The sequence below is a fragment of the Evansella halocellulosilytica genome (assembly GCF_002335745.1).
GTDB classification, from domain to species: domain Bacteria; phylum Bacillota; class Bacilli; order Bacillales; family Salisediminibacteriaceae; genus Bacillus_CA; species Bacillus_CA halocellulosilytica.
The window spans coordinates 4,682,191-4,797,533 of sequence record NZ_NIST01000001.1; the positions used below are offsets into that span (position 1 = coordinate 4,682,191).

Here is a 115,343-nt window from a genome sequence, read left to right on the forward strand (position 1 = left end):
TTTCTTCTTTTTCAGTTATTCATATTATATTTTGGGTTGATTGTTTCAAAAAACACTCGCTTGCACTCCAGAGCACAAGTGCGACATCTACTCGTGCTGCACTTCGTTTGCATTCGTAGTGTCTTCTTTGCCGCGGGCAAGGCTTCAGCTAATCGGGGTAAAATCGCCCCGATGGATCTTCAGCTCTTGCTTTTCCCGCAGGCGTCTCGTGATTTTGACAATCAACTTGGATAAGTCCGTCTAGTTTATACGTATACACAAAAAGGATACCTTCTGATAAAGTTAAAGTATCCACACAAAAACAGAATCGGAGGTATCCTTATGTATAAAGATTATAACATGAATCAAATCATTTTGCCGATGGATTTAGCCTATAAACTTCAGGAAAATGATATCGCTTTTGCCGTGAATGATATGGTAGAAGCCATCCCCGATGAGGCATTCAGTGGATTTTTACGTACAACGGGCTGTCCGGCCTATCATCCCAGAATGATGATGAAGATCATCCTTTGCGCCTATACACAATCTGTCTTCTCTGGGAGAAAAATTGAGGAGCTTTTGAAAGACAGTGTTCGGATGATGTGGCTGGCGCAAGGGTATGAACCAAGCTACCGTACGATCAACCGTTTTAGGGTACACCATGAAGTCCAAGAATTACTACGTCAGTGTTTCGTTCAATTCCGTTGTCAGCTGGTTAAAGAAAAGGTGATTGAAGATGAATCGATCTTCATCGATGGCACAAAGATTGAGGCAAATGCAAATAAGTTTACGTTTGTCTGGCGTAAATCCGTTGAAAGGTACAGCACCCGTTTAGTTGAGAAATCCAATCAACTCTATGAGGAACTTCTAGAACATGAGATCATTCCTGCAATAGAACGGGATAGCCAAAAAGAACTGTCTAACAAGGAGCTCGAAGAGGTCGTTCAGAAGTTGGATGAAACCATTGAAGGTTACGATAACCGGATTGAAACGACTCAAGACACACAGAAACGAAAACAACTTCGCTCAGAACGGAAAGCACCTAAACAGTACCGTAAAAAGTTCAAGGATTTTGCCGCGCGTAAACAAAAATACAAGCAGGATCTTGCGACCCTGGGAGATCGAAACAGCTATTCCAAGACAGACCATGATGCCACGTTTATGCGGATGAAAGATGACTACATGAAGAATGGTCAACTGAAAGCCGGATATAATCTTCAAATTGCAACCGAAGGACAATATACGCTCGCTTATGACATATTTCCAAATCCAACTGATACTCTGACGTTGATCCCTTTTTTGAATACAATTGAAAAAGGTTTCTTTTCGTTGCCATCATTTATCGTTGCGGATGCCGGTTATGGCAGCGAACAGAATTATGATGATGTGTTAAACAACCGCCAACGGATGCCACTCATCACCTACAGCATGTATCGAAAAGAGAAGAAAAAAGCGTATAGAAACAATGCTTTTAACGTAGCCAATTGGCATTTTGATCAGGAGGGTGAAACATTTATCTGTCCAAATGGTAAGAGAGTAAATTTCCGGTATACTTCGAATAAGACAGATAAAGCAGGGTTTCAACGCACGTTTAAGGTTTATGAATGTGAAGACTGTTCCGAGTGTCCCTTGCGGGCACAATGTACAAAGGCCAAAGAGGGAAATAACCGAAAGGTTTATTACAATGAAAAATGGGAGAACCAAAAAGCTTATATTCGTGAAGTGCTTTCGGAACAGAAAACAGGCGAGATTTACGGGAAACGTAAAATCGATGTCGAGCCAGTCTTCGGGTTTCTGAAGGCTAATTTGCATTTCACCCGAACGTCGGTGAGAGGCAAAAAGAAGGTAAAAAATGAATTAGGATTTGCACTTATGGCGGTGAACTTGAGAAAGTACACCGCCCGACAGTCTCATCAACCTATTTTAGGTCAACAAAACGGTGCCAACTATCGAAAAGCGATAATTGACACCGTTTTTTACTTAATTTGAGACTGTTTTGTCCCAGCCTCTTTCCTCATTATTTGTTTAAAACTTTAAATCGATGTCCTAAAATTTGTCCTGCTAACCCCGAACGAATACTCATATACATATAAACGATCACTCCGCTTAAAACAGTAGGAATCAGGACGATGAACGCATTCAGTCTGGTCGTTAACGGAAACCATAACTGTAAGCCTGCATTCATAATAACGACTGCGATACCCATCGTAACTGTAAACAAGAAAACCAGTAAGATTCGCTTCAACAAATACGTGTAATCGTATTGTGCAAACTTTCCAATAGCCCAGACATTAATTGAAACAGATAAAATATAACCGATTGCTGTACTTAAAACGGCTCCGCCGGGACCAAACCAAACGATAAACCAATAATTTGTCGCTAGTTTGAAAACAATTCCGGCTATTAAAGCGATAACGGCATATTTTTGCCTGTTAATTCCTTGGAGTAATGATGCAGTAACAGCAAAAATTGAAAATAAAACCGCTACCGGAGCATAGTACGACAACATCTCTGAGCCGATGTAAAAGTCATCACCGACACCGAATAACGCACCATAAGCAGAGTCACTAAGTAGCAATAACCCTGCAGCTGCCGGTACAGTCAAAAATAAAATAATTTGATACGTTTGAGTAATTTGTCTTTGTAGCAAACTTGTATCATTATTCGTAAATGATTTCGTCACTGTCGGTAAAATCGTTAATGACATCGCTGTTGCAATCGACACTGGAATTAAAATTAATTTATGTGATGCTTGAGAAAATACTCCAAAGTATGTTTCCGCAATTTCCTGCTGCATTCCAGATTGCATCAGTGCACCGTTAAACGTTAATAAATCGATGTTTTGATATAAAGGAATCGCAAGACCGACAAACGAAATCGGCAAGGCATACCTCAGTAACTCTTTGTACATTTTAGGTAACGGAATTTGATGATCGATTGTACTTTCTACTACTTGTTTATGAAGACCGGCTTGCCTTTTTTTCCAATAAACGAGTAAAACAGCTAGTCCACCTACCCCGCCTACAAAGGCACCAAAAGTAGCAAATCCAACAGCCGTTCCGAGACCGCCGCCCCACACATCAATAATTAAAAAAGTGAGAATGAGGATAAAAATAATTCGGATAATTTGCTCAATCACTTGTGAGACTGCAGTCGGCCCCATCGAACCGAATCCTTGGAAATAACCACGTATGAGGGACATAATCGGTACAACGAGCAAAGCAACACTGACCATTCGAATTGTGAAGACAACATCCTCGATCGTATTCCCATCCAATTGATCTGGATCAATGACCCGATGAGCAATTGGGTTTGCGAGCAAAAATAAAATGAAAAAAGCAATGAGTCCTGTTACAGACATGACAATTAAACCTGACCGGAAGAGACGCTGTCCTGTCCGGTAGTCACCAAGTGCATTGTATTTTGAGACAAACTTGGACACAGCTAACGGAATTCCTAATGTTGCCAAGCTTAAAATTAATGTATATGGCGCATACCCGTATTGATAAAGCGCCAGGCCTTGTGCACCTACAATTGCTTTAAATGGAAAAACATAAATTAACCCAAGCATTTTCGTGATGAAAATACTCGCTGTTAATACCATTGTTCCTCTAATTAATTGTTGATCAGACATGTTTAGTCCCTTCCCTTTCAATCACACTGCTTGCATTTTATCATAGTTTTTTTGTAAATGGCACGGATAAGGTTGTTTATCGATTGAATTTGTCGAAAGAATTCATAGAAGTGCGTGTTCAATAAGGAGGACAAAAAGAGCCACGAGCTTCCATACGATGTGATGACTTCGGCGTTCCCGCAGGACGCTGAGGTAGGGAAATAGCCGAAGATCTGATCTTACGAGCTGTCCGACGGACAAGATGTCCTAATGCGGGACATACCACAGGACGTGGTGTTTTGTCCGATAGACTGGTATTCTACAAAGCTTAACTTGTAGAGGAAGAGACAGAGTTTTCAAGGGCGACAAAGTTTTGAATCACGGAGCATCAGGTGATAATACGTGAGCATAAGGAATGCTCCCTAAACTCCGTATCTCTCCCAGGAAAAGTAGTTTTCTTTTCCATGGAACGGAAAAACGAGTCATTAAAGGGATACGAAAGTTATTTTTACTGGACTTTTTGAAAATCCTCTTGAATTGAAAATTGACAATCGTTTTATATTTTATTAAGGTTGATATTGAAATCAATTTCATAGTGAAGTCCACTAGGGGTGCTTTTATAGCTGAGATAAGGAGTTTTCCTTTGTCCCTTTGAACCTGATTTGGTTAGTACCAACGTAGGGAAGTGGAGCCGACGCATCGTCACGTTCATGTGACCCTTATTTGATCATTGTTACATGACAGCAATGAATCAAATGATTTTGTGCTGTGAGTCGCTCCATTTCGGAGGGGCTTTTTTTAATGATCGTTGTTAAATATATTCTACAAAACGTCAACGACTTCATTATTGACCCTTTCCGGACTTCATAAAAATTTTTTTAGGGGGAATGGAGAAATGTCATTTTCACAGCAGTTACGTCAAGAAGCAGATTATATTTTTGAGGCTACTTACAACCATCCGTTTGTAAAGGGCATTGCAGAAGGCCACTTAAAGAAGGAACAATTGATTCATTATGTGAAACAAGATTTCGAGTATTTAAATGCGATGATTCAAGCACGCGCATTAGGGATTGCCAAAAGTTCAAATCGAGAAGACATGGAAATGTTTAATTCTAGTATCGGCTTTATTTTAAACAGCGAAATACACCCGCACAACAATTTCTGCCGTGTTGCTGAAGTGGAGTATGAAGATTTACAAGGTTATAAGTTAGCACCGACTGCGCAACATTACTCAAATTATATGTTAAAAGTTGCTCATGAAGGAACGATTGGGGAACTCATTTCTGTCACGTTGCCTTGCCCATGGATTTACTTATACATCGGTGAGAGAATGATGGAAGAATACAAGCCTGATGAAAATCACCCTTTTTACGAGTGGATTTCATTTTATGGCGTACAAACCGAGCCAAGAATGCAAAAATATTTAGAGAAGCTTGACCAAGTGGCTGAACATGCATCAGATGAAGAAAGACAACTTATGAAAGATCATTTCATGACGAGCTGTCAGCTTGAATATATGTTCTTTGATATGGCTTATAACATTGAAGAATGGCCAGTCCAAAAATAATGAATAAATTCAATTAAACACATGCCAGGCCCGCCAAATCTAAATTATGATTGTAATCGCTTGTCGTTGGAAGTGGCCTGGCACATATGAGTCAGTCTTTTATCCTTCTATAAGTTTCATATAGAAGTTTCTCATTCTTGGACCATCAAATTCACAAAAGTAGATTCCTTGCCACGTACCTAAAATAAGCTCACCGTTTTCTACTATGACCATTTGCGAAGCTCCGACAGTACTTGCTTTTAAATGAGACGCTGAATTTCCTTCTCCATGCTTGTATTTGTCATGTGTCCACGGATACACTTCATCAAGTCGCATAAGCATATCATGCTGGACATCTGGATCTGCATTTTCGTTTATCGTAATTCCTGCAGTCGTGTGAGCACAGTAAATATAGACGACACCATGTTGTACATGAGCAGATCGAACAAAGTCTTTAACGGTACGTGTGACATCGATCATTTCATCACGTTCGTTCGTTTTTAATGATACTTTTTTTAATAGAGACATTCTGATCACTCCTTATTCTCAAATTAGTGATTTCCTTGGCTTCTCGCATGTTCGTTTGTTGCACGAACTGCATCTTTCACAAGTGTATTGAAGCCTCCTTCTTCAAGTTTATTCAAGCCTTCAGCTGTCGATCCGCCTGGAGAAGCGACTTGGTTCCGGAGCTCACTTGGCTCATATCCAGATTCAATCATTGCTGCAGAACCTGATAACATCGTTTTTACTAGTTTTCTCGCTTGAATCGGTGTTACCCCATTTTCTATGGCAGCTTCTTCTAAAGCTTCAACGAAAGCATAAACAAAAGCTGGAGCACTGCCAGTTATCGCAGTTAAATCATGCACTTGCTGTTCTGATAGTTCTTCAGCTTCACCAATGGATAATAGTATTAATGAAATTATATTTCGATGAGTTTCGTTCACATATTTCCCACAAACGTATGTAGACATTGACTGACCAACTTGTGCGGCAGTATTCGGCATAATCCAGCAAACGGGTACCCCTTCTGGGAGTCGTTTTTCCATATATGTAGGATCAATTCCTGCTGCAACAGTTATAACAAGCTGATTCGTGATCAGCTCACTAAGCTTTTGGAAAAGGTTATGATGTGTGTTCGGAGGTGCTGCGAATAAGATTACATCATGATGCTGAACTTCTGACTGCCAATTTTTTGACGTTTGAACGTTATAGGATTGTTTTAATTGTGCTAACCTCGTTTCGTCAGTATTGTTTGTGATTGTTATTTTTTCTAAAGCAGGGTGCCGAGAGTTTATTAAACCTGAAAGAATCGCTTCAGCCATCCGCCCTGCCCCGACAATAAGTAGATTTGTATTCTTCATTTCATTCAGCTCCTTTTCGTTACTATTTACAATAACACGTTCTTCGAATTCATTGAACTGAACGGTAGCTTTTCTTCATTATGATGAAAATCAAGATATGTTAGAATACCATTACATGTAATCTTAAACGAACAAATAGCGTTTTATTTTTTATATAAGCTGGAGGTAGATCAATAAAATGAAAAATAACGATAAATTAGTGATTGAGGGTAAAGAATTAAATTCACGTTTTTTTATCGGAACTGGACGTTATCCAAATCCTTTTGTACAAAATGAAGCAATTAAAGCTTCTGGCTCAGATGTTCTTACGTTTGCTATCCGTAGAGTTAATCTTGATGATCCAGATGAAGATGCGATTTTACAACACCTTGATGGAAAAAATTATACGTATCTACCAAATACATCTGGTGCAAGCAATGCTGAAGAGGCAATACGTATTGCAAGGCTTGCGAAAGCTTCTGGACTTAGTAACTGGATTAAGATTGAAATTAGTGTCAATGAAAAGACGTTATTACCTGATCCGATAGAGACGTTGAAAGCAACAGAAGTATTAGCGAAAGAAGGGTTTGTCGTTCTCCCGTATACTTCTGATGATCCGGTTTTATGCAAGCGTTTAGAGGAAGCAGGTGCAGCAGCAGTTATGCCAGGAGCAGCTCCAATCGGAACCGGACTAGGAATTTTAAACCCGTACCATTTGTCCCTCATCGTTGAAGAAGCAAACGTCCCGATTATTGTAGACGCTGGAATTGGCTCGGCACAGGATGTTGTTCAAGCGATGGAGTTAGGTGTTGACGGAATCTTAATGAACACCCCCGTTGCGAAAGCGAAAGACCCGGTTAACATGGCAAGAGCAATGAAACTTGCTATTGAGTCAGGACGATTATCTTATTTAGCGGGACGAATACCGAAGAAACGTTACGCAACAGCAAGTAGCCGCTATGAAGACCAAATGATTAAATAAATGATCGATTGTATAGAAAGAAGTGATCATGATGGGAGAGCGTGTAATTGTATTAGGTGGAGGAGTTATTGGATTATCCACTGCTTTTGAATGTCAAAAACGTGGTTATGACGTCACCGTATTAGAGAAGGTTTCTTGTGGTGGGCAAGCATCAGGTGCAGCTGCAGGAATGCTTGCCCCTTACTCTGAAATCGGAGAAGATCCCGATGACTTTTTCACACTTTGTTTACAAAGTTTAAAAATGTATCCTTCATGGCAGCAAGACGTTAAAAAGGAAGCAAACCTTGATTTTGAATATACGAATTCAGGGAGCTTACACTGTGTTTACCATGAAGCTGATTTACTCTCATTACAAACGAGGCAGCAATGGCAACAAAATTTTGGAGCAGAATCGTACATTTTACAAGGTGATGAACTATTTAGACATGAGCCCGAGCTTTCTAAAGATGTGATAGCAGCGATGTACTATCCTGAAGAAAGCCACGTCTATGCTCCTGATTATGTTTTGGCATTAGAACAAGCTTGTCGCAATATTGGTGTGACAATTTATGACCATCTCGAACAAGTTGATATTAAGAACTGGCAAGAAGACATTTTATTAACCTCGAAAAGTGGAAAAACATTTCCGGGAGACAGACTCATTATTTGTTCTGGTGCTTGGGCTGCTGAATTAGAAGAAATATTCGGTATTTCGATACCAGTTCATCCAATCCGCGGTCAAATTTGTGCTTACGATACTCCGAAAAATAAGGTAAAACATATTCTTTTCTCAAGCCAAGGATATGTCGTACCGAAAGGAAATGGCACACTCGTAAATGGAGCTTCAGAAGATATAGCTGGATTTGATACGACTGTTACAGAAAAAGGGATTCAACGCCTTACGAAATGGAATAAAAATTTGCTGCCTTTTTTAGCAGAAGAAAGCCCCTTTCACACTTGGGCTGGTTTACGACCAGCAACGTTAGACGGTTTTCCGCTCATTGGCAAGTTATCAGAAGCTCCTCATATTACCTTTGCAACCGGCCATTACCGGAATGGCATTTTACTTAGTCCGGTTACCGGACACCTTATTGCTGATCTGCTTGATAATAAAAAAGAAATTGTTCCGATTGGTTCTTTCTCACCAGAACGTTTTATATGATGAAGCCTCCTTCATCCAAAACGTCCGCAAAACGGGCGTAAGGTTCGAGAATCTCCTTTTTCAATGTTTGGAGGGTTCTCTTCGAGCTCGCGAGAATTAGTTCGTCCGAGGAAACCGTGTCTAATTTTCAAATCAACAACAAGTAAAGCCAAAAAACGCCCAAAATGGGCGTTCAGGCTGTTGAGAAAGTTTTCTCAACAGCCTTTTTTTAAAAGAAAAGTATGATATTTCACGATCTCATCCCTCCCGGCGGACGCTTTCCATGGGGCTTGTCTTCAACTAATTCTGACTCAGCGAAGCATCGTCAGAATGGATTTTCAGACTGCACTGATCCCATTGGAGTCGCCGCCTTTCGTTCTTCAATCAACCTAGAACATCCATCGTTTCCTATTTAGAAATGATGGTTATTTTTTCAACAGTTTTATCTGATTATTCAGGTAAATATAGTATCATATAGATAAAACCACTCGTGAGGTGATCGTGTGTTACGCCCCATTCGTGCAAAACAAGTTGAACTCGAAATGGTCTCTATCGATCAGTTAGTCCCAGACGACCACTTACTAAGAAAAATTGATGCCACAATTGATTTTTCCTTCATATATGACAAAGTAAAACCTTACTACAGTGAAGATAACGGTCGCCCACCAATTGATCCGGTTATGCTTTTTAAAATGATGTTTATTGGATACCTTTACGGTATCCGATCTGAAAGACAGTTAGAAAAAGAAATTGAGACAAATATTGCTTATCGATGGTTTTTAGGATTAAGTCTAACTGATTCGGTTCCTCACCATTCCACCATAAGCTTCAATCGGCATAAACGGTTTAAAGAAACAGACATTTTTCAAGAGATATTTGATGAGACCGTTCTTCTGGCTATGAAGCATCGTATGGTTGGCGGGAGAGCTTTATTTACTGATTCTACCCACCTTAAAGCCAATGCAAATAAGCGGAAATTCACTAAGAAGACGGTTCAAGTTGAAACACGCGAGTACATAGAAGATCTAAATAAAGCGGTTGAGGAGGATCGAAAAGCACATGGAAAAAAGCCCTTACCGGAAAGAGAAGAGATGGTAAAAGAAAAAGAGATTAAAGTCAGTACGACAGATAAAGAAAGCGGCTATATGTTCAGGGATGGAAAGCCCGAAGGGTTCTTTTATTTAGACCATCGGACAACAGACATGAAATTTAATATTATTACTGATGTTCATTTAACACCAGGAAATATCCATGATTCCCTGCCGTATTTAAATCGACTGGACCGTCAGATAAAGACATTTGGTTTCAATGTGGAAGCTGTCGGATTAGACGCGGGCTACTTAACCATTCCCTTATGTAAAGGGGTAGAAGATCGCCATATTATGGGGGTTATCGCACATCGCCGCTTCAAACCTAAAAAGGGGTATTTGCCAAAGTGGAAATTTACCTATAACAAAGAGACGGATACTTATACATGCCCTAATGGTAGCACCTTATCTTACGCTACAACGAACCGCGAAGGCTATCGTCAATACCATTCAAACCCTGCAGAATGTGTAAACTGTCCCCTGCTTAACCAATGTACGAAAGCCAAAAATCATAAAAAAGTTCTCACAAGGCATGTATGGGAAGACAGTAAGGAAAAAGTGAGAGAGCATAGACTTTCCGCAACAGGGAAATTCCTCTATAAAAAAAGAAAAGAAACCATTGAGCGAAGCTTCGCGGATGCCAAACAGCTCCACGGGCTTCGCTACTGCCGGTTACGCAGCTTAAAGGGCGCATCAGAACAAGCGTTGATGACAGCGGCAGCACAAAGATCGCAAACCACCTCTCAGCGAGCTAAGAGGTGGTTTCGGCCATTCTTCACCGTAGGGTGAGCAAATTCTTCTGACGAAAATAATAAAGAGAAACCCGCACTTCTCAAAAAGTGTGGGTTTCTCGACAATCTGAACGCCCAAAATGGGCGTTTTTCTTTTATTAACTAATATCTTCTAGCTTTCTTTCAAGCTGCTTTATTTTAAATTCGTCTTTATTGGCTCGTTCAAATTGCTTTAATCTTCGTTTAATTTTCGACTTTGTCCAAGAAATGTGAGCAATCCCTTTTTGATTTAAATACGAGGCAAAAAAATCGAGATTACCACTGTCATATTTGAACTTAGGTTCAACAACTTCGAAATATCGCTCGAATGCTTCAAAGATTGTTGCATCATCTGAAATGAAATCTCCGTATTGTTCATAACATTGACGATAGTTCTTTTCACGAAGTTTCGCTAACAGTGTCGTTAAGAATTCTTCTTCTTTCCCTTCGATTCTGTATCCTTTTCGCTCAAGCAGGCGTAAAAAAACTTTTAATTCATTATGGTAAAAAGAATAAGCTTTACGCATTTCCTTTGTCATATTTATATTGATGCTGACTGTACCTTCAGAGCGAGCGTGCAGCATGTTCAAAATGGCGTTAGAAACTTCTGGTTTCAATAAAAATGTCGGATGAACGGTTTTTAAATATTTGTCTACCTCCACATTTAAGAAATTCTGTTCTTTTTCTAACTCATTCATTCGTTTCAATGTCGCTAATTGTTCTTGCTTTGCATAGGCAGCTATGCGTTGCTGTGTTTCTTCTGCCCACACAGCACGTTTTGCTTCAAACTTCCTTTTAAATGTTTGAAACATGTGCTTCTCCTCCCTTCAAAAACCTTTATATTATTTTCCCACAAGAAGTGTATCACATTAAAAAGAGAAATAAAATAGAGTTTTCGTACAAAATACAGACAATTTTAAAACTGAGTCGATCTCATCGTTATATATAGCAAATAATCACTCTAAATAGGGATTTATCATAAATCACGAAAATTTATAAAGGATTATAAAATGTGCCTGAATCCGTGAGGAATAATTTATACTTTGTATGAATCCTAAAAATCTTTCGATTTAACTTGGTGGAGTAAATACTCGAATCCGTAACTGGCGGACGCTTTCACTCCAAAGCACAACGGATGTCGCATTTGTCCCTAGAGGTGAAAGCGAGTAGATGGGTGGATGGCATATCTACACCTGTTTCACGGATTCAGGACGTAAAAAACTGACCATTTAAATGGTCAGTCGCGAATCATACAGGCTTTAGATAAATTAATGAGTGTATTCTTCATCGTCAATTTTAATTGAAACATTACCGCTCGTAATTGGTTCATTTATAAAGAGTCCACTACCTTGAATGTCTATTATTCCGTTTCCGCTAACACGAACATTGTTGTGGAATACTGTAGAACCTTGTATGATTAGTTTGCCTTGGCCGGTAACCTCTACATTTTCATTGAAAACGACTGAACCGTAAATAATCAGTTGACCTTGACCACTAACCTTTATATTCTGCTCTATTGCAAAACTTCCATTTAATATACAAGTATTCTGGCCTGAAATTCTAATTTGGTTATTTTTCTGATTAAAATCTGGACACCCTTTTCCAATTTCATTTTCTTCACCAGGATCTTCCGGATCAGTTGGATCAGATCATGTCCCCCTTCATGTTCAATGTGCACTTGTATTAATTCTCTCTCTTTATTTTCAATGACCTTATGTACTTGTACTGAACTGTTTACGACACTGCTTAAAAGTGGTAATGAAAGTAATCCAATCACTGTAATCGTCAACAAAACGACTAGTAAAGCATAGCCTTTTTGACTGTTTCCTCTCATTCCAATCCCCACTTCCAAATTATTTTTCTATTACTAACTCTATTTGCTGTTTTTCATGATGGACAGTATTGAACGCACCGTCTCCCTGTTTAATCGCAATATTTACTACTGCTTCATAGAGGAAGTCTTCGCGTTTACAAACACTGTAATCAACATAATAATGTTCATTATTCAAGTTGTAGTATCCTTCATAATTCCCAACATGCTCGATTGAAAAATGATCATCTGGAATTGCAAAATAATCAATGCCTTGCAATGCATTGTTCTTACACGAATACGAGCTCATATCATGATCAAAATCGATACCGCTATAAGCGATATCTTCCTTCACCTCTTCCGTAAGAAAAAAGAGCACTTTTTCTGAGAGATTCGAGGCTGTGAACTTGTTTTCTGATTTAACTGAAAATAACATAAACTGGAAAAAAACCTAAGAAAACAAACACTATCATACTTAGAATCGTCATCGCAGCAAGCACCTCAAGCATACTAAACCCTTTACCGTTTTTCATATATGTAAGTGATTGTCGCAACAATACTCCCTCCCGCTATCATTGGGCAAACATATAATACTAGATTTCATCTCACCTATGTTCTTATTCATGATAAAATTATCTTATATTTGATATTTTTTTACAACATTTTAGTTAAAAAGTCTCAATATACAGGTGGGTAAAATGTCAATTGAACGATTAAAAAGCGAAAAAGGTATCACATTGATAGAATTACTTGTCTCATTAGTCATAGTGTCGATCATTGGAACTCTCGCTTATCAATTTCTTTTTAATGCCATCGCCCACAGTGAAAAAACGAAATCACATATCGATATTCGCCAAGAAGCGCATTATGTTCTCTCCACATTACATAACTTGCACGATGGAGATGACTATCAACTTTGCTATCGTGATGATCAAAACCTTTACTTAGACTCGTCTTCTAATCTTTTATTAGCTGATGGTGCATTTACATTTGCTTTACATGACATTCATTCTGTTAACCTCTCATCTGAAAGGACATCTTTAGATCCTGGAAATTGTAAAAACGTAGATACGAGTCGTCCATTATTTTTTCATGCCACTTTAATCGGTCCTAATGAGGAGCAGCTAGAAATAGATACGGTTATCGGAAGACACAATATTTCTCAAGACAACCGAGCTGAAAAAAGTGATAGGTTTTATGATTACTTAAAAACAGAAGAAGTCTTCCTTTTCGGAGACCATTTGGATCTATTTGGTTCAACTTCAATACTTCCATCAGAGACAGCTCATGGGATCATTCTTTTACGTAACATGAATGAGCAAGACTTAATATTTAATGGAAATAATTCTATACATCTCAAGAACATTTTTATAAATAAACAAGGAAACGACATTATATTTAACAATAGTACGACATTAGGATTATATGAATCGACAGAAACTGTTCATTTAAAAGGCAATGTTATTTTAAATAATGGAGCTGCTGTTATGAATGGGAACGACATTTTTATTGAAGGAGACGTATATTTTAATAATAGTGCTGAAATAAACGGCAGAAACGTTTATGTAAAAGGTGACATCACGTTCGATAATTGGTCTGGAAAACTGACAGCCGAGACAATTTATGTAAGTGGACATATAAGAGAAGTCCAACCAGAAAATATTATTGGGGATGTCCTCCCTTTAGAAAGTGGAATGATCACTGATAACACCGAACAATCCCAATTCCTTTCCCCTCCTTTAAGACAAGGAAATTGGTTTGATGCTAACGGTTATGAGCGTGGTGGTGGATTAGCTGATGGTCAAAAAGTCTTTTCAAAGAACGGGTATGCCTTCTCAAATACGGGTTCACAAAATAAATATGAAGATGTCATCATCGTTGCTGAAAACGGCGATATTACACTTTCAAATCATATAAATCTTAGCGGTGTTCTAATTGCTCCTAATGGAAAAGTATCTTTTGATTCCGGTTCCTTTGAAGGTGTTGTCATCGCCCGTGACGGTTTTTATGTAACCAATGGAGGAACGTCAGTTCAATATAACAATATTCAGCATTACATTCATAACGAAGATCATTTTCCTTTTGATCCGAATTAAATAAATGCTATTCGAAGATGAACCTTCGCAAATGGCTTGGTTTATCTTCTTTTGTTTGTGCTAAAATAATAAAGTATTTAGCGTATTTTTTAGAGAAAGGTGACCTATATATGTATGACGTTATTGTAATTGGCGGAGGGCCTTCTGGACTGATGGCATCTGTTGCAGCAGGTGAGCACGGTGCAAAGGTTCTCCTTCTTGATAAAGGCAATAAATTAGGAAGAAAACTTGCGATCTCTGGAGGCGGACGATGCAATGTCACGAACCGTGCAGCTGTGGAAGAAATTATTGAGAACATACCTGGTAACGGCCGATTTATGTATAGTCCTTTTTCCGTTTTTAACAACGAGGATATTATTTCCTTCTTTGAACAATTAGGGATTCAATTAAAACAGGAAGACCGAGGACGCATGTTTCCGGTCAATGATAAGGCGATTACGGTCGTCCGGACATTGGTCGACCGTGTCAAAGCACTGAATGTCGAGATCCGCACAAATACAGAAGTTGAAGATGTTCGTTTTGACAAAGAGATCGATAAAGTCCAGGCTGTACAACTAAAATCCGGTGAACTTCTAGAAACTTCAAATGTCATCGTTGCCGTTGGAGGAAAATCAGTCCCACATACCGGTTCAACCGGTGACGGCTATCCTTGGGCAAAAAAAGCTGGACATACGATTACCGAATTGTACCCGACAGAAGTTCCAATAACCGCAAATGATCCTTACATCAAAAACAAAGCATTACAGGGCCTATCATTACGTGATGTCACACTATCGGTCATGGACCCGAAAAAATACAAACCGATCATCACACATGAAGGAGATATGCTCTTCACTCATTTCGGTATCTCTGGACCAATCGCCCTACGTTGCAGTCAATTCGTTTTAAAGGCACAAAAAAAGTTTAACTTAAAAAAGATTCCATTAGAAATTGACCTTTTTCCAAACATGCATGAAGAAGATCTGTTTAAAGAATTAGAAAAAACGTTAAATGGGCAAACGAAAAAAGCGATAAAAAATGCACTTAATGGATTTATACCAGAACGGCTCATTCCGATCACTTTAGAACTCGCTGCAATTGACTCACAAACTGTAAAAGCAGAACTGTCAAAAGAGAAACAACGAACGTTTACTCACCTTTTAAAACACTTTCCGGTTTCTGCAACAGGGACATTATCGATTGAAAAAGCTTTCGTAACAGGTGGAGGAGTTTCGGTTAAAGAGGTGAAGCCGAAAAGAATGGAGTCAAAATTAATAAAAGGTTTGTTCTTTTGTGGCGAAGTCTTAGACTTACACGGATATACAGGAGGCTATAATATTACAGTCGCCTTTTCTACAGGTTATACAGCAGGACGAGCAGCTGCAATGAACCAGTGGGAGTCATAAGAAAATTCGACAAGTGCCTGGCACCTAAAAGCACATGGTATTCTTTATGAACACCATGTGCTTTATACGTTTTTTACAGTAGTAATTAGTTTGCAACGATATTGACTAGCTTTCCAGGTACAGCAATCACTTTTCGAACGGTTTTCCCTTCGATTTCTTCTTGAATTTTTTCAAGAGAAACGGCTTTTTGTTCCATTTCCTCACGATTTGCATCCTTTGCAATAACGAGCTTCGTACGAACTTTTCCATTCACTTGAACGACGATTTCTACTTCGTTTTCGACGAGTAGTGTTTCATCATACACTGGCCATGATTGATAAGTGATCGTTTCTGTATGACCGAGTTTGCTCCAAAGCTCTTCAGCGATATGAGGCGCAACAGGAGAAAGAAGTTTAACGAATCCTTCTAATTGTGATTTTGACAGCTTTTCTTGTTTATACGCTTCATTAATATATACCATCATTTGCGAAATCCCTGTGTTGAATCGAAGCGCTTCAAAATCCTCTGTAACTTTCTTCACCGTTTGATGATATGTTCGAGTCATCGACTCACTCACTTCATCATCAATAATTGCAGGATTTAATTGATTTTCGTCAGTGACAATCAACCGCCAAACCCGGTCTAAGAAGCGACGAGCACCATCAAGTCCTGTCGTACTCCATGCAATCGATGCATCAAGAGGCCCCATAAACATTTCATATAGCCTTAACGTATCAGCACCATGTGTCTTAATAATATCGTCTGGATTCACGACATTTCCTTTAGACTTACTCATTTTTTCATTATTTTCACCAAGAATCATTCCTTGGTTAAAAAGCTTTTGGAAAGGCTCCTTCGTCGGAACAACACCAAGGTCATATAGGACTTTGTGCCAAAACCTTGCATATAGAAGATGAAGCACCGCGTGCTCTGCGCCACCAATATAAATATCAATTGGCAACCATTTTTTCAATTTTTCTGGATCTGCAAGCTGTTCATCATTGTTTGGATCAATGTAACGCAAATAATACCAGCAGCTCCCTGCCCATTGCGGCATCGTATTCGTTTCACGACGACCGATCTTACCTGTCTCTTTGTCTTTGACATAAAGCCAATCTTCATTATTAGCAAGCGGTGACTCACCAGTACCTGCAGGTGAGAATTCATCCATCTCAGGAAGAGTTACTGGCAGCTCTTCTTCAGGGACAGGTTTCATCGAACCATCTTCAAAGTGGATGATTGGTATTGGCTCTCCCCAATACCTTTGACGACTGAACAGCCAGTCCCGTAGGCGATATGTGACCTTCTGTTCACCTTTACGATTTTCCTCAAGCCAATCGATCATTTTGCGAATCGCTTCTTCATTTTCTAAGCCATCAAGAAAATCAGAATTTACATGAGGTCCATCACCAGTATAAGCTTCTTTCGTCAAGTCGCCACCCGATACAACTTCTTTAATTGGCAAATGGAACGTTTGCGCAAATTCATAGTCTCGCTCATCGTGACCAGGAACAGCCATAATCGCACCAGTACCATAGTTTACAAGCACGTAGTCAGCAATCCAAATTGGTAGCTTTTCTCCAGTGACCGGGTGAAGAGCATATGCTCCAGTTGCAACACCTGTTTTTTCTTTTGCTAATTCAGTACGCTCTAGGTCACTTTTTGTTGCTACCTTCTGTTTATAATCAGAAATAGCTTGCTTTTGATCAGCCGTCGTAATCGTATCAACAAGTGCATGTTCTGGTGCAAGCACAAGGTATGTTGAACCATACAGCGTATCAGGTCTTGTAGTAAATACTGTAATCGTTTCATCGAAGCCATCGATCTTGAAATGGACATCAGATCCTTCAGAACGACCAATCCAGTTACGCTGCATGTCTTTTAAACTTTCTGGCCAATCAAGATCTTCAAGATCTTCTAGGAGACGATCCGCATAAGCGGTAATTTTAAGCATCCACTGTTTCATCGGACGTCGTTCGACAGGGTGACCACCACGCTCACTTTTTCCGTCAATGACTTCTTCATTCGCAAGCACTGTACCGAGTGCAGGACACCAGTTCACAGCTACTTCGTCCACATAAGCAAGCCCTTTTTCATATAGCTTTAGGAAAATCCACTGTGTCCACTTGTAGTAAGATTCATCTGTCGTATTCACTTCACGGTCCCAATCATATGAAAAACCGAGTTCTTTTATTTGTCTGCGGAATGTGTTGACATTTTGTAATGTGAATTCTCTAGGATGATTACCTGTATCGAGAGCATATTGTTCTGCAGGTAATCCAAATGCATCCCATCCCATCGGATGCAGGACATTATATCCTTGCATACGTTTCATACGAGACAAAATATCTGTCGCTGTATACCCTTCCGGGTGCCCGACATGAAGCCCTGCTCCAGATGGATATGGAAACATATCGAGTGCATAAAATTTCTCTTTCGTCGTATCTTCTTCCGTTTTAAATGTTTTATTTTCTTCCCAATAGTGTTGCCACTTTTGTTCAATGGCTTTATGTTCAAAGGCCATTAATAAAACCTCCTTTATTTGATTTTGATTAACTAAATGATAAATTTTTTATAATTTTTTTCTGTTATTCACTCATCCTCCATTTGTTAAAACGAAAAGATGAAAAAAACCTCCCATCCCAAGTATTTACAAGGGACGAGAGGTTGAATATCCTTCCCGCGGTACCACCCGAATTAACACAATAACTGTGTTCACTCTAAAACCTGTAACGTAGGTGAGACGTCAAAAGGTACTCTTTGTTGCGCTCAGGCAATCATTGTTCCCTTTTGCGATTCGAAGGCGAGTTCATGAGTATCAAGGTTAACTTTCACCAGCCGTTAACTCTCTGAGGCTCGATAGGTCACTACTATTCCTTGTCATCATCTTTACATACAAAATTTATTAATTACTTTGTATTGTATGCACGAAATATGCGCATGTCAAGGCTTTTTCTCATTATAACCATATTTCAAGTGGTTAACCCCTACTGCCTAAGAATCTGCTTCATGCATATGAATACCCGTTTATTTCTCATCACAAATGATCGCTACGATGCTGCAGCGTCAGGGCGTTTAAACGTCTCTTTTATATTGCGGTCAAATAAAGATGTTGTAATAAATGGAATGATGAACAATACGACAAGTACATAAAACAGAATCGTCATCCCGAATAAATCTGCTAGTACACCACCGATAAATGGTCCGAGCAGCCTTCCGCCAGTACCGACACTATTAACGATTCCTTGATAAAAACCTGCCTTCCCTTCTGGAGCAAGCTGGTGGGCGATCGTCGGAATAGCTGGCCATACGAACATTTCCCCAATCGTTAAAATAATCATTGCTGTAACAAATGCTGTAAAGATTTCAGCTTGGGATAAAACGAGGTAAGTAACCATAAAAATAGCGACGCCAACATAAATTTGTGCTTTTAATGAATGAACCCAGCGGACAATAAAAAACTTAATAAACGGCTGACAGAACACGATCATCGCTCCGTTTATCGTCCACAATATACTATAATGTGTTAATGGAATTCCTAAGTTTTGTGTATGGACACTAATCGTCGACTGCCATTGAACATAGGCTATCCAGCAAATTAAAAAGCCAATACATAAAACTAATAAAGCATGAAACCTCTTTTTATTTTCAACTTGCTGTGTTTGTTCAAAGACATTTGTCGTCGATCCAGAAATATCTTCTGCTGATTGTAAATTTCGAAAAAACAAGATTGCAAGAATAAAGAAAGATAAGTACATGATTCCGTTCCCAAAAAAGACAAAGTCAAAACGGTAGCTTGCTAATAAACCACCTAAAGCCGCTCCTGCAGCTACACCGACATTTTGTGCAACATACATGGCATTAAATGGCCGTCTTCCTCCTTCCGGCCAAACGGCTCCAGCCATCGCATACATACACGGAATCATCATTCCAGCTCCAAAACCAAGACAGATGAGCAGCGTGACATAAGCGATCATCGAACTATGAAGCAAAGCTAAAACGAAAGCACTGCTCATCGTGATCGTCAAACCAATGATAATCGTTTTATATCCGCCAATCCGATCAAACAGTTTACCACCAATCAAATTTCCGATTATTCCGGCTCCCGCATTAAACATAAGGACTGTGCCTGCCACAGTTAACGATTGACCGAGCTCTTGACTCATATATATCGTATTTAGCGGCCATAAAAAAGAGGCCCCTGTGACATTAATGGCCATGCCAATGACGAGAATCCATATAGCTCTAGGCATGAGCAGATCCTCCTGTATAAATCTTATTTCGTCTCTCTAAGTAATTTTAGAGGAACGACGTCTTTTTCGCAATATATATTTACTGGAATTTTCCATTCATTTTTACCACACCGGAAATGACAATGATCATTCTATTTCTCTTGCTATTCATAAAGTATAAAGCTGATTCTTTTCATTCATTTTTACCGCACCGGAAATGGCAATGATCATTCTATTTCTCTTATTATTCATAAAATATAAAGCTGATTCTTTTCATTCATTTTAAGCTCGCCCCCTTCATACCATAATAAAAAACCATTATCTCCCAGGTGCCAGGCACCGAAAAAGATATCGCTTTTCACCTTCCTTGTCAGGTGCTACACTTAAATATAAGGATTATTATGATGAAAGAGTGATGATTTAATGATCGATCTAAGAAGCGATACAGTGACAAAACCGACAGAAGAAATGAGGACATTAATGGCTGAAGCGGCTGTTGGTGACGACGTGTACGGGGAAGACCCAACAGTAAATGAATTAGAAGCTTATTCAGCTGAAATGCTTGGAAAAGAAGCTGCTCTTTTTGTAACGAGCGGCACACAAGGAAACCAAGCAGCGATTCTTACTCATACGAAGTCAGGGCAAGAAATTATTATGGACACTGAAGCTCATGTGTTTTTATATGAAGGAGCAGCGACGTCTGCTTTTGCTGGTGTTCAATCACGACCACTCCCCCATGATCGCGGTCAAATGGATGTAGAACAAATCGAAATGGCTGTCCGCTCGGATGATGTCCACTTCCCTGAAACAGGACTCATTTGGCTGGAAAACTCACATAACCGCAGCGGCGGTTCAGTGCTGCCACTTTCCTATATGATGCAAGTGCAAGAAGTTGCCGAGAAGTATAACATTCCTGTTCATGTGGATGGTGCAAGATTATTTAATGCGGCAGTTGCAAACAATGTATCTGTTAAAGAGCTAGCCGCATGTGCAGATTCAGTTCAGTTTTGCTTATCAAAAGGACTAGGCGCTCCAGTCGGATCGATTCTTGTCGGAGACCAGCCATTTATTGACGTAGCAAGAAAAAAACGTAAAATGCTTGGAGGAGGGCTGAGACAGGCAGGCGTGCTTGCTGCTCCAGGACTCCATGCATTAAAAACGAGTGTTCACCGGTTAGCAGAAGATCATGAAAATGCAAAAATTCTTGCAAAAGGTCTTGAGGAACATACGAACCTTCAAGTCCTTCATGAAGTTGAGACAAATATTATCTTAGTTGATACGACATCAACGAATAAAAGTGCCGATCAATGGCTAAATGTATTAAAAGACCATCATATTTTAGCAGTTGCTTTTTCACCGACGACAGTGCGATTCACGACACATCGTGACGTAACAAAAGACGATATTCAAACGGTCATTTCTACATTAAAGCAATTAGAACTTTGAAAGGATGTTCCCTCCTTATGAACGAACAACAACCTCCTTATTATTTCGGGGAGAAACGATACCACACATGGAGCTCTCATTTAAAACATACGTTCGGAGAAAAAGTTTTTAAAGTCCCCTTAGACGGGGGCTTTGATTGTCCTAACCGTGATGGCAAAGTAGCAAGTGGAGGTTGTACTTTTTGCAGTGTACGAGGGTCTGGTGATTTTGCCGGCGATCGAAAAGATGATCTCATCACACAATTTACGACGATTAAAGACAAGCTTCACCGAAAATGGAAAAAAGGAAAATATATTGGATACTTCCAAGCTTATACGAATACGTATGCTCCCGTAGAAGAGCTGCGTGACATGTACGAGGTTATTTTACAGCAAGATGATGTTGTCGGTCTTGCAATCGCTACTCGTCCCGACTGTCTTCCGGATGAAGTTGTGGAATATTTGGCCGAGCTGAATGATCGGACGTACCTTTGGGTCGAGCTCGGTTTACAAACGGTCCACGAACGAACAGCAAACTTAATAAACCGTGCACATGATTATCAATGCTACGTAGACGGTGTTAAAAAGCTGCGTAAACATAACATCCGCGTATGCTCACATATCATTAACGGATTACCGTTAGAAAATCATGAGATGATGATGGAAACAGCGCGTGAAGTCGCGAAACTAGACGTGCAAGGCATTAAAGTCCATTTACTTCATTTATTAAAAAAGACACCGATGGTCAAACAATATGAAAAAGGTCTCGTTGATTTTCTTAACTTAGAGGAATACGTCAATCTTGTTTGTGACCAACTAGAAGTACTCCCGCCATCAATGATCGTTCACCGCCTTACTGGTGATGGGCCTGCTGATCTAATGATTGGTCCGATGTGGAGCATGAACAAATGGGATGTTTTAAACTCGATAGATCGCGAACTACAGCGCCGCAACAGCTGGCAAGGTAAATATTACAATATGAAAAAGGAGGTTCCTTCACAATGAAGCTGGATGGAATTCTCCCTTTTGCACGATTATTATTAAAGAAAGCAGTCTCTAACGGCGGTGTTGCTATTGATGCGACAGCCGGGAACGGGCACGATACGTTATTTTTAGCAAACCTTGTTCAAGCTGAAGGAACCGTTTATAGTTTTGATATTCAAGCACAAGCAATCGATAAAACGAAACAACGTCTACTCACTCATAAAGCTGATCAGCAAGTTCACCTCATTCATGATGGACATGAAACGGTGGAAAGCTATTTAAAGGAAGATGATTTCGGTAAAATAAACGGGGCGATTTTTAACTTAGGATACTTGCCTGGAAGCGATAAGACCGTCACAACAACTCCTGATACGACAATTACAGCTGTGCATAAAATCCTGAGCCATTTGCTTCCAGAAGGGATTCTCGTCCTAGTCGTCTATCACGGACACGAAGAAGGGAAAATTGAAAAAGACAAGCTTCTCCCCTATGTCCGAAGTTTGCCACAAGATGAATATCACGTATTAGAGTATCGATTTACAAACCAGAAAAATTCCCCACCATTTATCATCGCAATCGAAAAAAGATAAAACCAAAAAACTTAAACCTAAAACCAAAAATACCCAGGTGCCAGGCACCTGGGTATTTCTGGATTTTCAAACTTTCGCCAATGGTATTTATGTGCCGCTCTTTTTACGGTACATCCATCCGTTCACATAGAAAAACAGTGTTTGAGCTCCGCCTTTTCTAATGAGGCGTTTGCCTTTTCTTTTCAGGTCTGGATCGTTTTTCACTTTTTCATCGGCTAAATAGATCGCTAGCAATCCGTTATTTATGAGTTTATGAAACTTATGATCCGGTAACTCGCTGAGCGATTCATCAGCTTTTTTGAAGAAATACTCCATACGTTCGATCATCTGTTCATCATTTTGATAATAAAAACAAAAGTTTAAGTCCCCGCCTTGGAGATCCTCTTCTTGGTCAATAAAATAATCCATTAAAATATGTAGCCCTTGTACAAACGGAAAATATCCTCGCTTTATCTGTTCAGCTTCCTGAGTCGTCAAGCTTTCTCTTGCAGCGGAATAGGCAGTTAAACAGAAAATCCCTAACGTTGAACCTGCAGATGCAGAAAATTCATACCAGCTCATCGGAGGAAACTGATCTTGATAAACTTCATACCACTTTTTTAGTCGCGGGACTCGTTCATGTTCAATGACATGTTTATGAACTTGTAAGTCACGATAAATCGATGCTAAAAAAATGTTTTCTTCAAATACGGATGAATAAGACGGAAAGCTAGCAAGACTGTCTTGACAAGTTTTCACTAATGAATTCAAATACCCGCCATCATCCTTATGCTCTCGAAAACGATAATAGTCTTTCACCGATTCCCCTGGAGTTAAGGCGTCTGGCATTGATTCATGAAGAGCATGAAAATCATTCGGATCTAATGACGTACTTCGATCACATAAGTTATCTAAATAATCACTGATCGTTTGATATGCAACAATAAACCGAATGACATCATTTTTCCGTTCACCTGAAAGAAGTGCATACACCGCACCACCTTCACAATGAAACGTTTTTGCCTCAATACTCGCCAGCGCTTGTGTACGCAGCTCTTCATTTGGAATTTGCAATGCTTTTTCTTTCCAGTCATCCAAATAGTCATGCACAACAGGAATGACTTCTTTATAAATTCGATACATGATTGTCCAAGACTTCGTCGGAATACTCACAATAAACCTCCGTTACAAGCTTCGGTGTAAAATATAAAATAAGTTGCTCACACTTTACCACGTTTCATGAAGAGTGACAAAGCCGATTAAATGAGCAAGCACTTTTTCTTTACCAGGATCATTTAAAACTTCATGATAAAAAGAATCCCACTCTTTATAATATTTATCCGTTAAAGTGAGCGTATCAAACCAGCGCTTCACCTCATTTTTATTGACGATCCGGTCATCTCCGCCTTGTGTCACGAGCAGAGGAATGGCCGGAAATTGACCATGTTTATCTTGAGCCGTCCGAATCGCATTTGCAAGTTCACGATACCACCTCACACTTACGCGTTTAATGAGGAGGTCGTCCGTAAAATCACGTTGCCTCATCCATTCATCGCGAGTACCCGAACCAGGTTCCAATCCGGAAGGAAACCTAATTTTCGGAGCAACGTAGTTGAGCAAATAACTAGCTGTTTTTTTAGAAAATGTAGGGTTATTTACTAAACCAAGACAAGGAGAAGAAAGCACTGCTACATTCGGGAGCTCATTTTTGGATAAATTCATCAACGTATGTATCGAAATGAGTCCACCCATACTGTGACCGAGAAGAGTGACAGGAAGTTTATATTTCCTCGCTTCACGTAACCAGCCTTTTACGACCGTTACGTAGTCACTGAAACGGTTAACATGGCCACGCGGACCATCTGTTGTCCCTTGTCCTGGCAAATCTCCCATTATGACATTGTAGCCAAGCTCAGTCAGCTGTTCAATGACCCAATGATAACGAACATGGTACTCGCCTGCACCATGAACGATGACAAAAACACCTTTAGCTTCTGTTACTTCCCACTTCCACACGAAGCACCATCCTCTCAATGAACATCGTTTACTACCATCATTCCCCATTGACAACGATTTCGTCAAGTAAAAACATCATATTCTTTCCCACTGACAAATTTGTTACACTTTATAATAGGTAATGTTTTCATGAATAACGAATTGCAGGAGGGAAATGATTTGATTTATCCTTATAAAGATATTTGGCCACAAATTGATCAAACCGTATTTATTGCAGATGGTGTTGTTGTGACGGGCGATGTAAAAATAGGCGAGAAATCGAGTTTATGGTTTAATACAGTCATTCGTGGTGATGTTGCGCCGACAATTATCGGTAAAAATGTTAATGTGCAAGACAATAGTGTTTTACATCAAAGCCCGAACAATCCATTAATTATTGAAGATGGGGTAACTGTCGGTCATCAATGTACGTTACATAGCTGTATCATTCGAAAAAATGCGTTAATCGGTATGGGATCAACCGTTTTAGACGGTGCAGAAATCGGGGAGGGTGCTTTTATCGGTGCTGGCAGCCTTGTCCCTCAAGGAAAAAAAATACCGTCAAACTCACTTGCATTCGGCAGACCCGCCAAAGTTGTCCGAAACCTAACGGACGAAGATAAAAAAGATATGGAACGAATCCAACGTGAATATGTTGAAAAAGGCCAGCACTATAAAGAAGTGATTGCTAAAATAAATATCCGCTCGTAAAACGGGCGGTTTTATTTCGCCCTATAAGGGCACTTTACCACCAGAGCCCCTTAAGAAACCTTATTTAATTTGTAACTGTACTTAAAGTCTTCGTGTTAGTTGGATATGGAAGCTGAAAGTAAACTAAATTTATGCCTCAGTTCTCATCGAACTGGGTTATTTTTTTGTAAACAAAAAAGAGGGTGTCCTCAAAATACTTTAGAGGCTCCCTCTTTTTAAATCGTTTTATTTCGCAACACCGTTTGCTGCTTGCTCTTTAATGATATCTGCTTTATCCGTGCGCTCCCAAGGCAAGTCAATATCTGTACGGCCAAAATGTCCGTAAGCTGCTGTCTGCTTGTAAATTGGGCGGCGAAGATCGAGCATTTTAATAATGCCTGCTGGACGTAAGTCAAAATTGTTACGAACAACTTCAGCTAATACATCTTCAGATACTTTACCTGTTCCGAATGTATCAATCGCAATTGAGACAGGTTGAGCTACCCCGATTGCATATGCCAGCTGTACTTCACAGCGATCTGCTAAACCAGATGCAACAATGTTTTTCGCTACGTATCTGGCAGCATATGCTGCTGATCGATCAACTTTTGTCGCATCTTTCCCTGAGAACGCTCCACCACCGTGACGTGCGTATCCTCCGTAAGTGTCGACAATGATTTTTCTGCCAGTTAATCCTGCATCACCTTGAGGTCCGCCAATAACAAATCGACCTGTTGGATTAATGAAGTATTTCGTTTCATTATCTAGTAAATCCGCTGGAACAACCGGCTTAATAACATGTTCATGAAGATCTTCTTTAATCTGTTCAAGTTGAACTTCAGGATGATGCTGTGTTGAAATGACAATTGTATCGACTCTTATCGGCTGATCATTTTCATCATATTCGACGGTTACTTGTGTCTTACCGTCTGGACGTAAATAATCAATCGTTTCGTTTTTTCGTACTTCACTTAAGCGTCGAGACAGCCTGTGAGACAATGAAATTGGCAATGGCATGAGCTCTTCTGTTTGATTATCTGCATAACCAAACATTAAGCCTTGGTCTCCTGCACCAATCGCATCTAGTTCTGCCTCTGTCATTTGACCTTCTCGCGCTTCAAGAGCTTGGTCTACCCCTTGTGCAATATCTGCTGACTGCTCATCAATTGATGTGAGCACAGCACACGTTTCATAGTCAAATCCATATTTAGCACGAGTATAGCCAATTCCTTTCACTGTTTCACGAACAATTTTTGGAATATCGACATACGTAGACGTTGAAATCTCTCCAGCAACAAGGACAAGTCCCGTATTAACCGATGTTTCACACGCCACACGAGCATTCGGATCATTCTTCATAATTTCATCTAAAATTGCATCTGATATTTGGTCACAAATTTTATCCGGGTGACCTTCCGTGACTGATTCAGAAGTAAACAAACGACGTTTCTCTGCCACAGTACGTACCTCCTTCGAAATCTCTATCCTATAGGATATGTTTATTGAATTGACGGTACTCGTTCTCCCGGCAGAATGGTTTGAAGCAACGGTTTTTACGTTACTTTAATGTAGGAATAAAAAACGTTAATGTTATTCCTAATAATCCAAGAGTTTTGTCAAAAAGAATGAAGTAAACTTCCTGAGCCATCTCTATCAGTTAAAGTAAAAAAACCTTTTCCCTAGCGAGGAAAAGGTTACGTCCCATTCGCCTTTCACCTCTTATCGGTCAAGACATACTCGTAGATATGTCTTGCAGGTTAGCACCGTTCATCATTTTCCGTCTGATGATGGTTGCTGGGCTTCGTCGGGCCTGTCCCTCCGCCTACTCGGGATAAGAGTATCCGTTCGGAAAAAGAATAACTGATTTTCGCCGCCATGTCAATAAATTGACCTATAAATAGGCGATAAATAGGCTTGGAAAATCAAAGAAATAATCCGATGCTCGTTTATTTAAAATGTACAATCTTTAAGGCAAGTTACAGCTTCCCCCGCCACATTGTCCGTTCCCAATTTTATAACGGCGTGCAGCTATCCAATGATACACTTTGTCCCCAATTTTTTTGGCCAATGGTAAATATAAAATCCAAACGAAAGCCCATGCTGCGGGTAATAACCATAACATTCTCCGGACAGCAGAAAAGCCAATATATACATGCCCTTGATTCGTCACTAAGTGCATCGCTTCATTTAACTTATACCTGTCCACTTCCGCAGGCAGCTCTACATGTTCTTTAGAAAAGCCGTCGATCCACTCTATTTTAGCTAACCAGTCTAATTTCATCATTTTTTTACGCGTTTTTCTACATAACGGACATGTACCATCATAATAAATTTGGTGCTTCACAATGATCACCACTTTCATTGAGCGACTATATAAATATGATACAACATATTCCTAAATTAAGAAAATAAAGCTCTCATAAAAAATGATGCACATTTCACCCCAAATAGTATAGACTATTTAAAAATATGTGTTATACTATTTAACAGATTATAAGAACAAGTTTCCCATAATAGTGCGTGTTCAAAAAGGAGGACAAAAAGAGGCGAATAGATCAAGCCGACGAAGTTTTGAGTAGCGGAGCGTATCATGTTAATACGTGAGTAACGGAGAAACGAGTCAACGAGAGGTACGAAAGCTTTTTTCCCAGACTTTGAACATCCACTTATAGATCTGATTAGCCATAATGAAAGGATGAGAAAATCATGAGCACGATCCACTTCGAAACTGAACTTGAGCGCATCTTACGTAACGATCATGTGAATAAGGACTTATCAACTTCTCATTTAATTGAAAAAGCGTTAGAAAGAAATGAAGGTATCTTAACATCAACAGGTGCTTTTCGTGCAACAACTGGAACATATACTGGACGGTCTCCTAAAGACAGATTCATTGTAGAGGAGCGCTCAACTGTCGATAAAATTGATTGGGGTAGCATTAATCAGCCGATTTCTTCCGATGTTTTCGAAAGATTATACTTAAAAGTGTTACACTATTTAGGCGATCAAGATGAATTGTTTGTGAGACACGGTTTTGCTGGCGCAGATAAAAATCACCGACTGCCTATTCGTATCGTCAATGAATTTGCATGGCATAATTTATTTGTTAAGCAATTGTTTATTCGGCCAACTGAAGAGGAACTAAACTCACTTATACCGGAATTTACAATTGTCTCAGCGCCTGGGTTTAAAGCAAACCCTGAAGTGGATGGTACAAAATCAGAGGCATTCATTATCGTTTCTTTAGAAAAGCGCACCATTTTAATCGGCGGAACAGAATATGCTGGCGAGATGAAGAAATCAATCTTCTCAATTATGAATTATTTACTTCCTGAAAAAAGTATCTTATCTATGCACTGTTCTGCAAATGTCGGGACAGAAGGTGACGTAGCCTTATTTTTCGGTTTATCAGGAACCGGCAAAACGACGCTTTCAGCTGATCCACACAGAAGTTTAATTGGTGACGATGAGCACGGCTGGTCTGCGAACGGTGTCTTCAATATTGAAGGCGGCTGTTATGCGAAATGCATTCATTTATCAAAAAAGAAAGAACCGCAAATTTTTAATGCGATCCGATTTGGCTCGGTGCTCGAAAATGTCGTTGTCAATCATGAGACGAGAGAGGCTGACTATGATGACAATTATTATACTGAAAATACTCGAGCAGCTTACCCTATCGAATTAATTCCTAATTCGTCCATGCCAAGCATCGCAGGACATCCTAGTACGATCGTTTTCTTAACTGCTGACGCATTTGGCGTTCTTCCACCGATTAGCAAGCTTACGAAAGAACAAGCGATGTATCATTTCTTATCAGGCTATACGAGCAAACTTGCTGGTACTGAACGTGGAATTACAGAGCCTGAAGCGACGTTCTCAACGTGCTTCGGATCTCCGTTTTTACCGCTTCCAGCGATGACTTACGCGAAAATGCTCGGTGAAAAAATCAATGAACACAATGTTGAAGTCTTCCTCGTTAATACCGGCTGGTCAGGTGGCCCTTACGGTGTCGGTAAACGAATGAATTTACCTTATACACGTGCAATGGTGCAAGCTGCATTGGAAGGCGAACTGAATTCAGCAGAAACCGTAACTGACCAAATATTTGGCTTACACGTTCCTAAGCATTGTCCTGGAGTACCAGATGAGGTCCTTCAACCAAGAGATACTTGGACAGATCAAGAAGCTTATGATCAAAAAGCGAAAGAACTTGCTCAAAAGTTTAAAGCTAATTTTAAAAAATTTGAGGATGTTCCTGCAGAAATTATCAACGCTGGACCATTTGTTTAAGAAATAGACTTGGAGCACAGCTCCTAGTCTTTTTTATTTTGATAGCATTGTTTTCATTATATTATTAATTAATCGACTTAGCATTTTTATAGATGTAAGGTGTACGTTTCTTCATTAATTCCTTCCTATTTATCAGTTCAACAGATCCCTCTCCGATCCTATTCAGCTTATTTTTCGTAGGACAACAGGCTCTCCCGCACACATTTATTCATTCGAACATATTTTATCATATCAGCGTATACCTAATTTTCTCAGGAGGGTTGAAAATGAAATTCATAAAAATAGGATTATTGGCCCTTTTTTGCTTTATCGGGGTCTTAATCGTTTCTGGATGTGGATCTGACGACGACATGACTGAAGTTCGTGTCGCTGAAGTTACCCGTTCCATATTTTATGCACCACAATACGTAGCCATCTCTGAAGGATTTTTTGAAGAAGAAGGGCTCGACATCGACTTGACGACGACGTGGGGTGGCGACAACACGATGGTCGCCTTATTATCTGACGGTGCCGATATTGCGTTAGTAGGTGCAGAAACTTCGATTTATGTGTATGCACAAGACTCAAATGACCCAGCGATTAACTTTGCTCAACTTACGCAAACAGATGGAACATTCCTCGTTTCTCGTGAACCTGTTGAAGACTTTTCTTGGGATGATTTAAAAGGCAGTACGTTCCTCGGTCAACGAGTTGGTGGAATGCCACAAATGGTTGGGGAGTTTGTGTTGAAAGAAAACGGGATTGACCCTCATTCAGATCTCGAGCTTATTCAAAATATCGAATTCGGTAATATTCCATCTGCCTTTGCATCCGGTACTGGGGATTACGTACAGCTCTTTGAGCCGCAAGCAACGATGTTTGAAGATGAAGGTATCGGTTATATCGTCGATTCGTTTGGAACGCAATCTGGAAACGTCCCATATACTGTCTACATGGCAAGAGAGAGCTTTATTGATGAAGACTCTGAAACGATTGAACGTTTTACACGAGCACTGCATCGAGCACAAGCGTGGGTACACGAGCAGCCTGCTGATGTCGTAGCCGAATCGATTGCTGACTTCTTTGATGACACACCACTCGATGTAATTGAGCAAGTGGTTGAACGTTATCGTGATCAAGGTTCATTTGCAGAATCACCATTACTTCAAGAAGATGCCTGGTATCACTTGCAGGCAATCATGGACGAAGCAGGGGAACTCCCAGAAGAAATTTCTTATGAAGATTTGGTTAATACGGACATTCCAACAAAAATCATGAATGAATAATACCAGGTGAGAGGAGGAGTCAAATTTGGCACTATTAAAACTATCCAACGTCCAAAAAACTTTTTTTTCAAAAGAAACCGTAACAGTCGCTGTTGAGAATGTGAGTTTTTCAGTTGAAAAAGGAGAATTTATCTCATTAATTGGACCTAGTGGCTGTGGCAAAACAACGCTCCTTTCCCTCATATCAGGGTTACTTAAACCAACTGAAGGAAAAATCGAATTGGATGGTAAAGTTATAAGCAAGCCGACACCAGCTACAGGTTATATGCTGCAGCAAGATTATTTATTTCCTTGGCTGAAAATCGAAGATAATATCTCACTCGGATTAAGAACGATGAAGCAGCTTTCACATGAAAAGAAGATACACGCAAGGTTTCTTTTAGACCAGATGGGACTCATTGATAAAGTAAATGATTATCCGAGTCAGCTGTCAGGCGGGATGAGGCAGCGCGTCGCATTAGTACGAATGCTCTCAACAGATCCGAAGCTGCTATTATTAGATGAGCCGTTTTCAGCTTTAGATTATCAAACGAAATTGAAACTTGAAGATCTCGTTTTTTCTACAATTAAGGAGCAAGAAAAAACAGCCATTTTAGTCACGCATGATATCGGTGAGGCGATTGCGATGAGTGACAAAGTATATTTACTAGGTCACCGGCCAGGAAGCATTAAGAAAACTTTTCATATACCTGACGAATTAAAAACGAGACTCCCATTTAAAGCTCGTAGTCACCCGCTTTTTAACGAGTGGTTCCAAGACATTTGGAAGGAGCTGGAGTCCCTTGAACAATAAACTTAAAGAAATGCATGCAGCTTATATTCAACACCTTAGAAAGGAAAAACGCCTCATTCACATGACCCAAATTAGCATTCTTGTCTTATTTTTCAGCATGTGGGAAATTGCAGCAAGCCAGCGCTGGATTGATCCGTTACTCTTTAGCTCTCCTTCAAGGGTTTGGGAGTTGTTTATAAGTAGAATTCAGGATGGCAGTCTCTTTAATCATATGAGTATTACCCTGTTTGAGACGATACTTGGGTTTTTACTCGGTACGTTTTTAGGAACATTATTTGCTGCAATCTTGTGGTGGTCCCCGTTTATCTCTCGTGTGGCTGATCCGTACCTCGTTGTCTTAAACTCGATGCCAAAAGTCGCACTCGGACCGTTGTTAATTGTTGGCTTAGGACCAAACTTCAGCTCGATCATTGCGATGGGGGCGCTCATATCTGTTATTATTACGACGATCGTTGTCTACAACGCGTTTAAAGGAGTAGATGATAACTACCTTAAAGTGATCCAATCGTTCGGAGCGACGAAACGACAGTCGTTTTTTTCTGTCATTTTCCCTGCTTCGTATCCAACGATCATTTCAACCTTAAAAGTAAATGTTGGTCTTGCATGGGTAGGCGTAATCGTTGGAGAATTTCTCGTTTCAAAACAAGGACTAGGATATATGATTATTTATGGATTCCAAGTCTTTAATTTTACATTAGTCATGCTGTCACTGATCATCATCGCGATTTTAGCTACATGCATGTATCAACTAGTCGAACTACTGGAGAAAAGACTAATCCCAAGCCACAGAAAGTAACTATCCGCCCGTCAAACGGGCGGTTTTAATTTCGCTCTATAAGGGCACTTTACCACCAGAGTCCTTTAAGGGACCTTATTAATTCGGTCCATGCCAAAAGTATTTTGAGGACATCTCTTTTCATAATCAAATAGAATTTTCCATCTATTCGTACGTTTAAAGATATCTCATGATTACAACCCTTAAAGGTTTATTTTCACACAGGCAGAGCATGTAGTTTAAAAAGACTATAATAAAAGCACAAGTTCCTTTATAAATGTTCACTTGAGAGCATCAGTTTTCTTCTTTCGATCTCCATTAAGCTGTTTGGCAGGACATCGTCTTTCATAATAAAACTATATTCACGATTCACACGGACATCTTCAGGCAATTGTTTTAAAATTTTCGGACCTTTCGTTTCAAAATAATTACTTTTCGTAATAAGGTCATCAACTATAGCAAAATAGACATTTTTTATGACCATTTCTTTTTTGCCATCGACTTTATATTGACCAATATAATGTAGTTCTCTCACTTTACCACCAGTTTCTTCAAACACTTCTCGAACTGCCGCTTCTTCAGCCGTTTCCCCTTCTTCTACTTTCCCTCCTGGAAACTCAAGTCCTCGAGATGGATGGATCGTTAACAGCCAATTCCCACGATATTTACTCACTATCCAAACATGTTTTGGAGCTTTTGAAAATGGATGGTCTTCAGTTGAAAAGGTTACGGTATTGTGATAATAATCTTTAAATTGAATTTGTTGTCTCAGGACCATCACTCCCTTTTACTTCAGCTTGTCTCAATTCATATTGTAATGTTCTCAAAACCTAATGTCCAAATATTATTATGACCACAATTCGTACAAACCATTATGTGTATGTGAATCTACTGAAAAAGTAATGATGTCCTTTCAAAAATCCTGCCAAAACTCCACGTCCTGTGGCATGTCCGGCATTAGGACGTCCTGTCCGTCGAAGCAACTCGATGATTATTCGTGAAGAAAATTCTAGTGGAGTCTACTTTTTTAACGGAAATGCTTTCATAAAGGGGTTTCAGTAGGCTCTATGTATGTAAAGGGTCTTTTATCATTATACAAGAATGAAGGACAATTTTTCTCTAGAAAAAACCAACAAAAATGGTTCCATCCATCTAATAACGATGATTGGAACCATATTTCACTAATTTTGGCTAAGTATGACCAAGCTTGATTTCCCAAAGTTAAAAAGAGACTGTATTTTTATTTAAAACTTCCAAATGTGTCGATAATATGTCGCCTTTATCTCCAAGAATCGGATAGACTTGTATCGTTCCTTTCGCTAGCACTTGAAGTTCTTTCATTTTATCTTCGTGTTCGTGAACAATCGTTGCTACTTTTTGATTTTCTCTGACGAGCGAATGTAGAAGTTCAGCATCAACATAATTAAGGCATTTTTCAAGTTTTCTACCGCCGGTTACAAACCATAATGAACGCTCTTCTTCAGATTTTCCGTCATTTTCAACAAAACCATGCTCGACAAACTCTATCCCTTCATGCTCCACTGTTTCATGCTTACCAGATAATAAGTTCACGACATCTTCGATAATAGCACTTGCTGTAGGATACTTTCCAGCCCCCGGACCTTGAAGCATTACAGATCCGACGATACTCCCTTGGATATGAATTCCATTATTTTCAGCTTCGACACTATATAATGGGTGATCATGAAGTACAAAGCTCGGTTTCACTGAACCGTCCACACGATCACCATGTTTTCGTAACTTTGCGATATGTTTAATTTTCCCATTTAACTGATGGGCAAGAACGAGATCATCAACGTGAATGTGTCGAATCCCAATTGGAGCTTGATCGTTCCAGACAGGAGAACGACCGTAAATCCATTGACTTAATATGTTCGTTTTAAAATATGCGTCCCATCCGTCGACATCTTTGTCAGGGACTGCTTCTGCAAATCCTTTTTCTTGTGCTTCTGACAATGCTTGTGAAAATGGGGCTCCTTCTTGTCTCATTTTTGTCAGGATGAAATTAGACGTGCCGTTTACAATCCCTTCCAATCGATCGATTGTATTCGTTTTTAAAGTATGACGTAACGTATTTAATAGTGGAATTCCGCCTGCTACTGCTGCTTCAAACAGGAGATGGCAACCGTGATCTGAAGCGATCTCGTATAGCTCATCACCATACGTTGCAATAAGCTCTTTATTTGCAGATACGACTGATATGCCTTCTTGTAAAAGCTGCTTTACATACGGTAAGCCAGTTTCTGCATCTGGAGTTGCCTCAATGACAACATCAAGGCTTCGATCATTAATGACTGTATCGAACTCATTCGTTACAAGTGTCTTTTCTCCAACTTCTCTTTCTTTATCTGTATTTTTTACAATGACATATGGAATTTCAAGAGATCTGCCTAGTAATGTCACAAGTTTCTCAGATTTCTTTTCAATCGTCCGATATACTCCTTCACCGACAGTTCCAAAGCCAATAATCGCTAGTTTAAACGATGGATGACTCATAGACGCAAATCCTCCTCTTCCCGATTACATTGATTCAACTCGTTTTCTTTTAACAGACGGCGTAATATTTTCCCGCTAATTTTCGTTTTTGGCAGTTTTTGCAACACTTCAATCTCTCTAGGGGCTGCATGAGCAGCCAAATTCTTTTTTACAAAAGCTCGAATGTCTTCGATTTGGTCCAGCGAATCTTCAAACCCAGACCGAAGCGTTATAAACGCTTTAATGATTTCACCACGAACTGGATCAGGTTTGCCAATAACTCCAGCTTCTGCGACTGCAGGGTGCTCGATTAACTTACTTTCGACTTCAAATGGTCCAACTCGTTCCCCTGAAGTATTAATTAAATCGTCATCGCGACCGTGGAAAAAAATATATTCGTCCTCATCCTTATAAGCAGTATCACCAGAAATGTACCAGCCATCGTCAGTAAAATACGAGTTATACTTTTTCTCGTTTTTCCATATTTCTTTCATTAAGCCTGGCCACGGAGCTTTAACGGCTAACTTACCAACTTCTCCCTTTGGGAGTGGTTTATTGTTTTCATCTAATATACTAACTTTAACACCTGGAAAAGCTCTTCCCATCGATCCTGGCTTAATTGGCTGCGACGGAAAATTAACAATTAAATGTCCGCCAGTTTCAGTCATCCACCAAGTGTCATGAATACGGACGTTTAACGCATCGTTTGCCCAATGGATGACTTCTGGGTTCAAAGGTTCACCTACACTTAACAAGTGACGCAAAGAAGACAAATCGAACTGTTTATAAGTATCACCTTTGCTCATTAGCATTCGGAAAGCAGTCGGAGCACTATACCAAATCGTTACTCCGAACCGTTCGATGAGCTGGTACCACTCACTTGCATCAAACCTGCCGCCGTGAATCACAACTGTTGCACGATTTAACCATGGAGCAAATACACCGTATATACTCCCTGTCACCCAGCCTGGATGTGACGTACACCAATAGACATCATCATCTTGTATATCCAAAACCCATTTTCCGGTAATGATATGATGGGAGATCGTTCGCTGTGCATGCAGGACCCCTTTCGGTTTACCTGTAGACCCTGACGTGTAATGAATTAACATCCCATCTTCTTTTTCGAGCCAAACAACCGGTCTTTCTTCTACTTCTAATTGCTTTCCTTCTCGTTGCAAATCTGTCATTTTCCACGTCTTTATTAACGAAGGAATGTCGTGATAAGGGACTCTTTTGCCTAAATCATCATCTGTAATTAAATATTGCGCCTCACAGTCGACCATCCGTTCCTTCACAGCATCTTCCATAAATGCCTCAAACAACGGTCCGGCAATTGCGCCAACTTTTATCGCTGCTAAAATCGAAAAATAACAGTCAGGAGACTTTGGTAAAAAGATAAATACACGATCACCGACACGGACTCCATTCTTTTTGAGCACTTGCGCATATTGATCTGTCTTCTCTTTTATTTCAGAAAATGTATAACGCTCCTCTTTACTACCTTCCGTAAATAAGAGAGCAACTTTCTCTCCGTGTCCTTCCTCTACATGGCGATCAATACACTCGTAAGCTGCATTCCACTTTCCATACGGTGCATTCCTTAGCTCAGATGTCGCATCTTCCCAGCTAAAGTCCTCGACCATTTTTTCATAATTTTCCAGATTGTGATTTCTCGTATTGTTCGGTTCAATTATCAATTGTCGTTTTATATCTACTGCCATGCAGGGAAGCCCCCTTCTCTTAAATAGTGTTGTATGCTTTTGTTTCATGCAGCACACGTTTTTATGATTTAATTCATCGCCACTTTTGCCTCGGAATCGGCATTTTTCTCGATTTCTAATGCTTTTAAGATTTTTTCTTTTATTTTTGTTAGCTCGATATCTGTTTTTGAACGTGGTTTCGCTTTTCGGATCGTGATGTTTTCATAGACAACCCCTGGCTGACCTTTTAAAACAACGATTCGGTCACATAATGCCAATGCTTCATCAATATCATGAGTTACAAGCACCATCGTCGGTCGATAACTTTCCCATAAATCGAGGAGCATGTTTTGAAGCTGAATCTTTGTAAACGCATCTAGTGCACTGAACGGTTCATCAAGTAATAACGTAGAAGGTTCTGTCACAAGTGCTCTTGCAATAGCAGTACGCTGTGCCATTCCTCCTGACAGCTGCTTCGGATAGTAATGAGCAAAACGGTCCAAGCCAACTTGCTTCAACAGTGTCATTGCCCTGTCGATCTTCTTTGGCTTCTCACCTTCTAAGCCGAAATAAACGTTTTCGACAACGGTTAACCATGGCATTAAACGAGGTTCTTGAAAAATAATCCCAAGCTCTTTTGTGACAGACTTCTTTTCATTTCCATCAATGCGGACGGTTCCTTCATACCCATTATCTAAGCCTGATATTGCCCGTAATATCGTACTCTTTCCACATCCACTCGTTCCGAGGAGTCCAATAATCTCACCTTTTTCAGCTTCAAATGAAACATTCTTAACCGCGACATCACCTTGAAAACTTCTAGTGACTTGCTCAACTGATAAGCTCATTACAAATCCTCCTCTTTATTTCTCATTTCCTTTTTCGATCTGATCTTGCCAATGTAAAGCTCTTATTTGAAGCTTTTTTAAGACAGCGTCAGTCAATTTCCCTAAAATCGCAAATAGAAGAATACTAGCTAAAATGACTTCAGGCTGCAATGTATTTTGCCCAAGTACGAGCAAATAACCGAGTCCTTGGCTTGCTCCCATTAATTCTGCTGCGACAACAAACATCCAACCTAACCCTAGACCGCTTCGTAATCCAACGAAAAACGAAGGTAAGGAGGCTGGTAAAATAATTCTTCGAATGAGTTGAAATGTCGTTAACCCATAGGCCTTCCCAACCTCAATCAATTTTCGGTCAACTGATTGAATTCCTCCGATGACATTTAAATAGACTGGAAAAAATACACCGACAGCAATTAACGTCACCTTCGACCCTTCTCCAATCCCGAGCCACAATATAAATAATGGGACCCACGCTAATGAAGGGATCGCTCGTAAAGCTTGAATGATTGGGTCAAACATCGTTTCTGCTGTTTTAAACATACCGATCACAGAACCAAAGACGACAGCAACGGCCGTTCCCCATAAAAAGCCCCAAAAAATCCGGTAAAGAGTGATCCCTGTATGCTGCCAAAGACTGCCATCAACTCCCATTGACCAAATCGTTTGAACAATTGTTGATGGAGCAGGGAGAAGGCGTGAATCAATGAAATCAAATCTCGTCCCACCCTCCCAAATGAGAATAAGAAGGGTAGGGATAAGGAGAGACAACGAAAACGTTCCCCAAGAAAACGTTGCTTTAACTTTATCCCGATCTTTTATAAGCCTCGTCACGTTTTTCTTAGACGGTCCATTTCCCTCACCTTTTTGTTGTGCTTGGGAAAGTGCCATTCATCTCGCCTCCTTACTAATCAATAACCCGTTCTGCAAAAGATGGATCAATTAATAAATCTACTAAACTTTCAATATCAAGTTCTTCTTCCATCACCCCAGCCTCTTGTAAAACGAAGCCTGCTTCTGTCAAGCTTTCAACATGCTCATCACCCGGAGTAGGATTTGAGAAATTATTTCTTTCTAACTGAAGTTCTGCAACAGCTTGATCCATCTGTGCTTCACGTGCCATAATTTCTACCGTATCTTCAGGGTTATCCAGCACCCATTTTCTTGCTTTTTCATACACTTCTATGACTCGCTCCACAGCGTCAGGATAATCATCTGCAAACTGCTCACGCACATTTAAAAAACCGTACGTATTAAAGCTAGTGTTTCGATAAAATAATTCAGCATCTGTTTCTAATTCTTGACGTGCCATGTGAGGATCAAGTCCAGCCCATGCATCTACTTGACCTGTTGATAATGCATTAGCCCCGTCACTGTGCTGTAAATTGACGACTTCAACATCATCAACACTCAAGCCATGTTCATTTAAAGCACGAACTAAAAAAATATATGGGTCAGTTCCTAACGTTGCGGCAATCGTCTTTCCTGCTAAGTCAGCAGTTGATTGAACACCTGATCCTGATTCCGTCACGAGTGCTGTCCACTCTGGCTGAGAATAAATGTACACATTTTTAATTGGCGCATCATTCCCTTTTGCCATTAAAGCTGCAGCACCTGCAGTTGAACCGAAATCGACACTGTTACTGTTTAAAAATTCAAGTGCACGATTACTTCCTTGGCTTAGGACAAAATCAATCTCTACCCCCTCTTCTTCAAACTCTTCCTCTAGCCATCCGAACTCTTTTACGATTAAACTCGTAGGTGAGTAATACGCATAATCTAATGTAATCGTATCTGGTAAACCGTCTGTCCCTGACGTAGAGGATCCGCATGCAGTACTGAAAATTACAGCAATAACTGCTGTGAGTATTAATCCAAATTTTTTAATCATTGTCATTTTTACATCTCCTCTACTAGTTGATCATTTATATTTCACAAGCGAATGTTGAGATCGTTCCACGTAACCGTTGAGCCTCTTTATACGTGCAGCGGTTATGAACGACATCTATACCTGCTTCCTTCGCAATAATTGCTGCTTTTTCTGAAATTACTCCTTCTTGAAGCCAAAAGATTTTCGGCTGAACAACTGCTGCTTCTTTCGCTAATTCGATTGCCGCTTCCGGGCTTCGGAAAATTTGCACAATATCAATTGGACCTTCAATACTTTTTAGGTTTGGAAACGCTCGTTCTCCTAGCACCTCTATTTCTCTCGGATTAACTGGAATAATTTTGTATCCTAGCCGCTGCATTTTCTTTGCTAGACGGTGACTGGGTCTTGCTTCATTAGAACTTAATCCGACAATCGCTAACGTCTTTTGTCGCTGTACAGACTCACCATTGACTGTCTCAGATGTATATTCGGATGATAGAGCCCATTTAATTACTCCTTCATCGTTAATAACTTTATTATTTTCATTCCCTTCACCCGTTGCTTTTTGAAGAGCTTGATCTAAATCTTTATATAAATCTTCAACATTTTCTATTCCTACAGATAACCGGACAAGATCTTCTGTGACCCCAGTAGCAGCAAGCTCTTCATCAGACAATTGCTGATGTGTCGTAGATGCAGGATGAATAATTAAACTTTTTGCGTCACCGACATTCGCTAAATGCGACCAGAGTGAAATATGATTAATTAACGTCCTCCCTGAATCGCGGCCACCTTTAATACCAAAATTGACGATTGATCCATACCCATTTTCTAACACCTCACTTGCAAGATCGTAGGATGGATGTGATTCTAAGCCTGGATAAGCAACCCAATCGACAGCAGGGTGCTTCTCTAAATAATGAGCTAATTTCAGTGCATTCTCATTGTGCCGCTGAACCCGTAAGTGAAGAGTTTCTAAACCTTGCAGCAATTGGAAAGCATTGAATGGGCTTAAGCAGGAACCAAAATCTCGTAAAAGTTGAACTCTTAATTTTGTTGCAAATGCTAATGTTCCGAAATCTTTTGCGTAAACGACGCCATTATAACTTCTATCAGGCTCTGTAAAATGGGGAAATTTATCTGACTGCCAATTAAATCTCCCTCCATCTACAACGACCCCTCCGATCGATGTCCCGTGACCGCCGATCCACTTTGTCGCCGAATGGACAACAATATCTGCGCCTTGAGTAATCGGCTTACAAACATATGGTGTCGCAAACGTATTATCAATAATTAAAGGAATGCCTGCTTCATGTGCAACATCTGCAACTGCCTTTATGTCAAGAACATGAAGACTCGGATTCCCAATTGTTTCAGCAAAAACAGCTTTCGTTTTCTCATTAATTGCTTTTTTAAAGTTCTCAGGATCTGTCGGGTCTACGAAACGTACGTTAATTCCGTATCGCGGCAATGTGATGGAAAATAAATTGTAAGTCCCTCCGTAAAGGTTTGTTGCAGCAACAATCTCATCACCAGCATCTGCAATGTTTAAGATTGAAAGGGCGATTCCAGCCATTCCTGATGACGTTGCTACTGATGCAACTCCTTCTTCTAATAACGCGATACGCTTTTCAAACACATCGACCGTCGGATTCCCAATTCGACTGTAAATATTCCCTGGTTCATCAAGTGAAAACAAGCTTTCTGCGTGATCTGTATCATGGAAAACGTAAGATGTCGTTTGGTAAATCGGAACAGCACGTGATCCTGTAGTTGGATCTGGCGCCTGCCCACCGTGTAAAAGGACCGTTTCTAAGTTATAAGTTTCATAGTTTTGATCGTTACTCATTTTTCATCTTCCTCCTTAAATTTAAGAACACTACTATTTTTTAATCCTGTATGAAAAAGAAAAACCTTTCCCGAATAGAGAAAGGTTTTCATCAATCAATGTTGCCTTTCTCTCATCTTTCAAAGTCATACAACTTTGCAGGAATTGGCACCTTGCATGGATTGCTTCAGAATGGAAGTCAAAACATACTGGTTGCCGGGCTTCATCGGGCCGGTCCCTCCACCTCTCTTGATAAGAGTTAAACGATATTTTATTTTTTTGTTCTGTTAGTCTCTGTTGTTGGTTTTGTGATGTCGCTTTCGGTGAACACTTGCCGCGGGCATGGTCCCAACTTCCTCTCATTCTTCGCTGCCTGCGGGATTTTCGGCACGTGCTTCTTCCTCTACTAGTTTAGCTTTGTTGCTATCTGCGTCGAAGCAGTTCATCTTGAAGCGAAGATACTTTGTTTGTTGCTGTTCCCGCAGGTGTAATCACCTTCGCTCGTCACATCAACACCTAATTGTTTTATGTTTTTGCATGATCTACAGTGAAATTTAACAGAGCCAATTTTTATAATGCAGAATGAACAATCTCACCCCATTTTTCAAATTCAGCTAAAAACCCGTCATGACCGAAAATCGTTTCTATTTCATGAAAACGGACATTAGCTCCGGTTTCTTTCCAAACATTTGCTAACCGCCTCATCTCTTCTGGCGGATAAAGCAAGTCACCTTGAAACGCAATTAAATCTACATTTTTGCCATATCTTTTTAACACTTCATGAAGGGGACCTCGATTATATTCAAGGTCATGGTGATCCATCGCCTTTAACAAATATAAATAACTGTTTGGGTCAAACCGTTTTGTAAATTTTTCCCCTTGATAGAGTAAATACGATTCTACTTGATAGGCGACTTCATCATGTTGACTGCCCCACTCATGTTTTTGCTCACGATGGAACCGTTGATTGAAGAGACGGTCAGACCGATAGGTGATCATCCCTACCATTCTTGCAACAGACAACCCGTTCACTGGTGGATCTGATTCAGAATAGTTTCCTTGATTCCATTTCGGATCATCGATAATCGCTTTTCTTGCAATCGCATTATAGGATATACCATAGTCACTCATTGCAGGGGTGGCTGCCAATACGATAGCCCGATCTATTCTATCAGGAAACATCACCGCCCACTCAAGGACTTGCATCCCACCTAGCGATCCGCCAATGACTGCTTTTAATTTTGTGACCCCAAGCTGCGATAAAGCTTGCTCTTGTGCACGGACCATATCTCGAACAGTAATGAATGGCAAGCGTGCCTTATATAAATCACCTGTCGCTGGATTGATCGTCGTCGGTCCAGTTGAGCCGTTACATCCACCAATCACATTGAATGTGATCACTTGATTGGTGTTTAAATCAACATATCCTTGATCATCAATTAACCCTCTCCACCAGCCAGGTTCTTCATCAGAACCAACTGTATGCTGGTTTCCAGTTAATGCGTGGCAGACGAGAATTGAATCAGCCATTTTCGGTCCTGCTCTTTCATAAGCTAAGGTGACATTTTTCAGCTCAAGACCAGAGTCCAATTGAAGAGATGAAAGAGTAACGACTCCCGTTTTCACTTCAAATTTTTGTTTTACTTTCACCTTGCCACCTCCTCAAACTATGAAAAATAAAAATCTCTCTGCTTGAAAGTAACAGAGAGATAAACATACTGAGCCTCCCTCTCATCTTTCAAAGCATCTGCTTTGCAGGAATTGGCACCTTACATCGTATCGACCATATGATAAAAGGTCGATCATCTGCTGGTTGCCGGGCTTCATCGGGCCACTCCCTCCGCCTCTCTTGATAAGAGATAATATATATTGTTTTTGGTCATTTTCAAAATATTTTAATAAGTTAATCTTTTAACAGACTAACACTTTAAATTATTAACGTCAATCATTTCCATTAAATTTTTACACAATTTCAAAAAAATTTCCCAGTAAAAAACCCTTTGCTTACGAGTTAGCAAAGGGGTTAATTGAATGGTAAATGTCATTTCGAAGTGGACGAAATGCAGCATTCTCATCTCCCAAAGCTTCTCGCTTTGCAGGAATTAGCACCTTGTACATTACATTGTACCGGTTGCCGGGCTTCACAGGGCCAGTCCCTCCACCTCTCTTGATAAAAAATTCCATAAATTTTTTGAAAACTATGAAGTTGAAGAAAATAATACCATCGTTTTTATTTGATGTCAAAGTATATGATAAAAAAATTTTTTCATGATCCATTTTTAATCAACGGTTAAGTTAAACAGTTGTTAAGAAATACGGTTCTATCGTGTCTTGAACTTTATAACCACCTAAACTTTCGATCTTTTTCTTAAAGTCATGACTGCTCATTACACTGATCAACTTTTGACCTAATTCACTTTCAAAAAATGAACAGCGCATAACAAGGTCATATGATTCTTCTCCGACAGGAACAAAATCTAGGTCCATCGCTTTTGCAGCTGAATAAATGCCCATACCAGCACTTTCTTTATTCATTTTAACCTCAGCTGCTACACTTAAATGTGTGAACATTTCCCGCTCATAACCCTTAATGCAATGAGAATCAATCTCTTGCTCGTTTAAGAGGTGATCAAACAATATTCGCGTTCCAGCACCACGCTGCCTGTTCACATATTCAACATTTTTATTAAGTAAACATCGTATCCCTTGAATATTTAATGGGTTTCCCTTCGGAACAATAAGCCCTTGTTCCCTTTTTAAAAACGGAATGAGTACGATGTCCTCACCAGGCAGATACCGTTCCAAATATGAGACATTATAAACTCCCGTTTCTGGATCGAGCAAATGGCTCCCAGCAATATGGGTTTCTTTCCTTTTGATGGCCATTAATCCTGCCATACTGCCTGTATGACTTGCTGTAATTTGTGCGGATACATCCTCCTCTTTCAGCATCGATGACAGTACGTCAATACATAAATCATGGCTGCCTGAAAAAAGGATCGATGAATCGATTTCTTCTCGTGTTTTATACAATTCTACATCGATTTTTTCCCCTTGCTCTACTCCTAAATGCTCTGGCGGAATAACCAATAACCCATCTGCTTTAACTAATGACATCGTCACACTGGCAGACCTTGTTAATGGGTTCGCAACATATTCTCCGTCTACTTTTCCAAGATGAACACGAATAAAGTCCTCGGAGCCCATATTCGAGACAATTCTTCGTCCTGCCTTAGCAGTAATCGTTTCCCGTTTTTGTAATGGAATATGCAGATAGTGACAAATTAATGGTTGGACAAACCATTCCATCGTTAAATATGCACTTACTGGATAACCTGGAATACCGATGACGATCGTATCATTTATTTTCGCAATACTGACAGGTTTACCGGGTCTCGTTGCTATCCCGTGTGTCACAACTTCTCCAAGCTCTCTCATGATATGAACAGTATAATCCTTAGAACCCGCAGAAGATCCTGCATTAATGACAACAATATCTGCTTCTTTTGTACTATCAATGAGTGCATGACGAATATCATCAGGGCTATCTCGTACAATCGGCTGCAATTGTGGGAAGCCGCCCCATTCTTCAATCATCTGGGCAAATATCGAGCCGTTAAATTCAATCATTTTCCCTCGCTCTACTTTTTCCCCTGGAGAAACGAGTTCATTACCAGATGGTAAAATATGTACGACCGGCTTTTTCATAACTGACACGGTCGTTTGACCGGCAGCCAAAAGAGCTCCAACATCTACTGGCCGCAGTATGTGCCCTTGAGGAAGCAACATTTCACCGTATGTGATGTCTTCACCTACCGGTCTTATTCGCTGCCAAGGTGTTGCTGGAGAGATAATTTCTAATACTCCAGACTCCACTTCATTAACATCTTCGATCATGATGACTGCGTTATATGGATGTGGAATCGCGTTTCCTGTGTCGACATATTCAAAATCGATTCCCTCCTTTAAATAAACTGGATTTGATTCATGTGCCGATTCTGTTTTTTCAGCTAAAACAGCAATGCCATCCATAGCAGAGGCGTGAAAATGAGGGTTTGACATCTGTGCATAGATAGGTGAGGCTGTCACTCGACCGCCTGCCTCTGTTACAGGAATCGTTTCTTCCATCCTTTGAAAATTCGTCAGCTGTAGACATTCTTCCTGAGCAACCCTCCTCGGTTTATCTTCTAAATAGACAGTTCTCTCATATCCCATTCAACTCACTCCTTCGTGTTATGTGCCAGGAAATTGGATGAATAGTTAATCATACCTAAGTGAAAAAGTGTACAGGAACGACTTCCCCTTTTCGTACACCTTCCTTTTTTTCTTCAATTTCTAACAATCCATCACTATCGACTAACGTTTTGACTAGTCCAGATTTCCCAAGAACAGGGAACGCATCGAAGTACCCATCCTCTCTTTTTGTTAACTTTACTCTGACGTAGTCCGTCCTTCCAGGTGATGATGGGAGGTTTTGGGCAGCAATTGCTCTTGTTATAAGTGGTGCTGGTAACAAGCTCTCACCTTGCAAATTTGCTAACATCCGCTTTCCGAACAACTGATAAATGACCATTGCTGATGCAGGATGACCTGGTAATCCGAGGACAGGCTTGTTTGATGACATCGAAAAAATCGTCGGCTTTCCGGGTCTTACAGAGACTCCGTGAACGAGAATTCCTGGCTTCCCATCCCCTAAAGCTTGAATGACTTCTGTTGTGTAGTCTCTCGTCCCGACAGAACTACCTCCTGAAATGACAATAGCATCACACATGTCGAAAAGCTTCTTTGCTTTTTCGTAAAAGTCTGGATAATCATCTTTGGCGATATCACTAACAATCGTTTGATATCCCCATTGCTCAGAAAGTATTGGAATCGTCAATCCGTTCACATCCCGTACCTTTCCACCGTTAACCTCTTTTTCATGAAAAGGGACAATTTCATCCCCGGATGATAGATATCCGACCGTTATTTGCTTCTTTACTTTTACTTTCGCATATCCCATTGACGCCAATGCTCCTATTTCCTGAGCACGAAGACGCTTCCCCTTTTTGAGCATGGTATCCCCTTTGGCAGCATCTTCGCCTTGAAAAATGACGTTTTCATGTTTTGCAACAGACCGATGAACATTTATAAGGTCGCTGTTTACTTCACAATCCTCAATCATGACAACAGCATCAGCTCCTGGTGGAAGCATCCCGCCAGTTGGCACGTACATCGCTTCCCCTTGCTTCACATATTTATGAACGCCTTGTCCCATTTCAACTTCTCCTATACAAGTTAAGAAGCCAGGCAAAGACTCGCTGACACCAAACGTATCTTTCGCAACGACTGCATAGCCATCAACGACAGATCTAGAGAAGGGTGGTACGTCTTCATTAGCTAACACATCTTCTCCAAGTACTCTTTGAAAAGCTTGTTTTAAAGGAATGTCCTCGATTTGATTCGTCTCTTCAACCATCTCATCAATTATCTGATTCATTTTTGCAACAGATTGTACTCGAAAAAAATTCATTGCTCCCCCACCTTTTGAGTCCGTATCAATTTGGTGCTCTAATCAAATTGTTTCGTTACCCATTCAAATTCTTCTGGATGATTCATATTATAAAAAGCCCGCTCAATCTCCTCATTACTGAAGCCTGCATCAATCAACTCATTCTTTGAAACGTAATAAATCAATATTTGATTAAGTGCTTCTCTTATTTTTAATTGATTTCTTTTTAACTGTCTTTCAAAAGCAGGCGCTGCAGATGTTTTATATAAAGCATATAAAGGGTGAACCCTTCCATTGACAGATGGTACAACACCTTCTATTCCTTCATGTTTCGTTTTACTAACCATATAGTCTGCAATCTTCTGTGAGAAAAATGGCAAGTCACACGCTGCAAAGAAATTCCACTCTGTTTTTGATTGTTCAAGGCATGCATGTAATCCTGCCAGCGGTCCTTTCTCCTCATAAACATCACCTATGATTTTTACATTTAAAAAGGCATAAGGTTGTTGATCGTTCGCTGCGATCACAATCTCACTTGAAAAGCTTTCTAATTCTTTTTTTATTCGTTCGATATTCGTCGCATTTCCAACTGAAAGCAAGGCTTTATCTCTCCCCATTCGGCTTGATTTTCCACCTGCTAAAATGATTCCTGTGACCTTTTCCAAGCAAGACACGCCTTTCTATCTCGTTTTCTATTACTCTTTGAAGAGATGTTAATCGTTACTGCTTCCCCTTGTGTCAAAACTTTCTAAATGAGGAACATTCTCTTTACTCATCGCCATAACCTTCTTGTTGAGCAATAAAATCTAAGTGTATCGTTTCCAAATCAAGCATAGCTGCCTCTTTCACTTTAGACAATTGATCTGAATCGATTGCTTTTAAGTAATTTCTACACGTTTTACATACTTCAATTTTTGCCTGACTATCTTCTTCAACCGTAATATAAATGATATTGTCACTTCTATCTTCACCGCAATGCATACATGATACAGGTTTTCCGTGCCATTTTGATTCACAGCGTGGGCAAAGTAAAAGCTTCTCTTGTTCTCCTTCAATCATAGCAATTCGGGGCGGTTCACCACAGCATGGGCAAGTCCCCATTACACTCCATTGGTGGAGAAATGGGACACATTTTTCACCAATAATTTGCAGAAATGGCCGTAACGCTTGTTCAGCAACAAAATGCGGCAGCCAAGGATCTACATTAATCCCTTCAGAGAAGTTATGAAAGTATGCTGTATTAAAAGTGATTGCAGCTTTAATCCACTCTGTCAAAGCCTCATCTGTTAATGTACTCTTTATTTCCGTAAGGTCGTAGGCAAGCTCAGGGTGTCCCGTTTGTAAAAATGTCCGTATCGTTTCAACGGCATCTTTATATAATGGTACAGGAACTGGACTGACATTTAATTGAGGTAATACCGGAATCGTTTGATTAAAATCATCTGGATTTAAACGTATATTCATTTTTTCATGAATCGTTTCCCTTATCTCATTTTGCTTTTTCATAATTCCTTTTTGCAATTCAATATATTGTTCTGACACGACATTCGGCTTCATTTACATTCCCCCTCCTTACCTTTTTACGTTTCTTAACCTGTGAATATTCCTCGTACCATTTTCTTTTAGAAGATGTTCAAAAGTCCGGGTAAAATAACTTTCACTTTAACAAACAATAAATGATGTTACTAATTTCTATCTTTCTGCCTGAAAATCCTTTCGAATATTCAGAAAACAACTCCCGTCATTTCATTGGGCTTTTTCATGAAGGTGTCAAGCAATCTCGATATTTGTTTTTACATGAAAGTAAGCTACAATGAAACCGACAAATCTACTAGTCATTATCGTTAATTTAGGAGGTACTAGTTTGCAATCATTATTAAAAATGACAGCGGTCATTCTTATTATTGTACTTGCTTTTGTTTATTTTTTTTACGATTATGTAAGTTCAACCCATTCCCCTAGTGATTTTCCTGCAGCAGATTTAACAGGAATGAAGAAAACAAGGGAGCTCCCTCAATTCGGCATGATCAATATGGAAGAAAAAGTCGATGTCCAAACTGTAAAAAAACGGTGGACAAGCAGTGATGTTCGTGCAAATGAATGGGGAGAACAAGTTTCAGGTGTAAAAAACCGATTACATACGACTGATCAAGTCATTGCCTTAACTTTTGACGCTTGCGGTGGGATATATGGTAACGGGTTTGATGAGGAATTAATTGAGTTTCTCCGTCAAGAGCGAATTCCTGCAACACTTTTTATCAATTATCGGTGGATTGAAGAAAATACCGAACAATTCATTGATTTATCTGAAGATGAACTGTTCCGTATTGAAAATCACGGGACAGCACACTTACCATTATCGATACATGGGCGAGGTGCATGGGGGATTGATGGAACGAGTTCAGTGGAAGAAGTCATTGATGAAGTGATGATCAATCAAGAGAAAATTATTGAAATAACAGGGGATATACCTCGTTTTTTCCGTTCAGGTACAGCTTATTATGATGATATTGCGGTCGAAATTGTCGAGAACTTAGGATTAACAGTCGTCAATTATGATATTTTAGGTGATGCAGGAGCAACGTACTCAAGCAACCAAGTGAAAAACGCCTTATTACAATCTGAACGAGGATCGATCCCCTTGCTTCATATGAATCAGCCTGAAAGTGGGACAGCTGAAGGTGTAAAGCAAGCAGTTCCACTGTTAAAAGAGCAAGGGTTCGAATTCGTTCACATTCACGACTATGAGTTAATTGAATAAATTGAAATGATATGCCAGACCCATTACCTTGAAAAAAAATGGGAACCTGGCATATATCATACTCATCTATGAAACCTTTACTTAACTACGCCATTTATACTGACCGCTGGTAATTTATAAAAATACGTACTGCTAGTAAAACAGCTATAACTAGGAAAGTAGCTAATAAAGTCAGGTTTAATGAAACAACATTCCAATTAACAGTTGCTCCAAGTGCTTCACGCCCTGCTTCAATTGACCAATTAACCGGGTTGAAACTTGCCATCGTCTGAATCCATTTCGGAACAAGATCAAGAGGCATAAATAAACTCGATAAAAAAATAAGTGGCATCGTTAATAAATTTCCAGCTGAAATAATTCCTTCTTCTTTTCGAACTACAAGGCTAAGTGCAATAGACAGAGCACCAAAAGCCATCCCTAACAGGACACTTGCGACGATTAATACGACAATTCCGGAAATCCCACCTGAAAATCTAGCTCCCATTGCAAAAGCTAACCCGATAATGATCAGAGCTTGAACGATCATCGTAACGCCATTTTGTAACAAGGGTCCGAAAATAATCGGAGTCCGTTGTACAGGCGATACGAGGAAACGGTTTAGCACTCCTTGCTTCAAATCGACAACCGTACTCATCCCTACAAAGTTGCCAGCTAAAAGAGTGCTCATCACTACGATTCCTGGGCTGAAAAATTCTAAATACGAATTTGAGGAAAATCCTGGTATTTGTACAATACTGCTAAATAATGAACTAAATAATAGAAGCCATAATATAGGTTGAATTAAGTTTATCCCAATTAAAAACGGAGATCGAGAAACCCCTCGTAATTGCCTAGCCATCATAAACCAAGAAAGTGTTACCACCTTCATGTAATCAACACCTCTTTCTTTTGTGCATCATGAAACGTACGTCCTGTATACCGCAAATAAACATCGTCAAGAGAAGGGCGTGAAATCGTTGCTGAATTGACATAAATGCCCGTCTTTTCTAATGTGCTCATGACAATGGGCATCGCCTCAGAACCATTTGCACAACGAAGGTACAAAGAAGCCCCCTCCCCTAGCACTTCTTGAATACACTCTATTTTCTCCAAAACTTTTACAGCATCCTCTGCACCGCCTTCCTTCATTTCCACTTGTAACGTATCTCCCTCTAATTGTCCTTTTAATGACTCAGCAGTGCCTTCTACAATCACCTTACCTTGTTCCATAATCGCCAATTGATCAGAAAGTTGGTCTGCTTCTTCTAAATAGTGAGTCGTTAATAATACAGTAAGTCCGTCTTCTCTCGCTAGTTGTTGAATGGTTTTCCAGAGTGAGGCTCGCGCTTCAGGGTCTAATCCGGTCGTTGGCTCATCAAGAAATAAAATTTTTGGTCGATGAATAAGCCCCATCGCTAAATCTAACTTTCTCTTCATTCCTCCCGAATAAGTGCGACTTAACCGATTAGCAAATTGTGATAATTCAAATCGATCGATCATTTCTGAAACTCTCATTTTAAGTTGACTCCCCTTAAGCCCGTATAAACGTCCTTGTAACATTAGATTTTCAATTGCAGAGAAGTCACCATCAACAGCTGACTGCTGAGCAACGTAACCTACCATTTTCCTGACTTCCGTTGGCTCTTTTACTACATCAACTCCAAATAATGTTACTGTGCCACCATCAGGCTGAGCGAGTGTTGTCATGATTTTTACAGCAGATGATTTTCCGGCACCGTTCGGTCCAAGTAATCCGAAAACTTCCCCACGTTTTACTGAAAAGCTTAACCCGTCTAACGCTAAGACGTTTTTATATTTTTTCGTCAGTCCGCACACTTCAATGACTGCTTTATTCTCCATGTTCACTCTCCCTTTCGTCTAAAACCACCATAGCTTTCTCAATAAACTGCATGACATCTTGGTCCATTGGGTAAGAAGCCATTCCTTCTTTTTGGTCTTTCATAGCAGCCCACATTTTTGAAAGTAACTGTTCGTCGTGACCAAACATTTTATGAACTTGTTCCATCCAGCGTTTTACTATCCGTTGGGATTCCTCCGAGGCGGGATCTTTATCAAGATGTTCTTTAACCTCTTGAATAATATCAATCCACTCCTTATTCATGTCATCCGAGTGCTTATCTTGCATTGTGATAATCTTCTCCAATTCTTCTTTGCTAAAATATTCTTCATAAAGTTTAAACGGTCCGTTTGGATTTTCTTGAAACACATGAATGATGTCAAAAATGACAGACCACTTTACTTCTTTTTCAAATTCAATGGAATACATGATCCCTTTCAATGATTGTTCTAATACAGACAATTCCACCTTTTTCCTTTGTACGTATTCTAGTTGTTGTTCTACCGAATGCTTCCACGTTGGTACAGACCCTTTTAAAATCGCTTTAATTTTTTGCAATGAAAAACCCATATATTTCAAAGCTAAAACTTGTTGTAAACGAATAACGTCCTTTTCCTCATACAATCGATGACCTCCAGATGTCGTTGACGAAGGTGATATTAACTTAATTTCATCGTAGTAATCTAAAGTCCGCACTGTAACTCCCGTTTTTTTTGATAGCTGACCAATCGTATACATTTTTCTCCCCCCTCCCAATTTCAGTTTCATTATAAAATAGCACGTAACGTGTGATTCAAGTAGAAATTTCCAAAAAAATTAAAAAATTCCGGCCCTTAGTTTAATAACGATTTATCACACTAAAGCCGGACATATAATAAAGCAAGCAAATTCGACAAAGCCTATTTATTCATCATCAAATAAATACACCTTTCCACTCTCTTTCATTATCAGGTCAGCCATCATTACTTATTCCATGTAGTTTATTTCCAATGCTTGGTCAAATCTCTCCATGCAAAAATCTCCTCAAATCGTAATCATTACGATATAATACCGTTATTAGTTATAAACAATTAACAAAGGAGTAAAAACATGCCACTACATCTTAAAAAGACATTACCAAATAAACAAGAACGACATAAACTGTTTGGTTCTGTGCCACCGATAAATGGAACGAAATCAACCAAAAAAGAAGACATGCCCGACTTACAAAATAAATCGGACGATTACCTTTTCCCTATAGAAAATGTAGGAATATGCAATGTCAAACATCCGATACACATCACTTCTGAGCTGCGTCCTGAACAGCAAACTACAATAGGACAATTTACGTTAACAACTAGCTTATTCCAACAATCTAAAGGGATTAATATGAGCAGGCTGACCGAGCTTTTGCAAGAATACGAGGAGAAAAAATGGAAATTAGATCTTGTCAATCTGTCTGAATTCAGCAAGGAAATGACAAAACGAATGGAACAAGTCCAAGCCGATGTTGAAGTACATTTTCCATGGTTTTTTGAGCGCAAAAGCCCTGCAACAGAAAAAAGCGGGCTCATGCACGCAGACATGTGGATGAAATCTTCTTATGACACAGAAAGCGATAACACGACAGCTTCTATCGGAATATCCGGAGCAGTTACGACATTGTGCCCATGCTCCAAGGAAATCAGCGAGTATTCTGCACACAATCAAAGAGGTATCGTTACGATCAAAGCTACTTTATATGAGCTCGTTCATTTTGATTGGAAAAAGACACTACTAGATGCGGTGGAAACAAATGCAAGTGCTCTCATACACCCTGTTTTGAAACGTCCTGATGAGAAGATCGTGACAGAACATGCATATGAGAACCCTAGATTTGTAGAAGATTTATGTCGTTTAATTGCAGCAGACTTATATGAGTTGAACTTTATTCGCTCTTTTGAAGTTGAGTGTAGAAATGAGGAATCTATTCATCTTCATGATGCAGTAGCAAAGCTTTCCTTCTCCAAAGAAAAGGAATAATCGTCGCAGCCAAACCTACTACATAACGATCGATCGCATCAGGTCGAACATGTCATAGAAACTCTTGATTTCGTCGTAGTTGCTCGCATTTTATATAACTTTTTTTGAATGGTGGTATAAAACTCGTTATTAGTTCCGTCAAGAGTTGAATCCTCGCTTCTTGGCGGTACAAAAATCTTTTATTGGACCGCCAAGACATGAATCCGTGCTCCTTGACGGTACAAGAAGCTTTATTTTGACCACCAACAGAAGAGGACATGTTCCTTGGCGGTAGAAAAAACAGTAACTGAACTGAGCATAACTAGGCGGTGCAATAACCTAGTAATGATACCGCCTAGTGGGGAGTTTCAGTCTCTATGCGCTACTATTAACAGTATGATCGTAAGAACATTAACTAATAATGAGCATCCATAAATATAGTCCGGTTAACGTAATAAATAAAGTTGGAATCGTTAAAATAATGCCGACTTTGAAGTAATACCCCCACGAAATTTTTACACCTTTCAACGACAAAACATGGAGCCAGAGCAATGTAGCCAATGAACCGATAGGTGTTATCTTTGGTCCTAAATCCGAACCGATGACATTTGCATAAATAAACGCATCCTTAATCGGACCTGATACCGCTGCATCATTAATTGCTAATGCATTTATCATAACTGTTGGCATGTTGTTCATGACTGACGATAAAATCGCAGCAATAAAGCCCATAGAAATTGTCGCTACAAACATCCCTTGGTCAGCCGCAGATTCTAAGACGGTTGCTAATACATCGGTTAATCCAACATTTCTTAAGCCATAAACGACAACATACATGCCAATAGAAAAGACGACGATCGCCCATGGTGCCCCTTTCATAACAGTTCCAGTATTGACAGCCGGGCTTCGTTTAGCCATAACTAAGAAGAAAATAGCGATTACACCGGCAACAAAGGACACAGGGAATGTCCGTTCTTCTCCAGAAATCGGTCCGGTAATATGAATAAATTCACTTGCAAAATATCCGATGAGAAGAAGTCCTAATACAAACCAAGACACTTTAAACATCTTCGGGTCTTTTATCGCCTCTTTCGGCTCCTTCAACATATCCATTTCATATTTTTTCGGTATGCTTTTTCGGAAATATAAATAAAGTACTAAAATGCTCGCTCCTAACGCAAAAAAGTTCGGTACAATCATATAAGTTGCATATTCAACAAAGCCAATTCCAAAATAATCAGCTGAAACAATATTGACTAAGTTACTCACAATTAATGGTAAAGACGTCGTATCTGCTATAAAACCACTTGCCATAATAAACGGCAAAATCATCGCTTCTTTGAAACGCAAAGCACGGACCATCGCTAATACGATCGGTGTTAATATTAATGCTGCACCATCATTTGCAAAAAATGCAGCTACTACAGATCCTAACACCGATACGTAAATAAACATTTTAATGCCATTTCCTTTTGCTACGCGTGCCATATGTAAGGCGGACCATTCAAAGAACCCGATTTCATCTAGAATTAATGAAATAATGATAATAGCAATAAACGTTAAAGTAGCATTCCAAACGATACCAGTCACTTCTGCAACATCATAAAAATCGACTACACCGACTAGTAGCGCAAGGGTAGCACCAATCGTTGCTGACCAGCCAATCGATAATCCTTTTGGCTGCCAGATAACAAGTGTCAGCGTGAATAAAAAGATCACAGATGCTAAAATAATTGATGTCATGTTTGACCTCCTATTAACTCACATTTTACTTTTAAGCCCGAGTGCTTTAATGCTGTGATTGAATCTTTTTGAGAAGGTAATTGCTGAAGAATCTCATACAAAAATGGATAGTCCTCCGAACGCTCGTTTAATCGATAAAAAAGCCACTGGTTTTGACGACGAGCAACAATTAATTCTTCTTCTTTTAACTTACGAAGATGCTGACTAACAGCAGGCTGACTCATTTGTAAAACCTCTTGAAGTTCGCAAACACAGAGCTCTTCCTCTTTTAATAATAAAAGCAACTTTAAACGGTTCGGATCACTTAAACATTTAAACAACTTAGCGTATGACGACAATTCCATCAGTCTTCCCCTCCATTGAATATTCATTTTTCATCCTCACACAGTATATAATGATTCACTTATATAATCAATCGATTATATGCAAATCTTTTGTAAAAATACATGTAATCCGAGAATCTTACAATTGTGCTCGCTCATCTAGTCCTCAGTCTATGTAAAAACAAAAACTGCAGCCCTGATTTCATAATCAGTTTACTGCAGTATGATGGCGATACTATTCTCTGTTTAAGAAGGCATAATCCAAACAATCTCTTGAATCCGAATAAAAAATGAAGCTTCTCCAGTTTGGATGACAGCATGATCTGGCTTGACGTCTGCTACCTTCCCTCTCACACTGCCTTTTGTAGTTTGCACAACTACACGGTTTCCGATCATTGATTGTAATGTATGCACAACAAAAGGATCACATAATGAAACGTACGCTACTTCCCCATCTCTTTCTTCGTTATCATATTGCTCATCATACTGATTATCCATTCCATAATCCCTCCCTCTTCTTTGCACCAATGCCATCATATGCCTAAATGAAAAAAAAGTGTGGGCATGAGCGGATGAAAATCAGGCTTTAGCCTGCAAACATATGAATCTACTTTGACAATTGACCAGGGAATAATTTTAATAGCGACGAGTAACCGCAGGAGCAACGAGTGTTTCTTCGCTGAATTCTCTACGAGCTGCTTCGACGCATTCTCTTCTTCGATTAATCTTGTAGAGGAAGAAGCACATAGTCTGCGACGAGTAACCGCAGGAGCAACGAGCGTTTCTTCGCTGAATTCTCTACGAGCTGCTTCGACGCATTCTCTTCTTCGATTAATCTTACAGAGGAAGAAGCACAGTATACCTTCCAACTATTCGTTACTTTTAAAGAGATTTCACGAATACAAGCCTTAAAGGTTTATTTTCACACAGGCAGAGCCTGTGGTTTAAAAAGACTATAATGAAAAGCTTGGGTTTCCAGATTGTCGAGAAACCCACACTTTTTTGAGAAGTGCGGGTTTCTCTTTATTATTTTCGTCAGAAGAAATTTGCTCACCCTACGGTGAAGAATGGCCGAAACCACCTCTTAGCTCGCTGAGAGGTGGTTTGCGATCTTCTAACCCTTTACATAAGGGAATGGTTAAGTAGCCCCGCGTCTAATCCGACAGCTTCCACATTAAAACCAAATGTCTTTATCTGACGGTCAATACGGCAGGGAATCATGTATGTTTCCTGTCTAAATAGGAAACGATGGATGTTCTAGGTTGATTGAAGAACGAAAGGCCGGCGACTCCAATGGGATCAGCACAGTCTGAAAATCCATTCTGACGATGCTTCGCTGAGTCAGAATTAGTTGAAGACAAGCCCCATGGAAAGCGTCCGCCGGGAGGGATGAGATCGTGAGATATCATACTTTTCTTTTAAAAAAGGTTGTTAAGAATACTTTCTCAACATCCTGAAAAGCTTGGGTTTCCCCAAGCTTTCATTTATATTATGATGTTTTAAATTTACTAACTACTTGTTGCAGCTCTTCCGACATTTTCGATAATTGATTAGCTGATGCACTGACTTCTTCCATAGACGCATTTTGCTCTTCTGCAGAAGCGGCAACATTTTGTGTATGTCCAGCTGACTGCTGTGCCACTGATGTCGTTTCTTTTAATGAATTGAAAACATCTTCAGTGCCTGCATCGATTTGCTGGATAGCAGCCGTAACACCTTGGATTTGGCTCGATACACCGTGAATGGCTTTCGATAAATCCTCGAATGATTTTCCTGCCTCATCTACATAATTCATGCCCGATTCAACTGCTTTTCTTCCGTCATTTGTATAATCAACTGACTCTTTAACGTCCTCTTGAATTTTTGCGATGATGTCTGAAATATCACTCGTTGCATTTGAAGTTTGTTCCGCTAACTTTCTAACCTCATCAGCAACGACAGCAAAACCTCGTCCGTGTTCACCGGCTCTCGCTGCTTCAATTGCTGCGTTCAATGCCAGAAGATTTGTTTGCTCTGCAACGTCAGTAATTAAAGAAACGATGGAGCCAATTTTGTTAGACTGAACGGCTAACTCATTCACAGAAGTATCAATTTTCTCTGTAAGTGAATGAATCGTTTTCATTTGACCGACTGTGGAATGAATGACTTCTGTACCGTGTTCAGCTTTTTTCGCAGACTCAAGTGATGCATCATTAACATCTTGAATACTTGTAGAAATTTGCTCAACATTTTTTGACATGTCCTCGACAGTTTTCTCATTTTGTGATGCTTTTTCAACTTGCAGTTCAGCTCCACTTGAAACTTCTTGAATGGATTGGGTAATTTCTTCTGAAGCTTTACTCGTTTCATTTGAACTTGCGAGTAACTGTTCTGAGCTTGCTGCTACTTGTTCTGATGTATGACCAATTTGTGTAATCATATGTTGTAAATTGTCTACCATATTGTTGACCGCTTCACTCATCCGTCCTACTTCATCATTGGACCTGCTGTCAAGTCTTTCAACTGCAAGGTTCCCTGTACTGATCTCTTCAGTTGTTTTGACTACCCGGTTTAGCTGACGAGATATCATATTTGCTAAAAACGTAAAAATGACAACCCCAAAAACGATTATTAATCCAATCATGGCGAGAAGTGTAATCATATTAAAGTTTATTACGCTTTCTGCGCTTGCTTGTGCCTCTTCAGCTTCTGCTAAAATCAAATCAGATAAGGCTAATGCATCTTCAATAATTCCATGTCTAATATCTGCTAATTCACTAAGCATTCTTTCCTGTGCTGGCCCACGTGTATCAAAAATTTCTATCACTTTATCTTCAAAATCATTTAACTGTTCAGTCATTTGACGATATAAATTGAGTGAATGCTGGGAATATAAGCGACCATCCAATTGTTCCAAATTATTTTGCAAAGTGACTTCTTGCTCATCATAACGTTCTGTATCTATGACCGATCTAGACTGAACAGTCTCTTGAACGATAATATATTTAGAACGAATAACCGAACCAATATCAGTTGCGACAACTGCTCGTTCACTTTGAGCAGAAAAAGTAGCCATTTCACTTCTAATCTCATTCATTTGCAGAAAACTAAATCCTGCACCAACTAATAATAAAAGAACAATTAAGCCGAATGCTCCTAAAATTTTCATTCGAATACTAAAATTCTTCAAAAATGAAAACTTACTTGACAAAAACCTTTGCCTTTTTTTCGTTTTTACTTTTGTTGCTCTTTTTTTCGTCTTACTTAAAAAGCGTTTAATCACCTTATTCAACCTTCTTTCTATAATTCTAGTACTTTTAAACTACAATACATTCTATGTTCAAATTAGAGAACGAAAAAATAAAATGATGAATCAAAGTTAAAAAACATAGATTAAATCAAAAGGTACATGGTTTTTCCAATGCTCACACCCCGACCTTCCCATGTCTAAATACAGAAAATATGTAATAAATCGATAAAAACTGACAGATAATTAGTAAAATTATCTTAACACAAAAAATAGTCAAAAAGAAGGTGTTAATCACTACATTTTTCCTATGCACTTCTTTTACGTTTAAGTTTAATCATGTTTCACTAGTGTCATAATTCCTTTTATACGAATACCCATACTGTTTTTAATAATAATTAAAATATTCATAAAAGAAAAACACCTAGAAAAGTTCTAGGTGTAAATAGTACTATTTTTTAAATTGATTCAATGATTGCATTAAGTCTTCTGACATGCTCGAAAGCTGTTGTGAAGTAGCATTGATTTCTTCTAATGTTGCATGCTGTTCTTCTGAAGCTGCTGCAACAGATTGTGTTTCACTCATCGCTTCTTTCGCTAAATCATTGCTATGATTTGCTGTTGTAATCATTTTTTCTGTTTTTTGTCCTAACAGTTGAATCCCTTCAGCGACGTTTGTTACTTCCTCTGTCACTTTATTGATAGAAGAGGCAACTTTTTCAAACATCTCACTTACATTCCTTACAGCTTTCTCTCCATTTTCTACAGATTCATACCCTGCTGTCATCGATGTTGCAGATGTTTCAATCTCTTCTTGAATAGTGTCAATAATACCTTTAATCTCACCAGATGCATCTGTCGTTTGTTCAGCAAGTTTCCTTACTTCGTCAGCAACGACTGCAAAGCCTTTCCCATGTTCTCCTGCTCGAGCTGCCTCAATTGCCGCATTTAAAGCGAGTAAGTTTGTTTGTTCTGCCACATTTGAAATGAGTTCAACAATTTCGCCAATTTGTCCTGATTTTTGTGCAAGTTGAGCTATAGATTGCGACATTTTATCAGTCATCAATTTAATTTGTTCCATTTGCACCATACTTTCGCGCGCGACACTTTCTCCACTGACCGCAACCTCATTTGATTGTGTAGATGTATGGTTTACAGTTTGTAGTTTATTTGCATAATCAACTATCTCATTTGAAATGCCTTCGACAATCAGTTTATTATCATTTGCATAATTTACTTGAGTTTCAGCACCTTCTGCAACAGATTGAATGGATGCTGATATTTGTTCAGAAGCTTGACTTGACTCTTGAGCACTTGCTGTCATTTGTTCTGAAGAGGCAGCAAGTTGATCAGACATTCCACCAACTTTTTCAATCAATTCTCTTAGACGATAAACCATTTCATTCACTGCTGATCCTAATTCACCTAATTCGTCTTTCGAGTCTTCACGAAGCTCTTTTACTCGTAAATTCCCTTCGCTCACTTCTTTCGTCGTTAACACGACACGTTTTAACGTTTTCGTTATAAATTGACTAATCACGGTAAAGAGAGTTATACCAATTACTGTTGCAACAACTGTCGCGGTGACAAAAATCAGTCTTGTCATGCTTATCGACTCTGAGACCTGATTCGAAGCTATTTCAACATCATTATCCAAGTTCGCTAATATTTTCTCAAGATTACTAAGCATATCTTCCCGGTGCAGTGTAAGCTGCATCGCATCTCGATTTGAACCACCTGTAGTCGAATTCAATATTTGTGTCGCTACGATTTCAAATTGATCATAATGGCCTAAAAAGGAAGATAATAAGATTTGGTCTTCTTCTCTCGTTAATTGATCTTGTAAATAATCAACATACTGAGTAAATTGATCATTATACTCTTCATATTGGTCTTCTCTAATCGACCCAGTACGAATCGAGTCTGATAAAATAATAAATTGATCCCGGACATTTGCTGATAGCTCTTCTACACTATCAGCAACTTGTCTCGTGCGATCCATTTCCCCGACTTCAGATTCAATAACATACAGCTGAGAAAAACTTAACGAAAAACCAGCTAAAAATAAAACGATGACAAACCCCAATGCTAACAACATTTTCGTACGGATACGAAAATTTCTCCATTTTTTTAACATATTCTGTCTCCCTTAAAAATTTGTATGTAACGAAAAGCGATGAAATATATTTTTCTATGGAATATCATACCAAAGTCTTATGTATATTAAAATAATATATATTTGAAAATAAAATTATAATAATTAGTCCTATGTTTTCGACAAAGCCGCTCCTCAAACTAGTTTAAAGCACAATATAACTTAATCATTCTATAATTCAGATATTTCTGACAACAAAAAAAGACTTCTCATATTTAAAAAAGCCTTTTTAATAAAGTAGCTCAAAACTCAAATATTCACTTTTTTAAAATAGTTTCTTTGTTTTTTCTTCTTATGACTATTACTTCTCATCATCCGCAACATTTAGTCTCTCCTTTTAGCCAAAGCCATTAACGTTATTTCTCAACTTCATAAGCGTAGATTTAATATCCTATTTCGTTTCTTGTTATAATCAATTATAATAAGGACATCTTTACTGACGTAAATGTATTCGAGGTGACAAGATGACAAACCGTCAAAAGCTATACATAGTTGCTGGAGGAGCTGTTATTGTTATTTTAAGCGGAGTGCTGTTGTACTTATACAATACTGATCCGGTAACAAATCCAGCTGAAAGAGAGAACGGACAAGAAACAGCAGAAGCAAACGGAACAGATGAGTCGGAAGGTGGAGTAGATATCAATATTGACGGAACTGATGAAAACTCGAGTGACTTATTGAATGACGATGAGGAGATCGATGAGAGTGAATATAGTGAGCATGCTGAAACTGCCATTCGTGAGGCAAATTTATCTGTGTATGAAGAGCCTTCTGAACAATCTTTTTACGACCACGCAATCTTAAATCAAGAATATTCAATGTTAATTGATGAAGTATTTTTAGAAGAAGGTACGATTGAATTCGATGCCCAGCTATCATCAAAGGAATTAGTCTCTTGGTTAGAAATCGCCGAAGAACATGGAAACTTCACATACGATGAGAGCAGATTTCTCTCTTTTATAGAGGAAGAAGGATTTAAAGAAGATATGGAAAATAGTGCTTTTGTTTTAGTAGAAGAATTAGAGACTGAACATGAGCTCCATGCAATACGCAACCTTGAAACGAGATACTTAAAGTCTTTCATATGGAATGAAGTAAAGTCTCAAATCAAACAAAACGAGAGTATGGAAGAAGGGGAAACAGAAGAAGAATATGAGTTTAGGGTTTACCACGAGTTTGAACAGGATGTCATGGATCACCTTATCGAAAATAACCCTCAATTTTTAGAAGAAGAAATGTAACGAACAAAAGCGCACTCTCCTTACCTAAGCTTGCTTAATCCTTATCTTGAATCCCTTAGTCGCTGTTAGAAAATTACCTACAGGTATTATACATTCTATTAATCAGGTTCTAAGTCAAATGTTGGGGTGGGAGCCTCGATCTCCCTCCCCTTTATCCAACTTGAATTGTTTTTCCTTTTAATTGGTGATGTAATAGTACTCGCATTCGCAAACGATCATAACGTTTAAAACCAAATGCATTGCGCTTAATTACTTTCGTTTGGTTGTTCAGCCCTTCTATTGGGCCGTTGGTAAATCCGAAAGTAAAACTGTTAATAATCTCTGTTTCCCAGTTTTTTAATGTTTGTATCGCTTTCGTGAACTCCTTCATTCCTGACTCATCTACTAGCTTATAAAAGTTATGTAGCCCTCGCTTCACGCTTAGTCCCTCTTTTGAGCCAGCTTGCTTCGCTTCTTCAAACCATAATCTGAAGGCTTCTTTTAACTTATAAGCATCTCTCAACTCACTGGAAAGGTTCAAATATCTCTCTAAGTACCAATGTTGTCTTTCAGTCAATTCTTCGAATTTTTTATTAAACACATGCTTCATTCTCTTACACTTCTTACGGTCGTAGTCATGAAAGTCTTTTTGAACTCTTCTTCTAACACGATCTAACGCCCAAAAAATATAGCGACAAAAATGAAAGCGATCTGCGATAATAACAGGGCTACCAAGTGCCTTTTTAACAGCGGACTTAAATGAGTAACTCATATCCATAACGACCATCTTTACCCGGCTGCCTTTTCTTAGTAAATAATCTTTTACAGTCTTAACCGAACGATCCGGTAGAATATCTAATGGTTCACCGGTCTCCCCATTCGCTATGATCACTTGGTATTTACCTTTGTTTGTATCCCCTTTGTACTCATCTATAGCGATTACCTGTGGAAGTTCTTCTACCTCTTTAAACATCGGAGTTGAAATCTGATCAAACCGTCTCATAACAGTTGTTGGTGACGTGTGGAACTGTCGAGCTGTATCCTTGAAGTTCTTCGCTTGAATGATACGAAGCCCCAGCGCCTGATTCCATTCCATAGAATGACGCTGATACCGTTCAACTACACGTGTCTTCTCAGGAAATTTCTTTCCACAGGAACATACATAGCGCCGTTTTCTATAGAACAAAAAGCTATTTCTTTCAAACACTTTCAAGTGTTGAATCTTCTGAGTTCGATAATCATGAACACGCCTTGTCACTTCACTGCAGGCAGGGCAACGGTGGCGTTTTCTTTCCATCTCCACGTGGAGATGGAGAGCTCCTTCAACTACTTCCGATTTTGTTACAATCATATCTTCTAAGCCAGGGAAATTCATGATAAAATGCATATGCACGCAACTCCTATCCTTGTTCTTGTTTTTCGACAACTCAAGTTTAAAGGATTTTGGAGATTGCGTGTTTTTTTATGCTTAAATGTTTGAAAACCCCAACATATATTTTAGAGCCATTAATCATAAACAAGGGGCTGGGACAAAACCCAGTTAATAAGAGTGGCACTCACCGTCGGTGAGTGCCATTTCTTCTTTTTCAGTTATTCATATTATATTTTGGGTTGATTGTTTCAAAAAACACTCGCTTGCCGCGGGCAAGGCTTCAGCTAATCGGGGTAAAATCGCCCCGATGGATCTTCTGCTCCTGCGGTTACTCGTCGCACAAGAGAAAGCTCTTGCTTTTCCCGCAGGCGTCTCGTGATTTTGACAATCAACTTGGATAAGTCCGTCTAGTTTATACGTATACACAAAAAGGATACCTTCTGATAAAGTTAAAGTATCCACACAAAAACAGAATCGGAGGTATCCTTATGTATAAAGATTATAACATGAATCAAATCATTTTGCCGATGGATTTAGCCTATAAACTTCAGGAAAATGATATCGCTTTTGCCGTGAATGATATGGTAGAAGCCATCCCCGATGAGGCATTCAGTGGATTTTTACGTACAACGGGCTGTCCGGCCTATCATCCCAGAATGATGATGAAGATCATCCTTTGCGCCTATACACAATCTGTCTTCTCTGGGAGAAAAATTGAGGAGCTTTTGAAAGACAGTGTTCGGATGATGTGGCTGGCGCAAGGGTATGAACCAAGCTACCGTACGATCAACCGTTTTAGGGTACACCATGAAGTCCAAGAATTACTACGTCAGTGTTTCGTTCAATTCCGTTGTCAGCTGGTTAAAGAAAAGGTGATTGAAGATGAATCGATCTTCATCGATGGCACAAAGATTGAGGCAAATGCAAATAAGTTTACGTTTGTCTGGCGTAAATCCGTTGAAAGGTACAGCACCCGTTTAGTTGAGAAATCCAATCAACTCTATGAGGAACTTCTAGAACATGAGATCATTCCTGCAATAGAACGGGATAGCCAAAAAGAACTGTCTAACAAGGAGCTCGAAGAGGTCGTTCAGAAGTTGGATGAAACCATTGAAGGTTACGATAACCGGATTGAAACGACTCAAGACACACAGAAACGAAAACAACTTCGCTCAGAACGGAAAGCACCTAAACAGTACCGTAAAAAGTTCAAGGATTTTGCCGCGCGTAAACAAAAATACAAGCAGGATCTTGCGACCCTGGGAGATCGAAACAGCTATTCCAAGACAGACCATGATGCCACGTTTATGCGGATGAAAGATGACTACATGAAGAATGGTCAACTGAAAGCCGGATATAATCTTCAAATTGCAACCGAAGGACAATATACGCTCGCTTATGACATATTTCCAAATCCAACTGATACTCTGACGTTGATCCCTTTTTTGAATACAATTGAAAAAGGTTTCTTTTCGTTGCCATCATTTATCGTTGCGGATGCCGGTTATGGCAGCGAACAGAATTATGATGATGTGTTAAACAACCGCCAACGGATGCCACTCATCACCTACAGCATGTATCGAAAAGAGAAGAAAAAAGCGTATAGAAACAATGCTTTTAACGTAGCCAATTGGCATTTTGATCAGGAGGGTGAAACATTTATCTGTCCAAATGGTAAGAGAGTAAATTTCCGGTATACTTCGAATAAGACAGATAAAGCAGGGTTTCAACGCACGTTTAAGGTTTATGAATGTGAAGACTGTTCCGAGTGTCCCTTGCGGGCACAATGTACAAAGGCCAAAGAGGGAAATAACCGAAAGGTTTATTACAATGAAAAATGGGAGAACCAAAAAGCTTATATTCGTGAAGTGCTTTCGGAACAGAAAACAGGCGAGATTTACGGGAAACGTAAAATCGATGTCGAGCCAGTCTTCGGGTTTCTGAAGGCTAATTTGCATTTCACCCGAACGTCGGTGAGAGGCAAAAAGAAGGTAAAAAATGAATTAGGATTTGCACTTATGGCGGTGAACTTGAGAAAGTACACCGCCCGACAGTCTCATCAACCTATTTTAGGTCAACAAAACGGTGCCAACTATCGAAAAGCGATAATTGACACCGTTTTTTACTTAATTTGAGACTGTTTTGTCCCAGCCTCTTTATTTATATTGTGTAAAATCAACCTCAAACGATTCATACATAGATTCATCAACGCTGTCTCGGACCACCAAAACCGCTTCATCTGAAAATGATAGTTCTGATACATCAAAGTAAACTGTTTTTAGTGTGCCTTTACTAGAAATGGATTCATTCATTGGAATAATCGATTCGTCTCCTTGTTGAAGTTCAAGATCATAAATATAACCGGCATTGCCATTGAAACGTGCAGAAAACGATATATATTGGTCCATTAGATCCATTTTTACTTCTTTTGTAGTGACTGTTCTTCCATATCGATCAAATGTCTCTCGAGCTAATTGTTGAGCTTTTAAAAACGGCGTAATCATATACACAAATGCAATATCTTCTGAATCAACCGTCTCCTCTTTTTTCGGCAAAATATAAGATTCAATAGATATAACACTCTCTGTTCCTTCTTCTATCGCTTCATTAAGCTCTTCATCCGTTAAGTAAAAATAGTATGATTCGTCTTCAAATGAAAGGGGCAAAGACTCCTCTTCTTCCTCTTCATTTACTTCTCCGTATGTCGCTCCAGACACGAACTGGAATAAAAGGAATAGTAATACGAAGACAAACATTGTAATTGCTGAAAAACTTACGATCATTTTTTTTACCATTAATCATCCCGTCCTTCATTATTTGTCCATTATACAATGAAAAAAGACATAAATGTAGACGAAATGACAATCATTCTATTTTACTAGCAAATAACCCAACCCTCTAACTAGAAGCAATATTTCTAGTTAGTTTGACTCAACCTTTGTCCGGGATTCTGCTAACGGATCTTCAAGTACGGGAATATCAAAACCGTCTTTCAATCGTCCTATTTGATTGAAATCAGGGTGAACAACTAAACCAGCAGTATGAATATCCTTCACTGCAGCGAAAACTTTGTCAAACTCGCTGTCTAATGAAATATAAATAAGGTCAGCGTTCTGAGGAGTGCTAGAATCATGAACAACAATTTGATATCCTAACCTTTTCCATTTCTTCACTTCGGCTGATTGTCCGAAAACATAAAGCACTTTTCTTCTCGGTCCCTCTTTTTCATACACAACCGCACTAGAGACTGCCCACTCCTTCAATCGGTTTACCTGTTTCTCCTTCGTATTTGTTTCGGCAACACCGGTCGCTTTATTAAGTGCTTGCGCAAGATCATGTTCCAAATCGTCAATATCTTCAACTCCAACAGAGAGTCGAACGAGATCCTCTGTTACACCAGTTGAAACAATCTCTTCTTGTGACAATTGTTGATGGGTTGTACTTGCAGGGTGAATAATAAGGCTTTTTGCATCACCGACATTTGCAAGGTGTGACCAAAGATTTACATGTTTAATCAATTCTTTTCCAGCATCGATCCCGCCTTTAATTCCGAAGTTTAAGATGGATCCAAATCCATTTTTTAAATATTTATTAGCCTGGTCGTGAGCGGGGTGCTCCTCTAACCCTGGATAGGCTACCCACTCCACACTCGGATGTTCTTTTAAACGGTTAGCTAATCGTAACGTATTATCTTGATGTTTTTGGAACCGAAGCTGTAATGTTTCTAATCCTTGCAATAATAAAAAGGCATTAAATGGGCTTAAGCATGCTCCTACATCTCTCATTAATTGAACACGTAGCTTTAAAATAAAGGCTTGAGAACCTAGATCACGTGCATAAACTAACCCATGATAACTATCGTCAGGTTCAGTAAATCCAGGGAATTTTTCCGAATCCCAATTAAACCTGCCACCATCAACAACGATACCTCCAATTGCCGTTCCATGGCCTCCGATCCATTTTGTTGCCGAATGTATAACAATATCAGCCCCATGTTGCAACGGTTTACACGTTACTGGAGTCGCAAAAGTATTGTCGACAATAAGAGGAATCCCTGCATCATGTGCGATATCAGAGACTATGTCAAAATCAAGCACATATAAACTTGGGTTGCCAATCGTTTCAGCAAATATCGCTTTCGTTTTTTCGTTAATGGCCCCTCTTATTTCCGCTGGGTTGGTCGCATCAACAAACCGTACCTTAATACCGTACTTCGGCAATGTCTTTGAAAACAAATTGTATGTGCCGCCGTACAAATTCGAAGCTGCGACAATTTCATCACCAGCGTTAGCAATATTCAAGATTGTTAGCGTAATAGCTGCCATTCCTGAAGATGTGGCAAGTGCTCCAACGCCATCCTCTAATTGAGCAACTCTTTTTTCAAACACATCGACAGTTGGATTCATAATTCTGCTATAAATATTTCCTGGTTCTTGTAAAGAAAATAGCCTTTCTGCATGTTCAGCATCATCAAAAACGTAAGATGTCGTTTGATAAATCGGTACCGCCCTTGCATTTGTTGCACTGTCCGGCTCTTGCCCTCCATGCAATAAAATTGTATCCAGCTTTTGAAATTCAACGTTAGTAGTCATAAAAATTCCTCCTATTATTTTTTAGTAAAAAAAGAGACCCTCCTATAAGAAGAAGGTTCTCTATGCTCACGATTCCGCGTTCCTTCTCCTTATCTTCCAGAGCTTGATACTCTGCAGGATTTGGCACCTGGCATAAAAGATATTATGCTGGTTGCCGGGTTTCATTGGGCCAGTCCCTCCACCTCTCTAGATAAGGTATTTAATTTTAAACTGCACAGAATAATTAAAGTATGGCGACATTCTTTCTCTTACAAATGTAACAGGATTTACGATGGGTTATTCGAAATCGATATTTAATAACTTTTTTCTTCCAAATAAAAACCTCCCTGCCGGAAAACAGAGAGGATTGCTTTTAAAGGCAAAAGCATATTCTCTCATCTTCCAAAGTTTTATCACTTTGCAGGATTTGGCACCTCACTATTGATCATTAGTTGGTTGCCGGGCATCATCGGGCCAGTCCCTCTGCCACTCTTGATAAGAGGTATTCATGTTAAGCTATCTGATAATTCATTTTAGAATTATTTGAATATTAACACTTAATTTCATTTAGGTCAACAAATAAATAAATTATTTTATCTCAGATCCTGTCGTTTACAAGGAAAGTAATGAAAACGATTGCTGTTGTTTGAAAATATTTACTTTTTCCTTTTTCAAGAAAAGCTGTTGGGTAGTTCATACGGGTATGTTATACTTCGTCTGGTCTTGATTACAGTTTCTACAAATAAAATGTCTATTGTTGACAGTCCAATATTTTGAAGGAGGTTGTAAAGATGGCTCAATTATTTAAAGGGGTTCAAATCAAACCTATTTTGATCATTTTATTCGGTACGTTAATTTTCGGTTTCGGTATTATCCATTTTAATATGCAGCATGGGCTTGCACACGGAGGCTTTACTGGGCTCACACTAATCCTTTATTATCTATTTACAATTGAGCCTTCTTTGTCAAACCTTGTTTTGAATATTCCGCTGTTTATTATCGGCTATAAATTACTTGGCAGATTAATGCTAATTTACAGTATCATTGGAACCGTTGCTCTTTCAGCATCCTTAAGATTGTTTGAGTTATATCCTGTAACCGAACTGCCGCTGCAAAATGATATGATTCTCGTGTCGTTATTTGCAGGTGTTTGTACAGGAATCGGACTTGGAATGATTTTCAGAGCAGGCGGAACAACAGGAGGCGTCGATATTCTTGCTCGGTTAGCAAATAAATATACAGGTATGAGTTTAGGAACATTTATGTTTACATTTGATGCGGTCGTCATATCCGCTTCATTGATTCATTTGTCGATTGACTTAGCTATGTATACACTTGTGACTGTATTTATCGGCTCTCGTGTCATCGATTTTATGATTGAAGGCGCAAGTGCAGCAAAATCAGCGATGATTATCTCAAATAAAACAGATGAACTATCAAAAGCAATTATTCAACGGATGTCCAGAGGCTCAACTGTTTTAACTGGTAAAGGGAGCTTTACATCAGATGAGAGACAAATTCTTTATTGTGTTGTCAACCGTAACGAGCTCATTCAATTAAAAAAACTAATTGATGAAATCGACCCGTATGCGTTCTTCTCAGTAAATGATGTAAAAGAAGTTGGTGGAGAGGGGTTCACATTTGACCAAGAAAAACGTTCAATAAAAGTGTCATAAATTATAAGAAAAGCGCAAGGCGCCCGCCTATCGGCGACAAGCGATGGAGTCCCGACAGGAAGAAGTTCGAACTTAGACTTCAAGTGGCGGGGCGAAGCGACCTCGAGCCGATGGCGCCTGAAGTCTAGACAGCAATCGAGAGATTGATATTTTATACTTTCTTACTTAGTAACAAAAAAACGCACGAGGATGGCGGTCCTTGTGCGTTTTATATACATAACAGTTTTTATTTACACTTCATGCTTATGAATCCCGCGCCCTTGTGTAAATAGTGTCACAACGATTAAAACAATAAACGCTACCGGTACCGCGATAACGGCCGCATTTAATTCATATGGCTGTCCAAGTACAATTTCCCAAAGGAGGGTTGTTGTCACACCAGCAATCATCGAAGAAATTCCCCCGATTGCATTGACCTTTTTCCAGAAGAAAACGGCTAACACGGCAGGTGTCACCCCTGCACCATAAACGGTGTAAGCGTACATTTGTACACTTAATACGGTTGGGAAGTAGCTAATTAAGATAAATGATAGTACCCCTAAAACAACAATGAACATACGCGTCATCCAAAGCTGTCTCGCATCAGATGCATTAGGATTAATATAATTTTTATAGACGTCATATGTTAAGTTTGTCGCTGCAGATAATAAAAATGAATTTCCTGTTGTAATAATGAAAGATGCAGCAGAAGCTAATAACAGTCCACTTACTACTACTGGCATCACTAATGTCGTAGCCATCAGTGCCATTCCAGGATCAATGTCCGGGAAAATAGAACGTGAGGCAAAGGCGATAAAGCCAATCGCTGGTGAAATAATTAACATCGCGATAAACCAACCGATTTGACCGCGTTTAGCAGAACGGTCTCCTTTAGACGATGCAAGTCGTTGGTACATATTTTGGTCACCTAGTAATAAAAAGAGAGACGGTAATAAATATCCAAGTAGCTGCAGACTCGTTAATCCGCCTGTCGTTGTCATATGGGACTCAGGAACATTGGCAACGATTTGATCCCATCCACCTGCAACAACTAAAATTGTTGGCACAGCTATAATCAGTCCGCCAACCATTAAAAATCCACTAATCGCATCTGTTTGAGAAACAGACCGAAGCCCACCAATCATCGCTAAAAAGATAATCATGGCAGCACCAATAATCGTCCCTGTTTCTACAGAAATCCCAGTTGTCAAATTCAATATAAACCCTAAACCTTGCATTTGATATGATACGATCCCTACATAAGCAAGGATAATAATGACACTCGCAATATTACGGGAAGTTGTCCCATATTTCGCTTCTAATATTCCAGAGACGGTAAATTTCCCATACTCACGGATTTTAGGTGCAATAACATAAAGAACTAGAATACCAACTAATGTCGGAAGCATTAATAATAAAGCTGGAATAATTCCATAACTGTAAGCCATGGACGTTTCTCCACCTGAAATACTTCCACTTCCAGTCCACGTTGCAAGTAGTGTCCCCATTAATACTAATGGTCCGAGACTCTTACCTGCCAAAACAAAATCTTCACTGCCAGAAACTTTCTTTGATGTGAAGATCCCGATCGCAATCATGACGATCGCGTAAGCAACAATAAACCATAATAACGTCGGATCATGTTGTAGTTCCATTACAAAAAATCAGCTCCTAGTTATTTCATCGTGCTGTACGGTAATAAGAAATGTTCAAACATTTGCTTCGATTTAACTTCTTCGGTAACGGCAACGACGTTCTACTAACTTCCGTTTCGGCACAACGTTATTTAATCTATCATACTTCCGAATATATTAAAAACGGCTAAAAAGCTGATATTACCTTGTTTTTATCTCCTTCCGCAACAAGCTCAACGATTCACAATGTGAAAGTATTCCCATAATGTCACACGATTCAAATGTTGCTCTATTCTTATGAAAATTTCGAATATAACTTCTTCAGCTTAAAAAATATATTAATAAAATAATGCAAAAGTCCTAAATGAAGAAGTGTTCTTAAATCCACTTGTTTAATTACTTAATTTTAAAGTTATCCATCTCTATAAATAATTTACTAAGATAATTTCGACAGAAGTAATTTAGACAACCACGTATATACATTTATTTCTATAACTGTAAATTGTGATATGATATATACAATTTACAAAGGAGGCGTTTTTTATGCAAAGATTTCACTTAAAAAACCAAATGAAAGGACAAAAGACAATGATAATTAAGAGGGGCATAATCTATGAAAAGAATCAATATTGGAGTTTTAGCCCATGTTGATGCTGGTAAAACAACTTTAACCGAACAAATTTTATATCAGGCGGGCATCATTAAACATGTAGGTTCTGTTGATAAAGGAACAACTTTAACGGATTCGTTGGAGATTGAACGAAGAAGAGGGATCACTGTAAAATCAGCAGCTGTATCGTTCTACTTGAACGATCTTAAAGTGAACGTCATTGATACACCTGGCCATGCTGATTTTATTTCTGAAGTGGAGCACTCTTTAAATGTTTTAGACGGTGCGATTTTAGTTATCTCCGCAGTTGAAGGAGTTCAATCCCAAACGAGAGTATTGATGCAAACATTAAAGGAACACCGAATCCCTACGATTTTGTTTATGAACAAAATTGATCGTATAGGTGCAGATTACAAAAAAATCGTTACAATGATTCAAACGTTATTAGATGAGCATATATGTGAAATGAACAACGTTATCGATGCTGGGAGTTCGAGTGTTCGAATAAAACGAGCCGATCCAGAAGAATCACAATGGCTTGACATATTAGCATTAAAAAATGATTCACTACTCTATGACTTAGTCCATTCTATACCGATCACAAAAGATCAGCTGAATGATGAGCTGTGCAGGCAGACGAAAAGTGGCAACGTATATCCGCTCTTTGCCGGGTCTGCAATGAAAGGGATTGGAGTTGAGCAATTACTCGCGAGTTTAGATGACTTTTTTCCTGTTCATAACACGACTGAAAGTGAAGCGAAACCGTTATCTGGGATTGTATTTAAAGTTCAAATTAATCCTATAGGTGAACGTGTCACCTTTATTCGACTATTTGAAGGGATGATACAGGTTCGTGAAGAGATACCGGTCATTTCCAAAGAACAACATTCTTCATTGAAAGTAAAACATCTTTATTCTTTACAAAATGGTAAATGGGTATCAGTGAATGAAGTAGGTGCGGGAGACATCGCTATTCTTAAAGGAGGGCATTTAAAAGTAGGAGACGTGATCGGTACTTTTTCTCAAAAGATGAACGTTATCCATTTTGAAAGTCCACCAATACAAGTAATCGTTTCTGCTAAATATCGTGAGGACGAACAAATACTTCACAACGCTTTGCATAATCTCACTGCCGAGGACCCATTTTTACAGTACCGCTACGATTCATTAACGAAAGAAAACATGATCCATGTATTCGGTAAAGTTCAGCAAGAAATTTTAACCGAAACGATAAAACAGCAATACGGAATCGAAGCTTTGTGTTCATCGCCTAAAGTGATGTGTATTGAAAAACCTATTTCTACTGGCGAAGCTGTGGAATATATCGGAGATTCGAATAACCCTTTCCTCGCTACCGTAGGGTTTCGCATCGAATATAATACTCAAGGTTCAGGTCTTAAGTACGTTTTAGAAGCAGAATTAGGTTCACTATTGCTCTCTTTCCAAAAAGCGATTAAAGAAACGGTTGAAGATGTTTTGCAAGAAGGTTTGTATGGCTGGCAAGTAACAGACATTGTCGTAACTTTAACACATACAGGTTACGATAGTGTCCTTACGACTGCAAGTGATTTTAGAAATCTCGTTCCACTCGTACTAATGGATGCTTTAAGTAAAGCTGAAACGAATGTTTATGAACCAGCTAACCGTATCCAGTTGATTCTTCCTGAATCACACTTAAGTAAAGTCTTATCTCGAGCAACGGTGTTAGAAGGTATTTTTCAAGAAGCATATTATCAAAGGAAAACAGTCCATTTAAACGGGACGATGCCAGTCCGTACTGTTGATATACTAAGATCTGAGCTTCATTCGTTAACGAGTGGTGAAGGGACAATCTCGATCAGACCAGGTGGTTACATGATCATAAAGGAGAACTTCCCTAAAAACATACGAAGACAATTGAATCCACTCAACCGCGGTGAATACTTGCTACACATTAATAAAATTATGTAAATGCAAAGAAGAGGGTGTCACTAAAAGGTATATTTTAGGACACCCTCTCTTCAATTTTATCGTTTACCCGCGAAAATTTGGATTTATCCTGTTAAATAACGGTTTATCCTCGATAATCCAAGTTTACATCTTTATTTATCCGCGAACTTTCTCATATAAAGTCATCCGAGGTCATTGCCTATTTTAAGTAAGCTAATACATCCTCTTTCAATTGTGTTAACACGTCTTTTCCTTCTTCATCCGTGTTCGCTTTTAATGAGAAATAAACTTTCATTTTTGGCTCTGTCCCTGAAGGTCTGAAGCAAATCCAACCATTTTCAAAGAAATATTTCACGACATTGGCTAAAGGTAATGTCAGTTTATCCTCTTTTTGAGCAGATACATCAATTCGTATACCAGCTTGATAGTCTTCAATATGTGTAATTGGCATTCCTGCTGCCGAATTTAATGGGTCTTTACGAAGTTTTTCCATCATACCTGTAATTTGCTCGACACCTTTCTTTCCTTTTAATGTCATTGAATGCAAATGCTCTTGGAAGTAGCCATATTGTTGATAAATTTCTTCGAGTCCCTCTAACAACGTCTTTCCTTTTACTTTCCATGATGCCGCAACTTCACAGACAAAGAGAGCAACTTGAACTGCATCCTTATCACGTACGAACGGTCGAACTAAATACCCGTAGCTCTCCTCATACCCGAAAACAAACGTCGCTTCACCTGTTTCTTCATACTGTCTAATTTTTTCACCGATAAATTTAAAACCAGTTAATGTATCAACAGTCTTTACGCCGAACTTGTCAGCAATCTTTTCACCTAAATCAGATGTCACAATCGTTTTTAACATGACCGCATTATGTGGCAGCTTTCCTTGTGCTTTCATAGTCGTTAGTAAGTAATGTAAGATTAATGCACCTGTCTGATTGCCTGTTAAAACTTGATAGTTTCCTTCATTATTTTTTACTGCAACCCCTAATCTGTCCGCATCAGGGTCTGTCCCAATGAGAACGTCTCCATTTACTTTTTCACCGTATTGAATGGCCAATTTAAACGCTTCATGTTCCTCTGGATTCGGGGAAGCAACTGTTGAAAATTCCGGATCTGCAGTTACTTGCTCTTCAACTAAATGAACATTTGTAAACCCATTGTTTTTTAGCGCTTCTGTTACAGTTTGAAAGCTCGTTCCGTGTAAAGGTGTGAACACAACAGATAGCTTACTGCCATTTTCTTTGACTAGCTGCTCGTCTAAAATGACTTTTGAGATATTTTCCTGGTATGCATCTAAAACTTCTTTGCCAATAAACGTAACTTGTTCAATATCTTCTAACTTCGCCTCTTCTGCAATCGGTAAAGAGAGTTCATCTTCTATATTCACGATATCTTCAATAAGTTCTTTTGCAGATTCTGGGGTTAACTGAGCACCATCATCCCCATACACTTTATACCCGTTATATTCAGGAGGATTGTGACTTGCAGTAATGACAATTCCAGCCTGTGCCTTGCAATAACGGACTGCAAATGAAAGGACAGGTGTTGGCTGAACATCTTTAAACAAATATACACGAATACCATGATAGGCTAACGTACGTGCTGCTTCTTCAGCAAACTCTCGTGAATAATGTCTGACATCGTAAGCAATCGCGACCCCTTTTTCACATGCTTTCTGCCCTTTTCGTTTAATCATCTCGGCCAAACCAGTCGTTGCTTTCCTCACTGTATAACGGTTCATTCGATTTGTCCCTGGACCGGTCTCTCCTCTCATTCCGCCAGTTCCAAATTCGAGTGTTTTATAAAAACTATCTTCAATTAGTTCATCAGAGGTAAGCGCATCCAATTCCTTTTTTGTGTTTACATCAATACTCGGACTCTTCATCCAACGCTCATATTCTTCTTTCCATCCCATGTTTATGCCTCCTATGTACATCAATTGGTAAAAAGCTCTCCCTGCCAATGGGAAAGCTTTCTGTCCATTCTCATATCCATTATTATACCTGTATTATATTAGCTTTGCAGTAGGAACATAAAGACAATTTTCGCATATTAGTATTCTTCTAAAACGTCTATTAATAAGTCAGGACGATCAGTAATAATTCCATCTGCTCCTAAATCGATAAGTTCTCTCATTGTGTCGGCATCGTTTATCGTCCAATAATGCACATCCATTCCACGACGTTCAGCGCCGCCAATCAGCTTCCCGTCTTTAAGGTCGAAGATGCCTTCCACTGTCGGAATTTGTACAGCATCAACGTTTGCTCGATATAACCCGTTTAAGAATGCTTTATGAAAAATGACAAACTTCGTCACTTCATCCCTACCACCACTTACAGGGACAGTCCCCTCAGAAATATCCTGAAACATTTCAATAATCTCATGTTCAAATGAAGCGACTAAAACACGTTCTGCATTGCCATATTGTTCGATAAGCTCCCACATTTTTTCACTCATCGGTTCATATAACTCAGGGTCATTTGTCGCTTTCAGTTCAATATTCAAGCGCATATTTGAAAACTCCTCAAAAATCTCTTCCACGGTTGGAATGGTTATTCCTTGTCCACGATATGAGTATTCACCTTCTAAATCTTGAAAGTAGTCCGCAGCATCGAGCGCTTTAATTTCTTCTAACGTCATATCGTTCACTTTTCCAGATCCGTCGGTTGTCCGGTCGACAGTATTATCATGAATCGCAACAAGGTGCCCGTCTTGTGTCATATGTACATCAAATTCAATGACGTCAACACCAAGCTCTCTTGCCTGTTCAAAAGCGACAAGCGTATTTGATGGGGCTAAATGTTCCCCGCCTTGATGGGCAATAACTAAAGGACGATCATTTTCAAAAAACGCATGAGACGGTCGTTCAGATACAGGAAAAAAATAAATGATAGCCCATAAAATGAGAACAACACCTAAAAATATGACAAACCATTTACCGATCCTCTTTTTCTTCGAAGGACTTTTTTGTATGACAGATTGATACAATCGATTTCCTCCTCTCCCTCTCTTCCATTTTATATACAATTTCCAGAATGTCCAAGACTAATTTGATTAATAGTGAGGCATTTCTCTCGTTCATCCGGAAACTATTGATTTATACAATTTACCCGCTAACAAAAATCATTCTAATGAAGACATCAATCATTTACAATAACATTAATCATGGAAAACAAATATAAGGGGGGATAAACGATGACAAATGCTCTTATAATCGGTGGTACAGGGATGTTAGGAGGAGCAACGGAATGGTTGACCGAACATGTTGATCATACAACGGTGATTGCACGAAATCAGACAAAATTTCAACGACTTCAAGAAAAACTGACTCACCCTGAAAAGCTTACGTTTTTGCCGATCAATTATCAAAACAATGAGCTGTTAAAAAATCATATTAAAGAAATGATTGTAAAAAATGGACCAATCAGCATTGTCGTCTCCTGGATCCATTCAACCGCACCAGAAGCATTGCCAACGATCATCACAACGATTGATTCATTGCAAACAAAAAGATGGTCACTCTATCATGTAACGGGAAGCAGTGCTGATTTATCAAAAATCAAGCAGCGTCTCACTGTTCCAGAGACGTGTGACTATTTACAAGTTCAACTCGGATTTATCATCGAACAAAACCGACCAAGGTGGCTCACTCATCAAGAAATTTCCAACGGGGTTATCGAGGCTATTAAGCATAAAAATAAAGTAACTGTCGTCGGAACATTGGAAACATGGGAGCAAAGACCATAAAAACCATCATTGATTCGAAACAAAAACGCTCTTGCAAAATTGAACGCTTTGCAAGAGCTCCTTTCTTTTATTGATGCAACGTTAATTTAAGCAGTCTGTCATCTGTTTCAGATGGCTGCCCTCTTCCATCTGTGTTATTCGTAATAACATATAGTGCATCATCGTGTGAAATGACGTCCCTTAAACGCCCTTCCCCTTCAAAAACCGGGACAATCTGATCTTCCCCTTCGTTCCACCAATAAAGAGCTTGTCCTCTTAGTCCAGCAATTAGTAGGTGTTCACCGAAAAAAGTTATTCCGGATGGCGCCCAAGTATCTGATCCTGAATGGACGATCGGGGCTTCCATTCCTTCTGCTTGTTCATCTCCGATTATTTCTGGCCAGCCATAGTTGTTCCCAGGCTCAATAATGTTTATTTCATCGTGTCCTGTCGGTCCATGTTCTGAACTATACAAGACACCTTCACTGTTCCAAGATAATCCTTGCGGATTTCGATGCCCGTAAGAATAAATGTAAGAATCATCAAATGGGTTATCTTCTGGGATATCTCCACTTGTCGTCATCCGTAAAATCTTCCCTGCGAGATTATCTAGATCTTGTGATAAGTTAGGATCATTAGCATCTCCTGTCGTCACATACAAATATCCATCCAGACCAATTTCGATTCTTCCACCATTATGGATTCGATCACCCGGAATTTCGTCAAGAAGTATATCCTCTTCTTGCCATTGTCCGTCCCCATAACGAGCAGTTACTACTTTATTCGCTAAAATTCCTTGTTCATCTTCATACGTATAATACAAAAACGCCTCTTGACTGCTCTCAAAGTCGTCAGTCAGTGCCATTCCTAAAAGCCCGCCTTCTCCTTGATGAGCAATGTCGTGAGAAGTCGACACTTCCTGTCGCTCGACTTCTCCATTTTCAATGAGAGCGACTGCCCCTCCTCGTTCCGGAATAAATATTTGATCTCCAGCGATATTGATGTTCCAAGGGATTTCCAAGTTTTCTGCTAAAACGTCCACTTCCCAGCTGTCAGTGGATACACCTTCTAATGATCTTTCTGCTTCTTCGCTATCATCATGACCATTCTCTTCATGCTGTTCCGACTGGCTTTCTTCCTCCTCGTCAATGGTCGGGTCGTCCTGAACATCATCTCCCATATCAGTCCTATCAGTCTCACAAGCTACTAATAAAAGCATACTCAAAATGATACTAAAGAGTTTCATTATTCAATCCTCCAATATTATGTGTTGGAAACCAGTTATTTAAGCTATGTATACGTTATTAATATTTTCATACCCTTTTAAATCATTTCTCATGCATATTCTCAAAGAATAAATATTTCAATCCACGCATCCACGAGGGATGCGACCCGGAATGGACAAAATTTAAAGATGATACTAATATTTCAATCCACGCATCCACGAGGGATGCGACCTTCTTCTAACAACCAAAACACCACCATACAAGCATTTCAATCCACGCATCCACGAGGGATGCGACTATTGATGTTTATGCAAGTTATGGTACTTGGGATATTTCAATCCACGCATCCACGAGGGATGCGACATCTCATTCATCAATGCTGGTAGACCTAAAATAAATTTCAATCCACGCATCCACGAGGGATGCGACGTGAAGCACCTACCCCAAACGAGAAAGTCATAGAGATTTCAATCCACGCATCCACGAGGGATGCGACGTGAAGCACCTACCCCAAACGAGAAAGTCATAGAGATTTCAATCCACGCATCCACGAGGGATGCGACGATATTTAAGTATCTTTCTTTCACGTTGTTTTATTTCAATCCACGCATCCACGAGGGATGCGACGATATTTAAGTATCTTTCTTTCACGTTGTTTTATTTCAATCCACGCATCCACGAGGGATGCGACGATATTTAAGTATCTTTCTTTCACGTTGTTTTATTTCAATCCACGCATCCACGAGGGATGCGACGCGTCTTTCTTAAATATCAGATTCATCGAACGGTTATTTCAATCCACGCATCCACGAGGGATGCGACTCCAGTGATTAGTTTAAACTAGTAAGTAACAAAGCATTTCAATCCACGCATCCACGAGGGATGCGACAACGTTATCTAGCGCAAATACCAATTCCTGGAAATATTTCAATCCACGCATCCACGAGGGATGCGACAGGGATCAAATCACTATCTGAGCATCGAGAAATAATTTCAATCCACGCATCCACGAGGGATGCGACAAGTAAAAGTTGGACGTAGATCCTTCTTTATGATATTTCAATCCACGCATCCACGAGGGATGCGACCTTTTTCTTTTTGGTTGCTTTACGCTTTGTTTAGATTTCAATCCACGCATCCACGAGGGATGCGACTAGAATCACTGAAAACGAAAGATCCAGGAGATCTATTTCAATCCACGCATCCACGAGGGATGCGACAAAATCGGGTACTGATTCCCAACAACAATCAGAGATTTCAATCCACGCATCCACGAGGGATGCGACAGGAGCGAAGCAGCAAGACGATAATAATCAACCATTTCAATCCACGCATCCACGAGGGATGCGACATGTCTAAGTCGTTTACAGGAGTGATAGTTAATATTTCAATCCACGCATCCACGAGGGATGCGACGTATGGCTTCATCCTGTTCCGTGGTTAATGCAGGATTTCAATCCACGCATCCACGAGGGATGCGACTGACCTCGTACAGTGACAGAAATTTTTTGACCATTTCAATCCACGCATCCACGAGGGATGCGACGGTAAATTTCGGGTAAGTATTCCAGTGCCGATGATTTCAATCCACGCATCCACGAGGGATGCGACGCTTTTCATCAACAATGACAAACGGCAGTCCGTTATTTCAATCCACGCATCCACGAGGGATGCGACTGCAGCCTGTTTATGGTTTTAGGTTACATCATTACATTTCAATCCACGCATCCACGAGGGATGCGACTTAAAGGGATCGAATTACTTCATCCCGAAAGACATTTCAATCCACGCATCCACGAGGGATGCGACTGCACTAAAGCAAAATGTACAAGGCGATTACGTTATTTCAATCCACGCATCCACGAGGGATGCGACAGCACTCGGAGGCATGGCTTTAGCAGCAGCGAACATTTCAATCCACGCATCCACGAGGGATGCGACATCGGAGACGGTCAAGGTGTTCATTTTGCCGAGATTTCAATCCACGCATCCACGAGGGATGCGACGTAATCTCCAAGAGTTTCAGAGTGTTGAGCAACAGCTATTTCAATCCACGCATCCACGAGGGATGCGACTTAATCATTGAGAGGCTTACATAGTAAACAGTTTATTTCAATCCACGCATCCACGAGGGATGCGACCTATAAAAGATGGTATATTTGAGGTAGATAGTACATTTCAATCCACGCATCCACGAGGGATGCGACTTTCTTATATTTGATCTTGTTGTCGTTGTTTTTGTATTTCAATCCACGCATCCACGAGGGATGCGACATTACCAATATGTGTGAGTTCCGAGGCACCTTGAGTATTTCAATCCACGCATCCACGAGGGATGCGACGTCCATCTCTGCAATGTGTGGTAACATGCGTCATATTTCAATCCACGCATCCACGAGGGATGCGACCTTCTCCACCTTCTTCCATGTTTTCTTGTCCTCATTTCAATCCACGCATCCACGAGGGATGCGACGCCCATGCCAATAGTTGAGTGTCAAAGTCTACGAATTTCAATCCACGCATCCACGAGGGATGCGACAAGGAGGTCATACCATGTTTGAACAACTATTATCATTTCAATCCACGCATCCACGAGGGATGCGACTTAATCTATCAATAATGTAAGTTGCTTTATCAGATTTCAATCCACGCATCCACGAGGGATGCGACGGGGTTGCTATAACGGTTGCCAGCGTCTTGGATTATTTCAATCCACGCATCCACGAGGGATGCGACCAATATCCGTCGTTATCGAAACATGCCTTTTATATTTCAATCCACGCATCCACGAGGGATGCGACGGTAAATTTCGGGAAGATATTCGAGCGCTGACGATTTCAATCCACGCATCCACGAGGGATGCGACACAAACCGAACAACGTCAATATCAGACGCTATCGATTTCAATCCACGCATCCACGAGGGATGCGACGGAGCTTTACTCGAACCATACCTTAATGACGGTATCGATTTCAATCCACGCATCCACGAGGGATGCGACACTAGCTTGTTACCTGTAGGCGTACGTACCGTCCATTTCAATCCACGCATCCACGAGGGATGCGACTGATTCTTTTCCAACGTGCCTTAAACTTGTGTTTATTTCAATCCACGCATCCACGAGGGATGCGACGCTTTTCATCAACAATGACAAACGGTAAACCGTTATTTCAATCCACGCATCCACGAGGGATGCGACAGCGTCGTCGAGGTCTACCTGTCTACGTCTTAAATATTTCAATCCACGCATCCACGAGGGATGCGACTAATAAGCAGGATTTTCTGAACCAAACCAAGAAATTTCAATCCACGCATCCACGAGGGATGCGACCGGGGTTTTACCACGTTTAATTACGTCTTCTCCATTTCAATCCACGCATCCACGAGGGATGCGACGTATGGCTTCATCCTGTTCAGTAGTGAGGGCAGATTTCAATCCACGCATCCACGAGGGATGCGACCTGTTGTGTTAGGCGTCCATGTACGAGCGTTAACAGATTTCAATCCACGCATCCACGAGGGATGCGACAACGAACAGTTTACGAACTGTACGTACACCTACAGATTTCAATCCACGCATCCACGAGGGATGCGACTATAAATCACAACTTTATCAGTAGCTTTATAGTTGATTTCAATCCACGCATCCACGAGGGATGCGACGATGACGGTACATTAAAAGATCTAATTAACCAGATTTCAATCCACGCATCCACGAGGGATGCGACTAGTGATTTTTTCATTCTGAGTCCTCCTTACAGATTTCAATCCACGCATCCACGAGGGATGCGACAATCTTTCGATAGTCACCGTTCCCGGTGATGACAGGATTTCAATCCACGCATCCACGAGGGATGCGACAGTAAGCTCCCTGAAACAATTGCACAACTGGAGATTTCAATCCACGCATCCACGAGGGATGCGACTATACGTATTATACCGACCTACACCTCCATTTTTATTTCAATCCACGCATCCACGAGGGATGCGACACGCTGTTCTTAACGCACCCCAAGCCATACGAAATATTTCAATCCACGCATCCACGAGGGATGCGACCACGTTTAATTACTTCTTCTCCAAATTTCCCATAATTTCAATCCACGCATCCACGAGGGATGCGACCGTATGGCTTCATCCTGTTCAGTAGTGAGGGCAGATTTCAATCCACGCATCCACGAGGGATGCGACTGGTAAATTTCGGGTAGATATTCGAGTGCAGACGATTTCAATCCACGCATCCACGAGGGATGCGACAGATCTGGATGCACTTCATCTCTCTCAACTTTTTATTTCAATCCACGCATCCACGAGGGATGCGACTGCGAAATGTAGGTATAAAGAACCGATTAACGATATTATTTTTGCCTACATTTCAATAAAAAGAGATAATCACTTTATTAAGATAAAAAGTAATCCCGTAAAACTTTTAAAATTAAGGTGCGAAACCCCCTAGAAAAATATGTGCACTGTATATTCGCACTAAAAGATTAACGGGTCTTCTAAGTCTAATGATTCTTTAGCCCCAATATGTTCTACTTTCGATTTATAATTATTACCTAACTTGTAAAACCTGAGACTATCTTCTGTTTCATCAATAATGTCACTTAGCTCCATTTTTAGGGAAGTAAATTGAGTCGAATCAATGACACACTCGAAAACAGAGTTTTGAACTCTTTGTCCGTACCTTTGACAGACCTTCGCAACTTTACGAAGTCTTTTTTGCCCAGTACCACTCATGGTACTCACATCATACGTAATGAGAACAAGCATAAAGAAGATTCACCTACTTCCAAAGAAATGGCGGGTATTGATCAAGATCACCACGTAAATATCGAGCAAGTAATAATGACTGTACATGGGGAACAAGCCCCCATTCTACTTTTTCGCCAAGAAACGGATGTGTTATTTTGTCTTGCTTTCTTGTTTGCCAAGCTTTTAGAAATGTTTTTCTTGCATCATCCTTAAATAATACTGCACCATTTTCTTTTTTTAAAAAGTCACTTTCATTAAAGACTTTCTTGTTTATGAGAGAAAGTACAAATTTATCAGCATATAAACCACGAAGTTCCTCCATCAAATCAAGTGCTAGTGAAACACGCCCTGGCCTGTCTCGATGTAAAAAGCCAACATATGAATCCAGACCAACACCTTCGAGAGCAGCTGCTGTATCATTTGCCAAAAGCGAATACGCAAATGACAGCATTGCATTAAACGAATCCATTGGTGGTCTTCTACTTCTCTTTCGGAAATAAAAAACTTTTTTTTGGTGTAAGATTAAGTCATCTAACAGTCTGTTGTATACAACAGCCCCTTGACCTTCTAACCCCCTTAGACTCTCTAAATTATCACATTCTTTTACGTCGCTCATGATATTTGTTAACTGCCTAGAAGCCTCTTTAAATTTTGAAACATCAAGGCGAAGGGGATAGTCACGTGTGGCTCTTTCCAATATCCATTTATTGTTATACAGTTTCCCAAGAATAAAATTCCGTGCTATTTTCACAGACTCTTGTTCACTATCTGAAAGACGGTACTGAGTTTTCCTTAGAATCACATTCCCTCTGCTCTCACCAATAACTTTGGCGAGAAATCGTCCAGTCATCGTGTAAAACAATAATGAAATATTATTCTCTGCACAGTATCCCATTAAAGCTGGACTGGCACCTGTATAGCCAAATGCTACAATCGATTCCAAATTGTGAAGCGGAATACGTCCCAGCTTCTCTTCATCCTTTAATAAAATCACATTTTCACCGTTTAGTGCCAAATACACGTCAGGTTGCGTGACAAATAACGTGTTTAATAATTTCTTCATTTTAGGAAAGTTTCCTTTCAATATATCTTTGAACGGTTTCCTTATTCATCAACTTTGGCAGACAAATATGCTGTAAAGAGCAGCTCTTACAGAAAGCCCCCGTTTTCACCCTTGGAGTATGACGTTTTTTATAATAACTGTGCATCTCGTTTACTATTTCTTTCACTTTGATACGTTCGTTTTCGGTGATATCAACAGCCACACGGTGCTTTGTTTCCCCGTAATATAAATATCCTTTATTTACAGAACACACGAGCATCTCTTCTAAACACATTGCCTGGGCGGTCAATTGTAAGACATCTTCTTCTCCCTGTTTCGGCTTCCCTCTTTTATATTCTACAGGGAAAGGGAGGAACGTTCCTTCTATCCCCTGAATAGGAATACCATTGTCGTCTTCCCTAAATTCAACAACATCACACACACCGGTAATTTCAAGTTCATGGGACTGGATTGGCAACGCTCTGACAGTGATTTTATCAAAACGCTTTTCTTTAATCATCGGCTGATCGGCTTTCTTGTGTAAATGCTGCCCTTCAACTGTCTTTACGTTCTCCTCCCACTGCTGCTCGATATGAATAAGTGCCCATTGCCGTTTACAAAACTTGAAGTGCTGGATTCCAGAAAGCATCAAATAATGCTCTTCGTTCTTAAAGGCCATTTAACTCTTCCATCTTTAATCCTTTTAAATCGTTAATATGAATAGTATAATCGTCAATTGATTTTGGATCAGGTACTTCACTTTTCACCTCTAGTGCTCGGTGTACTTTAGCTGCCGAGTATTGTCCAAGCTTCGAATTATGCTCCCACCAAATCACTTTATGAACTTCCATACTCCCCTCAGGTCTTGCTGAAGATGCATCATTTTCAAAAAGTGTGACAAGTGCTTCCTTTAATTTATTGCTATCTTCTGCAGTAAATCCTGTTTTTTCAGCTAATTGAGTATTGATGCTGCCGTGAAAAACGAAGACTCCAAAATCAACTCTATGCTTCATCCCCATTGTGTCAGATCCCCGTTCTTTCCCTGGCTCTGAGTTCACACTTTTCGTTATTTGCATACTTGTAATATCAATTGGGTCAACACTTGTTGCAGTGTGAATAGAGACAGGTCCACGTACTCCGACAGAAACACCTGTACCACTTCCGGAACCTTTATAAGCAAAAACTTGACCGAAGGCACGGACATCAATCCATGTTTTGCAGGCCGTTTCAGCGAATTCTTCAGGCTTACTTTCTTTTGATTTTAAAATCGCTGCAAGCTCCTCCACTGATTCTGCTCGTTCTTTTAAGCTTTTATATGAGTCAGTCCTCTTGTCATTAGACTGTACGAATATAGGCTCCTCCATATCTTGCAACCGATTCCTGATTTTTCTCTTAATGGCTACATCTGATATTTCACCGTAACCATCATAGTTTTGCCTTGGCCGGTTTCCGTTAAGGGGATCTCCATTAGGGTTTGCTTTTGTAACCGACATAACAACAGAAAAATCAATCTTGTGATTTAATACATTCATTATTATTCCTCCTCAATTGTTTGTAATTTCGTTTCTTTTTTTTGATACAAGTCATGACGTTGACTGTAAAAACCGAGTAAGTATTTTTCGGATAATGGTTTGTTATTAAAGTCCTCGATCTCAATTTGTGATGCTACATCATCAATCATGCTTGACAAATACCCGGCATTTGCCCCAAGACGAGCCTGATATGGCTGCAAACTCGATTGAATCGTTTTCCACGTCCTTGCAGGGTGCCTTGAAAAAGAGTTCATATAACGAATGGCATTCGTTGCTCGCCTTTCATCCTTTCCGAGCGATCTTCGTTCAAGTACATCAGCAATAGCTAATAATCTACCAAACAAGTAATCTCGGTTTGTCTCTTCATGGTTTAATCTCACTTCATACCCCTCCTTATGGTTAATTAAAGCACACGCAATACTTAATGTTTTCTCCCATTCCCACATTTCCATTGACACTGGATTGGACGCTCTATGATAGGCACTTTTTAAAATATCTGCTGGGATTGGCCGTTTATCAATAATACATGGAAGCATCCGTTCCATTACACCTTTCACTACTTTGTCATTAGCCCGAGAGCCATAAGCCGCGAAAGCAATATCTTTCGTTGCAGGTGGACCAGAAAATACAATAGTCTTTCCATCATCTTTGCGATAAGTGTGCCACCACCAGCATGAGAGGTGCCAATTCTCAATTCGTTCTATATAATCTTTTATATCAAGGTATCTGTAATAGAGAACTGCTAGCCTTCCAGTTGTAGCAGAATCTAACACAAGAATTTGGATATTTTCTGATTTTGTTGATAAATTTGCTTTATAACCTTCGATTGCAATCGAAAATTCTCTTGCATATTCTTTATTCGTGTACCCTTTCGGTACAGAAGTTGTACCAAACAAGTTAAGGCTGTCTTCATCTAGAGGGAGAGGCTTATGCCCTTTTTCCCATAAAAGGAACACTCGCTCATCAATAACTTTTGCCTGCCTATGAATCAACCATTTCAACGCATTGTGGGCTTTTTGAGAAGCGTCATAACTGATCGCAGCTACCTCCTCACTTTCTTTAAATCTCCCCCGAAAGGTAAAGCCCGCTTTATCATTTGCGGAAATCAGTTTTGCTTTGTCACCAGAGTGACGAATTTTATTTGCGTGCATCGTTGTGGCCGGCCCTTGTTGACCTGTGACAAAACAGTAATCCATATCTCCTAGTTGATCTTTATAGAAACCGATAAAAGAGTCATATACTTCCTTGTCATTCCAGACTTTCGTTAGTAGTTTTTCAGTAGAGTAAACATTAAAGCGAACAAAAGCACTTTCTTGTCCACCAGTAGCTAGAGTAAATATTGGTGGTTTCTTATCCTGAAGTTCTTCGTATTTCTTATTCCACTTATTGATCAGTTTTTCAGATTCATCTAAATAGATGACTTTTTCTTTAACGAGGTCATTAATTAATGATCCTTGTTTTAAATAGTTATAAATACTTCTAACTTTTTTATTTGAATGTGAAGATTCAGCCCATTTCCCCAGCTGTGTAATATAGGCTTTATACTGCTCATTTTTTTTAGTCTCTCCACCATATTGGACAAAATCTCCTGCTGTATAGCTAAGCTTATCATGGAGGGGGTAAGGAGCAACTTTAGACCCTGCTCTGTTTGCTGAACTCTCTGTCGCTGGTATTACTGTACTCGCATCATTTTTCTCCACAACTGATGCTGAATGGAAGTTTCCATCTTCCGTTACGTTTACCTCTATGTGTGCTGTTTGAGTTGTGTGGGAAACAGGAAGCAATGTATACTCCTGTCCGTTTCTTTTTTTCTCGATGACGCCAATTTTATCAGCATTATAATCATAAGTTTCATAGAGATGCTGTAGCCAGCTCACATTATTCACCTCCTAGACTGTTTAATAATTCATCCACTGCTTCCATATTCGTTTCATCAAAATGTTTGTTCTTCATTTTTCTTACGTGACGGACATGGTTGCACTCTTCAGGTCTAATAAATTGAATGACTCCGTCTTTCATGACTGGACTCCACAGTCGTACTTCCATATCGTCTCTTCCTGTTTCATCTGGATAATTGATCCCGTGCACCATCGTCCCTAATGCCAGCTCACCATAATTGTCGTAATAACTTATACCTTCGCCAAATGTACACGGTTCTACATAGCCTTGGCACTCACGAGTTCCAAGAAAAATATCCCGGCGTCCACCGGCTTTCAATGCACGTTTCATAATATTGTGATGTTTGTGTTCGTTACGGTCGTATGCTAAGTCCGGACGATACTCATTAAATTCAAAATGCGCTTTTACTTGATAACACACATCTCGTAAATACGTATAGTTTGCTAACGTATTTTTGTCGCTGCTGTATTCAATAGGACGTATGCCTTTTGACTCCATTCGAATCGGGTTCATAATTCTAATCGCATCGACAAATACAATGATAGTAGGCTTCCAATAAATTGATTCGACAATCCCCTTCAATGCTTGATATGTCGGGACTTGATAACTGAGTTTTTCACCACCAAGTTTCGTTAAAGGATCTGTAAACAAGGCATAATCCCCTGTTACTTCAAATTCAATTGCATTTCTCAAACTACCACCTCCGTTTTCTGATAATTCCAATATATACCTCCCTTCCTAACAAGTCAATACTTATTTCATATTATATGAAATATATTAATGAACTTTACTTATGATATTATAATAATGTCGCTTTATTAAAAAGCGTGGATTGAAAAATATAGTATGAGATAAGTAATATTGTTGGAGCCTATCTATTTAAAATAGATAGGCTTCTGCACTTCCTCCCTCACCTTCAATATCTAATCCAAACTCTTGATCATAAAACCCATCCTTCAGGACGAGTACAGAACCATCCAAGTACGACACTAAAGCACCCAACCTTTCTAACTCTTGTTTTTGATGACTATATATATTAATCGAATAATGCTGTGCTTTCTTTATAAGCCTTGATAAATCTTCAAGTGAATCATTCCCGTTTAAATCGGCTATCAACTCTTCACCATCTTGATAAGGTACAAGCACAGATGTAGTTAAATTGTCGATGACCTTAAAATGTTCTGCTGCTGTTCTGTAACTCGTTACTAGATACGTTGCCGGAGCCACATTTCTTTTACTTAATAGACTGCTCACCCACTCGCTTTCATTCCTATCATTAAATAGCAAATCTGTCATCTTTACGTCTAAATTTGGAATGTGGTAGTCAAGGTCTTGCCTTAGGTCGGTATAAAATTCTTGGAAATATCGTTCCATCACCGAGTGTGAAAGAATATCTTCCCCAGCATCTTCAGGTACTGTACTCAATCCTTTTAACAGCTTTCTCGAAATGTCTTTACCTTTTTGTATTTCTTTTAACCTAGTTAACTTTTCATCTTGGCAGTCAATTAAATAGACGTGTTTCACTTCTTTTTTACCATGCCTGTTACACCTTCCAGCTGCCTGAGCAATAGAATCCAGTCCAGCAATCGAACGAATCACACAGTCAAAATCGACATCAACTCCTGCTTCAATTAGTTGCGTGGTAACACAGATGAAACGCTCATTATTATCCAGTCTTTCACGAATTTCTTTAAGTAATTGTTTTCTATGGGCTGCACACATAGAAGTGCTTAAATGATAGATCAGCACATCGTGACGAGATTCTTTCAATAATAAATAGAGATCCTTTACTGTTGATTTCGTATTTAAAATGACTAGTAAACTATTTTCTGTCTGCACCTTATTAGTGACAAATTCATGTAATCCATTTAGATCCATAGGTCCTTCAGATGATTGGTCAATAATGGTTGTTCGTTTAAACGCTTCATTAACTTTTTCAATTTCCTTAATCATCTCATTTTCTTTTGGAACATCTAGTTTGTAATCTACAAAATTAAGAGCAGGCTGTGTCGCCGTACATAATACGATGCTCGACTTGCATGTGTTTTTAAGAAAATTTAAGGACTCATTAAACAGTGAAATACAGTTGACAGGTACTTTCTGTACTTCATCAAAGATGATCACAGCATCACTTAACCGGTGCAGTCTTCTCACATTTCGACTGCCTTTTTCATAAAAGACATTCAAAAATTGGACCATCGTTGTAAAAATAATTGGAGCATCCCAGTTGTCTTTTGCCAGTCTTAGCTTTTCTTCAACAGAGGTTATACCATCCAAATGTTCATGATCTTCTGCCATATCTGTCATAACATTGCTATGATGCTCAAGAATGTGTTCATCATCCTGAAGGATGTCTCTTACTTCCTGTGCATTCTGTTCAATGATGGTCGTGAAAGGAACGATGTAAATGATTCGTTTCTTCTTGTATAATTTGGCGTGTTTTAAAGCATATCGTAGACTTGCGAGTGTTTTCCCACCTCCTGTTGGAATCGATAACGTATAAATATCAGAAGGTTTTTCCGCAAACTTATCGCATTGATCTGACATCGACGCTCTTAATTGATTAATCGGATTACTCGATTGTGGGTGGGATTTAAATTCATTTAATTTATGCACAAGTTTGTCATAATAGGTAGACATAAGTGATTGAATATCGACACATTCAGGCTTTTTATTTTCTTCAAAAAGGCGAGTATTCGTTCTGTCAGCATCAATTAGGGTGCTAAAAACAAATTTGGTGATAAAATGAAGAGTCTTGGGGTAGTTCTCTGGAGGTGTGTGCTTCAGTAGTGCTTCCAATTCACCTACGGCTTTAGTGACATACTCTTTATAAGTCTGTTCACTTGTAACTTTTTCAAAGAATAATTGGTTAGCCTGATCATAGTTTGTTAACTCTTTATCACGGACTCTCCTTAAAAATGGTGATTCTAAGTGTGAGTCAAGATAGTCATGAAGGTATGAATGGTGAGAAATGATCGCATTCCCGACTACTTCTGCAAGTATTAAATAATAAGGGTTTGATCTATCCTCCGTATGGAAATGATCAAACAACAATTTTCCACCTGCAGTAGAGTGGTCAACACTTCCTCGTTTTGGAGAAAATTCCGGATCATTCACAGCTTTTAATATGTAATTTCTAAATTCCTCTGTTAGCTTTCCTGCATCATGTAACAAAGCTGCTAAACCGCAAATATGCTTCATATTAACATTGCTGCCATAACCTTCAGCTAGAGCTTTCGCTTCATGCAAATGTTGTTCCACCGTTTGAACTGTCTTGTCATTTTCACGAATATGCGCAATCGATTCCATAACTCCCCTCCAATATATACATAATATTTCCTTTAAATTCAATATTATCACAATATTAGGTCTTATAACCTATAAAAATTGTGTTTTAGATAAAATTCTCATAAGAAAGTTCGACAAAATAATTCTTTTGTAACTCATATTTATGAACTTTTCCAACTTCAGGTGCTCACAAGAGCGACAGGTAGTGATTGTAGCGGCTAATATTTTTTTCACGAACTGTCACAAGGATGTAGTAAGTTCAATGTTTCCTTTAGAATTCCGGGACTTTAATCGAAGTTATACTGTTAAGATCTGATTCTAAGGACACACTTTTTCAATTAATATTTCAATTCACTGATCCAGGAAGGGTTCGACGGTGTTGATTCGGGTTTGTTCTTTCGCAAAATACTATTTCAATCCACGCATCCACGAGGGATGCGACTCACCATACTCTGCTACACACCGCCCATAAGGTATTTCAATCCACGCATCCACGAGGGATGCGACGGATAGCCACAAGCGACTATCCCTTTTCCTTTCATATTTCAATCCACGCATCCACGAGGGATGCGACTTGTAAGGGTTCGGGTAATCTAAAACTTAATAGCATTTCAATCCACGCATCCACGAGGGATGCGACAATAAATAATTGGAAACAATTAATAATGCGTATTATTTCAATTCACGCATCCACGAGGGATGCGACTGTATTCGATGTATTATCTCGTTTATTCAATTGCTATTTCAATCCACGCATCCACGAGGGATGCGACAATATTTCCAATAAAATTTATAAATATTTTCAAAATTTCAATCCACGCATCCACGAGGGATGCGACCAATGACAATCGAAAACATTAAATCAATTGATGCAATTTCAATCCACGCATCCACGAGGGATGCGACTGCAGTCAAGTTGTTACATGAGGTACTACTGGAGATTTCAATCCACGCATCCACGAGGGATGCGACGAGGAGGTGAAAAAAAACATGAACATTCAAGTTATTTCAATCCACGCATCCACGAGGGATGCGACGGTTTATTTGTAGGTTAATCCCTGCAAATAAAGTTATTTCAATCCACGCATCCACGAGGGATGCGACATTACGATATTCTTGTTGGGTTTCAAATCGGACGATTTCAATCCACGCATCCACGAGGGATGCGACGTTGTTTTGTTTCGTTATAATTCCAAATATCATCATTTCAATCCACGCATCCACGAGGGATGCGACGAGCTACGCATTAATTCCATCAACCTTCAAATAGAATTTCAATCCACGCATCCACGAGGGATGCGACAAACGATAAATGTCATAGTCGGGATAATCATTTTATTTCAATCCACGCATCCACGAGGGATGCGACTTGTGATATGGCGTTACACTTACGGATTCCAAAATTTCAATCCACGCATCCACGAGGGATGCGACTTGTGATATGGCGTTACACTTACGGATTCCAAAATTTCAATCCACGCATCCACGAGGGATGCGACTCCACCCATGACTCCACTGCCCACCAGGATAAGAAATTTCAATCCACGCATCCACGAGGGATGCGACTGCGTTGTAGTTGATTAAATAAAATCGGTATGGAATTTCAATCCACGCATCCACGAGGGATGCGACTTTTTTTATAATGTAAGCCAAACCTATTAAGGATATTTCAATCCACGCATCCACGAGGGATGCGACGCTCACAAACTTTTAAAAAATCTTCAAACTGGTATTTCAATCCACGCATCCACGAGGGATGCGACAACACTGATGCGTGCTCAAGTCATCCCGACTCCTATTTCAATCCACGCATCCACGAGGGATGCGACTGTGAGGCGTATACAGACATTGTTGTAGAGCGTGTATTTCAATCCACGCATCCACGAGGGATGCGACCTGTCGTCAAGACGTGGTAGTAGAAAGAGAGATTCATTTCAATCCACGCATCCACGAGGGATGCGACGACACTTGCTATCGATGCTGCTAAAGCATCTACATATTTCAATCCACGCATCCACGAGGGATGCGACTCTGGTCACTCCGATTTTTGGTTTAATAAAAAGGGATTTCAATCCACGCATCCACGAGGGATGCGACAAGATCATCATTCATTAGTCCAAGCATTTTTGATATTTCAATCCACGCATCCACGAGGGATGCGACCCTTTGGACGATTTGCATCACTCATCTTCATGCTATTTCAATCCACGCATCCACGAGGGATGCGACAAAAGCACGGCTTGTTTACAAAACATTTGCCAGAAATTTCAATCCACGCATCCACGAGGGATGCGACCCTTTGGACGATTTGCATCACTCATCTTCATGCTATTTCAATCCACGCATCCACGAGGGATGCGACAAAAGCACGGCTTGTTTACAAAACATTTGCCAGAAATTTCAATCCACGCATCCACGAGGGATGCGACCAATGCCATCCACCGCGATACCTCGACGAGCTTGATTTCAATCCACGCATCCACGAGGGATGCGACTTTTATTAGTGATAGGGATACATAGTAAACAGTTTATTTCAATCCACGCATCCACGAGGGATGCGACACAACTAGGTATCGAGGACTTTGACAATGCTAAAATTTCAATCCACGCATCCACGAGGGATGCGACAACATGCAAGATGATGCAGCGAACACTCTCCATATTTCAATCCACGCATCCACGAGGGATGCGACTTAGGGGGTCAGACATGCCAATTGATGAGGAAGTATTTCAATCCACGCATCCACGAGGGATGCGACAGGATCACTAATTCAATAACGAATGCACAAAATAATTTCAATCCACGCATCCACGAGGGATGCGACTAGGTATGTAAGAGATCGGGCGGTTGAAACGAAATTTCAATCCACGCATCCACGAGGGATGCGACATCGAAATTGACTCAAACACATCTCCTCCAGGAATTTCAATCCACGCATCCACGAGGGATGCGACTATGGAGCGATATTATGAATTGGATATTTTAAACATTTCAATCCACGCATCCACGAGGGATGCGACGTAATGGCACAAGCAATTCTATTCTTCAACTAAGATTTCAATCCACGCATCCACGAGGGATGCGACTGCGAAATACAGGCATAAAGGCTATTAAATAGCTTCATTCATGCCTATACTTTATTAAAAATGATCATTCCCTTTAATCTATTAAAGGAAAATCATGATAAACTTCGAAAAATATGGTGCGAACCTTCCTGTAAAGCGATGTGCACTTTATATTCGCACTAAAAGATTAATCGTTCATCTAAATCTAACAATTCAGTCCCTGGATTATCTTTCTGACAAATATGAGAAATCAAGTTCATCCCCCCTCCAAAATATACAAAACATTTCCTTTTAATTCAATTTTATCATGATATTAAGACTAAAAACCTACAAAAAGTTATGGTTTAAATATAATTTTCACAAAGAAAGTTCCAAACAATCAAAACTTTTGCCATTCATTATGAAGCTTCTGATCTCGGTTAAAAGTCTTTTTTTTATGAGAAAAAAGAAACGAGATTTAAACGGTTCTAGCTCGTTTTTCTATGATCATATCTTCGAAAGAGAGTACGAGCGTCTTCGACAACACACCTCACCAATTATACTCCGATAAAGGTTTCTACAAGAGCTAAAAGAAAAGCAGAGTCGTTCTCAAAGTTAAAACTTTGGAACAACCCTGCTATTAACCAATATGCCCTATAAGAAAAGCTTATTTTTTCGATCCTTTCCCTCCGCTTAAATTACTCATCGAGAAAAGGTTTGAGTCAATCGAGAACATTAATTTTTCACGTTCACGCTGGCGTTTTAGCGCTAGTTGTATTAACTCATCTGTTAATTGCTTATACGGCTTTCCAGTCGGCTCCCATAAATAAAAGGAAAGTGAGCCTGGGATCGTATTAATTTCATTAATGTATACTTTATCTTCACCTTTATCGATCATAAAGTCGATTCTTGATACACCGCTGCAGCCTAACAATTGAAAGCTTTTAACAGCAATCTCCTGAATTTCACGCGTTTTTTCTTCACCAATTTCAGCTGGAATGACTCTATTTGTAGATTCCATTCCTTTACTTGCCCCGCTATCTTTCGAAGCCCCTCCTCCGGTATACTTATCTTCATATGATAAAATTTCATCACTGCCTAACACTTCTTCACATACAGAAGCTTCAGCAGCTTCATAATCACCTAGAACAGAGCAGTTCACTTCTGTCATATTTTGTACCATTTTTTCCACAACGATTTTCGTTGTAAACTCTGAAGCTAACTCTACTGCTTCTTCTAATTCATCCACGTTAGCAGCTTTGCTTATTCCAACGCTGGAACCTAAGTTTGCTGGCTTGACGATCACTGGGTAGGAGAGAGTATTCTCGATTTTCTTCACTAAGCTGTCTTGGTCTTCATTCCACTCAGTAGAGTAGAACCAGACGTAATCAAGAATCGGTAGTCCTGAATCGCGATAAATGTGTTTCATTGCGACTTTATCCATGCCAGTACTTGATGATAAGACGTCACAGCCGACGTATGGAAGATTTAACAATTCTAAATATCCTTGTAAAACACCATCTTCACCAAATGTTCCATGGATAATCGGAAATGCTACATCAATTTCACCGATATAGCTTTTGCCGAAGCGCGGCTTTGGATCTTTGTGCAACTCTACACTGTTGTTTCCACCTCTTGATAATATCACCTTTTGCGAACGCTGTAGCAATCCTTTTAAGTCCTTGTAATTGTCAATATCTAAAAGATCTTCACCTGTGTACCACGTACGGTCTTTTGAAATATAGAGGGGGATGACCTCATATTTTGTATCATCCATATGTTGAATGGCTTGCAGGGCAGAAATAACAGAAACTTCATGTTCAACGGAGACGCCCCCGAAAATAACCGCGACTCTTGTTTTCATCTTTACACCATCCTATTCATTAAAAGTATCTGGTAAATCATTCTCTAGTAAAACCATTGTCGGTTTTGTTGCGACTTTGTGCATTTCACTTAACGCATCTTGCAAATGATCTGCAACATATAGTTTATCTTCAGGATAACCAGCTTCTTTAAGGCCGTCTTGAAGTGGTTTTGTCTGTCTTTTTCCGACTAATATAATATAATCGCATTTATTAGCGGCATATTTTGCCCACTCTTTGTTTAGTTCGTATTCCTTATCTCCTAATTCAATCATCCCTGGTGTTACAAGCACCCGCTGTTCTTCCATACTGCCAAGAACATCGACTGCCATTTTTGAACCGACTGGATTTGAATTAAAACTATCATCAATAATCGTAATATTTCCATTTGATCTTTTCAGCTCAAGGCGATGTGGAACAGGAGCTAAGTTCCGGATCGGCTTAGCCATATCCTTTAAAGTCATTTTCATCTCTAACCCTAAAGCAATCGCAGCTAAAATGTTATACACATTATGTTTACCGAGCAGCTTTGTACGGAATCGTTCTTCTTCACCGCTTTTAAGCTTTACAGTAAACTCCATTCCTTTTCTGCTAAACGTAACATTTGATGCTTTAATATCTACATCTTCAGCATCGATGCCGTAATATACTTTGCGGCAATTGTTATTCGGACTGTATGACATGATATTTTCATCATCTTTGTTTAAGATCCCTACTCCGTTTTCCGGAAGTGTTTCAATAATTTCATATTTCGTTTTCTTAATATTTTCTAAGCTTTTAAAGGTTTCTAAATGTTGTTCACCAATAGCTGTCAACACACCGTAATGTTGGTTGACGAGTTCACATATTTCTTCGATGTCGCCTTTTTGTTTTGCTCCCATTTCAGCAATAAAAATATCGTGATATGGCTTTAACTGCTCACGAATCGTCCGGGTGACACCAAGTTTCGTGTTATAGCTTTCTGGTGTCATTAACACATTATATTTCGCAGACAATACCGCATGTACGAAGTGTTTGACACTCGTTTTCCCAAAACTTCCGGTAATCCCAATAACTTTTAAGTCTTTTGAAGAACGAACAAGCTTTTTTGCATCATTAACGTAGTATTCACTAATACGTTTTTCAATCGGTAAGTTGATCGTATTGGCTAATAAAACAACATAATAGGTGATGACATAACTACCTAGTAAAAGCAGCATCATCACAAATTCCATATTTGCTTGCTGTAAGATAAACGAGACTGCAGCAATTAGGACAAATAAAATAATCGCTGTCGTTAATAGACGCTTCACACGCGGTGTGTAAACGAGTTTCTTCTTCTCGATTTCCTTCGATCTCGTTAAAAATAACAGGACGAGTATGGCAACAGCTGTTAAAACTGGGACCAACTCTGACATAAAAAGTGCGAGAATAATCGGAACGGTCAGGAGAAGCTCCCGCTTTTGAATCACTTTTCCTTTATTTTTTGAAATCCAACGTATATAACGTTCATTTCGATATGAATTTAGTTGAAGCATGTGGATACTTTTGATTGTTTTTGCAATCACCGGTATGAACCAGATCGCAATGAATAATAAGGTGAATAATAGTATCATAACTGTCTATCCCTTTCTTTCATTCTCTAAAAATTTATCAACGATGACTAAAAATTGTTGGAGTTGATCCAAATAAGCATAATGACCTGCATTTTTTAAGACGACTAGTCCTGAGTCCGGGATAAGTTCTTCCATTCGTTGACCATCTGAAACAGGAGTAGCCGTATCATTTTCTCCAAACACAAGTAATGTAGGTACCTTTATTTCCGGCATCAAATGCTGTAAATCTTCATTGACAACTTTCACCATCGTTTGCTGCATGACACCACTTGAATTTTTATAGTCACTTGAACCGAGCTTTGATTTTACTTTCGTTAAAATATCGTCAGAATAGCGATTTAAACCAGGGAGCTTTAATATGTTTTTTGCAGCTTTAAACGTATACACTTTAACATAATAATTAGGCTTTCGCTTCGGCTTAATGCCAGCACTGCCAACGAGGATGACTTTTTTGATATTCCCGTATTTAGCTGAATAACAAATAGACATTCTTCCGCCAAATGAATGTCCTATTAAAATAGGTTGCTCAATCTCCAATTTTTCAATAAACGCTTTTAAAAAATCAGTATAATCTTCTATTCCCCACTGTTCTGGCGGTTCGTCACTTTCACCAAAGCCAGGTAAATCCAGCGTATATACTTGATGGTATTTCTTTAAATGATTATGAACTGGAGCAAACGCTTGAATATTTGCCCCCCAGCCGTGTAGCAAAATGACCGGTGTACCTTCACCCTCACATATATAATGCAGTTTCATATTATTTATCTCAACAAACATGACTTCCGCTCCTCACAAAGTGTATGAAATAATTATGTAGCAATAGTAAAGACACGAAAATATTCGTATATATATCTATTTTTATATCCTTCGTTGTTTAACTTAACTAAACTTTATGTTGTATATGCTATTTTAACCTATAAATGTGAACAAGGGACAATGGTTGAAAAATAATTTTTCCCATCATTTCTTAAATTCACATATCCTCTACAATGTTAATGGTTAGAATACTTGCTTTAACCATCATTAAAAACGACTTCATCGTTTTACATCTTATCATATTTTTACGTAAAAAGTGGTGTGTACTTATGTTTGAAACCAAAAAAGAAGTATTTTTATGAAAATTGATATACAGAGTACGTAATGACCTTTCGGATCACTGCTGAATGTTAATGTTTGTAAGCCAATTGTTTAAAAGCTCATCATACCATTCTATTGTTTCTTTTTCGCTTTTTGAATTAATAAACAAATATTCATCATTCATTTGCACGAAAATAAAGGGCGGTTCATTTTTGTATACGAATAGATGACCACTCCCCACCCCTTCAAGGTAATACCTTCCCTTTGCACGGTGACCAAATGTAAAACCGTGTGCTCGTGCTTGCACATCAGGCAACTGATCGACCAACTCTACATTCGTAATGTCTTCAATTAACCACTCATCCCCATAATAACCGGTAATACTAAAAACTTTGTCACTCACTTCTATTTCGTTTCTTTCGTAACTAGCCGTAAAAACAAACACAATAATACTAATTGTAATAAACTGTGTAAAGATTAAAATAATCATCGTTCTTACTTTGTTTTTCTTTACATCTGTTTTGTTGATTAATAATAAATGAGTAAACATGTAGACAACGACTGTTAAAAATGCACCTTGAACCGCAAATGGTATGTTTGCTAAATAGAGTAGCATCCCTATGAATAAGATAAGTCCGCTGTAAATCAACACTTTACCTACTGCTTGAGGATATCCTCTTTTCGCTAACGCTTCTTTTTCTTTCATATTTTTTAACGCATAGCCAGAAATTAAGTCATACATTCCTTTATTTAAAATCAAGTATCCACCTATAAACAATAAAAGCATCGGAATACATATTGTCATGACCACGATTACCGTTGATTCCATATACACCGCTCCTGATAGCTTTTATAAATACATAACCACCCAGAAACATCACGTACTCGAAGGAGCAAGCACTGTACACTCATTCTCGTTTTACATATATATTTTCAATGATGACTAGTTATGTAAAAATCGAAAAAAATCATTGTACAGTACGAATGACACCTTCTAAACATTCACTCCCTTCATTCCTATTCCATTTTTTTGTAAAAGGAAACTCTTATTTTATTTACGGTTTTAAAAAGAGGGGAAAAACCCCTCTTTTGCCTTATTCATACTCAAACGGTATAAAATGCTCGCACCAAAATTTATAAATTCCACATTCTTTAATAAAAACACTATTGCAGGATTTGTGCGATGGCATAATATAGCGGTATTCCAACAATCAAATTAAACGGAAATGTCACTCCAAGAGCTAATCCTAGATAAATCGATGGATTGGCTTCGGGAACGGAGGACCTTAAAGCAGCGGGTGCTGCAATGTAAGAGGCACTTCCTCCAAGTACGCCTAATAACATGCTGCCTCCAAGCGAAAGTCCAATCACACTCCCGACCATAACGCCAAAGGTTCCTCCAACAATTGGCATACAGATCCCAAATAACAATATGCCCCATCCTTGTTTTCGAACTTCAGGAAGACGTTGCCCTACGATTAATCCCATATTTAATAAAAATAAAATTAAGATGCTTCCATAAAGATCAATAAACAATGGTTTTACAGTAGGTAAAGCATCTTGGCCAACAAACCAACCGATTAGGAGACTGCCTATTAAAAGCAATACACTTTTTCCAAATAAACTTTCTTTAATTAACTCCTTATCAAACAATCCATTCATTATAGAAGAGTTTCCTGCCGTTATCCCTAATTGACGAGTAACTACTTTTCGGTCAATCGGTTTTTTCTGTATAACCCTTAACAAAAGCAAGGATATGAAAATGGCCGGACTCTCCATTAACACGACTAAAACATTCATAAACCCTTCATAATTAATTCCATTCTGATCGAGAAAAGATACGCCAGCTCCATAAGTTACAATACTGACCGACCCGTATGTCGCAGCTACCCCTATCGCATTATGAAGATCCATTTTCATAATACGAAGCACCATTAGTGACAGTACAGGAATGGTCATTCCCAAAAACAAAGCTGCCATAATCGGCTTCATGACGGTACCTATATCATAATGAGAGAGTTCAATTCCACCTTTAATCCCAATCGCAATTAAAAGGTAGATACTTAAAGCTTCACTGAGTCCATTAGGAAATTTCAAATCTGATTTAAATAAAGCAGCGATAATACCTAATACAAAAAATAATACTACTGGTGATAATAAATTCTGCAAAACGATATCGTACATTTTTTGATCAATCCTCTTTATGCTTTTTTTCCTCAATAAAAAAACCGGTATTAATAGCCATATAACGTACATCGTCAAATAGCTAAAATGATACCGGTTTACCTTCAACTCATTTCCATGTTTTGAAAGTCGCCCAATTTCTTATGACAATTTCTTTTGTAAATCACTTGATAATCTTAAAACCATGATTCGTTCACCGGTGCGGGTACTAATATCCGTGTGAAAACTTTGCACTTCTTCACCTGTCAAATCCCCTACCAGTTTGCTCAGTTGTTCTCGACCAGATTCCACTAAGTCAGAACGGATTTTCTTTACTGACAATAATCCTTCATGTGTGTCACAAAGCTTGTACTCTGCAGGTGTGAGGATTCCATTTAAAGCAACGATCACCATATCCCTAAGGATATCTGTTTTTACCGACACTGAACCTCGACCTAAATAATCCTTTTCCCATTGCGTTAAAGTTTTACTTATCTCAGCTTCCAATGATCCTTTTGTCCATTTTTTATTGTCCACTATTTGTACCTCCCTAAACTAAACCTCGCTTTTCGTTAAAGTGGTTCTCAGCATGCGAATGATGCTTGCATAAACACTCGTATGCTTTTGTAACCGTTTAATGGCGAAAGTCTTAGTTGTAGTTATACGATCATTCGTAGTTTTTATAAATTCTAATCGTATAAAAAAAGCGGTATATCTCATTTTCCACCATAAAATGGGCAAATGAAATATACCGCCTTATCATAATCTGAACCTTAACCTTGTCATTCCTTTTTCACACAGTCAATTTAATAAAAATTAACGGTCTGCTAAAGTAGACTTGGACTTGAGATTCCTATTACTTATCTTACGGATTATTATGAATAGACATATTATAGCCTTTTGCTATTTTTTCTGTCAACACTATTTTATCGAGGGTTGCACGACCTGAAGGATATACACGTCTATTTTCAAACAAATTCCGCACCTGCTCCATTCCATCATGTCCATAGTCGCATAACGTATATTATCCACGGTGAAAGGTGGTGCAATGATGGGATATTATAGCGATTACGGTTATGGAGGTTATGGTTATGGTTGCGGCTGTGGCTGTAGTGCTGATGCTGGTTATGGCTATGGATACCAACCTTCTTATGGAGGAAGCGGATTTACTTTATTAGTCGTTCTGTTCGTCCTTCTCGTAATCATTGGTGCATCATTCGTCAAATAAACCACTTGACACGACATGACATGGCAACCTCTTTAGAAGAGCGTCCAAAAAGGCGCTCTTTTTTTATTATAATCTTTTTTAAGCCACGGGTCTCTGCCTGTGTGAAAATAAACCTTTAACGGGTTTAATCGTGAATCGCATAGAAAAAAGAGCTAGGATATTTTTAGTAAATTCCCAGCTCGCCTTTCTCATTTTTACCGCTTTTGAGATAGCTCCACTTTTCATCTTTACGTGTGCTGATTTTCCCATTCTCTTTCTTTTTTACGGGCATAAATGTGGTGAACAATCGCATTTACAATAAAAATCAATGCCATAATACTAAAGAATACATTCCAACCTATCACATAATAAAAGCTGTAATTTCGTAAGTTCTCGATATACATCCCTGATGGATCGACAAAAGGGCTGATAAAATGGTAAATAATCAATGTTAACAAAATCGTCCCTATTACTTGTACTGTAATATAAACCGTTGTTTTTTTTCCAGTAAACTCTAATCTCTCAATAAAAACAAAGAAAAGGTATCCGACACTGACAAATATAAGAAAAAAGATTACTAATAAAGAAATAATAAGTGTAGCTTCATTAATCAACTCTATTCCCCCTCTGAAACACGACTCCATTTATTGTAAAATAAAACAGCTATTATAGATACGTCCAATTGTAAAAAAAGTTCCTTTTTTCTGTAAATAATAAGAAAAGTGCTATTGTCACGACATGAAAAAGTCTCAATAGCACTCCTACTAAACTAGTTCCCTAACTTCATCGTTACCTGCTCAACAACTTTTTCGGCGTCTGGACCGACTGCTTGAAGGGTTACGATCGCGCCTCCCTCTATTCCTAGTTTCATTAATTGAATTAAACTATTTACCGGGGTCCACGTTCCTTTATAAAAAATCTTCACTTGTGACTGATGGGACTCAATAACCTTGATGAGCTCAGTCCCTAAGCGTAAATGAATACCTTCGCAGTGTTTAATTATTACATTTTTTTCAATCATTCATCTTCGTTCCAATCTATAAGTTTTTCAAAACGCTCCACAAAATCTTGTTTTCGTTGTGAGTTTACAAGTAATGAAATGTGTTCTTCATTTTCAATAATCGCCGCAATTTCTGAAAGGATTTTTACTTGTTTTTCGTTTCCTCCAGCAATCCCTACAAATAAATAAGCTTCCCCTTCCTCGTAAGGAACGCCTTCGGGAAATTGTACTACGACAATTCCATCATTTTTAATCGAATCACTGTTTCGACTAATTCCGTGTGGAACAGCGACACCGTTTCCAAGGTACGTAGACATTTCTCTTTCTCTTTGTAGCATCTCAGAAGTATACCCCTCCGTTGTTAATCCAAGACGATGCATGATCGCCCCAACTTTTGTAATAGCATCTTCTATAGATTTTGCTTGTTCGCCTAATACGATATGGTCACTGTTAAGTAAAGGTGGATTTTTCCATCTCTCTACCAACGATACGACATCATTATAACTGCTATAGTCTGTTAAAGATGATAAGCCGTAAAAATAAACATCCGGTTGTACTTCTTTTGCACGTTTTCGCAGTCTCTCATGAGCCACAATAAGATCAACATCGTCAGGAACTTCATCTACAGATGAGTGGACAACTTTAACGTCTATGCCTCGTTGATTGAACCTCTTCCGTATCAAAGCTGCTCCCATTGCACTTGAGCCCATTCCTGCATCACAAGCGAAGGCTACTTTCTCTATTTTCTCTAATTGTTTATCTTTGCTCTTTGGCGGCGTTATTTCCTCTTCTTCATTACTTTCAATTGTCATCCCTTTTACTTTAAGCAAACCGTAAGAAATGAGGAAAGTCACAGTTGCTGATATTAATATTCCGGTAATAACAAATATGAGATCTTCACGTGAAGCGAGGGTAATAAAGACAATTACACTTCCTGGTGAGGGAGTCGAAACGAGGCCCGCTCCTGTCGTTTGAAAGAAAAGAACGCCTGTCATTCCACCAATGATCATTCCTAAAATAAGGATTGGTTTCCTTAAAACATACGGAAAGTAAACTTCATGAATACCTCCAATAGCATGGATCCCAAAAGACAATTTCACACCATTTTTTTCTTTCCCTTTTGAAATAAAGTAATACGCTGTTAACAACCCGATTCCAGGGCCTGGGTTCGACTCTAGCATAAAAAACATGGACTTCCCTATTTCTCTTGACTCCTGGATACCAAGCGGACTTAAGATGCCATGGTTCATCACATTATTAAAGAACAGAACCTTCCCTGGCTCAATGATCAAAGATATGAGTAACAGCCATTCAGAGTAGATGAATTGTTGAATCGTATTATTGACAATTTCCAACCCTAATGATAATAATGGCCCCATAAATAAGAGACCGATGATTGAAAAGACCGATGCCACAAAAGCAGCAACAAAGTTTTGAATTAGTAGTTCCATTCCTAAGGGCAAATTCGGCTCTAAATATTGATCGATTTTTTTCACTAAAAGTCCAATTAATGGACCAATGAACATAGCTACAATGATCATCGGATAAACACTAACACTAATAAAGCTTAGGATAACAATCGCAGCTATCACTCCGCCTCTCTGGTTACCGACCATCTTTCCTCCTGTATAGGCAATGAGTAAAGGTAGCAAATAATAAAACAGCGGTTCAATGAATTGCGATATTTCTTGATTCGGAAACCAGCCGTACTCTCCAAAGATGACACGTATCAAACCGATGGTAAGAATAATTGCGATGTTTTGAAAAAGAATTGCACTTAATAGACGTCCAAACCTATTCATAATGGGCTCCTTGTTTGGATGAAGCAGTCGTATGATAATAAGCGAACAATATTTTTCCTAGCTCATTTTTAACTTGTTCTTTATCACCTAAACACATCACACGTAAAAACTCGTCATCAACTAAGCTAGCACTAACTTCACTCATCATTTCAACGTATTCATCCGAAGCATTATTTGGAGTAGCTAACACAAGAAATCGATTGACTTCTTTTTCTTCTTCTCCCCATTTCATCGACTCTTCAACTGGGAATACTCCGATAAACAATTCACCTACCCCACTTGTTTTAGCATGGAGGGTGGCTAAAGAACCTAGTACAAATGCCCCCAATTGCTCACGTTCGAACAAGTCAGCGGCTAATTCACCAAAGTCAACAACTCCAGCATGATCTTTCACTTGTTCTGCTAAGGTCGGTATTACCATATCTGGACTGATCGATTCAATCTTTTGAAATGTAAAGTTTTTTAGCATTTGCAAAATCGCTTTTCCGTACTCTGTCTGGTTTATAACAAGATTTCGGAAAGTCATTTCACTTTCTGTTTGGCTTGATTGAATGATTGCTAGCTGCTGTTGAATGATCTCATAATCATTTTCTTGTAATAGTGGAGAAACGGTGCATATATGATCGTGTTTTACTGTTGGTAACTGCACTGTAGAAATGACAATGTCTACTGATGAATGGGTATCGAGCCATTGTTCGACCTTTTGGTAAGAAACTTTATCGATGATTTTGATGTTCTCAAATTCTTTCGATAGTTTCATCGCTAAATAACTAGATGTACCTAACCCACTAGCACATACAACTAAAGCAGTGAACGTATCTTTTTCTTTAGCTCTTAATATTGACGCACCAACATGCATCGTTAAAAAACCAACATCAGACTTCGGGATCGTATATCCGATTCTTTCAGAAAGTTTAGCTGCTGCTTTTTCACAATCTTTATATATATCTTGATACTCTAACTGAATTTGCCCAATTAATGGATTGTGAATTTCCAAGCCGAGCTTTAGCCTCTGTACGGTAGGAATAAAATGTGACACAAGACCTTGAATTAAGTACAAATCATGAGATAAAGAGAGTCCACTTTCTTTTTCTACTAATTTCGTAAAGTATCTCGCAAGGTCTTCCCAATATAACTCATCCCCACTTCGTTCTAACCCCATTTCCTTGCGTCCGCTTATTAACGCTCCTTGTAAATGTAGCGCAATATAATAAACTTCTTCATGAGGTAAGTTCATTTCAAGTGACTGTTCAATCTCATCACTAATCTCTTTTGCTAAATACAGTGATTCGTGGTCAATAAGTTCTTCTAATGACTCTTCATCTTTATAAATATTTTCACCATGTAATACCCTCTCAATTGCTAAACTTAAATGAACGATTAAATTGACATAACTTCGGTCAGAAAGGGTGAGCTTCTCTTCTTTATTTTCCAGTACTTTTATTACCGAATCTTTCGTTGCTTTAATTAAAGAAGAGTTTACAATCTGTAAAAACTTGTGTTCGTTTAAGTCACCATCTTCAATATGATGGAACAATTCCAGCCATTCTTCTACAGTTGCTTCATTATGAAGAAAAAGGGAGACAGCACGTCGAATCTGCCTCTCTCCCCCTTTAATGTATACCCCTGTCCCAGGCTTTCTAATGAGCTTTACATTTACAGACTGAAACCATTCTTCAATGACACCTAAATCGTAACTAATCGTGCCTTCTGTCACCATATACTTTCGGCTTAAAGCAAAGAGCTTAATCGGCTCCGTTGCTAAAAGTAGATCTATAGTAAGGCCTTTTTGTCGTTCCTTAGGCGAAAGGTAAACGATATCTTCCTCATTCGATAGGTAACCTTTTAGCTGCTCTATTGATTCAGGACTTCCATCTATAAATAATCCTTTACGAAATTTTTTTTCTAACAAACAGTCAAAAGATTCTAATAGTCTAGGAAGGCCTTGAATTTCACGTTGTATCGTTCTAACACTGACCTGTAAGGATTCAGCAAGCTCTCTTTGGAAAATTGGTTTTTGTTGTTCTAACATTTTTAGTAGTATCTGTTTTTGTCTAGTACCAATCATGAAGCAATCATCCCCTAATACTAGCGTTTGATTGTAATTTTACTAAACATTCTGTAAAATATATAGCAGAATAACAAATTATTAAGTTTTATTGTTCTTGGGAGGACTTCAGTTTTTCCTTAGGACGAGAAGATTCTAGCAGAAAACCATTACCTTCCCCCTTTTGTGTCTTTATAATCAACAATTATTATTAACAAAGCCAATCAGTTAAAATGCAAATCCCCTCTTATCCAACTACTTGGTTATTCCTTATTCAATGATATATCAGGAAATTTTCACCTGAACTTTTAATAAATTCTTATCTCTTGGACCTTCTAAGAATGATGGCATTTCTTCTAATGAGATACTCTTTGAAACTAACGGACTAACATCGATCCTTTTTTCCTTTAACCAATTGAAGGCAGGGATAAATGTATGGTTAATAGCCATCGAGCCGATCAATGTCCAATCTTTATAATATAGGTCAAAAGGATTCATCTTAATTTTTGCATCTGTTGGTGTTACTCCAAACTGTAGATATTTGCCGACTGGTCCAATAAAAGTTAATGCTTCTTCTATCACGTTCGGAATCCCCGTAGCATCGACAACGATATCAAAGCCTCTTGGCTGTATGGTTCTAGCCTCTTCTAGTTGTGCACTCGTAAAAACATGGGTAGCTCCCCATTCTTTTGCTAGCTGCAGTTTTTCTTCAGAGATATCAACAACAACTAACTGAGAGGCACCTGCAGCTTTGAACGACTGGACTAATTGTTGCCCCATCGCACCTGCTCCAAATAGCAGCACTTGGTCCCCTACTTTCATTTGGAGTCGGTGCATCGCATAAACAACACATGCAAGTGGCTCTATAAAAGCACCTTCTTCAAAGGACATCTCCTCAGGGAGAACCACCAAATTTTTATAAGGAACTTTAACATATTCAGCCATACTTCCATCTACAGTGTTTCCTAATGCTCCCCAATTTTCACAATGGTTCCCTCTATTGGTCATACAATACTCACATTTACCGCAAAATAATGATGGGTCTGCAGCAACTCGCTGCCCTTTTTGGAAAGAAGGGACCCCTTCCCCAACTTCATGAATAATACCTGAAAACTCATGTCCCGGTATGATCGGATAAGGAGATAAAAATTCCCCTTTATAGATATGAACATCCGTTCCACAAATCCCGACTTGACTGACCTTTACTGTTACTTCCCCCAGACCTGGTTTTGGATAAGGAACGTCTTTAATAACTGCTTTTCCTGGTTCTTCAATCACTAATGCTTTCATTCTTCCACCCCGCTTGGATAAATCATGATTTTTATACTCGAACCTTTATCGGTTCTTGCTAGTTCAACAGCTTCCTTAATTTCACATAGTGAATACTTGTGAGTTATAACATCTTCAATATTGTGTGACGAACCTTTTAAAGCCTGAATAGCACTAGGATAAGTATTTGCATAACGAAACACACCGTATAGATCGATTTCTGAATCGATGAAATGAGAAATATTCATTTCCGTTTTCTCTGTTGTTGGGAGGCCTACGAGAACAACGCGGCCACCTCGCTTTACCAGCTCGATTGTTGAGGAAATAACTTTACTGTTTCCAGACGTTTCAACAACGACATCTACCCCTTTATGATCGGTCGCCTTTGTTAGAAACTCTTCTACTGAATCTTCTAGTGGATTGATAGTTGCCGTGACACCTAATTCTTTCGCCTTTTGTAACCGGTAGGGGACAACATCACTCGCATATATTTCATTGACTCCATAAGCCTGAGCCGCTTTTATTGTTAACAAACCAATTGGGCCAAGGCCTGTTACTAATATGCGGTCAAACGGCTTTACATTCGCACGATTTAAAGCATGAAAACCAACTGATAATGGCTCTAACAACGCTCCTTCCTCATAGGAAAGGGAGTCAGGTAATTTATGCAAGAAGTCACTGCGAACTGTCACATACTCTGCCCAAGCCCCGTCAATCGGAGGTGTGGCCATAAATTCGACGTCAGGACAGAGGTTATAGCGACCGCTCTTACAAAAATCACAAGTACCGCATATAACCCCTGGTTCTACGGCAACACGATCACCAGGAACAACGTCTTTAACATCTGCCCCTACTTCAACAACATCTCCGGCTAATTCATGCCCTAGGATAAGTGGCTGTTTGACCACATATCGGCCAATCTTCCCGTACTCATAATAATGAACATCTGATCCACATATGCCGATACAACGAACCCTGACTAATGCTTCATTTTTTTTCGGTACAGGAATCTTTATTTCATTCACATCTATAGAAAATGGTTTATCAAGGATAGCTGCATTCATTGTTTTCTTTACCACTAGATCACTCCCTATCTGTTTTAAATTATCCCTTCACGGCTCCCATAGTGAGTCCACGAACGAGCTGTTTCTGCGTAAACCAGCCAAGAATGATGACAGGTAGAATTGAGATTGTTGCTGCAGCTGACATTTTCGCCCAGAAAAGCCCTTCTTGTGTCATATATCCAGCCATGTATACAGGCAAAGTCCCTGCATTTGTATAAGACAAACTAATCGAGAAGAAGAACTCATTCCAAGCAAATACCATACACAGCAATGCCGTTGACACAAGGCCTGGCCGAACAAGTGGGAAAACGATTTTGAAAAACGTTTGAATTCCCGTGGCACCATCGACCTGAGCTGCTTCAATTAACTCGTATGTAACTTCTTTAAAAAACGACCTCATCATCCATACGACAAGAGGTGTATTCATTCCTGCATACAAGATAATCAATCCTGTTAATGTATCTAATAAATTGATACTTTGGAAAATAAGGTAAATAGGAATGATAACCCCAGCAATCGGTAAAAACTTCGTTGAAATAAACCAAAACAAAATATCATTTGCTCTTTTCAGTTGGTACATCGCTAATGCAAAAGCCGCCGGTACTCCTAATAACAACGACAATGCGGTTGATGCCAATGTGACAATGATAGAGTTGGTCATATATCCTTGAGCCCCTGCACTCCAAACCGTCACAAAGTTATCAAAGATCGGTTGGAATAAGAGAGAAGGGGGCATAACAATTGCTTCTGATTCTGTTTTAAACCCTGTCGTTAATAACCATAGAATCGGAAAAAAGAACAAAAATGCTAACAAATACGTTATAGCTGTCGTTCCATGAGATTGTAGTTTTTTCCTCATGATAATTCCCCCTTAAATGTTCGACGTAAGAATAGGAATAGAACCATCATGACAGCAATCGTCATGACAACCGTAATGACACCTATGGTCGCGGCTCCTCCAATATCCCAGCTTTGAAAGGCAGTTCGAAAAGTATAAAAGGATAAGTTCGTTGAAGAGTAACCCGGTCCACCAGATGTCGTTACGTATAGCTTACCAAAAATTTGTAAAATAAAGATTAACCCTAACAGTAACACCACTTCGATGTATCGAAGTAAGTGCGGAATAACTATGTAAAAGAACGTTTGCAGCTTGTTAGCCCCATCTAACTGAGCTGACTCAATTAGTTCTTTCGAGACCGACTGGAGACCAGCAAGTAAAATCAGCATAAAAAATGGTGTCCACATCCATGTTACAATAATAATGATCGTTAATAATGGATACTGGGCTAACAAATCTACTGGTCGTGTACCTATTAAACTAGCAAAATATTCCGTTAACCCATAGTTAGGATTCATCACTAAATTTTTCCAAACAATACCGGATACAGCTGGCATAACAAAAAACGGTGTGACCAACATCGTACGGACCATTCCTCTTCCAATAAAATCCCGGTTCATTAATAAAGCAAACGTCATACCGAGGACAAGACACAGGAAAAGAGATGCTGATGTAAGTAAAAGTGTGTTAGAGACGACTTGCCAAAACGCCGACTCTGTTAAAATTCTTTGGTAATTTCCCCAACCATTAAACGTGACACCTAAGTCCGGGCGCATAATATTCCACCGTTGGAAACTAAAATAGATCGTTACGATAAACGGTATTTGCGTAACAATGAAAACAAAGATAAAAGCTGGAAGTAAGAGCCTCTTAATAGGTGGCTTTCGTTTTTTTGAAGCGGCCTTCTTTTCTTCCTTTACTGGCACGGAAGTTTGTTGTTCAATTTCTGTACTTTTCATTTATCGATCCCCCTTATTAAGACAATCTTACTTTTTAGATAAAAGGTGAATGTAAAGGAGAGATTTGATCCTCCTCTCCTCTCCTTTAACATCATGTCAACTTAGTAACCAACACGTTAAACTATTAGTTTTTATATCCGCCTTCTTCAGCAACTCGTTCAGCAATTGCTTGCCCCGTTTCCAGAGCTTCCTGTACAGATTGCTGTCCTGCAAGAGCGGAAGCAATTTCTTGACTCACTTCTGTACCGAGCTGTTGAAATTCTGGAATAGCAACATACTGAATGCCATAATACGGAACAGGGTCAACCGTTGGATTTCTAAAGTCTGTACGTTCCATCGACTCAAGAACAATCTCAGCAAAAGGGGCTACTTCTTGATATTCAGGATTTTCGTAAGTAGATTGACGTGTTCCAGGCGGTGCAACAACCCATCCTTTTTCTTCACCTACTTTTTCTACGTACTCACGGCTTGTAGCCCAAGTAATAAATTTAAAGGCATCGTCTTTGTTTTCACTCGCTGCACCAATTGCTAGAGACCAAGCCCATAACCAGCCATTGTCTTCCTTTGCTTGAGAAGGTGCAAATGCATAACCTATCTTATCAACGACATCTGAGTCATCTGGATTATTTAAAAAACCTGCAGCTACAGTTGCGTCATACCACATTCCAGCACGCTCAGTCGACATCAACGTTAACGCTTCTGTAAACCCTGTACTTGTTGCACCTGATTGACCATAGTCATTTACTAGGTCTACATAAAATTCAATCGCATCGACGAATTCATCATTCGTTAATTGTGCATTCCAATCCGTGTCATACCATTTACCACCAAAAGCATTCACAATTGTATTTAACGGAGCAAACATTTCTCCCCAACCAGGTAAACCACGAAGGATAATTCCTGGTACATCATTTGCTTCTTGGATCGCAGCAGCGATATTACGTACCTCTTCCCAAGTAGGGTTGAGTGGCACTTCTACTCCTGCATTTTCAACCATTTCCTTGTTGTAATATAAAATACTGCTTTCTCCATAGAACGGGAGCGCATAAAGTTCACCTTCATAAGATAGAGCATCTTTTAACGAGTCGAAGATATCATCCCTGTCATATGTATCTGCTTCTTCAGCACTCATTCCAGCAAAGTGATCCTCTAAAGAAACTACCCATTCATTCGCTGCCCAAATGGGTGCATCATACGTACCAATCGTCACGATATCAAATTGACCAGAGCCTAGTGCCACGTCCTCAGTTACTGTTCGACGCAGTTCATTTTCCGGTAAAACGATAAACTCAACATCAATACCAAACTCTTCTTCAAATTCCGGAGCCATATCTTGCATGATTTGCATGTCAGGGTTGTTTACCGTCGCAATCGTTAGTGCATCTGGATCCGTTTCAAATGCGGTATCATCTCCTCCCCCAGGAGCTGGAGGCGTATTTTCTTGATCAGCAGTAACCTCTCCATCTTCTCCGTTACAAGCAACCAGAAAAAACGTCAACATGCAACCTAAACTCAATAGCCATTTTTTTCTCATTCCGATTCCCCTTCCATTTCGTAATTTTCAGAATATAAATTGAATACGCTTTCATTCTATCAACGGGAAGATGGCACTTCTATCTTTCCATGTCACATCTTTGTCACATTTAAAAGTGACATTATTTAAGATATTGATGGAATAAGGGGTGGAAGGTTCTCTCTAACCATTAGTAAAACAGCACAATTACTGAATTTTAACAACCTTCCAATTGAAAAATAGGGGAGAATTTATTTTGCTGCCAATAGTAAAAATGAAATACTTTGTTATTTTTATACCAGATAAAACAAATAAGACAATACTAGTGAGCCATACAATATTTTCGGGAAAACATCCAGACCCGTACACCCACTTATCCGAACCTTTAGTGTATGTGCCGTATCCAAAAACTTTGAAATGAAAGGATCCGTATGAACAATCTAAACCGCACTCTACATAACGAAAAGAAATTGATGCCTGAAAAACGAGACACCAATTAATTTACACCATTCATAAAAGTTATAACAATCAAAGAGTGGACAGGAATTAAACGAGAGTTTTTTGACCCAATATTATTTGGAGAGCATTGGGGAAAAGGTACAATAAGCCAAGGGTTTGGAAAGGAGTCCCGTTACGGATAACATATAGCTATAATGGACGAAGGTTAGAAGATCGTTGTTGAAGGGTATGATGTAGGAAAACGAGAGGATTCAAAAGAACTTCATCATTTCACGAAAAGTTTGCCGCTCGAAAATGCGCTTCACTCTAATATGATTCTCGCTTACGAATATTCTTCAATGTATAACAGTTATTCTCATCAGTTACGGTCTCATGTTTTAATTACCATCCTCTTGACATCTACCTCCGTTCTATTAATTCTTGCCATTGAAAAAAGCCAGCCATAACGTAACAACTAGCTGACTTTGACATACTTGATTATTTAAATATATCTAATGGTAAAAACGCAGATACGAGATAATGAGGCACATCGACTACTTCACTAATTTTCACATCAACTGCCACACTGCACAATGCATAAGCTTCATTGTCAGTTAATCCATATACACTTATCAGATGTTCGATCATATAGCTGATTGATTTCTTCGTTGCAATCATTAAATCTTCACCATAACCCGTTGTCACATAGTATCCTTTTTCACTTTGCCCTGATTTTAAAGGGCCTGGAGTCGTAAACTGAGGCTCTTTTATTTGCTTTCCTTTATGAAGCTTAAATCGTAACTGAATGTCCATAGGCGCTTCAATAGCTGTTCCGCAAACTTCACCATCTCCTTGGGCAGCATGAGTATCTCCTACTGAAAATAGTGCACCTTCAACCCATACAGGAAGATAGAGCTTTGTACCTTTTGTTAAATGACGAATATCCATATTCCCACCATTCTTTCTTGGAGGAACAACACTATGCGCCCCTGCTTCAGGAAGCGCGACACCGATCGTACCGGGAAAAGGGTTAGTAGGTAGTTCAATCCCAGGTAGAAACTCTGCCTTCTTATTTTTTTCAAGGTCCCAAATTTTCAAGTATGGATCAATAAATTCATCGTTTAACAACCCGAAACCAGGTATAATCGCTGTCCAGCCCCAGCTCTGCGGACCAAATCCTTCAATTTCAACCTCTAACGTATCACCTGGTTTTGCCCCTTCAATATAAACAGGACCTGTTACTGGGTTCACCTTTGCAAAATCTAAAAGTGGAACGTCTTCTGATGTTGATGTTTTTGAAAGTTGTCCTCCAGAAGCATCTAAAACTTCAAAATGAACACTTTTTCCTGAAGAAACAGATAGAGCTGGTTCAATGCTTTGATCCCAGACAACATGATGACAATGTCGATGAATTGTGTGAGCGTGACGAGCGTTCACAATATCTCCCCCCTATTTATTCGATCATTGCATAGTCCTTTTATATTATCATATTTTTCTGACTTTTAATCAATCTAGTATCATTAACCACTTCTAGTTATTAAAACAAAAGAAACGCTGCATAGTTGCAACGTTTATCGACTACTTCTTATATTCATTGTGCCACACTAATGCAAGTGTCCCCTCACCAGCATGTACGGCAATCGAAGAACTTATATCACCAATAAACACCTTCAAATCCGGCATTTGCTCATTCAGCTTCGTTTTTAGTTCTTGTGCTTCCTCCATAACATTTCCATGCATAATATTTACTTGCTTGATGACATATGTATCATACGATTCCTTCAGCAACTCTATTAATCTATTCACAGCTTTCTTTTCAGAACGGATTTTCTGAAACAATTTAAATTCACCAGTTTTATTAATTCGGATTACCGGTTTAATTTGCAAAAGATTCCCTAATAAGTATTGTGCTCCTGTCATCCTTCCACCTTTATAAAATTGCTCTAAGCTTCCGAGTAAAATGAAGTTTTCAGATTTTCCCGCTTCGCTTCTTAAGTCTTTTGCAATTTCTTCTGC

The 115,343-nt window shown here is 39.3% G+C and carries 89 protein-coding genes, 2 CRISPR repeat arrays, 7 riboswitches and 1 other annotated feature (1 of these 99 running past the window's edge); of the genes, 24 read left to right on the forward strand and 65 right to left on the reverse strand.

Features of this window, described 5'->3' with window-relative positions:
- On the forward strand, positions 1-234 hold a 234-nt coding region (locus CD001_RS26715; protein WP_218839264.1), incomplete at its 5' end, for a hypothetical protein.
- An 87-nt stretch (positions 235-321) separates the two neighbouring features.
- Positions 322-1,968, forward strand: coding sequence for an IS1182 family transposase (locus tag CD001_RS22225; protein ID WP_257009824.1), 1,647 nt, complete (start codon positions 322-324; stop codon positions 1,966-1,968).
- A gap of 28 nt (positions 1,969-1,996) precedes the next feature.
- Here CD001_RS22225 and CD001_RS22230 read toward each other — a convergent pair whose 3' ends face one another.
- Positions 1,997-3,613, reverse strand: a complete 1,617-nt coding sequence (locus tag CD001_RS22230; protein ID WP_096189799.1) for a putative polysaccharide biosynthesis protein — start codon at positions 3,611-3,613, stop codon at positions 1,997-1,999.
- A gap of 576 nt (positions 3,614-4,189) precedes the next feature.
- Positions 4,190-4,293: riboswitch (TPP riboswitch) on the forward strand.
- Positions 4,294-4,487: 194 nt separating this feature from the next.
- Here CD001_RS22230 and tenA point away from each other — a divergent pair.
- Positions 4,488-5,159, forward strand: coding sequence for a thiaminase II (gene tenA / locus CD001_RS22235; RefSeq protein ID WP_096189800.1), 672 nt, complete (start codon positions 4,488-4,490; stop codon positions 5,157-5,159).
- A 99-nt stretch (positions 5,160-5,258) separates the two neighbouring features.
- Here tenA and CD001_RS22240 read toward each other — a convergent pair whose 3' ends face one another.
- Entirely contained in the window at positions 5,259-5,666 is a 408-nt protein-coding gene (locus tag CD001_RS22240; protein ID WP_096189801.1) for a secondary thiamine-phosphate synthase enzyme YjbQ, read from the reverse strand.
- 23 nt (positions 5,667-5,689) lie between these two features.
- On the reverse strand, positions 5,690-6,532 hold the full coding sequence (gene proC / locus CD001_RS22245; protein ID WP_306454115.1) for a pyrroline-5-carboxylate reductase: 843 nt from the start codon (positions 6,530-6,532) through the stop codon (positions 5,690-5,692).
- Positions 6,533-6,677: 145 nt separating this feature from the next.
- On the opposite strand from proC, the gene CD001_RS22250 reads away from it, so the two are divergent.
- The 3 genes from CD001_RS22250 (at position 6,678) to CD001_RS22260 (ending at position 10,457) form a co-directional block, all read left to right on the forward strand.
- The gene (locus CD001_RS22250) at positions 6,678-7,460 is read left to right on the forward strand and encodes a thiazole synthase (protein ID WP_096189803.1); all 783 of its coding nucleotides are present in this window, start codon (positions 6,678-6,680) and stop codon (positions 7,458-7,460) included.
- 31 nt (positions 7,461-7,491) lie between these two features.
- A complete protein-coding gene (thiO, locus tag CD001_RS22255) occupies positions 7,492-8,601 on the forward strand; it encodes a glycine oxidase ThiO (protein WP_096189804.1) in 1,110 nt (369 codons plus the stop codon).
- A gap of 482 nt (positions 8,602-9,083) precedes the next feature.
- Positions 9,084-10,457, forward strand: a complete 1,374-nt coding sequence (locus CD001_RS22260; RefSeq protein ID WP_257009904.1) for an IS1182 family transposase — start codon at positions 9,084-9,086, stop codon at positions 10,455-10,457.
- Between the two features lie 100 nt (positions 10,458-10,557).
- Here the strand turns inward: CD001_RS22260 and CD001_RS22265 are convergent, their stop codons facing one another.
- The 4 genes from CD001_RS22265 to CD001_RS22280 all read right to left on the reverse strand — a co-directional run bounded on the left by CD001_RS22265 (position 10,558) and on the right by CD001_RS22280 (position 12,802).
- Positions 10,558-11,250: a hypothetical protein gene (locus tag CD001_RS22265; RefSeq protein ID WP_096189805.1), complete on the reverse strand. Its 693-nt coding sequence runs from the start codon at positions 11,248-11,250 to the stop codon at positions 10,558-10,560.
- A gap of 719 nt (positions 11,251-11,969) precedes the next feature.
- On the reverse strand, positions 11,970-12,272 hold the full coding sequence (locus CD001_RS22270; RefSeq protein WP_096189806.1) for a hypothetical protein: 303 nt from the start codon (positions 12,270-12,272) through the stop codon (positions 11,970-11,972).
- A 19-nt stretch (positions 12,273-12,291) separates the two neighbouring features.
- On the reverse strand, positions 12,292-12,684 hold the full coding sequence (locus CD001_RS22275) for a hypothetical protein (protein ID WP_096189807.1): 393 nt from the start codon (positions 12,682-12,684) through the stop codon (positions 12,292-12,294).
- Complete coding sequence (locus CD001_RS22280) at positions 12,668-12,802, reverse strand: prepilin-type N-terminal cleavage/methylation domain-containing protein (protein ID WP_096189808.1); 135 nt, start codon at positions 12,800-12,802, stop codon at positions 12,668-12,670. Before CD001_RS22280 ends, CD001_RS22275 begins: the two co-directional genes overlap by 17 nt.
- A 144-nt stretch (positions 12,803-12,946) precedes the next feature.
- Between CD001_RS22280 and CD001_RS22285 the strand changes: the two genes are divergently transcribed.
- Together CD001_RS22285 and CD001_RS22290 are read left to right on the forward strand one after the other, a co-directional pair.
- Complete coding sequence (locus CD001_RS22285) at positions 12,947-14,344, forward strand: PulJ/GspJ family protein (protein WP_096189809.1); 1,398 nt, start codon at positions 12,947-12,949, stop codon at positions 14,342-14,344.
- A 110-nt stretch (positions 14,345-14,454) separates the two neighbouring features.
- Positions 14,455-15,729 carry a BaiN/RdsA family NAD(P)/FAD-dependent oxidoreductase gene (locus CD001_RS22290; protein ID WP_096189810.1) on the forward strand — a complete coding sequence of 425 codons (1,275 nt, stop codon included), beginning with the start codon at positions 14,455-14,457 and terminating at the stop codon, positions 15,727-15,729.
- Between the two features lie 85 nt (positions 15,730-15,814).
- Here CD001_RS22290 and leuS read toward each other — a convergent pair whose 3' ends face one another.
- Both leuS and CD001_RS22300 read right to left on the reverse strand, forming a co-directional pair.
- Positions 15,815-18,232: a leucine--tRNA ligase gene (gene leuS, locus CD001_RS22295; protein ID WP_096189811.1), complete on the reverse strand. Its 2,418-nt coding sequence runs from the start codon at positions 18,230-18,232 to the stop codon at positions 15,815-15,817.
- Positions 18,233-18,360: 128 nt separating this feature from the next.
- Positions 18,361-18,601, reverse strand: a binding site (T-box leader).
- 157 nt (positions 18,602-18,758) lie between these two features.
- Positions 18,759-19,961: an MDR family MFS transporter gene (locus CD001_RS22300; RefSeq protein ID WP_096189812.1), complete on the reverse strand. Its 1,203-nt coding sequence runs from the start codon at positions 19,959-19,961 to the stop codon at positions 18,759-18,761.
- 402 nt (positions 19,962-20,363) lie between these two features.
- Here CD001_RS22300 and ltaE point away from each other — a divergent pair, with 402 nt between their 5' ends.
- From ltaE to CD001_RS22315, 3 genes are read left to right on the forward strand one after another with little or no spacing between them, the layout of a single operon-like run.
- Positions 20,364-21,386 (forward strand): low-specificity L-threonine aldolase, encoded by a 1,023-nt coding sequence (ltaE, locus tag CD001_RS22305; RefSeq protein WP_096189813.1) that lies wholly within the window; start codon positions 20,364-20,366, stop codon positions 21,384-21,386.
- 17 nt (positions 21,387-21,403) lie between these two features.
- Positions 21,404-22,369 (forward strand): TIGR01212 family radical SAM protein, encoded by a 966-nt coding sequence (locus CD001_RS22310; protein ID WP_096189814.1) that lies wholly within the window; start codon positions 21,404-21,406, stop codon positions 22,367-22,369.
- Complete coding sequence (locus CD001_RS22315) at positions 22,366-22,938, forward strand: class I SAM-dependent methyltransferase (RefSeq protein WP_096189815.1); 573 nt, start codon at positions 22,366-22,368, stop codon at positions 22,936-22,938. Before CD001_RS22310 ends, CD001_RS22315 begins: the two co-directional genes overlap by 4 nt.
- Before the next feature lie 87 nt (positions 22,939-23,025).
- Here the strand turns inward: CD001_RS22315 and CD001_RS22320 are convergent, their stop codons facing one another.
- Positions 23,026-24,090 carry a tetraprenyl-beta-curcumene synthase family protein gene (locus CD001_RS22320; protein WP_096189816.1) on the reverse strand — a complete coding sequence of 355 codons (1,065 nt, stop codon included), beginning with the start codon at positions 24,088-24,090 and terminating at the stop codon, positions 23,026-23,028.
- A 54-nt stretch (positions 24,091-24,144) separates the two neighbouring features.
- Complete coding sequence (locus tag CD001_RS22325; protein ID WP_096189817.1) at positions 24,145-24,933, reverse strand: alpha/beta fold hydrolase; 789 nt, start codon at positions 24,931-24,933, stop codon at positions 24,145-24,147.
- A 159-nt stretch (positions 24,934-25,092) separates the two neighbouring features.
- On the opposite strand from CD001_RS22325, the gene CD001_RS22330 reads away from it, so the two are divergent.
- Entirely contained in the window at positions 25,093-25,623 is a 531-nt protein-coding gene (locus CD001_RS22330) for a gamma carbonic anhydrase (protein WP_096189818.1), read from the forward strand.
- A 225-nt stretch (positions 25,624-25,848) separates the two neighbouring features.
- Here CD001_RS22330 and metK read toward each other — a convergent pair whose 3' ends face one another.
- On the reverse strand, positions 25,849-27,060 hold the full coding sequence (metK, locus tag CD001_RS22335; RefSeq protein WP_096189819.1) for a methionine adenosyltransferase: 1,212 nt from the start codon (positions 27,058-27,060) through the stop codon (positions 25,849-25,851).
- Positions 27,061-27,318: 258 nt separating this feature from the next.
- Positions 27,319-27,440, reverse strand: a riboswitch (SAM riboswitch).
- Positions 27,441-27,568: 128 nt separating this feature from the next.
- Positions 27,569-27,946: a thiol-disulfide oxidoreductase DCC family protein gene (locus tag CD001_RS22340; RefSeq protein ID WP_179298864.1), complete on the reverse strand. Its 378-nt coding sequence runs from the start codon at positions 27,944-27,946 to the stop codon at positions 27,569-27,571.
- Positions 27,947-28,308: 362 nt separating this feature from the next.
- Between CD001_RS22340 and pckA the strand changes: the two genes are divergently transcribed.
- The 4 genes from pckA to CD001_RS22360 all read left to right on the forward strand — a co-directional run bounded on the left by pckA (position 28,309) and on the right by CD001_RS22360 (position 32,746).
- Positions 28,309-29,892, forward strand: coding sequence for a phosphoenolpyruvate carboxykinase (ATP) (gene pckA / locus CD001_RS22345; RefSeq protein WP_096189821.1), 1,584 nt, complete (start codon positions 28,309-28,311; stop codon positions 29,890-29,892).
- Positions 29,893-30,158: 266 nt separating this feature from the next.
- Positions 30,159-31,157: an ABC transporter substrate-binding protein gene (locus CD001_RS22350; protein ID WP_096189822.1), complete on the forward strand. Its 999-nt coding sequence runs from the start codon at positions 30,159-30,161 to the stop codon at positions 31,155-31,157.
- A gap of 25 nt (positions 31,158-31,182) precedes the next feature.
- A complete protein-coding gene (locus CD001_RS22355) occupies positions 31,183-31,950 on the forward strand; it encodes an ABC transporter ATP-binding protein (protein ID WP_096189823.1) in 768 nt (255 codons plus the stop codon).
- A 10-nt stretch (positions 31,951-31,960) separates the two neighbouring features.
- Positions 31,961-32,746 carry an ABC transporter permease gene (locus CD001_RS22360; RefSeq protein WP_096190725.1) on the forward strand — a complete coding sequence of 262 codons (786 nt, stop codon included), beginning with the start codon at positions 31,961-31,963 and terminating at the stop codon, positions 32,744-32,746.
- A gap of 250 nt (positions 32,747-32,996) precedes the next feature.
- Here the strand turns inward: CD001_RS22360 and ytkD are convergent, their stop codons facing one another.
- The 12 genes from ytkD to CD001_RS22420 all read right to left on the reverse strand — a co-directional run bounded on the left by ytkD (position 32,997) and on the right by CD001_RS22420 (position 48,515).
- Positions 32,997-33,503 (reverse strand): RNA deprotection pyrophosphohydrolase, encoded by a 507-nt coding sequence (ytkD, locus tag CD001_RS22365; RefSeq protein WP_096189824.1) that lies wholly within the window; start codon positions 33,501-33,503, stop codon positions 32,997-32,999.
- 443 nt (positions 33,504-33,946) lie between these two features.
- Entirely contained in the window at positions 33,947-35,242 is a 1,296-nt protein-coding gene (locus tag CD001_RS22370) for a homoserine dehydrogenase (protein ID WP_096189825.1), read from the reverse strand.
- Entirely contained in the window at positions 35,239-36,945 is a 1,707-nt protein-coding gene (gene acsA, locus CD001_RS22375) for an acetate--CoA ligase (RefSeq protein WP_096189826.1), read from the reverse strand. Before acsA ends, CD001_RS22370 begins: the two co-directional genes overlap by 4 nt.
- Before the next feature lie 68 nt (positions 36,946-37,013).
- A complete protein-coding gene (locus CD001_RS22380) occupies positions 37,014-37,772 on the reverse strand; it encodes an ABC transporter ATP-binding protein (protein ID WP_096189827.1) in 759 nt (252 codons plus the stop codon).
- A 15-nt stretch (positions 37,773-37,787) separates the two neighbouring features.
- On the reverse strand, positions 37,788-38,660 hold the full coding sequence (locus CD001_RS22385; RefSeq protein WP_096189828.1) for an ABC transporter permease: 873 nt from the start codon (positions 38,658-38,660) through the stop codon (positions 37,788-37,790).
- Positions 38,661-38,676: 16 nt separating this feature from the next.
- Complete coding sequence (locus tag CD001_RS22390) at positions 38,677-39,666, reverse strand: aliphatic sulfonate ABC transporter substrate-binding protein (RefSeq protein ID WP_407081124.1); 990 nt, start codon at positions 39,664-39,666, stop codon at positions 38,677-38,679.
- Positions 39,667-39,694: 28 nt separating this feature from the next.
- The gene (locus CD001_RS22395; protein WP_096189829.1) at positions 39,695-41,488 is read right to left on the reverse strand and encodes a PLP-dependent aspartate aminotransferase family protein; all 1,794 of its coding nucleotides are present in this window, start codon (positions 41,486-41,488) and stop codon (positions 39,695-39,697) included.
- Positions 41,489-41,597: 109 nt separating this feature from the next.
- Positions 41,598-41,726, reverse strand: a riboswitch (SAM riboswitch).
- Between the two features lie 311 nt (positions 41,727-42,037).
- Positions 42,038-43,117, reverse strand: coding sequence for a homoserine O-acetyltransferase MetX (metX, locus tag CD001_RS22400; protein ID WP_096189830.1), 1,080 nt, complete (start codon positions 43,115-43,117; stop codon positions 42,038-42,040).
- A 78-nt stretch (positions 43,118-43,195) separates the two neighbouring features.
- Positions 43,196-43,326: riboswitch (SAM riboswitch) on the reverse strand.
- 209 nt (positions 43,327-43,535) lie between these two features.
- A riboswitch (SAM riboswitch) is annotated at positions 43,536-43,644 on the reverse strand.
- Between the two features lie 118 nt (positions 43,645-43,762).
- Positions 43,763-45,682 (reverse strand): molybdopterin biosynthesis protein, encoded by a 1,920-nt coding sequence (locus CD001_RS22405; RefSeq protein ID WP_096189831.1) that lies wholly within the window; start codon positions 45,680-45,682, stop codon positions 43,763-43,765.
- A gap of 55 nt (positions 45,683-45,737) precedes the next feature.
- Entirely contained in the window at positions 45,738-46,979 is a 1,242-nt protein-coding gene (locus CD001_RS22410; RefSeq protein WP_096189832.1) for a molybdopterin molybdotransferase MoeA, read from the reverse strand.
- A gap of 38 nt (positions 46,980-47,017) precedes the next feature.
- Entirely contained in the window at positions 47,018-47,623 is a 606-nt protein-coding gene (gene mobA, locus CD001_RS22415) for a molybdenum cofactor guanylyltransferase (RefSeq protein ID WP_096189833.1), read from the reverse strand.
- 103 nt (positions 47,624-47,726) lie between these two features.
- The gene (locus CD001_RS22420) at positions 47,727-48,515 is read right to left on the reverse strand and encodes a formate dehydrogenase accessory protein FdhE (protein ID WP_096189834.1); all 789 of its coding nucleotides are present in this window, start codon (positions 48,513-48,515) and stop codon (positions 47,727-47,729) included.
- 307 nt (positions 48,516-48,822) lie between these two features.
- Between CD001_RS22420 and CD001_RS22425 the strand changes: the two genes are divergently transcribed.
- A complete protein-coding gene (locus tag CD001_RS22425; RefSeq protein ID WP_257009905.1) occupies positions 48,823-49,719 on the forward strand; it encodes a polysaccharide deacetylase family protein in 897 nt (298 codons plus the stop codon).
- A 94-nt stretch (positions 49,720-49,813) separates the two neighbouring features.
- On the opposite strand, the gene CD001_RS22430 is transcribed toward CD001_RS22425, so the two are convergent.
- Genes CD001_RS22430 through CD001_RS22440 form a run of 3 tightly spaced genes read right to left on the reverse strand, consistent with a single transcriptional unit; the run spans position 49,814 to position 52,294 of the window.
- Complete coding sequence (locus CD001_RS22430; RefSeq protein WP_096189835.1) at positions 49,814-50,587, reverse strand: ABC transporter permease; 774 nt, start codon at positions 50,585-50,587, stop codon at positions 49,814-49,816.
- The gene (locus CD001_RS22435; RefSeq protein WP_096189836.1) at positions 50,584-51,558 is read right to left on the reverse strand and encodes an ATP-binding cassette domain-containing protein; all 975 of its coding nucleotides are present in this window, start codon (positions 51,556-51,558) and stop codon (positions 50,584-50,586) included. Before CD001_RS22435 ends, CD001_RS22430 begins: the two co-directional genes overlap by 4 nt.
- Positions 51,548-52,294, reverse strand: a complete 747-nt coding sequence (locus tag CD001_RS22440; protein ID WP_096189837.1) for a MerR family transcriptional regulator — start codon at positions 52,292-52,294, stop codon at positions 51,548-51,550. The genes CD001_RS22435 and CD001_RS22440 overlap by 11 nt, the downstream gene beginning before the upstream one ends.
- Positions 52,295-52,645: 351 nt before the next feature.
- On the opposite strand from CD001_RS22440, the gene folE2 reads away from it, so the two are divergent.
- Positions 52,646-53,557 carry a GTP cyclohydrolase FolE2 gene (gene folE2 / locus CD001_RS22445; RefSeq protein ID WP_096189838.1) on the forward strand — a complete coding sequence of 304 codons (912 nt, stop codon included), beginning with the start codon at positions 52,646-52,648 and terminating at the stop codon, positions 53,555-53,557.
- 390 nt (positions 53,558-53,947) lie between these two features.
- Here the strand turns inward: folE2 and CD001_RS22450 are convergent, their stop codons facing one another.
- The 6 genes from CD001_RS22450 to CD001_RS22470 form a co-directional block, all read right to left on the reverse strand.
- On the reverse strand, positions 53,948-55,279 hold the full coding sequence (locus CD001_RS22450) for an arsenic transporter (RefSeq protein ID WP_096189839.1): 1,332 nt from the start codon (positions 55,277-55,279) through the stop codon (positions 53,948-53,950).
- Positions 55,276-55,623 carry an ArsR/SmtB family transcription factor gene (locus CD001_RS22455; RefSeq protein ID WP_179298865.1) on the reverse strand — a complete coding sequence of 116 codons (348 nt, stop codon included), beginning with the start codon at positions 55,621-55,623 and terminating at the stop codon, positions 55,276-55,278. The genes CD001_RS22450 and CD001_RS22455 overlap by 4 nt, the downstream gene beginning before the upstream one ends.
- A gap of 225 nt (positions 55,624-55,848) precedes the next feature.
- Positions 55,849-56,100, reverse strand: a complete 252-nt coding sequence (locus tag CD001_RS22460; RefSeq protein ID WP_096189841.1) for a YuzF family protein — start codon at positions 56,098-56,100, stop codon at positions 55,849-55,851.
- Positions 56,101-56,135: 35 nt separating this feature from the next.
- Positions 56,136-56,471, reverse strand: a complete 336-nt coding sequence (locus CD001_RS26120) for a hypothetical protein (RefSeq protein ID WP_142303629.1) — start codon at positions 56,469-56,471, stop codon at positions 56,136-56,138.
- Between the two features lie 620 nt (positions 56,472-57,091).
- Positions 57,092-58,864, reverse strand: coding sequence for a methyl-accepting chemotaxis protein (locus CD001_RS22465; RefSeq protein WP_096189842.1), 1,773 nt, complete (start codon positions 58,862-58,864; stop codon positions 57,092-57,094).
- Positions 58,865-59,279: 415 nt separating this feature from the next.
- Positions 59,280-60,965 (reverse strand): methyl-accepting chemotaxis protein, encoded by a 1,686-nt coding sequence (locus CD001_RS22470; RefSeq protein WP_096189843.1) that lies wholly within the window; start codon positions 60,963-60,965, stop codon positions 59,280-59,282.
- A 482-nt stretch (positions 60,966-61,447) separates the two neighbouring features.
- Here CD001_RS22470 and CD001_RS22475 point away from each other — a divergent pair, with 482 nt between their 5' ends.
- Entirely contained in the window at positions 61,448-62,224 is a 777-nt protein-coding gene (locus tag CD001_RS22475; protein ID WP_096189844.1) for a hypothetical protein, read from the forward strand.
- A 151-nt stretch (positions 62,225-62,375) separates the two neighbouring features.
- On the opposite strand, the gene CD001_RS22480 is transcribed toward CD001_RS22475, so the two are convergent.
- Positions 62,376-63,596, reverse strand: coding sequence for an ISL3 family transposase (locus CD001_RS22480; RefSeq protein ID WP_096189845.1), 1,221 nt, complete (start codon positions 63,594-63,596; stop codon positions 62,376-62,378).
- 467 nt (positions 63,597-64,063) lie between these two features.
- On the opposite strand from CD001_RS22480, the gene CD001_RS22490 reads away from it, so the two are divergent.
- Positions 64,064-65,710 carry an IS1182 family transposase gene (locus CD001_RS22490; RefSeq protein ID WP_257009824.1) on the forward strand — a complete coding sequence of 549 codons (1,647 nt, stop codon included), beginning with the start codon at positions 64,064-64,066 and terminating at the stop codon, positions 65,708-65,710.
- A 21-nt stretch (positions 65,711-65,731) separates the two neighbouring features.
- Here the strand turns inward: CD001_RS22490 and CD001_RS22495 are convergent, their stop codons facing one another.
- Both CD001_RS22495 and CD001_RS22500 read right to left on the reverse strand, forming a co-directional pair.
- The gene (locus CD001_RS22495; protein WP_096189847.1) at positions 65,732-66,370 is read right to left on the reverse strand and encodes a hypothetical protein; all 639 of its coding nucleotides are present in this window, start codon (positions 66,368-66,370) and stop codon (positions 65,732-65,734) included.
- A 126-nt stretch (positions 66,371-66,496) separates the two neighbouring features.
- Positions 66,497-68,167, reverse strand: coding sequence for an O-acetylhomoserine aminocarboxypropyltransferase/cysteine synthase family protein (locus CD001_RS22500; protein WP_096189848.1), 1,671 nt, complete (start codon positions 68,165-68,167; stop codon positions 66,497-66,499).
- An 86-nt stretch (positions 68,168-68,253) separates the two neighbouring features.
- A riboswitch (SAM riboswitch) is annotated at positions 68,254-68,364 on the reverse strand.
- Between the two features lie 174 nt (positions 68,365-68,538).
- Positions 68,539-68,648, reverse strand: a riboswitch (SAM riboswitch).
- A gap of 289 nt (positions 68,649-68,937) precedes the next feature.
- Between CD001_RS22500 and CD001_RS22505 the strand changes: the two genes are divergently transcribed.
- Positions 68,938-69,822, forward strand: a complete 885-nt coding sequence (locus CD001_RS22505; RefSeq protein ID WP_096189849.1) for a YitT family protein — start codon at positions 68,938-68,940, stop codon at positions 69,820-69,822.
- Positions 69,823-70,052: 230 nt separating this feature from the next.
- Here the strand turns inward: CD001_RS22505 and CD001_RS22510 are convergent, their stop codons facing one another.
- Positions 70,053-71,456 (reverse strand): sodium:solute symporter family protein, encoded by a 1,404-nt coding sequence (locus CD001_RS22510; RefSeq protein WP_096189850.1) that lies wholly within the window; start codon positions 71,454-71,456, stop codon positions 70,053-70,055.
- A gap of 592 nt (positions 71,457-72,048) precedes the next feature.
- Here CD001_RS22510 and CD001_RS22515 point away from each other — a divergent pair.
- Positions 72,049-73,995 carry an elongation factor G gene (locus CD001_RS22515; protein WP_096189851.1) on the forward strand — a complete coding sequence of 649 codons (1,947 nt, stop codon included), beginning with the start codon at positions 72,049-72,051 and terminating at the stop codon, positions 73,993-73,995.
- A gap of 178 nt (positions 73,996-74,173) precedes the next feature.
- On the opposite strand, the gene CD001_RS22520 is transcribed toward CD001_RS22515, so the two are convergent.
- Positions 74,174-75,895, reverse strand: a complete 1,722-nt coding sequence (locus tag CD001_RS22520; protein WP_096189852.1) for a phospho-sugar mutase — start codon at positions 75,893-75,895, stop codon at positions 74,174-74,176.
- 137 nt (positions 75,896-76,032) lie between these two features.
- Positions 76,033-76,968 carry a glycerophosphodiester phosphodiesterase gene (locus tag CD001_RS22525; protein ID WP_096189853.1) on the reverse strand — a complete coding sequence of 312 codons (936 nt, stop codon included), beginning with the start codon at positions 76,966-76,968 and terminating at the stop codon, positions 76,033-76,035.
- Positions 76,969-77,175: 207 nt separating this feature from the next.
- Between CD001_RS22525 and CD001_RS22530 the strand changes: the two genes are divergently transcribed.
- Positions 77,176-77,727, forward strand: coding sequence for a short-chain dehydrogenase (locus CD001_RS22530; protein ID WP_096189854.1), 552 nt, complete (start codon positions 77,176-77,178; stop codon positions 77,725-77,727).
- 67 nt (positions 77,728-77,794) lie between these two features.
- Here CD001_RS22530 and CD001_RS22535 read toward each other — a convergent pair whose 3' ends face one another.
- The 14 genes from CD001_RS22535 to CD001_RS22600 form a co-directional block, all read right to left on the reverse strand.
- Entirely contained in the window at positions 77,795-78,952 is a 1,158-nt protein-coding gene (locus tag CD001_RS22535) for a PQQ-dependent sugar dehydrogenase (protein ID WP_096189855.1), read from the reverse strand.
- Between the two features lie 114 nt (positions 78,953-79,066).
- Positions 79,067-83,255: direct repeats of the CRISPR family, unit length 32 nt; unit sequence ATTTCAATCCACGCATCCACGAGGGATGCGAC.
- Between the two features lie 159 nt (positions 83,256-83,414).
- Positions 83,415-83,705 (reverse strand): CRISPR-associated endonuclease Cas2, encoded by a 291-nt coding sequence (gene cas2 / locus CD001_RS22540; protein WP_096189856.1) that lies wholly within the window; start codon positions 83,703-83,705, stop codon positions 83,415-83,417.
- A gap of 13 nt (positions 83,706-83,718) precedes the next feature.
- Complete coding sequence (gene cas1c / locus CD001_RS22545; protein WP_096189857.1) at positions 83,719-84,750, reverse strand: type I-C CRISPR-associated endonuclease Cas1c; 1,032 nt, start codon at positions 84,748-84,750, stop codon at positions 83,719-83,721.
- 1 nt (position 84,751) lies between these two features.
- Positions 84,752-85,408 carry a CRISPR-associated protein Cas4 gene (gene cas4 / locus CD001_RS22550; protein ID WP_096189858.1) on the reverse strand — a complete coding sequence of 219 codons (657 nt, stop codon included), beginning with the start codon at positions 85,406-85,408 and terminating at the stop codon, positions 84,752-84,754.
- Positions 85,398-86,261: a type I-C CRISPR-associated protein Cas7/Csd2 gene (gene cas7c / locus CD001_RS22555; RefSeq protein ID WP_096189859.1), complete on the reverse strand. Its 864-nt coding sequence runs from the start codon at positions 86,259-86,261 to the stop codon at positions 85,398-85,400. Before cas7c ends, cas4 begins: the two co-directional genes overlap by 11 nt.
- Before the next feature lie 2 nt (positions 86,262-86,263).
- On the reverse strand, positions 86,264-88,138 hold the full coding sequence (cas8c, locus tag CD001_RS22560; RefSeq protein ID WP_096189860.1) for a type I-C CRISPR-associated protein Cas8c/Csd1: 1,875 nt from the start codon (positions 88,136-88,138) through the stop codon (positions 86,264-86,266).
- Position 88,139: 1 nt separating this feature from the next.
- The gene (gene cas5c / locus CD001_RS22565; protein WP_096190728.1) at positions 88,140-88,853 is read right to left on the reverse strand and encodes a type I-C CRISPR-associated protein Cas5c; all 714 of its coding nucleotides are present in this window, start codon (positions 88,851-88,853) and stop codon (positions 88,140-88,142) included.
- Between the two features lie 186 nt (positions 88,854-89,039).
- Positions 89,040-91,469, reverse strand: a complete 2,430-nt coding sequence (locus CD001_RS22570; protein WP_096189861.1) for a CRISPR-associated helicase/endonuclease Cas3 — start codon at positions 91,467-91,469, stop codon at positions 89,040-89,042.
- A gap of 389 nt (positions 91,470-91,858) precedes the next feature.
- Positions 91,859-94,535: a CRISPR direct-repeat array (repeat unit 32 nt; unit sequence ATTTCAATCCACGCATCCACGAGGGATGCGAC).
- 625 nt (positions 94,536-95,160) lie between these two features.
- Positions 95,161-96,357, reverse strand: a complete 1,197-nt coding sequence (locus CD001_RS22575) for a D-alanine--D-alanine ligase family protein (protein ID WP_096189862.1) — start codon at positions 96,355-96,357, stop codon at positions 95,161-95,163.
- Positions 96,358-96,369: 12 nt separating this feature from the next.
- The gene (locus CD001_RS22580) at positions 96,370-97,950 is read right to left on the reverse strand and encodes a UDP-N-acetylmuramoyl-tripeptide--D-alanyl-D-alanine ligase (RefSeq protein ID WP_096189863.1); all 1,581 of its coding nucleotides are present in this window, start codon (positions 97,948-97,950) and stop codon (positions 96,370-96,372) included.
- Positions 97,951-97,956: 6 nt separating this feature from the next.
- Complete coding sequence (locus tag CD001_RS22585; RefSeq protein WP_096189864.1) at positions 97,957-98,727, reverse strand: alpha/beta fold hydrolase; 771 nt, start codon at positions 98,725-98,727, stop codon at positions 97,957-97,959.
- 376 nt (positions 98,728-99,103) lie between these two features.
- Complete coding sequence (locus tag CD001_RS22590; protein WP_096189865.1) at positions 99,104-99,856, reverse strand: DUF3784 domain-containing protein; 753 nt, start codon at positions 99,854-99,856, stop codon at positions 99,104-99,106.
- A gap of 335 nt (positions 99,857-100,191) precedes the next feature.
- Positions 100,192-101,211 carry a sodium-dependent bicarbonate transport family permease gene (locus CD001_RS22595; protein WP_096189866.1) on the reverse strand — a complete coding sequence of 340 codons (1,020 nt, stop codon included), beginning with the start codon at positions 101,209-101,211 and terminating at the stop codon, positions 100,192-100,194.
- A 141-nt stretch (positions 101,212-101,352) separates the two neighbouring features.
- Entirely contained in the window at positions 101,353-101,727 is a 375-nt protein-coding gene (locus CD001_RS22600; protein ID WP_096189867.1) for a DUF2294 domain-containing protein, read from the reverse strand.
- Between the two features lie 514 nt (positions 101,728-102,241).
- On the opposite strand from CD001_RS22600, the gene CD001_RS22605 reads away from it, so the two are divergent.
- Positions 102,242-102,418, forward strand: coding sequence for a YjcZ family sporulation protein (locus tag CD001_RS22605; protein ID WP_096189868.1), 177 nt, complete (start codon positions 102,242-102,244; stop codon positions 102,416-102,418).
- A 227-nt stretch (positions 102,419-102,645) separates the two neighbouring features.
- Here the strand turns inward: CD001_RS22605 and CD001_RS22610 are convergent, their stop codons facing one another.
- The 11 genes from CD001_RS22610 to CD001_RS22660 form a co-directional block, all read right to left on the reverse strand.
- Positions 102,646-103,011: a hypothetical protein gene (locus tag CD001_RS22610; RefSeq protein ID WP_096189869.1), complete on the reverse strand. Its 366-nt coding sequence runs from the start codon at positions 103,009-103,011 to the stop codon at positions 102,646-102,648.
- Between the two features lie 155 nt (positions 103,012-103,166).
- Positions 103,167-103,418 carry an HPr family phosphocarrier protein gene (locus CD001_RS22615; RefSeq protein WP_096189870.1) on the reverse strand — a complete coding sequence of 84 codons (252 nt, stop codon included), beginning with the start codon at positions 103,416-103,418 and terminating at the stop codon, positions 103,167-103,169.
- Positions 103,415-105,199 carry a PTS sugar transporter subunit IIA gene (locus CD001_RS22620; protein WP_096189871.1) on the reverse strand — a complete coding sequence of 595 codons (1,785 nt, stop codon included), beginning with the start codon at positions 105,197-105,199 and terminating at the stop codon, positions 103,415-103,417. Before CD001_RS22620 ends, CD001_RS22615 begins: the two co-directional genes overlap by 4 nt.
- Positions 105,192-107,267 (reverse strand): BglG family transcription antiterminator, encoded by a 2,076-nt coding sequence (locus CD001_RS22625; protein ID WP_096189872.1) that lies wholly within the window; start codon positions 107,265-107,267, stop codon positions 105,192-105,194. Before CD001_RS22625 ends, CD001_RS22620 begins: the two co-directional genes overlap by 8 nt.
- Positions 107,268-107,531: 264 nt before the next feature.
- Entirely contained in the window at positions 107,532-108,536 is a 1,005-nt protein-coding gene (locus tag CD001_RS22630) for a zinc-dependent alcohol dehydrogenase family protein (RefSeq protein ID WP_096189873.1), read from the reverse strand.
- Positions 108,533-109,594, reverse strand: coding sequence for an NAD(P)-dependent alcohol dehydrogenase (locus CD001_RS22635; RefSeq protein ID WP_257009906.1), 1,062 nt, complete (start codon positions 109,592-109,594; stop codon positions 108,533-108,535). The genes CD001_RS22630 and CD001_RS22635 overlap by 4 nt, the downstream gene beginning before the upstream one ends.
- 25 nt (positions 109,595-109,619) lie before the next feature.
- A complete protein-coding gene (locus CD001_RS22640) occupies positions 109,620-110,438 on the reverse strand; it encodes a carbohydrate ABC transporter permease (protein ID WP_096189874.1) in 819 nt (272 codons plus the stop codon).
- The gene (locus CD001_RS22645; RefSeq protein ID WP_096189875.1) at positions 110,435-111,376 is read right to left on the reverse strand and encodes a carbohydrate ABC transporter permease; all 942 of its coding nucleotides are present in this window, start codon (positions 111,374-111,376) and stop codon (positions 110,435-110,437) included. The genes CD001_RS22640 and CD001_RS22645 overlap by 4 nt, the downstream gene beginning before the upstream one ends.
- Positions 111,377-111,500: 124 nt before the next feature.
- Entirely contained in the window at positions 111,501-112,910 is a 1,410-nt protein-coding gene (locus CD001_RS22650) for an ABC transporter substrate-binding protein (RefSeq protein ID WP_257009907.1), read from the reverse strand.
- Between the two features lie 915 nt (positions 112,911-113,825).
- Positions 113,826-114,764, reverse strand: coding sequence for an acetamidase/formamidase family protein (locus CD001_RS22655; protein ID WP_096189876.1), 939 nt, complete (start codon positions 114,762-114,764; stop codon positions 113,826-113,828).
- Positions 114,765-114,905: 141 nt separating this feature from the next.
- Positions 114,906-115,343, reverse strand: partial view of a DegV family protein gene (locus CD001_RS22660; RefSeq protein ID WP_096189877.1) — the 3' portion only. It continues 423 nt past the right edge of the window; only the last 438 of its 861 coding nucleotides appear in the window; its start codon lies off the right edge, out of view — the gene reads right to left on this strand; its stop codon occupies positions 114,906-114,908.

Coding starts and splice junctions, on each gene's coding strand:
- CD001_RS22530 (WP_096189854.1), top strand. CDS start 77,176: ATGACAAATGCTCTTATAATCGGTGGTACAGGGATGTTAGGAGGAGCA.
- CD001_RS22440 (WP_096189837.1), bottom strand. CDS start 52,294: ATGTATACGATTGGTCAGCTATCAAAAAAAACGGGAGTTACAGTGCGG.
- CD001_RS22500 (WP_096189848.1), bottom strand. CDS start 68,167: ATGACTACTAACGTTGAATTTCAAAAGCTGGATACAATTTTATTGCAT.
- CD001_RS22290 (WP_096189810.1), top strand. CDS start 14,455: ATGTATGACGTTATTGTAATTGGCGGAGGGCCTTCTGGACTGATGGCA.
- ytkD (WP_096189824.1), bottom strand. CDS start 33,503: ATGGTCCTGAGACAACAAATTCAATTTAAAGATTATTATCACAATACC.
- CD001_RS22470 (WP_096189843.1), bottom strand. CDS start 60,965: ATGTTAAAAAAATGGAGAAATTTTCGTATCCGTACGAAAATGTTGTTA.
- CD001_RS22450 (WP_096189839.1), bottom strand. CDS start 55,279: ATGACATCAATTATTTTAGCATCTGTGATCTTTTTATTCACGCTGACA.
- CD001_RS22495 (WP_096189847.1), bottom strand. CDS start 66,370: ATGGTAAAAAAAATGATCGTAAGTTTTTCAGCAATTACAATGTTTGTC.
- CD001_RS22520 (WP_096189852.1), bottom strand. CDS start 75,895: ATGGGATGGAAAGAAGAATATGAGCGTTGGATGAAGAGTCCGAGTATT.
- CD001_RS22455 (WP_179298865.1), bottom strand. CDS start 55,623: ATGGAATTGTCGTCATACGCTAAGTTGTTTAAATGTTTAAGTGATCCG.
- CD001_RS22250 (WP_096189803.1), top strand. CDS start 6,678: ATGAAAAATAACGATAAATTAGTGATTGAGGGTAAAGAATTAAATTCA.
- CD001_RS22650 (WP_257009907.1), bottom strand. CDS start 112,910: ATGAGAAAAAAATGGCTATTGAGTTTAGGTTGCATGTTGACGTTTTTT.
- CD001_RS22315 (WP_096189815.1), top strand. CDS start 22,366: ATGAAGCTGGATGGAATTCTCCCTTTTGCACGATTATTATTAAAGAAA.
- CD001_RS22595 (WP_096189866.1), bottom strand. CDS start 101,211: ATGTACGATATCGTTTTGCAGAATTTATTATCACCAGTAGTATTATTT.
- cas1c (WP_096189857.1), bottom strand. CDS start 84,750: ATGAAGAAATTATTAAACACGTTATTTGTCACGCAACCTGACGTGTAT.
- CD001_RS22535 (WP_096189855.1), bottom strand. CDS start 78,952: ATGAAACTCTTTAGTATCATTTTGAGTATGCTTTTATTAGTAGCTTGT.
- CD001_RS22405 (WP_096189831.1), bottom strand. CDS start 45,682: ATGGGATATGAGAGAACTGTCTATTTAGAAGATAAACCGAGGAGGGTT.
- cas4 (WP_096189858.1), bottom strand. CDS start 85,408: ATGGCCTTTAAGAACGAAGAGCATTATTTGATGCTTTCTGGAATCCAG.
- CD001_RS22270 (WP_096189806.1), bottom strand. CDS start 12,272: ATGAGAGGAAACAGTCAAAAAGGCTATGCTTTACTAGTCGTTTTGTTG.
- CD001_RS22370 (WP_096189825.1), bottom strand. CDS start 35,242: ATGAGTCATCCATCGTTTAAACTAGCGATTATTGGCTTTGGAACTGTC.
- CD001_RS22275 (WP_096189807.1), bottom strand. CDS start 12,684: ATGTTATTTTCAGTTAAATCAGAAAACAAGTTCACAGCCTCGAATCTC.
- CD001_RS22360 (WP_096190725.1), top strand. CDS start 31,961: ATGCATGCAGCTTATATTCAACACCTTAGAAAGGAAAAACGCCTCATT.
- CD001_RS22225 (WP_257009824.1), top strand. CDS start 322: ATGTATAAAGATTATAACATGAATCAAATCATTTTGCCGATGGATTTA.
- CD001_RS22300 (WP_096189812.1), bottom strand. CDS start 19,961: ATGCCTAGAGCTATATGGATTCTCGTCATTGGCATGGCCATTAATGTC.
- CD001_RS22240 (WP_096189801.1), bottom strand. CDS start 5,666: ATGTCTCTATTAAAAAAAGTATCATTAAAAACGAACGAACGTGATGAA.
- cas7c (WP_096189859.1), bottom strand. CDS start 86,261: ATGAATGTATTAAATCACAAGATTGATTTTTCTGTTGTTATGTCGGTT.
- CD001_RS22585 (WP_096189864.1), bottom strand. CDS start 98,727: ATGTTTGTTGAGATAAATAATATGAAACTGCATTATATATGTGAGGGT.
- CD001_RS22420 (WP_096189834.1), bottom strand. CDS start 48,515: ATGAAGCCGAATGTCGTGTCAGAACAATATATTGAATTGCAAAAAGGA.
- CD001_RS22590 (WP_096189865.1), bottom strand. CDS start 99,856: ATGGAATCAACGGTAATCGTGGTCATGACAATATGTATTCCGATGCTT.
- CD001_RS22475 (WP_096189844.1), top strand. CDS start 61,448: ATGACAAACCGTCAAAAGCTATACATAGTTGCTGGAGGAGCTGTTATT.
- CD001_RS22620 (WP_096189871.1), bottom strand. CDS start 105,199: ATGAATAGGTTTGGACGTCTATTAAGTGCAATTCTTTTTCAAAACATC.
- CD001_RS22435 (WP_096189836.1), bottom strand. CDS start 51,558: ATGGAGAATAAAGCAGTCATTGAAGTGTGCGGACTGACGAAAAAATAT.
- ltaE (WP_096189813.1), top strand. CDS start 20,364: ATGATCGATCTAAGAAGCGATACAGTGACAAAACCGACAGAAGAAATG.
- CD001_RS22230 (WP_096189799.1), bottom strand. CDS start 3,613: ATGTCTGATCAACAATTAATTAGAGGAACAATGGTATTAACAGCGAGT.
- thiO (WP_096189804.1), top strand. CDS start 7,492: ATGGGAGAGCGTGTAATTGTATTAGGTGGAGGAGTTATTGGATTATCC.
- CD001_RS22580 (WP_096189863.1), bottom strand. CDS start 97,950: ATGATACTATTATTCACCTTATTATTCATTGCGATCTGGTTCATACCG.
- CD001_RS22285 (WP_096189809.1), top strand. CDS start 12,947: ATGTCAATTGAACGATTAAAAAGCGAAAAAGGTATCACATTGATAGAA.
- CD001_RS22630 (WP_096189873.1), bottom strand. CDS start 108,536: ATGAAAGCATTAGTGATTGAAGAACCAGGAAAAGCAGTTATTAAAGAC.
- CD001_RS22625 (WP_096189872.1), bottom strand. CDS start 107,267: ATGATTGGTACTAGACAAAAACAGATACTACTAAAAATGTTAGAACAA.
- CD001_RS22490 (WP_257009824.1), top strand. CDS start 64,064: ATGTATAAAGATTATAACATGAATCAAATCATTTTGCCGATGGATTTA.
- CD001_RS22430 (WP_096189835.1), bottom strand. CDS start 50,587: ATGAAGGTGGTAACACTTTCTTGGTTTATGATGGCTAGGCAATTACGA.
- CD001_RS22605 (WP_096189868.1), top strand. CDS start 102,242: ATGGGATATTATAGCGATTACGGTTATGGAGGTTATGGTTATGGTTGC.
- folE2 (WP_096189838.1), top strand. CDS start 52,646: ATGCCACTACATCTTAAAAAGACATTACCAAATAAACAAGAACGACAT.
- CD001_RS22510 (WP_096189850.1), bottom strand. CDS start 71,456: ATGGAACTACAACATGATCCGACGTTATTATGGTTTATTGTTGCTTAC.
- CD001_RS22460 (WP_096189841.1), bottom strand. CDS start 56,100: ATGGATAATCAGTATGATGAGCAATATGATAACGAAGAAAGAGATGGG.
- CD001_RS22575 (WP_096189862.1), bottom strand. CDS start 96,357: ATGAAAACAAGAGTCGCGGTTATTTTCGGGGGCGTCTCCGTTGAACAT.
- CD001_RS22645 (WP_096189875.1), bottom strand. CDS start 111,376: ATGAAAAGTACAGAAATTGAACAACAAACTTCCGTGCCAGTAAAGGAA.
- CD001_RS22395 (WP_096189829.1), bottom strand. CDS start 41,488: ATGAGTAACGATCAAAACTATGAAACTTATAACTTAGAAACGGTCCTT.
- CD001_RS22350 (WP_096189822.1), top strand. CDS start 30,159: ATGAAATTCATAAAAATAGGATTATTGGCCCTTTTTTGCTTTATCGGG.
- CD001_RS22505 (WP_096189849.1), top strand. CDS start 68,938: ATGGCTCAATTATTTAAAGGGGTTCAAATCAAACCTATTTTGATCATT.
- CD001_RS22385 (WP_096189828.1), bottom strand. CDS start 38,660: ATGGCACTTTCCCAAGCACAACAAAAAGGTGAGGGAAATGGACCGTCT.
- CD001_RS22265 (WP_096189805.1), bottom strand. CDS start 11,250: ATGTTTCAAACATTTAAAAGGAAGTTTGAAGCAAAACGTGCTGTGTGG.
- CD001_RS22515 (WP_096189851.1), top strand. CDS start 72,049: ATGAAAAGAATCAATATTGGAGTTTTAGCCCATGTTGATGCTGGTAAA.
- CD001_RS22410 (WP_096189832.1), bottom strand. CDS start 46,979: ATGAATTTTTTTCGAGTACAATCTGTTGCAAAAATGAATCAGATAATT.
- CD001_RS22390 (WP_407081124.1), bottom strand. CDS start 39,666: ATGACAATGATTAAAAAATTTGGATTAATACTCACAGCAGTTATTGCT.
- tenA (WP_096189800.1), top strand. CDS start 4,488: ATGTCATTTTCACAGCAGTTACGTCAAGAAGCAGATTATATTTTTGAG.
- cas2 (WP_096189856.1), bottom strand. CDS start 83,705: ATGCTTGTTCTCATTACGTATGATGTGAGTACCATGAGTGGTACTGGG.
- CD001_RS22615 (WP_096189870.1), bottom strand. CDS start 103,418: ATGATTGAAAAAAATGTAATAATTAAACACTGCGAAGGTATTCATTTA.
- pckA (WP_096189821.1), top strand. CDS start 28,309: ATGAGCACGATCCACTTCGAAACTGAACTTGAGCGCATCTTACGTAAC.
- CD001_RS22310 (WP_096189814.1), top strand. CDS start 21,404: ATGAACGAACAACAACCTCCTTATTATTTCGGGGAGAAACGATACCAC.
- CD001_RS22570 (WP_096189861.1), bottom strand. CDS start 91,469: ATGGAATCGATTGCGCATATTCGTGAAAATGACAAGACAGTTCAAACG.
- CD001_RS22640 (WP_096189874.1), bottom strand. CDS start 110,438: ATGAGGAAAAAACTACAATCTCATGGAACGACAGCTATAACGTATTTG.
- CD001_RS22380 (WP_096189827.1), bottom strand. CDS start 37,772: ATGAGCTTATCAGTTGAGCAAGTCACTAGAAGTTTTCAAGGTGATGTC.
- acsA (WP_096189826.1), bottom strand. CDS start 36,945: ATGGCAGTAGATATAAAACGACAATTGATAATTGAACCGAACAATACG.
- leuS (WP_096189811.1), bottom strand. CDS start 18,232: ATGGCCTTTGAACATAAAGCCATTGAACAAAAGTGGCAACACTATTGG.